Origin of the sequence: Microcoleus sp. PH2017_34_RAT_O_A (assembly GCF_020737885.1) — a bacterium.
Classification (GTDB): Bacteria; Cyanobacteriota; Cyanobacteriia; order Cyanobacteriales; family Microcoleaceae; genus Microcoleus.
Window position 1 is genome coordinate 114,671 of sequence record NZ_JAEQDD010000003.1, and the last position, 88,007, is coordinate 202,677.

The following is an 88,007-nucleotide window of genomic DNA, read 5'->3' on the forward strand; positions in this document are numbered from 1 at the left end:
TTCCGCACCTCCCAGTGCTGTTTCAATATCGCATTCATTGTCTAAAGATTCTGATATTTCTCGGATGAGGCTATCCAGAACAATTTGCTCGTCATCAATACAAATCACAATAGGTTTACTCATTTTTTTTTTAACGCTCTATTGGTAGGATAACTGTAAATGTGGTTTGACCTGGACGAGATTCAAAAGTAATCTGTCCCCGATGTTTTGCAACGATTTTGCGAACGATATCCAGTCCTAATCCGCTTCCTTCGCCTGGAGGTTTAGTGGTAAAGAAAGGTTGGAATATTTTCGAGTGGATTTCTGGGGGAATCCCCGTGCCACTGTCGGCAATGCTAATTTGGATATTTTCGTGATTGTGAATTGCGTTAACGGTGAGAGATCCTTTGTTATTCATCGCTTGTAGGGCGTTATGAATCAAATTCGTCCACACTTGGTTGAGTTCGTCAAAATAACACTGAATGGGTGGGATATGTTCGTAGTTTTTAGTTAATTCTATACCCTGTCTGATCTGACTTTGATAGAGGGTCAAAACTGCATCTATGCCGTCGAGGATGTTGGCTTCGATTGTTTCACCGCTAGAGTCGTGTCGGGCGTAGGTTTTTAGGGCAAACACGGCTTTGGCGGCACGATCGCTGGCGATGTTAATATCTCGGGTGCTGGCCTGCAAGCGCACAAAGGCCCGTACAGTTTTGAGAAATTGGTCGCTGTCGCTTTGTCGTAGAAGTGAGAATAAAGGTTCGAGGCGATCGTGAACTCCTAAGTCGAGGAGGATATTGGCTAATCCTTCAGATTTCTCAATGTTTTGGGCTGCGAGTTGGCTAGTAATTGTTTTTCTGAGTTGTCGGCGTTCGCGACCGGATACGATCGTGGTGTTGGCAATGGATCGTTGCAACAATTCCAAAAATTGTGTTTCTCGTTCTGGGGTAAGTTCGCGAAATAATGTGGGAAATTGGCTGAGGTTTTCGTTGAGAAAGTCGGTAATATAACTAACAGAAGAGCGAATTGCTCCTAACGGGGTGTTAATTTCGTGAGCAACTCCTGCTACGAGTTGACCTAATGCTGCCATTTTTTCCGATTGCACTAATTCATCTTGAGTTAGTTGGAGTTCGGTTAAGGTTTGGGATAGTTCGGCTGTGCGTTCGGCAACTTGTTCCTCTAATGTTCGATTGTAATCTTCGCGCAATTTTTCAGCTTGTTTGCGTTCGGTGATATCCTGGAAAGCTGCGATCGCATAACTTAGGTTTCCATCCGCATCGTAAATCGGCGTTCCTGCGCTTTCAATGGGAATAATTTTGTCTGGATGATGAATTTCCATATCCTCGCGACGCACGCTTTTTCCTTGCAACGCATTTAACAGGGGATCTGATTCTTGAGGATAAATGCGATCGCTACCAGCTTGGTAAATTTTGTATTGAATCTGAATTTGTTCGGCAACGGATGCTACCACACCTTGACCGAGAAGATGCTGTCCAGTTTGATTGGTGTAGTAGGGATTTCCGTGACTGTCGGTGACAAAAACACCAATGGGCATGGCATCGAGGAATTGCGATAGGCGACCTTCGCTTTCAGATAACGCTGAATTCAAGGCTTTCATCTCGGCATTCTTCTGTTTGAGTGTTTCTTCATTTTGGCGCAATGCGGCGGTGGCGCGATCGATCGCCAATTGCAACCGTGCCGGTTCGCTAGCTAAAATGAAGACACCGATGCTTCCCACAAGTGCGATCGTCATACCTCCTCCCCTCAACCAAATAGTAACTGGTGAATGGTCATACCATCCAGTTTTAGGAACGGCGGCCAACTGCCAAGAACCGTTCGGTAACGTGACGGAAAGAAAAACGGGTTTTTCCTGAAAAATTGCCCCATTGCCGAAAAAAACCTCACCTTTTTCCCCCAATCCATCTTTGCCACGCAGTACATATTTTAAGTTAGATGATTCTTGTAACAATCCGGCTTCTTCATAGATAGTTTCGGGATTGACCAAAATACTCGCGAGTCCCCAATATTCAGATTTTCCCTCTATTGATTTGACAAAAATAGGCGATCGGTTAATAAATGCAGTACCGCCTTGTACGAGTTTAACCGGGCCGGCAACAACCGATTTTTTTGAGGCAATAGTTCGATCGACAGCTTCTTTTTGGGTCGGCGTTGCTGCTAAGTTTAACCCAACAGCTTTTTCGTTGCCTACAACCGGATAAATATGACTAATCGCCGATTTTTTGGCTAGGTTCGTACTCCGAATCCCTCGATACCTCTCCAACAGAGGAGAAGCAATAGCTGTAAATTCATCTTGGGTGAGTTCGGGACGGGTTGAAGCATGAGTGACTAAAGCTTCTACGAGAAGAAGTCTGGTGTTAATTGCCCCTTCCAAACGGGCTCGCACGGTACTCAGTTGATTGAGAGTATCTGCCTGTTGTTGTTCCTGAAATCGCTGAGTTTCGGAGCGATCGAGAATCATGGTAGCCGCCAGAATTGATAAGGCTGCGCTCGCAGCAGTTACAAAGGCTTTACCAGTATGTTTTTGAATTTTTCTCATACTATAGCAACCGCCACATCGGTGAGGGCATAAATAACTTCATGAATAGAGCCGATACCCGTACTGCATCAATGATTTGATTCGGGTTCTGCAACTGTCAACTGTCAACTGTCCACTTTCCACTGCTATAGATTGTCCGATATGACTCAATATAAGTTAAAAAAATGGTACGATAGTCCCAATGAATTCGGTAGGTTACAATCGGGAATTGCTAATTTTTAAGATACCCGAACTTAAGTAACACAAAAACTCCTTACAAGTAGCAAAGTTTCCAAAATTCAGATCGCTACTGCACCCTTTCGGGATCGCGATATTTAAAATAAGCTACAATTATGAGCAATAGTCCGGACAGTTTTTAGTTGTAGTCTGAAACCCTTGATTTTCCGTTGGCAACTCGATTACCGACTCCCCTTGAAACTTTGATGCTCTTCTTGGCGATCGAATACTGTCCGAAGGAGTGCATCTCACTTTTCAAGAGGGCGAAGCATGACCGCATATAAGTTATTAGTTATCATCTCATATTGATTTCGGTCATGCTTCGCCCCTACAAACATATTTGCCTTGCACAAGCCGCTGCACCAGTCCGAAGTATTGGTTAGAAAAATTATCTGTATTGCTGTATTCTACAGCGACTTGATTGAGAATTGGCAGTAATTAGGATTTTTACCAACTGCTCTGGGAGTTTTGGTTTGAAGTTGTTTAAAGTGCTATTACACAATACTTTTCAGACATTTTATACTTTTGCGACATCTGAAAACATTTCAAGCTTATCTCTATTAGCCGATCGCCCTTGATGGTCTTTTGCTTCTAATTTATTGGGTTGAGGGTTGGGGATATTTGAGCTAAAGCACCGAAATTCCCCAATTTGGTCAACCCTCCACCTTAATTCTGACAGCTTAATGACCGCTGATTACCATTTCAGCAGATTAAACTCTTCCATGTCTACGGTATTGCGGTTGCGGTAAATCGCCAAGACGATCGCCAAACCAACAGCAGCCTCAGCAGCCGCAACGGTTACTACAAAAACAGTAAATACTTGACCTTTAATCTGTACGGGGTCAAGATAGTTAGAAAAACCCATCAGATTGAGATTGACTGCATTCAGCATCAACTCGATCGACATTAATACCCGCACGGCGTTTCGGCTGGTAATTAAACCGTAAATGCCAATGCAGAAAAGTGCAGCAGCTAATAACAGGAAATACTGGAGTTGCAGTTGCATAATTTTTGGGAGTTGCTCTCAGTCTAAATTACTACAAAACAGGCAGATACAGAGGCTGCGAACAGAAACCAGGTTTCTCGCCTGACGAACAGATAGGTACGCAGTGCACACCCTACAATTACTTTGTTTCCGGTGAAGAAACATCACCGGCTGAAACTAATTCGCGGGGGCGTTCAGGCAAACTAAAAGCTGGTGTATCTGATTGCTTCACGGACAGTTCATCCGCAAAGAAATCGCGGCGCGCCAACACAATTGCTCCTACCATTGCCATCAACAAAAATACCGATGCTAACTCGAAAGGTAGCAAATAGTCGGTGAAGAAGTGTTTGGCGATCGTCACGATCGAACTTTCGGCGGGTGCTCCCGTCGTTGTCACAATTGCCCAAGGAGTAGACACTACCATCGTGCCCAAAAGTGCAAACAAACCAGCACAAACGACTGCGGTTGCGACTTGACGCACCCAAGCGTTAGGAATTGTGCGGAACTCTTCTCGTTTGTTTACCAACATGATGGCAAACAAAATTAAGACGTTAACAGCGCCAACATAAATTAAGATTTGGGCTGCTGCTACAAAGTCAGCATTCAACAATAGGTACAAGCCGGCAATGCTGGTAAATACGCCACACAGCAGAAATGCTGAGTAAACGATGTTGGAGAACAGGACTACTCCTAATGCTCCTCCAATCATCATTACGGCGAGTATGCCAAATGAAACAATTTGAACCCCTTCGGCTAGATTCACAATTTTTAATCCTTTGTTAATTGGGCATTGGGCATCGGTAATTGGGCATTGGTAATTGAGAATTGGTAATTGGCAATTGGTAATTGGCAATTGGTAATTGGTAGTTGGTAGTTGGTAATTTGTTGTTTGTTAGTTCCAATAACTTATTACCGATTCCCCATTCCCCATTCCCCATTCCCAATTACCGATTCCCCATTCCCCATTCCCATTACTTACTTTCCTGAATTTCCTCTGGGCGGAGGCCTGCACGGCGATCGGTGTAGGAAACTTCATGAGGGTCCATCACACCTTTCGGCAAATAAGCGAATTCGCGCAACGGTGTCACCATCGGATCGTCTGAAACCTTGTATGGCAAGCGTCCTAGTGCCACATTGTCATAATTCAATTCATGACGTTCGTAGGCGGCCAACTCGTATTCTTCTGTCATCGACAAGCAATTAGTCGGACAATATTCTACACAGTTACCGCAGAAGATACACACCCCGAAATCGATACTGTAGTGCTTGAGTTGCTTCTTCTTAGTTTCTTTGTTAAATTCCCAATCCACCACAGGTAAGTTGATTGGACATACTCGAACACAGACTTCGCAGGAGATGCACTTGTCAAATTCAAAGTGAATTCTGCCCCGAAAACGTTCGGAAGGAATTAGTTTTTCGTAAGGATACTGCACTGTAACCGGGCGGCGTCTCATGTGATCGAAGGTCACAGCTAGCCCTTGGCCGATATACTTAGCAGCTTGAACAGTCTCTTTGGCGTATGCGCCTACTTGATTGAGGAATTTTAGCATCGTGTTCTCTCTCTGTACTTGAGTTTTTGGTAATTACTAATTGATAATAGGTAATTGGTTAACAGGTATTTTTTCTGTTGCCCTTTACCTATTATGAATTAACCGCCAAAAGCAAAGGGAAAGGCAAGTTTCAAAGCTGCGGTCAATAGCAAGTTAACTAGAGCAACCGGAAGCAAAAACTTCCATCCCAAATCTAGCAATTGGTCAATCCGAACTCGTGGCAGAGTCCAACGGAGCAGAACTGCCAAGAACAGGAAAAAGTAGGCTTTCAACAAGGTCATTGTAATGCCCAGCGTGCCGGTAATTACCTGTAACCAAGGAGTTGTTTCGCTCAATCCCAGGGCATTTGTGATAACTCCGACGGGAATCGGGCATTCCCAACCACCGAGGTACAAAACGGCTACTAGCAGGCAAGAAAGGACGAGGTTAACGTAGGAAGCGATGTAGTATAAGGCAAATTTCATGCCTGTATACTCAGTCTGATATCCTGCTACCAATTCTTCTTCTGCTTCGGGTAAGTCAAAGGGTAAACGTTCGCATTCGGCTAGTGCTGCAATCCAGAAAATCAGGAAACCTGCGGGTTGTCGCCAGACGTTCCAGCCGATGATGCCGTAGCCGGCTTGTTGGTGTACGATGTCGATCGTACTTAAGCTGTTGGACATCATCACAACTGCCAATACTGCCAAAGCTAGGGGAATTTCGTAGCTGAGGGATTGAGCAGCGGCTCTGAGTCCGCCGAGGAGGGCGTATTTGTTGTTAGAAGCATAGCCCGACATCAGCAAGCCGATCGGCTGAATGCTAGAAAGAGCAATCCAGAGAAATATCGCTGTCCCCATATCGGCGATGAGCATATGCTCTCCGAAGGGTACGATCAAGTAGGACAGAAACACTGGAATCACGACAATTACCGGGCCGAGCGTGAACAGCAGCGCGTCAGCTTTTGCCGGTACAATGTCTTCTTTGAATACCAACTTCATGCCATCGGCAACGGGTGCTAGGACTCCCAGGGGGCCGAGAAATTCCGGGCCAATCCGCTGTTGAGCGGCGGCGGAAATTTTCCGCTCTAGCCAGACGCTAGTCAGTACCCCGAATACAGCACCGACAACCATCAGCACCATTGGCAGTGGTAGCCAAAGCACGTGGGCGATGTCCGCCGGTAAGCCCAAATTCGTCAGGGCTTCTACAAAACTTCCTTGTAAGTCAATTCCTGGGTTCATGTTTCCAGCTTTTGAGCGATCGCCATATAATTTTTCACCCATCCTTAGTAGGAGTAGGCTTGGAGATTTGGGTGTTTGTAAAGATTTTTAATGCTTTACCGCATATCAGTATATCGCCGGACAGGCCCCAAGAACCGATAGATGAGGGGAAGTTATAGTTATCTGATCCCCAAGCTTGACTAATGGGTTGCTAACTTATGGTTGAGGAATGAAGAGGAGACGGCAGTGCCCTGTCCCTACCATGATTAATTGTAGGGACACGGCACTGCCGTTTCGTCCGTTTATATCATTGCGATACTAATGAAATTGATATGATATCAATTCCGGTTACACCAGAATGATATAGAGTCCAGGGCAGTGCCGTCTCCCTACAATATTTGTCGGTAGGGACACGGCACTGCCGTCTCCTGATTTTGGCTACTAATAATTCCGATGCTACCGGATTTGATATCACTCCTTTGAGATATAGCCCAAACAAAAAGGGCAGAGAATTAATTCTCTGCCCTTTTTATGCTTTAAGGTAACTTTCAAATGGCTTAAACCATTGATTTTACGCTACCTTTTTTATGGAACTGGGCAGAATCGAACTGCCGTCCAAAATGGGTATTTACCTTCCGATCGTTCACAGGTTTATCCCCTCTGATCCTTGGGGCGGGAACCATCTTTATCCTAAATGGGAGGATTTTCTAGTGATTGCTTTCCCGGCTAGACGACTAGAAACGTTTAGCTAGGGCATCCGTTGGGGGTTGTTATGCTGCCTTTAACGGAGTTAAGCGGCATACACTCTGAACCAAGCTAGAGAAGTTTTTAGGCTACAGCTACGGCTTTGCGAGCGAAAGGAACGATGTTGTTCGCATTTACTATTTTTTTTGAGCCGATATTAACGAGAGTAGACTCCCTCTCGACCTGCATCACGGAGCAGCTTTCGCCACCCTGTCGAAACCATTACAGCCCCTCGTGTTCTCTAATCATAGCTAATATTTTGTATAACGTCAATCGATTTTGGATTTTAGATTTTAGATTTTGGATTGAAGATTTTGGATTTTGAATTGAGGATTGGGGATTTTGGATTGGGGATTGGGGATTGTTTGGCAAATAGTAGAGGCCGCACTACCAAGAAACCGGGTTTTTTAACCGAGACAGATTCAAAAAGGTACGTAGTTGCGCTTGAGCGCTGAAGCGCAACTACGTACCTAAAAAACCTTTAAGTATTGTGACACTTGCGATCGCCAACTGTGAGAATGAGCATTTTGGGCAAATATTTTCGTTAAAAAACCCGGTTTCTCTACACCGGTGGAAGATTTCTAATGCAAAGTTTTGTCCCAGACGCCGATGTAAATTCGATCGCGATTGTTGCGTTCGATCGTCCCTTTCAACGAACCTTTCTGAAAATTAAACCGATTGGTGCGACGTTGCTGCACGTCCCGGAACCCTTGCAAAATCTCCTTATCTGCGCCGCCCACCATGCCGTTTAACGCGGTTCGGACTACCAAATCGTCCACCGACTGGGCAAAAGAACCCTCTGTTTGCACGAGTTGTTCGGAATTGCGATCGTAAATATAGCCGAGAGTCACCCGGTTCGGCAGCAATTCATAAAGTGCGGTGCGAGTATTCGGCCAATAGCCGCGGGATTGAGAGTCTGTGGGATCTCCCAGTGCACTTACAATCTGACTTTCCGGCGTACCAACGGCAAACCCTGGGATAGTGGGAGTCTTCTGATAACCGGTTCCGGGTTTTTCGCTGGGTGGGGGCGATCGATCGGGCGGCAATTGCTTGTCAACCAGTTTTTCCGCTGGTGTGGGTTTCCCAGCCTCAGGTGTTGGAGTTGTTGTTGGTGCTGGAGTTGGGGCCGGAGTTGGAGTTGGCGCGGGAGTTGGAGTTGGAGTTCGAGTTGGAGTTGGCGCGGGAGTTTCAGCAGCAGGCGACGGAGTTTCTCGGCGAGGGGGAATTGGTGCGGGTGTGGGAGTGGGAATTGGTATGGGGCTGGTGCGTGCGTCTGGATCTGCGGGGGGGGAAGTGCGATCGTCCTTCGCCATCGGTGCCGGTTCCGAAGATTGTCCGTTGAAGAAAATCCTCGCAATCCCGACTAAACCACCGAATATAAGTGCGATCGTCACCAACCCCAAAATCAACCAAACCTTGCGGTTGCCGGAGCCATTCGTCACTACAGCAGGCGCTGTTCTCAGATTTGCCGGCGACTGAGGCCCGTGTCCCGGCATCACCGCCAGCGTCGGCCCGGTGTCCGACCCTGCACCCTGCCCGTGCAGCAGCGACAGCCACTCATCCACGCTAGCAGGGCGATTTTGAGCCTCTACCGTCATCCCCCGCATCACCGCTTGACTCACAGTCACACTTAAGTCAGGCCGCAAGTCGCGGGGTGAAGGCATCGGCTGGCTGGTTCGCAAAATGGCAGCCACGGGCACCCTGGCTGTGAGCAAAGTGTAAAGCGTCGCCGCTAGCCCGTAAACATCGGTAGCGGGCGTATATTTTCCTTGGGCGAAATACTGTTCTGGCGGTGCGTAACCGTCGGACACCATATTAGTGTGACTTTGAGTTGCGCCTGCTGTAAACTCGCGGGCAATGCCAAAATCGATCAGCACAACTTCCTGAGTACCTTGGCGCAATAAAATGTTTTGGGGTTTGATATCTCGATGCAGCAAACCCTTTTGATGAACTGCTTTCAAAGCAGCCCCAATTTGAGTGATGTAGAGAATTGCCAGATTTTCGGGGAGGGGATTGTTTGTACCGACTACATCGCCCAAATTCTGACCGGCTATGTAGTCCATTACCATGTAAGGCTGTCCGTCTTCGACAAAGAAGTCGCTGACGCGCACTATATTCGGATGGACGCAGGAAGCCAACCGCCTTGCTTCGTCTTGAAACTTGCGATCGAACTCGGCAAAATTTGGTTGTCGCCGCAGGGATTCGTTGAGGGTTTTAATAACGACAGGCTGTCCTAAATAGCGGTGAGTTGCCTTGAAGGTAATTCCAAAGCCACCGCGTCCCAATTCTTGTTCGAGGGTGTACTTTCCACCCTGTAAAGTTTTGCCGATGAGCGCATCCATAGGTTCGGGCGATCGCACTTCAAATAATATGGCTGATTATGGCACATATGGTTTGCTCAGTTACCAGTCTAAATGGCGATCGAGAAGTGCGATCGGCTCTAAGTAGCAGGTTTGCTATCTGACGTTGATACTTTTCTCCTGCCTCACACCAGATGTGAGTGTATCCGATACTCTTCTCCGATCGCTGAAATATCTGGATTTTTTCTGAAATCAGCATTCAAATTCAGCCTTGTTTCAATTTTCAATTAATACTTGTGCTACTTTTTGTAACAATGACGATTGACTGTTATCACCGATTTTTAAAACATTTTGAGTTAGCGTACTAAAATGTAAAGCTGCGATGGGATGCTCGATAAGCTCAGATCTAGGAATTGACTCTCCTGAATCTCTCTTCCCAATCAAATGATAGACTTTAAACCCTTTCTTAATCGAGTCTCCGATATTTTGTGCGGGAGGAACATAATACTGAATAAATGTTTCGTTCTTCAAATCCAAACTTATCATATTTTGGATTCTGTTAATAGGTTTAATCTCGCTGTTGTAATGGGATACCAAAGGTAACAATCTACTACTATTTTCACCTTTGTTTTTGCGGTCTATTGTTAATTCTCCGCTTTCCAAGTCTTCAATAATACCAATCCGTCCAATTAAGGTTGGCGTATACCTATCATCTGTATAACAACTAATATACAGCTTCTCTGATTCATCTACAAAATATTTTTGATCGTTAATTAATTTTTCTGACTGATTTTTTTTCCTTATTAATCGAAATTTCGTTTCTATTTGTTTCATATCTCGCATTACATTTTTTATATATATGCAACCATCTTTGTAGATAAATTCTACCGCAACCGCTTTAGGTTCCTTGTTTTTGGGGCTGCGTACATAAATACTAAAAAATTGTTTTTCAGGAAATGATTGATGAGTAATAGGCAAGCCCAAGTTCGGATTTGCAAGACTCTGCGCGATCCAGTTCTTAATTCCCAACTCAATCAATACTTTCTGAAATTTAGGTGAAATCTTTATCTTGTATTTATCGCAGAAACTTTCCCATTGTTTGCTATCTGCTTGTTCTTTTAGATAACAAAAAATAGAACCCTCTACATCCAAGATTTTCCCTTCTGTAAAAGATTGCGTCTCCTTGTGGAGACTATCTCTATCAATTTTCCAATTTGTATAATTAAAAACCGCAAAATCAGTTTTATCATCTCCCACAGCACGAAATTTTGGTATATCTATCCCCTGCGTGCTAAAAAATAGTCCCGTCTCCAAATAGTTAAATCTTTTCTTTAACTGTGAATAGAAATCTACTGACGATTTATTATCTATTGTTGTTGATGGATACCACAGATCGTTTTTTGCTTGATAAGCCATCGAACCCGCTTCTTCCTCCAAAAGTTTATTGAAAACCAAATAGTTTTTTTTCGGTTCGAGTTGAATATCTGACCATTTAATAGATTCCGTAATTTTCCAGCAAACCCCGTCCTCACCGTCAGGTACTTGTTCGTAGGTACTAACAGTTTTTCCATCATTGTAAAATGCGATCGTAGATATCCCTTGATGTTTCAGAAAGCATTGCAAAAATTGTCGGTCATCTTCTGTTAAATCGACTCCAGTATTGTTAATAATCTCTAAGGATTCTACAGATTCTATGTTTTTGATAAAAGGGTTTTCTAAGTAGTGGTCAGCGTGAAAATCAAGAGATTTAAATTTAATCTGGCACTCACTTAAAAAGTCCTCAAGTTTTGTCATGAGGTTTTGGTAATGATAAAGCTGAGTCTTTTTGAACTGGTCATAATTTTTGGGATCGCTACCAAATTGCATAAAATTTATTTTATTTTTTTTCCTAGCATCTAGGTCACGATCGAAGTAGTAGTTCTTATCGTTGTAGACCAACAAATCTCCTAAATCATCACCATCTATGGTACTGTAGCTATCTTTTGGTAAGAAGAGTCGGTGTTTTCGAGACAAGGTTAATGTGAGTACGCCATGTTGATTGTATTTGATTAACAAGTTTTGTCCCCACACAAAAAGAGCCTCTTTCGATTTGCTGAGATCCCTGGAATGGAGTAACAGTAATTCTTCAAAACCATTCAGTGTCTCAAAGTATAAGCCTTGAGACAGAATATAAAACTTGAAAATGAGGTTGAAAATTCTTTCTCGAGCGCTAGAATTGTCTGTAAATAACTTTTGCCATCCAGAATGATTTTTATTAGGGGATAAAAAGAACACATATTTTTTGCCCCCAGTATATGAGAGGAAGTATTGAATTTCTGATTTTTCTCGTTTCTCCCCATGTGCAGCAAGTCTTTCTTGGACTTGAGCTTTAATGTATTTATGCCGCTCTTTATAAAAGGTAGGCCGTGAATCCTCATTTTCAGAATCTTTATCTTCAGCAATCGGATATTTAAGCTCAAAATGTTCTATCCCTTGTCCCTCTTTAAATAGATACTTACGCAGTTTTTCGGCAACTTCTTGTGGATTTTCTAAAATTTTTAGTTGATTGGTTCGCGATATATCTGATAATGCTGCTGTTTTATTTTTCATTTTATTTCTCCTTTGTAAACAAAAACTCTTTGAGGATATTGGATTCTACTGGACAATTGCGATCGTCAAAGAAAATTAAATTTCCCGAAAATAGCGTGGGTGAGTATTGTTGATTTTTTTCTTGGGCGGCGTGCAAGTTAAGAAGTAACCCCCTTGCGGTGCTAAATTCTGGATAGTCTGAAACAATTTCCTTCAGCTTGTTTTCGGTTTTATCCAGCGTCTTTTTTGACAGGCGATTTCCCGAAGGTACGCTCCAAGCTTTAACATCAATACAAAATAACGTATTCTCCTTGACATAGTACAAATCAAACCGCTCGTATAGTTTACAATATTTTTTTAAATCTCGCAATGGCTCAAAACGATAGATGGATTTTATGGCTTTCCAGTCTTTACCTTCTTTGAAAACTACATCTTGAATCCAGCGTTCCACAAAATTTTCAGCCAGTGAAGGATACAACACATCGTAAAAGAAATTCGGACGCGGAATATAAGTATTAAAAACTTCAGGTTGTGGCATCAAATTGTTGTAGAGTCTGTAGATTAAATCAGTCGAAGGATCTAGGGAGCCAATTTCATTACCTTCTAAGTCATAGCCTCGCTCGCTAATTTTTAGATATTCAGGATATAACCGCTTCTGGTAAGGATAGATTTTTTCCCCATTGATGCTATCGCTGATAATCTGGAATTTTTTACCGCTTTCTTCCTCGGAAGCTAAATAGGGCGTAAATTCAACTTGTTCTGGGTTGTGATAGAATAATGACTCAATAAAATCAGCAGGAAATAGCCCTGAATCTCGCAACTTTTCCAGATACTTAGCTGGGTCTTTGAAAACAATTGGATCGCGCAACGCATCCCACGATTTTGTGATGTCAAAACTATGTTGATTAAGATGAAAGCGATCGATTTCCTCCAACATTTGTGTTTTAAACGCTTGGAAAGCCATAGTGGCATCAATCTCATCAAGAATATGATCTTCATAATCCTTAATCGAGCGTTTTTTTTCTTCTTCTCGAACGCTTAAGTAAACTTTGTGGTTGTTAACGGAAAATTTACGAATTTCCTCCTTTTCTTTCCCTTCCAGGTATCTGTAAAAATTCACTAAATTTTTTCTGGTTTCTTCATTAACAAATATTTTTACCACTTGGTTAGGAAAATCGCGTCTCTCAGATCTGCCGATCGCTTGCAAAACTTGTTTCCCTAATAAAATCTGGTGTTGCTGCTGTCGAAATTCTCCAGCTTCTGGTCGGCTGAGGTATTGGTTGAAATCTTTGATTTCAATATTAGAGTCTCCCAAGTTTACAATACTTTTCATCAACGCAAAATGGTAAAGCGTCATAGATAATCCAGAATCTTTTGATTTGTTCAGCGATGGGCCCATTACTGTATAGTAACTGTCCATTAACAAAGCTAAAGAGTCGAAATCTTTTTCATCGCCGTTAGGATTTTTAATAATCGGATTCAATCCTTTGGAAGCTGACTGATAAGCCGATATAAAGAAGATTTTCTCCCCTGCTTTTTCAACCAGCTCATTCAAATACGTGTTTTGAGCTTTTTTGTCGCAATAAAGACTGTTGAATGATGCCTCATACAAAATTATTTTAATCTGAATATTACTCTGATATTCCTTATGCTTTACTTGCAGATAATATATATTTGGATGTTCGGTTGATGCTTTAAATTTAAAGTTAGCCTGCTTGAGTAGCTCGCAATGTTGAATTAACTTTTTAATCCAGCGTAGAGTTTGAGTAAAAGCAATTGTTTCTTGAATTGAGTCATCCTCAAACAGGTAAAACAAGAAACGAATAAACTTTTGAATTTCTTGGATTTTGTAAGTTCCCAGCCAATTCCCATCCTGCTTGAGATCGTCGATAAAACTTTTTAAAATAGTTTCTTCAAATTGTTCCACAACTTTTTGAGTTTCGTTATTTGGGAAAGACAATAAATCTTCACCGAAAAACTTTACTGCAATCTGTCGCTGCGCCTCACGACTTTCTCTGATGTTTTCGCAAACCGATACTTCTTCCTCGCTCATTTCCTTAAAGGAAGTTTCACCGGATTCACTAGCATTCCGCAATTTATCTTTGAAATACTGCATATCATAGCTCGTGCTTAAATCTCCTAAAATTCCTCCTGTTGCTGAAATCAGAAAAATCACATTACTATTATTGCATAACATGGAATTGAGCTTGAATTCAGGCGAAGTCAATATAGCCGTACTACCAATAGAAACTTCTCTAAGGGCGCGATCGATCAGATTATTTTTAGGATTTTGATAACGAGAAATTTCTTTGATATTTACGATCGACTTATAACTTTCATAGACATAAGTAGTATTTAAGTATTTTAGCAGTTGATTTTGCGAGGGGCTTTCTTCACTTGCCTTTTGGACTTTAGCTATTTGTTTCGACCAAATTTCTAAAGAACGGGATTGAGAATCTTCAGCATCTAAGACGTTAGCTAGAAAATCTTTGATGGTTTTGATTTGCGATCGCACAGCTAGAATGGCATAAATTAAGTCTGCTACAGAAGTATTATCTGCCACTTTTTCCTCTGTGATTTGGACGTGCCCGCCAGAAGGTTTGGTTAAAAACAATTTTTGCAGAGGTTCGAGGTTGTAGATGTATAGGTTGTTGTATGCAAAAATGTTCATTAAATCATCACATATTTTATTGTAAAGCTTTTGAGGAATCAACAAACTTCTATTATTCTCAAATTTTGAAATAACTCTGGATAACATTTCAAAATCCACTATAATGAGATTTTCTTCATCATTGTCGAAAATCCCAACTATTTCTTCCATTGAATCGTCAAGCCCATTTTGAATTTTTACTATTTTTTCTAAAAAATTGATAGAGTTTCCCTCCTCAAAGGTCAACCGTTGATATATGCGGGCGAATTTTTGCAGTTTTGGTTCTAGGGCTTTGTCTTTTTCAAAATGTTCTTGAAATTCGTAAAAAGCTCCCTTATTCTTATCTATGAAATTTAAAAAATCTCTGTTTTCATTATTTTTAGTTGAAAACAGCATAGAAAATTCTCTATTGATAGATGATAGCGCATTATTGATTGCCAGTTTTTCAGGAGAGATGATATCAATCTTCTCCTCTAGCATAATTTGATAGCCATCTTCCTGCTCGTCCAAGGCAAGTATAAACTTTCGGGAGTTGTCTGTATGCTCAATAACGTATTTATCGAGATGACTGCTTTTCTTTACCCATTTTGTACCGTTGTGGATAAAGTACGAAATAGCCGTTTCAAATTTTTTATAGGTGAGGATCAAAATTCCCGATTTGTTTTGCAGAAGGTGGAGGGGAAAAAATATTTCAATTAACTTTAAACATTCAGCAGGACAATTACTTTTATCTAATTCAGATTTGATAAAAAATTCTAAAAAGCTTTCAATTAAATAATTAAGTTCCCATATTGCTTTATCAGTCTCAGATTTATTAAAATTCTCATCTCCAAAACCTGTATTTTTTACATATTCAAGGCGTTTAATCACATCTTTTACTTTCTCAAGGTTGCGTCGATTTTCCTGAACCTTTTCATCAGGACATACTTTTTTATCGATTTTCCAAATCTTTTTGTTTTTGAGAATTGAAGATATCAACTTTTTGTATAAGTTGATATACTCATCCGTCGTTTTCATTTCTAACGAATTTATTTTATAGACGGGAATATCTGGGTATTGGCTCTCAACTGAAGCTGGCACACATAAGTGTTCTCTCAATGGGGAAACATATATACCGATTATTTGAATATTTGAATGTTCTTCTATGGTTTGATATATTGCTTGAAACAATTGGTGAGTTTTTCCTGACCCTGTACCATAATTGATGAGTTTTAGTTGAGGACGGTTTTCTCGAAAGCTATCTTCAATAGTTGCAAGGTAGGAATCAAGAATTTTGGAACGAGCTGAGTCTAACTGCTGATTAAGATCGTCTGTTTGCTTTTGCATTATGTCTTATCACCTTATCTATAGTAAATACATATCGTGGGATAGTCTTTTCTTTGACTGATACCCATAGTAGCGCCTTAACTCTTGTACTTTGTCTTGTAAATTGCTAGAAGCCAGCTTTTTGGCATCTTTCTGTGCCTGTTTGGTATATACCAAATTCCAATTCACCACTCCAACTCCCTAGCGCAATTCTCGATCGGCGTTGCCAGTCCTTCGCGAATCGATTCCCGCATTCCTGGCACTGATAGAAGATAGAGTGTCTCCTGCACAGATGCCCAGTCAGATTCCGATAATAACACTGCATTGCTAGTCTGTCCTGCGATCGCGATCGGTTGATGTGACTGACTCACCGAATCGATTAACTGCTGCAACTGCTGTTGAGCTTCATTAATTGGGATCATAGTCTTTCATTCCTCTAAAATAGCTCGCTCTTTCTCGAACCGCCTGTCTTGTATAATCACCGATCGACATCTTGAGCCACCATCATTGCATTGATATGGGTAAAGATGCGATCTAATTCCCCAATGGCTTCAAGTTCCGCTATCTCTTCTGCCATTAGTCGATCGTCCTTCTTCTTTTCTAACAATTGTTCCATTCGCTGTTGGAGCGATTCACTAAATTTGAATAACTTCCAGCGATCGACTTTTTCAATGCAAATCTCATGGATTAACGAGGAGGGTTTGTTCAGGATTGAAACCATGATTGGCTCCCAGCTTGATGTTTCAGGTGTTTAGTAGATTGTACCGCAATTTCAACATCATAGCTGGTCTGACGCTCGATCGCCAAAACCGCAGTACAATACACTAATTCAAAAACGCCTTTCTCGGAACCCTTGCCAGTTGGTACGCGCCGCGACTATCCAACAACTGATATTGATTTGGCTGCAATCCGAATTCCACAAACTTGTGTGGATATCCCAGCACTAGAATCGTCGGAGAAGTGTGGTTGTTGGATTCCTCAATGTAGTCTTTTGCGCCTCTGGGAAGTCGGTAGAAAGTCACCGGATCTTGCGTATAAAAAACTAAACTCGGTTTCCAGAAACCAATCATCATCAACTCTTCTCCCGGCAGTTTTTGTTGGACAACAACCTTCGCTAACTCTCTCAGAGGTAACTGGCGGTTGAGATCGACCAAATTGTAGGCGGGAGTCAAACCAAAGATGATAAATGCGACTAATCCGATGAAGTTAGCTACCAAAATCCAGCGTTGTTGCCGCTTCCAGAGTAAAAGTGCGATCGCCCCAGCCGCCGTTATCCAAATCGTACCGCCAACCATCAGCAATCCCGACTGCTGAATTGCTTGCGGAAAATTGGGCATTGCCGGGTCATCTCCCAGCCAGTGGTAGCAGTAAAAAGTTGCTCCGGCTATAATCAGTAAAAATACGATATTGAAAATGTATGTAACTAACAGCCCTCGCGGTAAAGAATTTGGTTTTTTCTCTAACTTTCCCGGTCTGTTTTGTGGTTGCTTGCCTGCAATAATATCGCTCCACAGCAGCGTTACCAAAATGGCTGCGGCGGGCAGTAAAGGCAATACATAACTAGGCAATTTTGTCACGGCGAGCGTGAAAAATCCAAAGATGCAGCCGAACCAAAATAGGGCAAATAAACTTAATTGTGCCGATCGCGCTTGACGGCGCCAGTAACTGCGCTGCCAAAAACGGGTACGCGCGATCGCCACCGGCAAATAAATTGACCAAGGCGCAAAACCGACGAGCACTACAAAAAAGTAAAAATACCAAGGCGCCGAGTGCTTGTTGACTACTCCAGTAAAACGCTGGAAATTGTGATAGCCGAAAAAACTGTCAATATAAGTTTCACCGTTGGCTAAAGTAACGAGAATAAACCAAGGTAGGGCGATCGCCAAAATAATCAAGATTCCCGACAGCGGACGCATTTCGCGCCAAAGTTGCCGAAAATTTCCCAAATACAGCCCGAAGCTACCAATAATCATCGCTGGGATGACAATTCCCACAGGCCCCTTAGCCAGAATTGCTAAGGCAATTAGTACGTAACAAGTCAAATACCATTTATTGGGAAATCGCCCAGCAGAAATGGTGGAAAGTTCTGCTTTTTCTCTCTGTTCTTCTAGCGTGTAACCGAGAAAAAATGCCAAAAGTGACGAACAAATACAGGCAACTAATAGCATATCAGAAACGCCAGTCCGCCCCCAGGCAATAGTTTGGGGATTTAAAGCTATTAATGCCGCACCAATCCAAGGAGTAGAAAGAAAGAGGGGGAGATTGGGAGATTGGGAGAATTTTGCTTCTTCCTCATTCACTCTTCCTTCTTCCTCATTCCCTCTTCCTTCTTCCTTCTTCCTTCTTCCTTCTGTTTTCGATAGAGTGTAGAATCCGAGGCAAGTCAGGGCGATCGCACAAAAAGCCGACGGAAGGCGCACAGCCCACTCGTTAACGCCCAGAGTGTGGTAAGCCACCGCCATCAGCCAGTAAATCAACGGCGGCTTGTCAAACCTGGTTTCGCTGTTGAAATAAGGAGTGATCCAATCCCCTGTCACCGTCATTTGACGGGCGGCTTCAGCAAACAGCGGTTCGGTTTCGTCAACTAAGCCGATGTTGCCTAAATTCCACAAGAAAGCTACCCAGGCGATCGCGCACAGCCACAACACCGATAGCAACAAAGGTACCATCGGCCGATGCCTGTAATATTCTGACAAATTTTTAATAACTTCCTTCACCCAAACTTCCTGCGATTTTAGATTTAAAATTTTAACTCGCATAGAAGTCTACCGAAAAATTGCCTTCTCGAAACTGGGAATTCGATCTAATCCGGTTCAATTCAAATCTTGCAGCGTTCTCAAGAACAGGCAAGATGCCTGTTCCACAAGACATCAAGCTTCTTGTGGGGTGTCGGGCCCGCTCTTGAAAAACGCAATATCTCAGGTTCAATTCAAATCTTGCACCGTTCTCAACAAAACCGCAGAAACCGGGTTTCTCAATCAAAATCTCAGCCCGCAGCTAAGCTTTCACTGCTGCAAAGTTAATTGCCATTCTTCGGCTTTGGGATTCCAAGCGGGCGAGGCTGTCTCCCCGGCGACGTAAGGCCCCCAGTAGCGGCGGGAACCATCCTGAGCAAAAACCACCAGAATGTCTCCCTGTTTGACTTTTAACTTGCCCTCCGGCAGCGATAGCATCAGTCCCTTACCACCACCTTCCCCCGGCGCAAAATCCCAGTGGGCCGGTTTTCCGTAGGATTTCTCGGTTTGCCGTTTCGACAGCAAGGCCACTCGCACTGGGTGTTCGCTGCGGTTGCTGACTCGCAAACTGCCGGCAGCTTTGCCATTGACAGGGATTGAGGAATTGCTTTCTTCCTCTGCTTCTGGGGGTAACTCGGGTTTGGGCTTGCTAGCGGTGTCTGCGGCACCTGTCGCGACTCTCGAAACCGGGGGTGTTGGGGGGAGTGCGGTGGCTGCTGAGGGCAAATCGCTCGATCGAGTTGCACCGTTGGAGATGGTGATTTCAAAACGTCCGAGAAACATTCCTGTAAATAGAACGATCGCCATTCCAATTAATATCTGGTAATTTTGAAGTTTCATAAATTTTATGCTTAAAGGATAGACTGCACCCCTGCAATTAGTCCTACCAATCTTGAATGTAGAATCCGGGGCTACTGTGCCACAAGATACAGCTACACTTAATTACTTGACGGTTCGGGGCTATAAAGCTCCAGATCGCTCAATACCATTTTAGATGTTAAATTTGAGACTTGACATTGCCGGATACTGATCCGGTAAGGATTTGGGGTTGTTCGCGATCGGCATTTTTTAACCCCGCTCAAAAACAGCTACAAGCCCCGATACTCTTGAGGATCTAGCCAAAAACTTGAGACTCCTGTTCAATCTCCCAGCAGATTCAATCCTGCAAGTAAATCTAAAATCTAAAATCTAAAATCTAAAATCGACTCACTCATCCGCATAACTTTTAACTTTTATGCAGAATACCCGAATTAACAGATTGATTGATGTTCTGGGCGAGCAATTTGCACGCTGGGCTAGCAATCCTTGGCGGCGGATTTCGCTGCTGGTAATTAGCCTGCTGTTCGGCAATTTTTTGGGAACTGCTCTTTCGACGATCGCCGGACAAGCCGCTAATTGGGATATTATCGTAGCCGGGATGTTGGTGTTGTTCGCCGAGTTGGCGAACCGACTGGTTTACAGCAGCAGGCGGCTGGTGGCTGGTGCTTTGTGGGTGGAAATGCTCAATGCTCTAAAAATTGGCGTGACTTACAATTTATTTGTAGAAGCTTTCAAACTTGGCTCTTAAAAAATGGTAAAATATTTGTCGCTTGCAGATATTATTTGCCTAAAACTAGCCTCCCCTTAGAAAGTTTTGATACAAGTTTAAAAAAATAATTCCAGTCCGCGCGGCCTCCCAACTCATACAGAATTTTTGAATTAGACCTCTTGCACAATAGCTAGGAACGGGCAAGATGCCCGTTCCACAATTTTTTTTTCTGTGGAATGGGCATCTTGCCCGTTCCAAAATGTGATTAAAACGACTTTTGTAAGATATCTATTATTAAATCATATCGTGTCTGATCGATTAATCGCAGTAAAATTAGTTCGTAGTGCGGACTTTAGTCCGCAGCGTGAAAGCGGACTGAAGTCCGCACTACAAACAGTAAAATTAGTTCGTAGTGCGGACTGAAGTCCGCAGCGTTAGAGCGGACTTCAGTCCGCACTACAAACCATTTTTGTTATGGTAATCGACTCGATATAATATCATCCCATTATCCAATCCTAAAATCTACAATGGTTGGCTCGACTTTAACGCCTGTTGAAATTTTACACCGCTGGCGATCGGGCGATCGCCCGATCGCTCCCGATTTCGATCGCCTCGCCTGTTGGGAACTTGCCGACGATCTGCGATCGCGCGCTTTTAACATTACTCCTGACAACGCAGCCGATGTTGTCCGCCACAAAACCGATTTATTCCTGTCTGTACTCGATCGACTGCATACTTTCCCCGTCAAGTCAAGTGTTTTTCTAGAAAGTTTGTGGAATCTGTGGCTGCCACTGGCGATGCAATTATCGACTGAAAAACAAAGTTTAAACCGGACTTTAATTCAAGGAATTTTAGGAGTCCAAGGAACGGGAAAAACTACTTTATGCCAAGTTTTGAGGCTGATGCTGGGAAAATTGGGATATTCCACAGTCAGCCTTTCTTTAGACGATCTTTACAAGACTTATGCCGATCGCCAAAATCTCCAACAAGCTGACCCGCGTTTAATTTGGCGCGGCCCCCCCGGCACTCACGATATTGACTTGGGAATCTCCGTTTTAGACCAGTTGCGCGCTTCTCACACGGGGGAATTAGCAGCATTTGACAGTCAAAAAATAGAAATTCCCCGGTTTGAAAAATCAGCCTGGGGAGGTGCGGGCGATCGAAGTCAATCAGAACTTATTTCCGGTGCGGATATTGTACTGTTTGAAGGTTGGTTTGTCGGCGTAAATCCAGTCGCCGATCGCAAATTGAACGAGTTTTTGGCGGCGGCGCCGTTTCCGATTTCCACAGAGGGCGACTGTCAGTTTGCGCGCGATATGAATGCGAAGCTGCACGACTATTTGCCACTGTGGAACCGATTAGATCGGTTGATGGTTTTGTATCCCCGAGATTATCGCCTTTCTCAAGTGTGGCGCAATCAGGCGGAACGGGAAATGATGGCTGCGGGGAAGTCGGGAATGTCAGAGTCGGAAATTAATCGGTTTGTGGAATATTTCTGGAAAGCACTGCATCCTGAGTTATATATTCAGTCGATGCTTGAGGGCGATGGCGTGGATTTGGTGGTGGAAATTTTGCCCGATCGCGCGATCGGCAAGATTTGTCGTGCGATCGACTTGATACATTAGCAATACCAATTTTAAACAAATTAGGTACGTAGTTGCGCTTCAGCGCTCTTAGCAAATATCAGCAAAGAGCGCTGAAGCGCAACTACGTACCTTAGAGGGCTAAATTTAAGTCTCGATTCTAAATTAACTGCCGGGAGTACCCATTTCGATCGCCTTTTGCACCAAATCGTCCGTAACATTGCCCGGTGCACCTGTGCGGTTAACTTCCTTAGCCATCGCTAAAAAATCATCGGGATTTCCCTGTGCATCCGCCGGCATTGGGATTTCTTTAGCAGCGGGAATCTCAAACTTAGGCGCAGTTGCAGCAGCGGCAGCTTCGGCGCCGGCACTCGTGCGATCGATATCGCTAACGCTGAATTCTTTTGAAGCTTCGTAGTCGGCTGATACATTAACCTCAGGCAACTTTTGTTCTCCAGCTTCTACGCTTTCAGTTATCTGTTGAGCATCAAATGTTTGAGTGTTATCTAATTCTGTATTCACTTGAGGATTAACTTCAGACATAGCCGACTCCTTGTTACTTTTATTTAACAATTCAATATAATTATTGTCGCTAAAATTCCTATTATTTTCATCTTCCCGCAGATGTATTGTTGGCTTCTATCTCAAGGATGATTTATTTTAAGACGTTGGCTCAGCATTACACCAGTTTCCGAAAACAAGACAACTCTCTGCAAGCTCAAAACCCTTATGAAATAAGTCATTTCAAAATCTAAAATCTAAAATCTAAAATCTAAAATCGCATTACCTCTCGGGGATGGTGACTTGTACCTACAAATGTTGATATTTATATATTCTGGAAGCATTTTTAAGGAATTTTAACTTATGAACTCACCCGCCGCGACCAATACTCACGCTCTCTCAGACGATACTCAAAACATGGTTGATAAAATAAACGGTTTGGGTACAGATGAAAAACTGGCACTGCTCTACTTTATTTATGAAAAAATGGGAGACTCAATTACACCAGCCGCTCCCACTGCTGCGGAACCAGAGTTAGCTCCCATGTTGCTAAATGATTTTTACAACCTTTCCCACGACCAACAACTGAATATAATGCGAGGTATTGTCAACGGTGACGACACGCCTTATTCTCGCGCTTACGGAGCTTTAACTGCTAACAATCAGTTGCTGGTTTGGTATGCTTGGGCTATTGATATGGGGGATAAAATTGTCGATATCCCCGAAGGATATGAGGCAACTGAGGCTGTGAATGGCGTGTTAGATCAAATTGAAGGTCTGGAGTTTGAACAGCAAATTTCGGTGCTGCGCGATGTAGCTAATAATATGGGCTACACCGATGTTAAACCAATTGCTACTCAGGCTCAAGTTGGGAAAACTTCTAGTCTTTAGATCGGACTTTGCTAAAGCCCTCACTATAAAATTGATTGCAGGTTCGTAGTGAGGACTTCAGTCCTTTCCATTCCTAAGCGGTAAGGTGCACACCCTACTGATATCAATTCCGGTTACACCGGAATTGCAGAGGAGACGGCAGTGCCGTTTCCCCACAATTAATAGCGGTAGGGAAACGGCACTGCCGTCTCCTCATTTCGGCTACTAATAATTCCGATGCTACCGGATTCGATAATTCGATATTCGATATTCGATATGACCTTCGTTAAATCTGTTACATCCGTTCCAAAATCGGTTGCCGAACTTGCTTCTGCTATCAATATCAAAAATGTTTGCAGTCAGGAATTGACTTTTTGGGGTTAATTTTTCGCGGGATTTCGATCGCAAATCTCGAACCTTTTTCTAGTTGACTTTCGACCGTAATTGTGCCGTTCATCATTTTGACTAACGAGGCACTAATCGCTAGTCCTAAACCAGTGCCTGGATATGGGCGGGTTGTGCTTTGGTCGGCTTGATGGAATTTGTCGAAAATGTGGGGCAGATCTGTTTCGGAAATGCCGATTCCTGTATCCCGAACGGTGATAATTAGCCGATCGCCCTCTAATTCCCCTACCTCAATGCAAATGCAGCCCTGATGAGTGAATTTAACCGCGTTGGAAATCAGATTCACCAAAACTTGCCGCAGCCGCAACTTGTCATTAACGATACACCGATCCTGCAAGCCCACGCAGACGGACATTGCCACATTCTTTTCGGTAGCTTGATTTCCGAATTCCAGAGCCACATCCATTACTAAATGCGCTAAATCAAATTCTTCAATTTCTAATTCGGTGCGACCGCTCTCGATTTTGGAGAGGTCGAGGATATCGTCGAGCAGGACTAGCAGGTTTTTGCCGTTATTTAAAATTCGCCCCACCATATCTATTTGCTGCGCGCTCAGCAGTTGTTTGTGCTGGCGCAGCAGCAATTGGGAAAAGCCGATAATCGCATTCATGGGAGTTAGCAATTCGTGGGACATGGTGGCCAAAAATTGCGATTTTAACTTTGCTGCTTCTAGCAGTTGCAATTTTTGCTGTTGAATGCGCCGCCCCTGATTTTCCAGTTCTTCCTGTTGGCGAATTAGCAGCTCGTTTTGCAAGTCTAAAAGTTGTTCCTGCTTTTTTAATTTTTCGATCGCCCGCGTGCTGTTAATCGCGATCGCAGCTTGTCTTCCCATCACCGCCAGCAGTTGCACAGATCCGCTGTCAATAGCCGTCCTGTCTTGGACATTACCGATCGCCAAAACGCCCAAACGCCCGGTTTCCCGCGACTCGATCGCCGCAGCACAGGCCGCCGCCGGCACTCCTGGGCCCGACTCTGAGCGCCACAGTTGAGACTCTCCCGTCGCAAACGCTTTCAGCAGAAGCTTGTCTTGTATCTGCGGGGTTCTGCCCGCAGAAAAGTTGGCCGCGCCCCCGACAGCGCTGAGTTTGAGGCCGCTGGAATCGCACTCCGGGAGCGCAACCAGGCAAAATTCAGCTCCGGCGATCGCCTCCACAGTCGCGTCTGCGATCGCTTGCAACAACTCGCACAAGTTACCGTTGCGCTGGCTCAACAAATTTGTAAACCGCTCGATCGCCTGCAAATCACTCCCTGCGTCTATTTTGCCCAAATTTTTGCCTGTGAAGTTAACTTCCGGACACGCTTGGCGGCCCCAAATTTCTGCTTCTGCTGCGAGCGAGCCTTGAGTTTGTGCGATCGCCTCCATATCTGTGTAAGTTCCCACCCACTCCAAAACATCATGACTGTCAGGGTTGGCGGGCGATCCTCTGGCCAAGTTCCAGCGGTAAGTGCCCTCTTGCGCCCGGAGACGAAATTGTATTTCGTAACTTTGGGGCGGCCCAGCATCCGGGCGCGATCGCGCCAACAGACGAGCGCAGTCTTCTGGGTGAACCTGCGCCAGATAGCCGAAACCCAATGCTGCTGCTACTGGTACCCCCGTGTACTCCTCCCAGCGCTCGCCTAAATAAGTCGCCCAGCCGCTGGCATTTGCTTTCCAAACTATATGAGGAATTGCCGACCACAGGCGATCGTTCAGAGTTTCGCCGTCGCAAACTAGGTGTTGGGGGGCTGTTATTTCTGATACCTTGTATAGTATTTCCGCGTCGGAAAAGTCCGAGCGAAAAGAGTTATTGGCGTGATAGTGAGTCATAACTGGTTTTATAAATAAGCATTCAACTTGAGCCCTAACACCGGCTCAAGACTCGTGCTGCTAGCTTTATTAATTTTGACGGCCAATGTGCATCAAAAGTTTTTATACTTTAAATCTATCTCGGTAGTGATATCTTTACCTCTATCAAGGGGCGGACAATGGGATAATTCAGTTACACTGTTTAAACATTGAGAGCTTACCTGTCCCGATCGCGCTTTCCCCGCGCCGCAAAATAATTTAAAAATTTACTTGCAATCTTGGCGGCTGCATGAGTATGCTGGAAAAAGATGTGCGGGCTGTCAAACCCTAAATCAGGACACATTCTCAAATTTACTCAGTTTGGCTGAGTCACTTGACGATATTTTAAAAGTTTAGCGGACTATTGGAAGAAAGATGAGTAAAATTCGCGTTGCTTTAATAGAAGACCACGACCTGACAAGAGTCGGCATCCGCACAGCTTTACAACAGCGTGACACCATAGAAGTTGTCGGGGATGCAGCTAACGCTACAGACGGATTGAAACTGCTTCAGTCTACCAAACCTGACGTGGCAATTGTAGACATTGGCTTGCCAGATTTTGACGGCATTGAACTGACACAAAAATTCAAAAAATCGATAGCAGCCGACTCCGATCCCGATACCAAAGTTTTGATTCTGACTTTTCAAGACAACGAAGAAGAAGTTCTGGCAGCTTTTGCCGCCGGAGCTGACTCTTACTGCATGAAAGATATCAGCTTCGACCAGTTGTTGGACGTAGTAAAAGTAACCCATGAAGGTAACTCTTGGATCGATCCGGCGATCGCTCGCATCGTGCTGAAACAAGCTCGCACTAAGGAGTCGGCTCCAGAAGAGCCGAAGCCTGAGGGCAAAAGAGTCACAATTAAGGCTGCCGAACCCGAGTTCAGTCACATCATTGAAACTTACCCTTTAACCGAGCGGGAGTTAGAAGTTTTGGAACTGATCGTGCAGGGTTACAGCAATGCTGCTATCGCCGAAAAGCTGTACATTACTGTCGGTACAGTCAAGACTCATGTCCGCAATATTCTGAACAAGCTGTGCGCTGACGATCGCACTCAGGCGGCCGTTCTCGCCCTGCGTTCTGGCTTGGTTGGATAAAGCCTCACCAGCAGGCAAAAGCAAGTTAAAAGTAGGGTGCGCCCGCGCACCTTACGCATTAATTTTAGGATGCGTACTGCGCGCCGACCGACTAATTGTTGGCGCTTGTATAGGGTATTATTCGGCGCACTTTACTGCCGAAGATATAGGCTTAAATCTCAGAATCGCCAGCCGAATAATCTGATGTTTTAAAAGCTATATTTAAGTCCGCATCTATCCTTGTGCAGATATTGAAGATCATCTTTTTCTGTGTAAATCTACCTTAAGATAGATGCCAAATACTTCTCAGATTATTAATACTTATACTTGAGCAAGGTAAAGTTATATATAACAACCGCACCGGACGTTTAGAACGTTCTTAATTGCTCAAACCATTGGTTTTCTTCCTTATTTCTTCTTCTTCCTTCTTCCTTCTTCCTTCTGATAAAATTCCGATCGCACTGTCGGTATGGCGCGATGTCACTTCATAAAATGCGTAGGCTCGGCCAGATACTCATACTTTTAGGAATAGTTAAGCACTTACATAAATTATATCCGCAGAGTGATGCCAGAGTTCGCTTCAATTTGCGAGATTAAAACTATCTACTGCTCCTGAAAAATCTTAAAAAGAGGCATTATGAGCGCTCCAATTGAATTCCAGTTATTTGCTCCCTACAACAAAGGAGCTGCCTTGATGGGGTCTTTTTCTAATTGGGAAGAAATTCCGATGGCAAAGGACGAAGAAGGTTATTTCCGCACGCGAGTTGAGTTGGAGGATGGCGTTTATCAATACAAATTTCGCGTGCAGTCCAAAAGCTGGTTTCTGGAGGCAGATCAGTGGGTAGATGTGGTAGATCCCTGCGCGACTGATATCGACGATCCCACTCAAAACGGCGCGATCAGAATCAAAGATGGCGATCGCATCGTGGATACCTACGTGTGGCAGCACGATGACAAACCGCTACCAGCCGATCGAGAATTAGTAATCTACGAAATGCACGTTGCCGACTTTTCCGGTGGCGAAGCCGATCCCCTCGCCCGCGGCAAGTACGAGCACGTCGTCGAAAAACTCGATTATCTAGTCGAACTCGGCGTTAACGCGATCGAACTCATGCCCCTCAAAGAATACCCAGGCGACTACAGTTGGGGCTACAACCCGCGCTACTTCTTCGCTGCGGAGTCCAGCTACGGCACCACCGAACAACTCAAAAACCTGATAGACGAGTGTCACGGGCGCGGAATTCGCGTCATCATCGACGGGATTTACAACCACTCCGAATCATCCAGCCCCCTCACCCAAATCGATCACGATTATTGGTACCACCACGCCCCCCGCGATCCAGACAACAATTGGGGCCCAGAATTCAACTACGAATTTTACGACGAAAACTTAGGAACTTACCCGGCGCGCAAATTCATCGGCGATACAGTCCGCTATTGGATTCAAGAATACCATCTCGACGGCATTCGTTTCGACGCAGCCCGACAAATTGCCAACTACGATTTCATGCACTGGATAGTTCAAGAAGCCAAAAATGCTGCTGGCCCAAAACCCTTTTACACCGTTGCCGAATACATTCCCGAAACTCCCAGCATCACCAATATAGACGGCCCGATGGACGGCTGCTGGCACGACAGTTTCTATCACTGCATAGTCGAACATATCTGCGGCGATACCTTTGATTTAGAACGGCTCAAAGATGCGATCGACTGCAAGCGGCAAGGCTTCTTGGGTGCTACCAATGTAGTGAATTATCTGAGCAATCACGATCACGATCGCGTATTCTCAGAATTGGGCGATCGCGGGATTTTGGATGAACCAGCATTCAAGCGGGCGAAGTTGGGTTCTGTATTGTTAATGACAGCAGTTGGCGTACCGCTGATTTGGATGGGCGAAGAATTTGGCGAATACAAAGCCAAAACGATCGAGCAAGCAAAAATTGACTGGACGCTGCTGGGAAATGACATGAATAAAGGTTTGTGGGAATACTACAAAGGCTTGATTCACCTCCGCAAAAACAACCAAGCACTTTACACCGAAAACATCGACTTTTTCCACGAAGATCCAGACTCGAAAGTGTTTGCTTACACTCGCTGGAACGATGAAGGTTCGAGAGTTGTAGTAGTGGCAAATCTGTCAGAAAATTATCTGGCGGGTTACAGCGTTCCTCACTTCCCGGCAAACGGAACTTGGCACGAATGGACGGGCAATTATGATGTGGAATCTGGCGATGACAATATTACGATTGACTTGCCGGAATACGAAGCCAAAGTGTTTGTTTGGCAGTAATCTGTTAGGTACGTTGTTGGGCTTGGGCCCTCTGATTATATATATGAAAGAGCGTTTAGGTACGTTGTTGGGCTTCAGCCCTCTGATTATATATATGAAAGAGCGCCCAAGCGCAACAACGTACCTTTATTTAGGGTTACTTGCGAGGAATTTTATTTTTTACACGCACCATAGCAGTATTTCTCATTGTGAATCTAAACTACATATTTTACTCAGTTGATTTTCTAGATACAATTGGGTTGCGGCCGCCGCCGGTATGGGTTTGCTAAAGAAGTAACCCTGACCCATATCGCATTGAAGCGATTGCAAAAATGCCAACTGTTCTGCTGTTTCCACTCCCTCAGCAATCACCTGTAAATTCAGGCCCTGTCCCAGGGCGATCGCCACTTTCACAATCGTAGCACCGCTGTTGCCGTTGAGCAAATCTGCCACGAAGGATTTATCTATTTTTAAATTATTCAGTGGGAAGTTTTTCAGAGACCACAGCGAAGAATAACCTGTGCCAAAATCGTCCAGAGAAATTTGAATTCCCATTTGCTGCAACTGCTGCAATACCGACACCGTAAAATTTACATCTGTCATGGCAACTGTCTCGGTAATTTCTATTTCTAAATACTCGGGATTTAACTCGGTTTCTGACAAGATTTTAGCAATGGTTTCTACCGTGTTAGCTTGTAGAAACTGACGACCTGATAAATTCACAGCTACCCGTACTGGCGGCAATCCCAATAACTGCCACTCTCGATTTTGCAAGCAAGCTGTCCGCAGTACCCATTCGTCAATTTGGCAGATTAATCCTGTTTCCTCAGCTAAGGGAATAAATCGATCGGGAGGAATCAAACCGCGTTCGGGATGCTGCCAGCGAATCAAAGCTTCCATGCCGACTATTTGGCAAGTATTTAAGTTGATTTGCGGTTGATAGTGCAGCACAAACTCGGAGTTTTTTAGGGCTTTGTAAAGAAGATTTTCTAAGTTAAGTTCTTCAGAGACTTGATTGCCGATCGCCCGCGTGTAAAAATGATAATTATTCCGACCTTTCTGTTTAGCTTTGTACATCGCAGCATCAGCATTTTTCAGTAAGGTTTCTGCATCTTCTCCGTCATAAGGAGCCAAAGCAATTCCCAAACTAGCCTTAGTATAAAGTTCCCGACCGTCAAAATCAAAAGGAGTGCTTAAACTCTGGATTATTCGCTGGCAAACCTTAGTTGCGTCCTCTGGGCTGTTGATATTGTACAGCAGCAAAGTAAATTCATCCCCGCCCCAACGGGCGATCGAATCCCCGAGGCGCAAACAGTTAGTCAAACGCCGAGATACACCTTTCAGCAACTGGTCGCCCACTGGGTGGCCGAGAGTATCGTTAACATTTTTAAATCTGTCTAAGTCTAGAAATATCACCGCCAACATTTCTGCATTCTGGTGAGCGTTAGCTAAAGCTAAAGACAGCCTTTCATTAAACAGCAATCTATTAGCTAAACCTGTTAATGGGTCGTGAGAAGCTTGATGTCGCATCATCGCCTCGACGCGCCTCTGCATGGCAGCCATGTACAGGTGAGTTCCTAATGATTTTGCTAGTTTCTGTTCCTCGCTGCTCCACTTTTGAGCTTCGCCGATTTTGATTTCTTTCCAAGCTGCAAAGGACTGTCGGGGTCGATCGCTCCGGGCGTCGGAACTGCAACGGCCAGCCCACAAAATTTCGGTTTCTACGGCTGCGCGAAAAATGGTGAGACAGCCGATGCACTGTTGGCGGTATTGCAGCGGTACTGCCAAAAATGACCGAATGTCAGCTTCGAGAAAATTTGCAGATAAAGATTTGACTTGAGGTTCTTGAGCAATATCGGAAATCGCGTACAAGTGCGGGACGATTAAATTAGAAATATTTGTATCAATTGAACTGTAATGCTCGGAATATAGATTTTGATAAATGCCTAATTGGCTGGTACTGTCGGCAGTTTTTGGTTGCTCGTCTTGGTTGGCCCACCCCATGATCTGCTGCCAAAACTCGGTGAGTTCGAGATTGGTGTCTGGAGGCTGCTGCCCGCAGGTATAAAGTTTAGCCGGCCGATCGCCAAATTCGGCGGCAATGTACAAGCGTCCTCCCGAACCGTCCAAATGCTTGACACTTTGTTCGAGAACTGCTTGCCGAATTTCGTTTAGTTCCAGAGGAGAGTGCAGCAAACTGCTAATTTGGTTGACAACGGCTTCGTCGCGCGCTTGCTGTCGGGCTTGAGTGAGGAGAAAAGATTGGGCGATCGCAATTGAAAGCTGATCCACAAGCAACTGTACCATGTTCAATTCTCGATCGCTAAACCGTTTGGGTTGACTGTGGTGACAGGCCAGCAGCCCCCAAAGTTGATTTTGATGTACGATCGGCACCGTCAGAGAAGAACGCACCCCCATAGCCTCCAGATATTCTGCGTGACAGGGGTCTACAGGACAATAGCGAATATCTTCAACCGCTAAAGTTTGGCCGGTTTCGGGACAATCTAAGCGATTAATTATTTTATGCTGCAATCCCACATCTACAATCACTCGCTGCCGCGCTTTGACAAACATTTCGCGCGCACTAGGCGGAATGTCCCCCGCAGGAAAGCGCAAACCCAGCAGAGATGGCACATTTTCGCCGTTGATGGCCTCGGCAATCACCTCGCCGCTACCGTCTGCATCAAAGCGATAAACTTTTACCCGATCGCTTCCTAAAAAGCTGCGGATTTCTCGCGCCGTTGTCGTCAAAATCTCTTGCAGTTCTAAAGAGTTGCGGATGCGATTGGTAATTCGATTGAGTAAAATCTCTTGTTTTAAATTCGCTCTTGACGTTTGTCTAACTCTTCTGCGGGCCATCCCTTTTAATCTCCAGGGCAATTGACAGCATTTTTGCGAGCCACCTTGTTAACTCGCCCTGAACTATAGACTACAACACTTTCGCTCAGTCTGTGGGATTTACGCAACCAGAGAGCCAGAAACCCAGTTTTTATGAATATTTCTGGTTTTCACACAAATTTTCGGTAGGAACTGGGTTTCTCAAAAAGACCTCTTCCAAAAATAACTAGGACGGGCTCTCCGGCCCGTTCCACAAAAAACATTTTTTATTAGACCTCTTGCATAAGTCTTCGATCGATCCTTCAACCGCAGATTTCAGAAAGATAAACACAGATAAACGCAGATAATTTCAGGGTGTTTTCCGATTTTTGCAAGAGGTCTATTGTGGAACAGGCCGGAAAGCCTGTTCCACAATTTGATTAAAATGACTTTGGCAACAAATCTAAAGACTTTGATGCGGACTCGCATTCCTCACTACAAACCAATCTAGAAACCGGGTCATCGGACAAGCTTCTGACTGAGAGTGCAGAATGCTGGAACAATCAACCCGGTTGCTCAGTATTTATACTGGGAAATATCCCCTTAAGCCGACTCCCAAATTTCCCTAATTCTGTCCGGTAAAAAGCTCGCTATTTCCTGAATTCGCTCCTGGGACAACTCATCCTTCGTTGCCGAAAATACACCCGCGATCGCAGTTTCCGATTTTACTCCCGAAGGAAGTGAGCCTTCTAGTTCGACCCTCCGTACAAACAAATTGGAATCGATGCCCAAAGGTGCAGGCCCGCGCAAAGGCTCACGCACCCGGCTTAGCAATCGTACCAGCGGATTCGTATCTTTCCAGAGGTCAGCTATTTCTGTTTGGAGGGTTTTGTCGTCCGTAGGTAAAACTTCTTTGTGCAGTTCGGCTTCCACGCGATCGCTGGCTTCTGTTGTCATCAAATCGCGCGGGCGGGCTTTCAACCAATTCTTTCTGGTAAGTTAAGTCGTCTCTGATTGCAATTGTCATCAACATCTCCTAGGTTAATATCTGGTAAACAGTCAGTAAAAAATGATATTTTTACGGGTTTAATTAGCGATAATTACTACTTAAAAACATTGAAATCTAAACCGGAGAAATAAGTATCTCTCAGCAGGTGGAAGTTGTTAAATTTATGTGCCTCATCTAATCTTTCTTTAGGTAGATACACGGAGGATATCAGTAGTGTAATGTTGAGGGAATTCTCAAAAACTGCGGCCACTCTTCAAAGCAAAAATTAAGCTAGGATAGTTTATTAGCAAGCTTTTTCCTAGTAATCGCCTCTTGTTGTCAAAGCTGACGCAACCTTAGGACGTAAGTTGGCAATTTGCCCGGGGATCAGTAAAATTATGGAGATACTGTGGAGCGATCAACTGGTGCAGTCTTTGCCAGAACTCGCAGCCATATTGTACAATCTGGTTAGACCGAAGACTGGCCATCTGAGAGCTACAAATACGAGCCAATCTGTTTCAAGTGCCCGAGCGCCACTTGAAGAATGCCTCGGGTACAACTTTTACGATCGTTTTTCGATCTGGATTTATGAACTACCCTACGTGGAATCAGCATTTGGAATCTTCTTTAAATATGGGTCACCTGGCGGTTGACAAGCGTCCTCTCGTATTGGCTGTAGACGACAATCACGATAACTTAGAGCTGCTGACGCAAATACTCGATTTATTCGGCTGCGAGTGCGTAGGAGCCATGGACGGGTACAGTGCTCTTTCGACAGCAGTCTCGCGCTCTCCCGACCTAATCGTACTCGATATTTGTCTGCCCGATATAGACGGTATAGAATTAGTAAAGCGGATCAGAGAAAACCCGGATCTCAGACATATTCCGATCGTGGCCGTCACAGCACTAGCAAAAACAGAAGACCGGGATCGGATTCTCGAAGCAGGCTGCGTTGCATATCTTTCTAAACCTTTCAACATCAAGGATTTAGAACTAATTATCCGCCACCACCTCAACCATCAGCCACTTCTGGTTGAGTTTTAGACTTAGAAGTAGCATCGCGAACTTGAGGTGCAGACTCCAAAATTGCGATCGTTCCGGCGCGACCGGTCTCCAAAGTGGCATCGCTGAGGAGATCGATCACTCCCACACCCAAAACTTCTTTGATTAAGTCTTTCAGTGGCAATTCCAGAACTGACTCTAATTGCGATCGCACCTGGGAAGCCAAATCTTGCTGACCGTTCTGAGCCAGCAGTTTTTCTGGTTGAGTAATCGCATTTTCGATTACAATGATTAATTTGTTATCCAAAAGATTGCAGAGCGCCTGACTCGTTTGGTGTCCGAGTACAGATCGGTACAAAGCTTGAATCCCTTGCCCAAGACTCCGTTCTAATGTGCCGCGAGTAGGTACTAAATTTTCCCCGGTCATATTTTTTATGTACAGCAAGATCGCTCAAAAAAATACTTAATAGTTAACAGTTAACTTGTTAACCGTTAACTGTTCCCAACAACCGTCGCCCTAGCCAACGGGAGCATCTCAGTTTTGCAAAAAGCATTTTTTTTATTATAGTGCTGTCCCCGCTCGCGTATTCTACAACTCGCGAGCGGGGACAGCACTATAAATGCCAAACTGAGATGCTCCCCTAGCCAACAGTAACTTGATTGGTTTCCACCCCAGTTGCACCATTAATGCTTTTAGCAATTGTCACCAACTTGGTTACAATTTCCTGACTGGGAACTGTACCTTTGAGAACCACCGTAGTACCGTGTTGAGCAACATAAACAGTCTCAATGTCCGCCACATCAGGATTTGCATCGAAAGCCTGAGCCACCCGTTTAGCTAAACCGCTTTGATCGTATTCTCCATTCAATCCCATGCGTTCCGGCGGGATTGTTTTAGTCGCAGCCGCAGCAGGTTGAGTTTGAACTTGAGCTTGAGATGGAGCTACAGGTGCTTGGTAAGCAGGAGCTTCCACATTTTCTTGATTTTCCAGTTTTTCTAAACCAAACAGTCTTTTTAGCCAGCCCATAGAAGTTACCCTCTCACAATATTTTTGTTAATTGACATTTGGCACGGCGCCGTACAATTCTTATGCTCAATACTAGGAATTGCGATCGCCATTCAGGACGCATACACCGAGTTGTTATGGCCATCAGGCTCGGTATAAAAACCCGGTTGATCGAGTTGTATGTGCCAGTCATAAATACAATTTAATCTTCTACAACTTCACCAAACCTCTGCCTGGGGACATAAATTTTTCTCATCTCAAAGAAATACATGAGCCGACCATTCCGGCAAATCAAACTTAAAGTCTTCTTCCCCAACTCCTACAATTTTGTTGTACATCCACTCGTGCCAAGTTCCGGTATCGGGAAAGTTAGGAATACAGTAATCAGATAGATAAGTGTCCGAAAATTTAGCCACCACTACTATTCGCGAACCATCATCGTTCCAGCGATAGTAAGCGAGCACTTTAGCTTCGGCATTTTGGTGATAAATTCAATGTTTTCGGTGTAAAGTGCCGGAACATTTGTCCGCAATCGAATCAGGTGTTTGTAGTATTCCAACAAATCATGATTCTGCTGATTGTTCAACAAAGACCATTGCAATTTATTCGGCTGGTTGGGGGTTTGGCGAGTGGATTGTCCGAACTCTTCGCCCATCCACAGCATCGGTATTCCTACTGCTGTGACTAGCAAAACTGCTGCCAATTTAGCGCGTTTAAAATATGAGCAGTGCTGTCAATCTCAGTAGCGTAGGGGTCATTAACTTTTACCCATTCGTCGGTTTCAAAACAAGGACTCTGCGACTGCACTCGGAACTTATATTGATAAATACCGCCTGCGAGCTGAATTTTAGTGTGGAAATAACCTCTATCATCTTTTTCTAAGGGAATTTCTTCCCATTTAGAAAAAGAGCCGAGCACTGTAGCTGCTTTGTTGTTGGGAGCGAAGAGTTTGAATTCAATTGCAGCGGCCATGAATACCTTTTACGCAGAACTTATAACTGTGATTAGTATTCATTTTTACAATTTTGCCAATCTGTCGCCATCGTTCTTAAGAGTTAAATCGTAACTCGAATGTTGTCACGAGTTCCGCGCGCACCCTACAGGGTGGTTTTATTGTCATCATAAAAATTAGGTACGTAGTTGGGCTTGGGCCCTCTTTATCTATACGTCTCAAGAGGGCCCAAGCCCAACTACGTACCTTTATCTCTCCGAACCCCTGAATGAAATCAAAATTGTAGCTAAAGTAACTAAAACTTATCGATCGCTGTTTATGAAAATTAATTTAACTTTTGATAACTAGATAAATCGCCTTCAGATATTAATATTTGTAACTAAAGGAACATTTTTTAGCTGACAGAGCTAATACCGTAGAAAGATGTCATTTTAGGCGGAAACAGCGAGGATGAGCTTGTAGTTATCAAGTAAGGGAAACCAGAAAGATAAATACTTTATTCAACTGGATTCTCGGGCGATCGCCTTTAAGTCAAGTTTGAGCGGATCAGAGCAATGATTATTTTTGCTTATACCTTGGTAGCACTTGTTTTTTAGTCAAAGACTGGGAAACTGTGCAGAACCAAAATCAGCTTAAACGACTGCTGCTACCTCAGTAATTGGTAATCGGTGAAAATTTCATCCGTCCCTGTTACCTGTTAGATCTTCCGAGCAGCGGCTAAGATGGCTCTAAAAGTTTAATTTGGGATGTTGACGAATTACCGTTACTGTAAAAACTCTGGAGTGTTAAAAATGCTAAAACAAATGTGTTGGTTGCCCAGATTGGGAGGCAATGGAGAAAAGATATTGCACCTGCGTACCGAAGCTCGTCAAGCGTGGCGGCCTTATACAGCTTTTCCGCAGTTCGCGGTTTCGGACTACATGGAGCCAGGGGGTTCTAAGGGATGGGCAACTTTTCAGAGGCTGATAACTCAAGGGTGGAATTTAGTATCGACTGAAGATGGGCAGCAGTCGTTTTTTGACGAACAAAAAAGTGCTTAAAAAAGCAGAAACGGCAGCAATAAAAGAAGAGGTAAAATCCTCTTCTTTTTATTAGTGTCTTGGACGAAGTATCAGGTTTTTTTAACCCTGAGATCGTGTCCGGTGGATTACCATCACAAAAATGTTCGTAGTGCGGACTTCAGTCCGTAAAAAGCTGCGGACTGAAGTCCGCACTACGAACAAAAAGGTTTGTAGTGCGGACTTCAGTCCGCTCTCATGCAGCTTCTATAACCACTAAACTAAGAGGGCCCAAGCCCAACAACGTACCTCATAGGAGAGCTCGATCCGCTATACTTCGTTCAAGCACTAAGGTGCGATCGATCGCACCCTAGATAATTTTGAGATTTTTGGACAGTTGCAGGTAAGTTGCCCGATCGCCCTTTCTGACTATGCTACCGTTGCTACCCTATCGAGCATCGGCTGGCGAGTTTTCAAATTAAACCGGTATCCGTGGGGGAGGATGTGCAACTTGGCCCCGCAAATCGCCAAAGCCTCATCCTTCAACAGTCCATCCATATTGTCGTGGAGTTTTTCCGACTCGTCGATGACAGTTACAGCCCCTTCGCCAATGACTTCAACCACGTCACCGCTGACTAAAATAGCTGTATTTTCGTCAATCCCAAATCCCAAGACTGCTGGTTGCAACAAGAGTGCAGCAACTAAGCGTCCCAGACGGCCTCGCTGGGCGAAATGCTGGTCGATGACAATTCCCGGCAGGAAACCCATTCCCGGGCCCATTGCTACCACGTCAACGCGAGGATTTGTCTCGGAGTCTCCTTCAATAATCATCATGTCTGGCATCATCGCCGCGCCTGCACTGGTGCCGCCAATAATCGCCCCTTCGGAGTAGCGTTTGTGCATAGCTGCGTCGAGTTTGGTATCTTTCAAGCAGCTAATAATCCGCGCTTGCTCCCCGCCGGTAAAGAATATGCCAGTCGCTTGTTCGATCGCTTCTAAATAATCTGGATTGTCAGCATCTTCGGCTTTCTGGGTGTCAACCACTCGCACATCTTCAGCGCCCAGCCTCTCAAACACTCTGATGTAATTATCTCCGACTTCTCCTGGGAGGCTGGTAGCAGCCGTCATCACTACAATGCGGGCTTTAGTGCCTCCAGCACACCGCAAGAATTCCCGCAGAATTTTGCAATCCCCGTCTTTGTCTTCGGCGCCGCCAATAATTAGCAACTTTCCCTGATTTTCGCTGCCAGCCATACGATCTGCACTCTTAATGGATTATATTTCACTAAAACATAACATTTTTGTTTCCTAACACTGCCAAAAGGTAGAGATTGATACAGAATAAACATCTGATTTTGATAGGTGTTGGAAGCACGCAACTCAAGCATTCCGGTTATTTCGCTCGAATGCGGGGCTGTAACGCGATTTTTTATAAAAAACTAACCCCTCCTCAGGCCATGGAGGAGGGGTCAAAAAATGAGTTTACATTACAGTCTTGGACGCGCGACGGGGTATCAACCCGATTTCTGACTGGAGACTTCACCCATAAACCTCTTATTTTTCGTATCAACCGGGTCGATCGGCGCTTCTAGATTAGTTCGATCGCGAATTAGTGCGATCGCTCGATCAAATTGCTCAATACTGTACGCGCTCGTTCCAAAGGCAGGTGTCGGGGTTTGCCGTTCCAGACAATCTGATATTCGTTGCTATGTTGACCGTCACCGTACCCAGAAATCAGCTTCAAGTGAAATGCTTCCTCAGCTAATTGATGAACTTGATCCCTGAGAGCAGTTTGTGCGATTTTCATAATTCTCTGCCTCTTAAATCCTTTTTCACAGTCATAGCCAATTTTAATTGGCCGTGTACCTCTCAAAAGTTATAGCTTTTTTTCATTAGTGATTAATAATTTAGTCATTAGTAATTTAGTCATTAGTGATTAGTATTCGTAATGGCGAATTGGTAATTGGGAATTGGTAATTGGGCAATTCTCCCCCTCTCCCTCTCTCCCCCTCTCCCCCTCTCCCATTCTCTCCCTCTCTCTGCAATATAGTGGCGATCGCACCCCATGAGGTATGCCAGATTCTGCGAATGTCAGGATTTGTAAACGGTGGCGTCTGTACCTCCAAAAACCCGATCGAGTCTATAGTGCGTATGCTGAGAACCCCGGTCTTTCCCGCAGGGTATGAAAGCTAGAGGCAGGCTTAAGCCAGCAGCGTCAAAATGTTTTGAGTTCAGCCCGGAATAATCCTACAAAATGGTGTAGTATTTTGTAGGAGGTAATTGAACAATGCTGACATTAACTTACGAGTACAAGGCAATACCCACGGATGAGCAAATCCAACTGATTGAGCGCACTTTAGATGTGTGTAGAAAGGTGTGGAACTTTGCTTTGCGTGAGCGCAAAGACTGGTACAACTCGCGTAAGTGCCCAATTAATGCTTGTTCAATTACCTCTGAGTACATGATTCCAGCGGATGCGCCATACCCAAACTACTACGTACAAGCCAATGCGCTAACTCAAGCAAAGACCGTTTTTCCTGAGTTAGCAACAGTCAACGCTCAGGTCTTGCAGCAGGTTTTAAGGAAACTTGAAACCGCGTTTGTAGATATGAAGCGCAAGGGAATGGGGTTCCCCAGGTTCAAGAAGCGTGATGCAATGCGATCATTTGTATATCCACAAATGGGCAAAAGTCAATTCTTGAAGGGTAATCAAATCAAGCTGCCTCAATTGGGGTGGATGGGGTATATCAAGTCTCGCGAAATTCCTGACGGGTTTGTAGTTAAGCAAGCTCGAATTGTTCGTAAGGCTTCTGGATACTTTCTTATGCTGACACTCGAAAGCGCTGTTAGCGTCCCTGACACTGTGCCCACAGGATACCCTGTTGGAATTGATTTAGGGCTGGACAAATTTGCTGCAACTTCTGAAGGCGCGCTGATAGAGCGCCCAAAGTTTCTAAATTCACTGCAACGCGAGTTGACATTACTGCAACGCAGACTGAAGCATAAAAAACTGGGATCTGGCAATCGACGCCAGCTCAATCAGAAAATTGCACGACTTCATCAACACATTGCCGATACCCGCAAAGATTGGCACTTTAAGCTAGCTCACAAACTTTGTGACGGCGCGGGGATGTTGTTTGTAGAGGATATTGACTTTCGGGCATGGGCTAAAGGGATGCTCGGTAAGCATACTTTAGACGCTGGGTTTGGTCAATTTGTATCCATCTTGGAATGGGTATGCTGGAAGCGCGGCGTTTACTTTGGCAAGGTAAATAAAGACTTTACCTCCCAAGTGTGCCCACAGTGCGACACCCATACTGGCAAAAAAGAATTGAAGGACAGGATTCATTCTTGTCCCGAATGCGGCTACATAACTCATAGAGATGTTGCAGCCGCGCAAGTGATCCGCAATCGTGGGATCTCTGGGGTGGGACGCATCCTGGACGAAATTGCCTGTGGAGATGGTCTGACGGGGACTGGCAACAGTCTAGTTAAGAATCAGAGAAGCAGGAAGAAGAGTGGAGAAGCGCAGCTTAAGCCCGCTTCGTAACATCCTTTAAGAATCCCCGTGCATTCATGCCGGGGAGTACGTCAAATGCGCGATCGATTACCGATTACCGGAAATACCTCATCTGTCTGAGACTCTACAATAGAGCTCTTGCTCCCGTCAAATTCACCCCCCGCAAGTCCCCCCTTAACAAGGGGGGAAACAAGAATAATCTTGCTCCCGGACCTGATTCAAGGTTCGGGTTGGGATGGGGTGCTTTGTATTTTTGCAAGAGTTCTAATATCTATGCCCGCAGGTAGTATCCAATGCGCCGACAAGAGAGCTAGTGTGACAAGTTAGCTCAAAGGAGGTCAAAAAATGCTTCAAGAAAAAAATACCGAGACAACCCGCGTCAATGCTAGAAAAACCGATGTTTTTGATATTTTCAACTTCAAACATTACATCGGGCCAAACCCTTATTTAGAAACAGCGGCTTTAGTTTTCGATTTTGCGGTGACGGAGGCGATCGCACCACAGCCGATCGCACATTATCATGAAATTATTGGCGATCGCTACCCGCAACTACTAGGCGAAACCTTCACGAACCACGCCCAACTGTTCGGCCGCACCGCCTCAGAAGTAGCAAAACTCGACATGGGTTTGCACTTCCAACACTGGAACGTCAAACCATTTTCTCACTTTAGCAGAATCAGCATAGAAGCACTTCATGCCCGCAGCGCCAGAGCCGTAGTTTACGCTGTTTGGGATTGGTTTGAAGCCATCAATCAAAATCAAGATTTCCCCCTAGAAGCACAAATTGGCGCGCTGCAAAATATGTTCCGCCAGTCTGTTTACGGAGGCCCGACAGTTTATTCATTAATGCGATCGGCATCCCAAAAAGGCATTCCCACATTTTATTTGTGGGATGAAGGATTGATGCAATACGGTTACGGTAAAAAACTGGTGCGTGGCTCTGCCACAACTTTTGATTCCGACAGTCATTTAGACTCGGATTTTACCACACGCAAAGATGATTGTAAAGCTTTTCTTGCTACCTTAGGATTTCCAGTTCCCAAAGGCGATATCGTCTCCACAGAAAACGGAGCTCTGGGAGTTGCAAGAGAAATTGGCTACCCAGTTGCTATCAAACCAGTAGTCGGTCATAAAGGAATTGGCGTCACCGCAGATATCCGAGATGCAGAAGAATTGCAGGCGGCTTTTAAAAGAGCAGTTAACGCAATTCCCGAAACATGGCCCGTGCGAGTTATTGTGGAAAATAGCATCAAAGGAGCGGATTTTAGGCTGCTGTGCGTTGACGGCAAGTTTGTTTCTGCAACTGAACGTCGGCCCGCTTGGGTAACAGGGGACGGCGAGTCAACTATTCGGGAATTGATCCGCCGCGAAAACCGCAAACCAGAACGCTTGGACACGCCAACTTCGGCGATGAGCAAAATTCAGTCCGACGAAGCGATGGAAATGTACCTGGAACAACAAGGGCTGTCATTGGATAGTGTCGTAGAGCGCGATCGCACTGTATCTCTTCGCAAAGTAGCCAATCTTTCCGCAGGCGGCGTCAGCATCGATGCTACCCGCACCATTCACCCGGATAACATTGTTTTAGCTCAAGATATCGCCCTGCATTTTCGGTTAACTTGTTTGGGGATTGATGTTGTCACAGAAACTCTCGCCAAATCTTGGAAAACCGGGAATTTTGGGATTATCGAAATCAATGCCGCGCCGGGAATTTTTATGCACCTCAACCCGGCTGTCGGAGAAGGGGTTGATGTGCCTTCACATATTATTGATACTTTCTTTGATTCTGGAAAGTCAGCCAGAATTCCGATTATTACGTTCAACCGAATTTCGGTACACGAACTGCAAGAAACAATTGACCACATTCTGTTGCAACATCCTGATTGGACAATCGGTGCTGTTTGTCGCACTGGACTTTTTGTCAACCGTTCTGAAAAGGTTTTGCATAAAAATTACAATCTTAATGTGCAAACTTTGCTGCGAAATCCTAAACTCGATTTGTTGATTGCTGAATATCCCGAAAATGTTTTGGAAGCTGAGGGAATGTTTTATCAGGGCAGTAATATGGTGGTGCTGGATAATCCGGGGGAAACAGAGATGATTTTGCTCAGGGAAAGCACTGATGATGATACTGTGGTGGTGCGGGAAGGCAATAGTATTTCTATCCGCCGCCAAGGTTTGATCGAACAGTACAGTCTGGAGGATGGGGAACCGTTTACTCGGGTGTATTTGAAGGAAATTGGGACTATTTTGTAAGGTGCAAATTGCCACTTGAGTAAGGTGTGGGTTGCATACAATTAAATCAACACAAAGGTGCGAATTATTACTCGCACAAAGTAATAAGCGCACCTTCGTGTTGACGGTTAAGTGCAAATTGCTATTTAGGCAAGGTGTGTAGCGCCCACTCAAATTTAACAATCAAGTGCGAATTGCTACTTGTGTAAGGTGCATTCGGCGCACTATACTGAGGTAAAGTAATTGTTATATTGTCGTTACCAAACTAATATTTTCGTAGAAACCGAACTTTATGAAGATAAATTCATATTTGTGCGATCTTAAGTTTTGACACAATCTTGTTTCTGCGCTGTCGATCGTGTTATCAAGGAAATTCAGAACTATTTAAACGAATCGCACTCCGGTGCCAAAAACTCTGGAAATATGAATGTTGCGAGCAATTGGTTTAATTCACTGACGAAAAATTTACAGTCGTATCGCCGCTACATTCCAGCAGCGTTGACTCTTTGCACGGGTGCCGGCTTGTCATTGATAGCGGCTGCCGTTGTCTGGAATTGGGAAAATCAGCGGATGGCAGCAGAATTTCATCAGCAAGCCGATCGCCTGAATGCGACTTTACAGCAAAGCATCAACAAAAACTTAGATTTTCTGTACTCAATTCAAGCATTCTACAGCGCATCTGCTGAAGTTAGCAGACAAGATTTGAGGGAATTCGTTCAACCGGCACTGTCCCGAAATGCTGCCGTCTTTTCTGTAAACTGGGTTTTGCGCGTCCCGGCTGCGGACAAAGCAGCTTACGAACAGACAATTCGAGCCGAAGGTTTTCGGGCATTTCAAATCTACGAGCGAGATGCTGACAAAAAGCCTGTACCAGTAAAAGCGCGATCGGAATATTTTCCTGTCACGTACAGAGAAGCCCTGGAAGCAGATACAAAATCACTGGGTTTCGATCTGGCTTCCAATCCCGAACGCAAAGCAGCTTTAGAGAAGTCGGTGAATACCGGGAAAATAGCTGCTTCGGGGAAGATTAAATTAATTAAGAACGATAGACCTGGAGTGCAACTATTTCTGCCAGTACCTGGCCGCGCAAGTTCTCCAGATAACTCGGCAAACAGCCGCGAAAACCTCAGGGGAGTGATTTCAGGTGTGTTTCAGATTACCAATATGGTCAATTTTTATTTAGAATCACTGAATTTAGACCACATAAATTTTTATCTCTATGACAACTCCGCCACAGAAAAAGAACGGTTTTTGATGCGCTACGACTCGCAAACCAAGCAGTTTATAGATAATCCACAACTAGAACATCCAGAGTTAACTAATCTCCGGCAACCTATCTGTGAAAATAAGAGTACTTGCACTCGCACATTCAACGTAGCAGACCGCCAGTGGATGCTGCTAGTTTTGCCGGGAAAGGGGTACGATAGTCTGAGCGCCCATGAGGGTTCGCTGGCAATTGGCGCGATCGGGCTTTTGATGAGTGGCAGCTTGACGGCTTACCTGTTGATGTCTCTAGGACGTACAGCCAAAGTAGAACACCAAGTGCGCGATCGTACAATTCAACTAAAAGAGCGCACCGCTGAACTAGAAACGGCACTGACAAATTTACAGTCAGCGCAATTAAAACTAATCCAAACTGAAAAAATGTCCAGCTTGGGGCAGTTGGTGGCTGGAGTCGCTCACGAAATTAACAATCCTGTCTGCTTTATTTCTGGCAACCTGAGCCATACAGGCGAATATACTCAAAACTTGCTGGAACTTGTGAAAATATACCAGCAGCAATATCCCAACCCAACGCCAGAAGTACAAGGAAAACTACAAGAGATCGATTTGGAATTCATTAGTGAAGACTTGCCTAAACTCCTAAAATCGATGAATGTAGGAGCCGAACGCATCCGCCAGATTGTGCTTTCTCTGCGAAATTTTTCGCGTTTGGATGAAGCTGAAATGAAGTCGGTCGATCTTCACGAAGGCCTTGACAGTACCTTGATGATTTTGGACGGTAGGCTAAAAGCTAGCGGTGATTTTCCCGGCATTAAAATTATCAAAGAATACGGCAAATTGCCCTTGGTGGAGTGCTGGGCAGGACAATTAAATCAGGTATTCATGAATATTTTAAGCAATGCGATTGATGTTTTGTATGACGGCGAAAAAAATAAACATTTAATCGCAAAATCTTCCTCAGAGTCGCCTTTTTTACCTACCATTGTGATTCGCACTGAACTTTTAAGTTATAATTGTGCGTGCGTGCGGATCGCGGACAATGGAGCGGGCATGACGGAGAAGGTAAAACAACGTTTGTTTGAGCCATTTTTTACTACCAAACCTGTAGGCAAAGGTACCGGATTGGGATTGTCGATTAGCTATCAAATAGTGGAAAAACATCAAGGTTCGCTCAGGTGCGTATCGGCTCCGGGAGAGGGAACTGAATTCTGGATTGAGGTACCCGTGCGGCAACAGCCCGAGCAATCAGTTGCTAATATTTCATCAGCGGTACGCGTCAGTTGACAGTTGACAGTTGACAGTTGACAGTTGACAGTTATATGGCGGTGCCAAGAGTGCGGGCCCTCTTAGGAATGAGAATTAAATAACTTACAATTTTTATTGTTATTGTGGGATGGGCGGGAGAACCCGTTCTTTCTAGACGGGCGGGACGCCCATCCCACAAATATGTATAAATTATTTAATTTGCGATCCTTAATTGACAGTTGACAGTTTAAACAATACCGATGCAACCGGAAACGATATTAGCAAGCACATCCTAATTTACATTTAAATATTACCGAAAACAAATATCTGGGATTTTACGCGCCGCGACAATTTATCATTGTAGTAAGGTCTGATTACCAATTACTAATTACGATGTCTTTACAATTTATTAGCATTCCGCCAACCACCGATCGCAAACCAGTCGCTTTAATTGTCGCTTTGCACGGATGGGGTGCTAATGCTCGGGATTTGACTGCGTTAGCACCGGCTTTCAATTTGCCGGATTATCAGTTTGTGTTTCCCGATGCTCCGTTTCCCCATCCCCAGGTAATGGGTGGCAAAATGTGGTATGACTTGGCAAACAAAGATGCTGAGGGATTGGTAGAAAGCAGGGAATTGCTGAAGGAATTATTGCTGTCTTTGGAAAGCAGCACGGGCGTGCCTTTGTCTCGCACGATTTTAGGAGGCTTTTCTCAAGGCGGGGCGATGACTCTGGATGTGGGTTTGACTTTGCCCGTAGCTGGTTTAATTTGTCTGAGCGGTTATTTGCACTCGTCGATTTCGCCCGTTGCTGGGAGTGCTTTGCCGCCTGTTTCGATCGTGCACGGTACTCAAGATAATATTGTGCCCGTTAGTGCTGCGGTGCGATCGCGCGAGAGTTTGACTGCTTGGGGAGCACCCGTGCAGTATCGAGAATTTAACATGGGACACGAGATTCTGCCGGAAGTTGTAGATGTAATGCGAAGTTTTGTTGTAGAAACTGTGTCTAAATCTGATTAAAGGCTTAGGATATAGTATGGCGGAAGTCTCGGGCAGGGTCAAAAAATGAAAACTTTAACCAAAGCATCGCGCGATATTGCTGTACTTACTTCTCAGGACGTGGCAGAATTGGCTGTCCGTTTGGAGGTTGACGATTATACAGATCCTTTTGAGGGATTGAATGATTGGCATTTGTTGCGATCGCTTGCCTTTCAGCGGCCGGAGATGGTTGAACCCTATCTCCACCTTCTGGATATGGAAGCCTACGACGAAGCATAGGCTTAAAAATCTAGCTCAAAATTTCGACGGGATTGAGGAAGAAGTTAGCAGCATATTTTGTTGCGGATTGAACAGATGAGTTATGGATTTTTGTCTGTTTTCATCTCAACTTCTTTCTTGATTCTTTTTTATTGAAATATGAAACAAGGTTGGTAGTGAGGACTTTAGTCCTTCATGGATGCGGACTAAAGTCCTCACTACCAACCAATCTTATATCCAAATAATATTATAAGTAAGTCGTTTTTTATCTAAAGGGATCATCTCATTTTTGAAAAAAGCATTTTTCATTATAGTGCGAGCGTCCCCGCTCGCGAGCAGTATAATACTCGCGAGCGGGGACGCTCGCACTATATGCAAAACTGAGATGCTCCCTATCTAAAATATAAAATCCTATGGTGAAAGGTAGACGAATTTTAATCGGCGTTAGTGGCGGGATTGCCGCTTACAAAGTTTGTGAAGTAGTTTCAACTTTAGCAAAAGCAGGAGCTGAAGTTAAAGCAATTCTTACGGATGCGGCCGGGGAGTTTGTCACGCCTTTGACTTTTGCTACTCTTTCCCGCCATCCTGCTTTTACAGACAAGGATTTTTGGCAAGCAAATCACGGCCGCCCGCTGCACATTCAACTGGGAGAATGGGCGGAAGTTTTTGCGATCGCTCCCCTGACTGCTAATACTTTGGCTAAGCTGGCGGGGGGTTTTGCTGATAATTTGTTGACTAATACTGTCTTAGCTTCTACTTGCCCAATTTTGCTGGCGCCGGCGATGAATACTGATATGTGGGAACAGCCTGCGGTGCAGCGGAATTGGCGGGAAGTGTTGACTTATCGGCGCTATCATGCGGCGAATCCGGGGGCGGGAATGCTGGCGTGCGATCGCGCGGGTGTCGGTAGAATGGCTGAACCTCATGAGATTTTGCCTCATATTGAGTCGCTGTTGTATACCAAGGGCGATCGAGATTTAGCCGGTAAACGGGTGTTAATCAGCGCGGGAGGAACCCGAGAACACCTCGATCCGGTGCGGTTTATCGGCAATCCTTCTACCGGCAAAATGGGCATAGCTTTGGCGCAAGCTGCACTGCATCGCGGCGCGGCTGTGACGCTGGTACACAGCATAACTGGGGAATTGTCGCTGTCTGGTGTACGGGCGATCGCAGTTACCAGCGCCCAAGAAATGCGACAGGCGATGCTAGAATGCTTTCACGATGCCGATTTGACGGTGATGGCGGCGGCGGTGGCGGATGTCAAACCAGTCGATCGCAGTAATCAGAAATTGCCAAAGCGATCGCTCCCCAATTCTTTACCGTTAGCGCCTGTAGCCGATATTGTGGCAGAGTTGGGGAACTTGAAGCAGCCGCACCAAAAGCTCATCGGCTTTGCAGCACAAACTGGGGATATTGTCAAGCCAGCGTTGGAGAAATTGCGGGCTAAGAAGCTGGATGTAATTGCCGCAAACCCGATCGATAAAATAGGTGCAGGTTTCGGCAGCAATACCAATCAAGCAATATTAATTAATACCGCCGGGAAGCAAGTAGAAATTGCACCTTGCAGCAAGCTAGAAATGGCTCACCGACTGTTAGATTTTGCGATAGAGCGGTGATATGATTCTCGGTGAATTAACGACCATATTTGTAGGGGCGGGTTCACAAAAAATCTTTGATTCACATTCACAATATCTATAAACCCGCCCTGACCGATGCACAGAATGCGATCGACTTCCAACTCGTTATAGATTAGCAGGTTCCGGGCATAATTCTGATTCCACAAAAGTTGTTGATTCCGACTCGGCCGGCAACTCAATATTTGCGATCTTAATTTCTAGTTTAAATCCTAAAGCTTCAAGCAATTCTACCAAACTGTAAATTTCCGAACCGCCGCTTTCAGTCAGCATCTTGTCGAGTTTTTCGTGATGTTCTTTTGCCGACTCCGAAAGAGCATTCATCCTGATTCTAGCCTCAATCACCTTTCTGATAGCATTTCTCAAAAGTGCGGGTTCAGGGTCTTTTTCTTCCAAAATAGCCCAGATATAGGCAGCAGCTTCTTCCGGCTCTTTGAGAGATTCAATTAGGTACTCGCGGTAGCTATCACTTGTCGGTGCTTTCACGTCTTTCATAATCTTCCCAGTATACTATAGCTTGTCGAATGTCTTGTTCTTGAGTGCTTTTATCTCCGGCTACTAGGATGACGACAATTGTCAACCCAACTTGTCCGAAGTAGACGCGGTAGCCCGGCCCATAATTAATTCTGAGTTCAAAAACTCCTTCTTTTACTGACTTGACATCTCCGAGATTACCTTGCTCAACTCGGTCAAGCCTAGATTTGATTCTAACTCTAACATTCCGATCGCGGAGGGCATCAAGCCACTCGGTAAATGGTGCCCTACCCTCTGCTGTAGTGTAACGTCGAATTTCCCTGGGTTGTACTTCCACAATTTTATCTTAATTCTTGGCTAATTTCTATAATAAGCGCGATCGCCCTCAAATTTAAAAAGCAAATCATACTTAAGACAGAGGCATTCGATCGCCTTTCAGGTAAACCTTGTGCAGGAAACTTTGATTAAAACAGGGAATTGTGAATGAACTTTAAATCGATCGCAAAAACCAATCTACTACTCAGCAGCCTAATCGTGAGTCTCGGATTCCAAACACTTCCAGCCGCAGCCGCAGTCACCGACGCGCAAGTTTCCGCCCTCGTAGAAGCGCTGCGACAAGCCGCCCCGCCGCAAACCGCAAATGACGGAATGTACAGTCAGTGGCAAGTTTTACCGAATAATATTTCCCGCTGGGCAAAATTCTGTACCAAACAAGATTTAACACCGCAACAATTTGAAGCCGACGCCACAAAAGCCAAAACAATTGTTACCTGTATCGTGGGCGATTTGCTGCGCGACGAATACAAAGCTAGCAGCAACAATGAATTAACCGCTATCCGCCGCGCCGCTTGCTGGTGGATGACAGGAGAATCCGCAGCTTGCAAAAGTGGCGCCACTGCTACTTATGCGGACAAAGTTGTCAGCGTTTACCAGCAGCAGCGGCCGAAAAAGTAAGGTTTGTGCTGCGGGATTTAGATTTTTTTGACCGCAGATAGGGGCAGATAAACGCAGATGAATTGCGATTTTTAGCAGAGGTGTAACCAATCCTATCGAGCCATCGGATGTAGGTTTTGGGCTGTGTAGCCTTCGGGCAAGTTAGAAATATGGGTTGCCTTCTGCTAAGAAGCAAGCTATAATCAGTAATGTACGACCGAACTGTTCGATAGAGCAGTGTAGGCCGCGCCAATTTTTTTCATGTTTCGTTCGCAAGAACAAGAAGAGAACCCAACAACAGGGTTCTATTTTAATTTATGGATGAGTAACTTTTCCTTTGATTTTAGCTTTCAATCTTGAAGCAATGGGTGCATCTCAATGCAAGCGAATATATGCGTAGGGGCGAAGCATGACCGCAGAAAATAGGAGATGATAACTAATAACTTATATGCGGTCATGCTTCGCCCTCTTCCTTGCGCCAGATGCACCCGAAGCAATTTCTGGTTTGATTGTTAATTTTAGCTCTGGCTTTTGTGCTGATGGACAGATAATAGCAATTTGATATCCAATTCAATTATCCTATAAGCGCCAAAGATTCTTGAGAACATTAATCTGCTCTTTCTGTCGTCGAGCGATTACTTCTGGCGTCCATTCCTGTTCCCGCAGCACTTGGGTAGTAAGTGCAAAGGGTGAAACACCTGTTTTAGTGGTGAAATACTTCTGTTTTTTTACATCAAAATCATAATTTTGTGCCAGAGTGTTTTTCGCACAAGATAGTAAAACTAAGTTGCCAAGACGATGTACATATTGAGCGTGCTCTTGCTGATTAGCAAACCACTTCATCCACTCACTATTAGCACCTAGATTTTGGGGAAGTACGTGCTCGACAGTAATGTTGGAGAAGTTGTAAGATGCTTCACCTTCTGACAGAGCAGCATCTAAGCGCACCAAAACATAACGACGAATTTTTTGCATTAGGTAAAGGTCACTATCGAGGACTCTAAGGATATTGTTTGACTCTTCAGGAGTAAACTGGAGCGGTGAATAGGAATTGAATAAATCTTCCTCTTGCTCAATAGCAGTAAGCAATCTGCTGTAACGTTCTATGCGCTCATTGATATTGGCGCGGACAATCATTAAACCTGCGGCAAGGCGGTCTAAATCTCTAAAGAAACGCAGCAAATTATCGGGGTTATTACGGTTACGGTTGCGAGATAGGTAGAGAATGGCAGGTGGTACCCAGTCAAAATTATCAATTTTGTTTAACCATTTAAATAGTTGATTAATTTCCTGTGCACGCGCCTCGCTTTCATAGGTTAAGTTGTAAATGTCCGAAAAAGCCTTAGCATAAGGAGCTAAAATTTCATCAATGAATTGCTGAGGCCCAGCCGCAGGATTGATGTTTTCTTGAAACTCTTTAAGGATACTCTTGCTAAGTTTTTTCTTTTCCTTAATCATGCGAATATGAGAAAACAAATCTTTGAATAACTCGCGTCCCAGATTCTCCTCGGTATCTTCCCACTTTTTAGTATATTTTTCTTGTTGACTTTCGGGTATTTTTCCGATAATGTCAGCTTTCAAGATATCAGTTACAGAAAGATCTAATCCCCTATTGTTCAACACAGAGAATATCCGATATGCAGAGTCAAAGTCAGGCGTAGAAACCACTACTAAGAAGCACTGAGTAATGATGAACTGGGCAAGGCGTATACAGCAATGTTCGCCTATTGCATGGAAACGTTGCAAGAATAAATGTGCATTTTCTTTAATCAGCTTCTGACTATCCATCAGCTCAACACTGTTCAACTCTTTGAGCTTGTTAATACCACCTTCATTTTGAATATATTCCTTGAAAAAGTCTGCATCTCGCTCGCGCAAAGTCAAACGGTAACGATTAGGAGTACCCGCAATCAAGCTGCCTCTTTGGTATAGAAAAGTGGTCAAGTCATTGGCGTGTTCTGTTGGCAATGATGCCCTGAGAGCAGCTAGTAGTATGGTGAGAGTCGTTAGACGTTGCTGACCATCTACAATTTCAGCGGCTGGCTGCTCCGATTTAATCAAAACTATGCTGCCTAGAAAGTAGGGGTTGAGTTCATCAATCGTCTCGTTACCATCTCCCAAGAATGTTAGCAGGTCTTCCAGCAGTTCCCCAGCTTCCTCCTTTGTCCAAGCATAGGGACGCTGGTAGAGGGGAATGGTGAACATAAAGTCATCGCTAAAGATTTTTTTAATCGGATGTTGTTCACCCTTGATGCTGACACGGTTCATGCTTGGTTCCTGTGTTAGGTGTGGTTGGTAATTGCTTCCCGAAAGTCAATTTTCCCTGTTGCTAGAATACCATGCTCAAGCTTGGAAAGGCGAACTCTCAACTTAGCCTGTGCAGGCTGGTTCCATTCGTCGCGCCGCAGATGTCAATCTGCGGCTGAATCACCCATTTTCTGCCTGACTTCTCATCAACTTTTGCACGCTACCCAACGCCCGATTTAATTCGTAACTCTTTCTTTCCGAATTCTGCAAAAAAGCCTGCTGTTCTTCCTCAATCATTAACACATCCTGCCGCACCAAACCATCTAATAACTTTTGAGCGGCACCGAAACAGCTATCTTTGATAAACTTGCGAAACCACACAGGCAATTTGTGCAGCCGCCAAAACGCATTTAATGAGGTAAAATGAACTAAATAAGCGCGAGTTGCTGTCTCGCTTACCGGGCAAACTAAGCAGTAAATCTTAAAGTCGCTTCCCAATGTTGAAACCCAGTTCGGGTAAACATAACTCACGTCAAGCGGTTCCGGGTGCAGTCGGCGCAGAGACTTAAAAAATAACTGGGAAATTGACCAAATTTTATCTATTTTGTAATAACTTTGTGCTTGATAGCGAGCTGTTACTTGATGCTCGTCTTCTGCTAAACTATCTAATACCGGATTTGCCCAAGCTTGCCAATCATCGTGCAAGTGTCCGTGGTACATATCCATCAAATTTTCAATTAAAAATGAATAGTGTGCCTGACAGTCGATGACTGAGACTGTGGCAATATAATTGAGATGTTCCCACTCGGGCAAATCCAATAAATCTATTTTTTCGGCTTGGGTTTTGTCGCCGGGAAACAGCCAGATAAAACCGTTTTGCTCCTTGACTGGATAGGAGCGAATTTTGCAGTTAGGTAGCTTTTGGTTTTCTGCTAAATAATCGACTTCGGCGCATTCTCCGCTTGCATTTAATCGCCATCCGTGGTAAGCGCATTCGATTAAATCGCCTTTAACTTTGCCGTGGCTGAGTTTAACTTGTCGGTGCGGGCACCTATCTTCTAAAGCGTTGATTTTGCCTGTACTGTCGCGGAAAAGTGCGATCGCCCGATGCCACAATATCACAGCTAGGGGCTGACTCTGTACCTCTGTGCTGCGGGCGACTGCATACCATTGCTCCAAATTAATGCCCAACTCGCGGATGTGAGTTTTTTCTCCCCTTGCAGATATCGATTCGATCGCATTATTTTGCATTACAAATTTTCCCAAATTACGCCCATAGAACAACCCAATCTTACAAAATAACAGCCGGGAAAGCAACGGCCGTAAATTCTTTTAAATCTCCCTTCTGACAAATACCTGTCGCTCGCTAAATGCTTCAACCAGCTTGGCGACAATCTAAATTTCAACAATCTTGAAGCATCGCGAAATCCGTATTTAGAACAATCGGGAATAAAATCTCTAATTGCACCTATAATGTAGCCGAGGGTGGCTGGTGTTTCGACTTCCGAGACATTATCTAAAAAGACAATTTTACCCTGCCGATTTAACAAGTTCTTAATGCCTGAGAGGGCGACGGGTAGGTTGGGTAGGTGGTGAAAAGTGGTGGCACTAACTATTAAATCAAATTGGCGATCGAGCGCTAATTGACTGGCATCCATTTGGATGTATTCGATATTGGGGGCTGAGCGTTTTTGACTAGCAATAGCCAGCATTTTTGCTGATAAATCTACCGCCACTACACGCTCGTAATACTTAGCTAATTCCCAAGCCAGAATGCCAGAACCGCAGCCAATATCTAATGCTGTACCTTTGTTGGAAGACAGATTTTTAGTAAAAAAATCGTTCTGGCTTTCCAAGGTGGCAGCGAAATCGTATTCTGTTGCAAAATCATCAAACGTTACAGATTTATTGGGAATTTTCCAGTTACTCTTCAGCATCTATTCTTGCTTTATACTCATTCAACATTTTACCCGCAGATGCACCCAAAGCCACGCGGATGTTTTTTTGTTCCCAAGCTCTGACTTTTCTCCTCAGCGAAACCACACCCACAAACCGTAACTCATCTGAATTGCTAGTAATATTACCAACAAACTCAGGAGAGCGATCGCTCCTAATCCTCCGAAAAGACCTACAATTAGTGTCACAACCGCCGCAGCTAACTTTAAGGCAGGACTCCATATCGGGTGAGCGGGTTCGTCCTCATCTCGGCGCAAAGTGGTTTCTAGTAGAGCAATCACAGCTAAAGAAATCGCTAAAGAACCACAAATTAAGCACCGCACGTTCAAAGGCAGCACTGTTGCTTTCGAGGCAATTACATTGTTGATTCCTGCCGCCGTTGCCGTCACCGACATTACCAGCGGCATATGCAAATATCCCCAAGCAAATACCCAACCAGTTGCAGGTTTTGGAGGCCTGCGAGCGACAAAATCAAAGTATATCCACCATATACCGAAAATCAGCGTCATTCCCAGAATTCCAGTGATGGCATGGGCGAATTCAAAGTGTTCTTTGGCGGCTAATCCTTGAACTACGCTGACTACGGCTTCCCCCAAAACTATAATCATAAATAGTCCGTATCTTTCGGGAAGTCTGGAACTGCTAAATTGGGGGAGTTTTGATTGGTGTCTGAGGGTAAATATCGGGGTATTGATATCTACAAATAAGCCAATTACCCACAAGATAAAACGTGTTGGGGGAGGTGCGAAAACGGATAAGATAAAAAAGGCGATCGAAATACTAGAACCAATGACAAACCGTTTCGCAGTTGGGCGGAAACTCGGTTCGTGGTAACCAGCACGCCACCAGAGAACAGTTACGATCGATCGCGCAAATACGTAAGATAAGGCAAAACCCACAGAGGTTTCTCCTAAACCGTGGTGGGAAAATACCGCCAATCCCGCTACAGCCAAAATTAGGAGAAACGTAAACAATCGATTTTCAATTCCTTCTGTCTCAAACCGCTCATTATAGTAAGTTGCACCGATCCAAACCCACCACGCGGGCAAGAATAGCAAGATGTATTTACCCGCGCCTACCCAAGAAACATCGATCGCCAAATTGTGCGATAATTCGGCAATAATAACTACGAATACCAGGTCAAAAAAGAGTTCCAGCCAGCTAACTTTTCGGTGCAATTGCTGTTCTTCGTCGGTGCGGATTTGCGGTTTTTGCCACCAGATTCTTTTAGCCATAAACCAATGTTTTGTGTGCTAATTTAACTCGAAATAAAATAAAAAGGTTCGTAGTTAGGACTTTAGTCCTTCTATGGATGCGGACTAAAGTCCTCACTACGAACCAGTTTTTTTTAAGGTTCGTAGTTAGGACTTTAGTCCTTCTTCTCCTGAGGACTAAAGTCCTCACTACGAACCAGTTTTTATTCGTGCGGACACGATTGAAAATCCGCCCCGCTGCAAACCTTAGATTTTCAGCACGCCTTCGGGATTCACCGTCAAGAGCGATCGCCTCTGCAAACCCTCCTGGTATAAAATAGCATTAGCTGCCAACAAACCGCTGCTCACCGCCCTTTCCATTAAACCGCAAGGAAAAGGCATTTTTACCCAATCTCCCGCAAACAACAGATTGGGAACAGCGCAGCAAGTCTCCGGCCTTTCCGCATAACTACCGGGCGGATAGCCCGAGAAATTCTTTTGATTTACCAACTCCCGGTGCAGCAGAGTTGCTGCTTTTAATTCCGGTACAATTTCATACAATTCTTGCTCAAAAGTAGCCAGCAAAACTTCCTGGTTGGGGAATTCCTTCTCCTTGTAACAATAAGCGTGCAGTTCCACTACGCTACCGCCAGTTTTCTGATGCCACTCGATGAACTGATCCTGGATTTTGTGGTAAAGTGTGATGCTGTCAGTCAGTTTGTAGCCGGAAAGCGAACTAAAATTGCTGTGTTCCCAGGCAAAATCGCGATCGAACCAAAAACGCCCAACCGCAAACGGATCGGCTATTTTCAATTCCTCAATTCGGCTCTGCACCTGCGGATTCACCTCACCGCTGGCCAAACTAAACAAATGCTGCATCCCCGGAACATCCGCCGCAAATACATAATAATCAGCCTTCAATGTTTCCCCTGCATTCTGCGGTTGCGACTTATTAGGAGCGGTGGCTAACTGTATCTCATCGGATTTTTTATCAACTACTTTAAATCGAGGCAAATCCCGTTGAGCAGGCCCGCTCACAACTCGCCCATCAGCATCAAAAACTGCCCCATGACAAGGACAGTGAAATTGACCGTCATTTTGTTTCTGAACCGTGCAGCCTTGGTGAGTACAGCTCAGAGAAATTGCCTCTTTTCCTCCGGGTGCGGCGGCAAACACGCTGTCGCCAGCGCCGAAATATTCCGTAGAGTTGCTGTCAGTTAACAGCGCGTTTCGCTTTACCCAAAAAGGTACTTTACTCTGCACGTCTCCAGACTGATAAGTCAAAGAATCAATCTGACCGTTTTCCCAGTGAATTCCGCTAACTGCGACATCTGTCAATACTTTGCCACCTTTACTTTCAATGGATCTGGCAATCGGCTGCACCAAACTCGTGCCCATATCTTGCCGCGTGCCGTTGAAGGCCAAACCTTCTGGATTTCCGAAAAAGTAAAAGTGGAAGAATTGCATTAATTCTCCTACGCTCAATTCGTCGGGAGCGTTGAGACTGGACTTGGCAAAAGGCAGAAAATACAAGTCGTAAAGTCCGCGCGGGAATTCACCTTTTACCCAGTCGGCAACTGATATGTTGTCGAGGCGAGCGAAACTTTTTTGAGTTTGAAAACCGCCGATTTCCCGAAAAACTTGCCAGTGAGCGGGTTTTGTCAGGTTGATTCCCCACTTGAGCCTATTCGGAGAAGATATCCCCAAATCAACGATATTCCAGGGGAAAGCTGAATGGTTGGGACGGAAAACTTCTGGTTGGTATTTGCCGTCTCGAAACACAACGGCGTAGGATTCTAAAGATACAAAGTTATCGGTAATTTCTAGTTCTTTGACCACACTTTTGAGGTTGTAGTATTGCGGAAAAAAACCGTGAAAACCGTGTTCCATCATAAAGGTTTCGTTGCCGACTTGTATCGGCCAACTAGCAATTTTACCGCCGAGTTGGGGCGATTTGTCCAACAGCGTCACGGCGAAACCCCGCTGACTCAGTTCGTAAGCACAGGCGAGCCCTGCTAATCCTGCGCCGACAACTGCAACGGTTTTGGGTTTATTCAGCATTCGCGGCAAGTCAAGAGTATCTTGCACAAAAACGGCGGGTTCGGGCTTGGACAATCGAGAGTAGCCCAGCAGCCCGCCTGCGGCACCGACTCCGAGGAATTTGAGGGCGGTTCGTCGAGAAACTGGTGGAGATAGCGGTGGATTGGTTGATTCACTCATAAAGCTGGTTCACACAAATAAATCATCCGATTTTAGATTTCAGATTTTAGATTTTAGAGGCGATTCGCGGATGCTTCCGGGGACTTGTACCTAAAAACATCTCAAATCGGCTTTTCTATCTAAAACTGTTCGGTGATGGGACATACGCCATAAGGCATACATCATAAGACCTAATACATTATATGTGAAGAAAAATTCAGACAAATCACTCAGTCGGAGTAGGACGATCGCGCGTTGGCGAAGCCCTCGAAGAGGATCGCAAATTAATCTATCTCAGGTATGATGTTTCCAGGGCTATTGTAAAGTATTGTTACGCCCGATACACCCAAACCCAACCGTACAATCTATCACCTAAAATTCATAGACTTAAACCAGTGACAGTTAAACTATTGTCGAAATTGCGCCGCCGAGAGTTTCTGAAAGCTTTCTCACTTGGCTTAGCCGCCCCTTTTTTGTCTAACAGCGCAGCACATTCTCAAGACTATTCAAATATCGCAAAAAGTGCTATCGGCACCAATCTCACAGCCCGAGAAAACCAAAAACCCGGAACCCCAGACTGGGAGTTAGAAAATCCTGCTACGAAGCGAGAAATCGAAGGTTATGCCTCTCTGACCAGCGTCAATCTCGGCGGCGAAATTAAGTTATTTGTCAACACTAAAGAACCGAATTATAGCATAGAAATATTCCGCACCGGATGGTATAATGGACTCGGTGGCCGCCGGATGAATGACCCAATTGTGCGGAAGGGAATCAGACAGCCTCCGCCGAGAGAAGATGAAGCATCGGGACTGATAGAATGCGATTGGAAAGACCCGTATATTTTGCGAATTCCCGATCGCCCTTCCGACTGGACAAGCGGCATTTATTTAGCAAAACTCACAGCCAGTATCAGCGGGAAACAAAGTTATATCATCTTTGCAGTGCGGGATGACGATCGCAAATCCGACATTTTATTTCAATCCAGCGTTACCACTTTCCAAGCGTACAACAATTGGGGTCACAAATCCCTTTACCGCTGGAACAGCATGGCAAAACAAGCTTACAAGGTTTCGTTTAATCGGCCCTACGCCATGAGTCCCAACCGCAAAGCAGCTTACGGCGTAGGTGCGGGGGAATTTCTGACAAATTTTCAGCCAAAAAGGAGAACTTCGAGCGCTGGTTGGGAATACAATATGGTCAGGTGGCTGGAAAAAGAAGGCTACGATGTTACCTATGCCACCAACATTGACACGCATTTTAACTCCCGGTTGCTGTTGTCTCACAAAGCATTTTTGTCCGTCGGTCACGACGAATACTGGTCGCGAGATATGCGAGAAAATATAGAAGCTGCTAGAGATGAAGGCGTCAGCATCGGATTTTTTGGTTCCAATATTTGCTATTGGCAGATCCGCCTAGAACCCAGCCGAATTACTAGGGAAGTAAACCGAACTGTGGTTGCTTATAAAGAAATGGCAGATTTAGACCCTATGGGCGCATTACAAAAAGAATTAGGCGCCGTTAATTCGATAGTAAAAATAGCTAATACTGGGGAATTAAGCTATGGAACAGAGCAACTAGAAAGCACTCAAATAGCAACAAGTTACAATAAATCGCCAGCACTTAATTCTTTAGTAACAACTCGCTGGCGAGACCACTCTATCGGAAGTCCAGAAGATGCTTTGATAGGTGTTATGTACGAGACATTTCAAGTTAATTCTGATATTGTGATTGATAAAAATGCCCCGGATTGGCTGCTGGAAAAAACTCAGTTAAAACAGGGCGACAAGTTACCGGGACTGTTGGGTTATGAAGTCGATCGAATGTTTGGCAATGCTCCGAAAAATATAGTTCGGGTCGGGCATTCTCCATACCCTCACGGCGGCGGGACTCGCTATGCTGACATGACGGTTTATACAGCAGATTCGGGGGCGAAAGTATTCGCGACTGGTTCGATGCAGTGGGCGTGGGGATTAGACGATTACAATGCGCCGCAGTTGCGATCGCCTGTTTTAAATGCCGGAGCTCAGCAGATAACGCGAAACGTTTTAGCAAAGCTGTTAAATTCAGCCAAAAAGTAAATTATGTAATAACTATCCTCTATCTCCATAAGCGGCAAGGTAAAGGGAAGCAGAGCCTCCGAATCTGCATTACTAGGCTCTTCCTGGTAACGAGCAACGAGCAAACATTGCTTAAGTTATTAAATTGTTATTCCTAATCAAGGTACGTAGTTGGGCTTAAGCCCTCTTTAGGCCTATGGATAAAGAGGGCCCAAGCCCAACTACGTACCTAATTTTTGTGATGACTATAAAACCACGCTGCTTCTTAACGAGGATGCGAGGGGGATATCCAAGTATAAGGAGTGTTAAATGAACCGTATTGGGCTATAGGTCAAAAAAAGCTGTAGGGTGCGGACTACGTACCCTACAACCTATATGTCACAGATTAAACAGTAAATAGATGTATATGAGGTTTTACCGATCGTTAGATTTGCCGTCAAACACCTCTCTGAGTAACGTCAATCCTGCTAAAACGCTCTCCATCTGCTCCTCAGACAAATCCTCGAACATTGGCGAAATATTGCTACAGGTGAGCGCTTGAATTTCTTCGAGCCTCGCACGACCAGTTTCTGTCAGTTTCAGCACCACCGCTCGCCGTTCCTGAGGATGTTCTTTGCGGTCTACAAATTTTTCCTGAACCAAGCGCTCGCAAATTGCAGAAGCAGTCGGTCGAGTTACCCCCAAATAATCTGCTAACTTGGATAAAGAAGAACCTGGATAGCGGTAAAGAAACATGAGACTGCGAAACTGAGATATCGATAAAAAGGGTTCTCCTTGATTTCGCATTTGGGCTCGAATCGACCCCACAATCAGCGGAATGATTTCCACTACTGCCGCAGCGCAGCTATCGGGGGTTATTCCTGTAGAGGATTGTTCCAAATTCATCTTTCTTCCCCCTGAAAAATCTCCACCATTGCTGTACTCAGCAAGGTGGCGTGAGCAAAAGGGATGCTCGGTTGGTGCAGCATACAAATCAAATTTCATGTTTGAGTAAAAAAACCTTGGCGTCAACAGAGGCTTTCTGTGAAGCTCCTGCACTTGCTCGGAGGGTGCTTCAGTGACTTATTTAGGTTTTTAGTTTACTTTTCCCAGGGGGGTGTAAGTAAGTATAGGCGACTCGGGCATTTAATTATGGACGGATCGCTAATTTGCTTTATAGACAGTACAGGTATTCGCTCTGCACCGCAATTGCAGTAATACTAACTGTTAGCTATTCTAACAGTTTAGAATTAATTTGTTTGGCTAAATTTGTCAATTTATATGAAAATCGTGTGTAAATTTGGAAATTCAATCTGTTTATCAATCCCTGACTTGAATTTACTGCAATTAACTGCCACACGCGGCTATTTTCATTGAGGGAGCTGGAAATGTTGTTTTTAATTTGGCATCGATTCTGTTTGGGTTGTCGATAGCTAACATTGGCGATCGACCGCATAGTGTAAAATTATTTATCTAATTAAGTATTATTACATATAAATTAGGAAAAGTGAGTTATATATATCACAGTTAGTTGCTCGATCGGAAAAAGTACCATAAATTTTGGAGTTTTTAACTGCCGATGGCTCGCGGGCGACACGCCCGTGCCACAATTAACAAAGATGAGTATAAAAAGTGAGAAAGTTGGTTTGATTAGTAGCCTTAACACTATTTTCGTAATCCGTACAAGTACCTATCAGATCGAAAATTGTTGGTGCGATCGCAAATCAAGTCAACAGCAAAGGAATGAGAATTAAATAACTTATTGATGGTTCTTGTGGGATGGGCGTCCCGCCCGTCCCACTTTCAAGAGTGTAAATTATTTACTTTGCGATCCAAAACTGAAATATACCGCCGCCAACTTGTCGCCACCCAAAATATCGACTTAGCCGAACTCTACCACGAGGCTTGCCATACTTTGCTCCCAGTGATAGCGCTAGTTAAATTTGATTGTTGCAACTTAATTTACAACCTAAAGACATAGGACATAAAAAGCAATTATTGAAAAATTTACGGTGAGAGTTCGATCTCAATCCCGAATTTCCGCTGCTTCAGGTTCAACTGTATTGATTGTTAGATTTATTTTTGGGTTGGAGTCTTTAAAAATATGCCACAGGATTTGATCGAGGGTGTTGAAATCAAGGCGGGATTTGCGATCGCAGGGGAATCAATTGCCGCTATTTCTCAAAATAAGCTGCCGTTGTAATTGCTCAACTAGAGCGTCGGTACAAATGTTGGGCTTGAATCCTTTGGAAGGTGGAGTGCTGGAATTTTGAAGAGTTTTTTTGGGAGATGGCTCTGGCTCGGGTTTTGGTTCGTAGGTGTCTAATATTGCGCTGAGTTTTTGGATTTTCTCCCATAGCTCTACTATCAAGGCTTCTTTTGCCTCGCTCGATAGTTGTTTTAAGTCGGGGAGTTTTTCCATTCCTTTATCTAATGTCTATATTGTCTTCTTGTTAAAGGGGTTGAGCAATTACCTTATTGGTTCTTTTGCATGATTTAGAAGGGTCGAGTCCACCAGGTTTGGTATTAGAATCGGGAGGTGTGTTAGGTGTTTTTGATACTTTCGATCCGGCCCCGGGTTTCGTGTTTTTGTCTGGTGGTGTGATTGGTGTTTTTATATCCGGCTTTCTCTGGGGTTTGGCGTTTTGTGCGATCGCAATTCGATGATTTTTGACCAAATTATTTTCTACTACAGTAGCTGGATGTGCCGGATTTGCCAGCGCTGACGCAGAATCGATCGCCAAAATTAAACCCAAAACTAACTGCAATTGCATTTTACACATAAAAGCTCTCTTCTCTCCCAGTCCCTCTGAGTTCGGAATTTGCTTGTATAGATGCGGTTTCAACCGCCGACATTTCTCCGAAATTTCAGCCGCCGAGGCTAATTAAGATCGATCGTACACAAACAAGATACCACCCGTCGCAACTAAAGCCACAACCGCCGGAACCAAAGGCATCCAGCCACCGAAAGTCAAAATTACCAAAGAACCTTGGTACAGCACACAGATCATAGCACCGCTAGCGATCGCCAACACCAAGAGCGATCGACCCCGCCAAACCAACAGCCCGCCCGTCACAGCCACCAACCACACAAAAACAGCATCTCCCCACTGTATCCCTTGCGATTGTGGTAAAAGCCACATTAGCGGCCTTTTATCAATTACAGCGCTGAGGATTTGACTCACCATGTGAGCGTGAATCCAAACTCCCGACATTTTACCGTAAGGAGTATCAGAATCCTCCCTCGAAACCTCCGAAGTGTGACCAATTAGGACAATTTTACCCTTGACTAAATCAGAGTTTATTTTCCCTTCCAATACTTCTTGAAGCGTCACTTTAAAAGCTGGCTTGGGGTTGGCGCGGTAGTTGAGCAAGACTTGACTTACTAGCGCCTTTAAATCTTGATAACCTCCTGTACGAGTAGCCAATCTTTTGAATGTAACATCAGCGATTCGCCACTCTTGATTGTTACTTATCTGTGATTTTATTCCTTGATTTTCCAAAAAACGCAAAGCTAACAGAAAGCTGAAGCTAGTGGGAATTTTACACTTGTTAGTAAAACTAGAAACATTTGGTTTATAGGAAAGAGATTGACGGCGAATACTGCTACCTTTTTCATGGCGCAATTCATCCGGAGTCAAATCGCTAAAACCAAGTTGATTGGTTAATTTAGCCTTAGACAATTCTGGCGGCGGATCGTAATTTATATCATTGGAACCATAACTGCATACAGTAATAATATTAGGATTGCTATCAAATAGGGAAATTAAATTTTTTCTTCCTGGCTCCCTTGCCACATTTCGGTGCATATTCAAACCAATTGCTATAGGTTTAAACTGCTGCAATTTGTCCATCGCCTTTGCTAAAGTAGCATCCGTTTGGGGATAGCCGTACTTCTCGGCATCCTTGTTTGTCACTTCCACAACCAGCAACCGATTGTCGATTAATTCCGGTTCGCGCTGGCTCATTAGTCGATCGAGCATTGACAGTTCCAGCGCCTCCATAACCCCCAGAGAGCGCGTTCCCATCACAGCCAGGGTACAGCCCGCACTCGCCAAAATCACCGACTTCAAACGCGAAAAAACATTAACCGGCGGTCTTTTCCCAGACGTGGGAAGCAAAGTCAAATCCTGGGCCACAGCAGGCGAATCCGGCGCCAGCAAAAAATCGTTCCAAACCGCAGGCTTCGCTGCCGGATGCTGCCAAATTACAGGCAACCAACTAGCACAAGGAAAATCCTTTTCCCAAGTCTCCAACCGCCGCCGTGCTTCCCCCGCTGCTGCATACAAAGACTTGCCATCCACAAACTCTTTAAGAAAACACTTTAAAAATTCTTGAGCCACAAAATCCGGCACAAACTCCCGCATTAAAATCATTTGCGGAATCATCTGAAAATCATCTAAATTTCTAGCCAAACCCAACCCATCGCAACAGTTAAAAATTGCCAGTTGCAAACCATTTTTTACCGCTTTCCTCAAGCCGCACCACAACTCATTAATTGTCAAAAAATCAGTTTGATTGATATATATTTTGCCAATATCGTCCTCAGTTTCCCCATGGCCTGCAAAAAATATAATATCCCAAGATTGCTCCCAAAGTTCGTCGTTAATTTCGTCCTGTTTCGGTTCCACTAGAAACCTCACCTCAGCATTGGGAGACAAATTCTCCAAAATTTTCCTATCTTGCGTGATATCAATCCCAGCGCTGTTTCCCAGAATTGCTAAAATCCTTACCTTAGACTTGCGGATAGGTTGTCCAGGATTTTCCAGTGTTACATAGTTTAATTTACTCAGCGAAGGTTCGGCTTTCGGAAATCTTTCAAACAAATCCCACTGATTCCAAGGCAGTTTGTGCAAGTGTTTGTCATTTGTGCAAATCAGCACCCTTGCCTCTTCATCTGGATTTAAATTGTCCCCAATTATTCTATCTACCCTAGCAAATTCAGGAGACTTGAGCCAATCATTCAGCATCAACACAAGTTTTTTCCCAGACTCTTTGCAATCATTCACAGGACTTCTTGCATTAATCTTTTTCGGTTTTATCCGACGAAAAGACAATCCTTTAGCCACCGTCGATTTCACAGCAGTATTTTTTTTGGCATCTTTGTGCAAAAAAGGGTAAATTAAATGCACTAAATTTTCCTGGTGATGCCGGGAATTTGTTCCCATAGCTCGATATTTTTCCCGCCAATGTTCTTCTTCAAAAGCTGCTATTTGCGGGTTGGCTGGCAATGTTTTACTTTCCGTAAAGTCCGTAGAGGGAAATTGATTATTTTTCCCAATTTTTATGGTGCAGCGAAAACCTTCTTCGCAATCTCCGTCTAATTTCAAAACAATTAACTTATCCACAATTCACACCCCCTCTTGATAAGTGACAATTAGATCAAAAAATTTTCAGTCACGCTGAAATCGCCCAAAGCCAACTTGACACTAAAATGCTCTCCCGGTTCTCCGCTTAACTCAAAGAGCAAATTTTCTGTTTTATTTGCCCTAGCTTGCATCAGAGGTTCACCTTCATCATCCAGCACCATCAACTGCAAATCGTTGGGCAAGTTAGTTTGACCGTTTGTGGGATAAACCTCTACCGAAATATCGATATCTGGTTCATCGGTTGTCATCAATTCCACAAATAAAGCTACTTGCTCTTTTCCCCACTCTAAGTTGAGTAATTTGCCTCGCTTGACTGGTACGCGTACATCTGCTGAAGCACTTTTTTCGACTACTTGGGGACTTCGGAAAGCAAACTGCAATTCTGGTTTTGACTCGAACAGTGTTTGGGCTGTGTGCCAACCGCTATCGACAATATTGTGCAACCACTGACTGAGATTTACAGGCTTGAGCTCGTCTAAGTATTCTAGCAGGTTGTCGATCGACTCCAACTCGCTAAGTGGAACTTTTTCTCGATCGCCATTTTTGACAAATCCCAGCAACTTCACCTCTTCGAGAGATTGGCCGATCTCTACAGCAACATAACCGATTCTGTCCGATCGCACTTCTGCCGGAATCGAGACACCTTCTTCACCAGGGCTTACCCAACGGCATTCCAGCTTGCCAATACCTTTGACATCCAAATCCGCAATATCCATGAATTTCTGGATCGCAGGATTCCAAATATTGCTGGCATCCAAATCAGTGTCTATTTCCATACACTGAAAGTAGAAATCGACTGCGTGCACAGCCAAAGCATTGAGATAAACCTGTTTGGCTTTCCCCCGGTCACTTTGTTGCTGTGCAAGGGTTTGAGCGCTGCGGTAGGCTGCTGGGGCGATCGGTATTGTCAAAACTAAATCAACTTCTGTGTTATTCATGATCCATCTCTGCTTTTGGGTTTTGAATGTCCTACAAGTATTCTCGGAATCTGGGCGTGAATTTCTCCAAAGACCTCTGGTAAAAACTGCTCAAACTTGAAATACTTACTCCTAACTCTTCGGAGATTTGCTGCAAGCTTGCATCTTCTATCACTCTCTTGACCAGCAACAATTTAAAGTTGACGTGGGCGTGCTTTCTCATCACTTCGTTTTGAAAAATATCGCCCGGATCTTCTTCAATCATCTCAATTAGACCTGCTGCGATTGGACAAGATTCATGTTCGACCTGCTGCTTTTCCATTTGATTGAAAACGGGTTCCATATCTCCGTAGTATACAGTTGGTAAATCTTTCCTACCTATAACTTTAGGGGTGGTTTCTTGAAAACATTTAACTATCAAGAAGTTTACCCACTGGCTGACCTCTTTTTCAGGTCGGTAGTTGTGAATTTCCCGGGAAATGCGAAACATCAGTTCCTGTTTGGCTTCCAGCAAAATTTCCTGATAAATTGCGTAGGAAAAATTCTTATTCTGCGGACAGTTAATGATTTTATATTTTTCAATTTCCATCACTAATCTGGTCACAGCTTTCTGTCGCCCTAAAGTTTTAGGCTGGTGATTTTTGGCAGCTATGGCTAGCTGTTTGAGCCGATCGTCAATTTCGTCCTTAGTAGGCATCTCTTGTTCCAAGGTTACTCAGAAAAATAGTCTCCAACCAGCTATGCAGGCCGCCGGGTTGAGCGAATGCTCCCAGAGCGACTGGTGCGCCGGCTGTCGGAGCCGCCATATCCCCTGCAATGCCTTCTATTTGCCTATCTGTCGGGATCTGCGATTTTTATGCAAAACTTCTGCATAATTTACAAAACTTTACATAATTCGCGAATTTCTGGGCCCAGGGGCGGTCGTTGGTGCGCCAGGAATCAGGCGTTGCGGGCTGTTCACCCGATAGGAGATGTTTGGGGTTTGTGTGGAATGCTATAATCGCGATCGCCAGCAGAGTTAATTATTTACAGGAAGCGCGATCGGCAACCGAGCAGGACGATCGCACTCCGAACCAACGGTTTTTACGATCCAGAGTGGTGCAGCAGTCAAATAAGCCGTTATTATTGTTTCAAAAAATTCGATTTTAACCATCATTCCCAATTCTTTAATCGCAAATCGAAAATGGTCTAACCGCCCCAAAACCATGCACTACCAATCCCAGCAGCACCGTCAAAAACACGCAACTCAGAAAAAAATCAAAAGAGCTATTTTTTACTGTTTGACAGCCATACTTTTCTGCTGGAGCACCGCGAACCTCGCTACCATTGCCCAAAAGCCAGAACCAGGCGGACTTAACGGGCAAGAAATGAGACAAGTTCTCGATCGCGGAAACCTCACCGAAGCCGTCACCAGAATCGAAAAAGACTGGGAAGAAGACTATCAAACATACTTTGAACAAGACTTTGCCGCCCGCGAAAAAACCGCCCAATCAATATCAAAAACTCTTTCCCGCCTAGCAGTTCAAACTAAGAAAAAACCAGCTTTAATTTACGCCATCCCGCGCACAGACCAACTAGAACTAATCTTAATATTGCCCGATCGCCCGCCAATTAACCGCAGCGTCCCCTCAGCCCAAAAAGACAAACTGGTGCCAGTCGTCCAAGCATTTACCAGCGAAATCACCAAAGTAGCACAAATTAATACTACCAGCTATCTAGAATCAGCTCAACAACTTTATCAATGGATAATTGCACCGCTAGAAGCAGACTTGAAAATAGCAAAAATTGACACCTTGCTGTTCTGCGTCGGCGAAGGTTTGCGAACGGTACCCCTAGCAGCAATGCACGACGGAAAGCAATTTTTGATCGAAAAATACAGTATGTCGCGGATTCCGGCATTCAAGCTGATAGACATCAATTACGCCGATCTCAGAAACTCCCACGTCTTAGCAATGGGAGCAGAAAATTTCTCAGAAACCGCGAACAAACAACCGCTACCGGCTGTTCCGTTAGAATTAAGTGCGATCGCCCGACAGTGGCCAGGTCAATCCTTTATCAACGAAGATTTTACCATCGTTAACTTGCAATCGCAGCGACTGCAACAAAGATACGGCATCATCCACCTGGCGACTCACGCGGAATTCCGCCCCGGAAGCCCAGATAACTCCTACATTCAATTTTGGGATAACCAACTCAGATTATCTCAAATGAGAGATTTGAAATGGAACAATCCGCCACTGGAACTGTTAGTATTGAGCGCCTGTAGAACTGCCTCGGGAGACAAAGAAGCAGAACTCGGATTTGGCGGCTTAGCGTTGCAATCGGGAGCAAAATCTGCCCTCGCCAGTTTGTGGTATGTGTCAGATGCGGGGACTCTGGCGCTGATGACAGAGTTTTACCAGCAGTTAAAAATTAGCAGCAAACCTCAAGATCCTCCAATCATTAAAGCTGAAGCTCTCAGACAAGCACAAATTGCTGCGATTAAAGGTAAAGTCACCATCGAAAATGGGCAACTGCGAAGTTCTAGGGGAGAAACTCCGTTGCCGCCGTCTATCCCCAAACTTGAGAGCAAAAATTTATCGCATCCTTATTATTGGGCCGCTTTTAGTACGATCGGCAGTCCTTGGTAATTGTCGGGGAGAAACAGGTAAGATGCCTGTTCCACTATGGGGGAGAAACAGTTATAGCGGATCTAGCTCTCATATGAGGTACGTTGTTGGGCTTGAGCCCTCTTAGTTGAAGGGTTATGTAAGCTGTCAGTCATACCTCATCTTTTTGAGAAAGGCTATAAATCAATACGGTTTACTTAAGATAGTCATTGCGTAATTGTGGGGAGAAACAGGCAAGATGCCTGTTCCACTATTGGGAAGAAACAGGCAAGATGCCTGTTCCACAATTGAGGGAGAAACAGGCAAGATGTCTGTTACACAATTGGGTTTATTTAAAATATTGTGGGGTGGGCTTCTAGCCCGCACAAAAAGTTAAATCTTTTGGGCCGCAATTGAGGGAGAAACAGGCAAGATGCCTGTGCCACAATTGGGGGATAAACAGGCAAGATGCCTGTTTCACAATTGGGTTTATTTAAAATATTGTGGGGTGGGCTTCTAGCCCGCACAAAAAGATGAAGACCGCCCAATTTCTAGACTTTGCCCGATCGCTTAATCAGTACACTAATCACTTGTCCTGGTTTTGACCCTCGCTGCGGAGGACTCCAATCGCCGACGGCTGCAAATCCCAGCCGGTACAACGTGTGGATGGTTTCTAAAACGGCTTTGTGGGAACCGAAAACGGTTATCTGCAAGACTTCCTGTTCCGATTCAAAGTCGTCATTTGGACGATCCTCTTCGAGGGCTTCGCTAACGGACGAGTTATCGTCAGGCAAAAATTCCTGTGACATAATATGGTCTCCTAGTTTTTGGTTTTTCTGGTGAGGAAAACCCAAAAACCCAGCCGCCCCGCATACTAACAAAAGGCAGGGCGGCGACAGAGAATGTTATCCTCGATTAGCCTCCATACTGCTCATCCCAGTTTGGCGGTTAGCTGTCCTTAGCTGTTACAGCAGCTTTGGACAGTGCAACTAGATTTTCGGGCGACGCTGGCTGCTTCCTCTTCGAGCAAAGCAACCTTAATTTCACAGCGTAGCGGCTTGTGGGGCCGCCGTCAATGAATTTTAGATTTTAGATTTTAGATTTTAGATTTTAGATTGAAGAATGGCTCTGTTTGGTAAGTCGATCGCTCTTGGATGGCGATAATTGTACGGAACGATATAGCAACCGCCACTACCGATATTGAGATAAATATATAGAATAGAATCGATATATGCTAGGACTCTTTAGCATAAACAGTTTGATGCTCGTACTATGTAACTGTCAGCGGTCAACTGTCAGCGGTCAACTGTCAACTGTCAACTGTCAACTGTCAACTGTCCATCGAGCCTCTTGACCGAAACAGATGATAGGCTATAAAACATAAAGTAATTCAATATCTGTAGCTGTCGCTCAACCAACCACCACCAACCTGTGACAAATCAAGCGGGAGCCTTCAAGGGGAAACAAAAATGAAAAAATTAGAATTTTTACTACAGAAAGAGGGCGATCGCGCCTGGTTGCCCCTAGAAACCCCCGACGTGGAAATTCTAGAAGGCAAATATCGCGTCGTGGCGCGCATTCAGCACCCCAACACCGACATCGAAATTCGCATCATCCATACATCCTTCGACGAAACAGCCCCCCAGCGGAAAGTCCAAAGCAGATCGGCCCGCACCAACCCCGAAGGATTAGTCGTGATTATTCCCTACACTCGTCTCAAACCGGGAATGTGGGAACTCTCCTGCTTACCAGATCCCAAATCAGAACCAGCAAAATCTTGGCAGTATGGCGTGCAATTAGAAGTATTGCCCGCAGAATCGGAAACTTCCGAACCCCTACCGGCGATCGACTCCTCCGAAGCCGCAGCCTCAGAAAACGCAGCAGCAGTCGATCGGACACCAACCGAAATCCCAGCCCCACCTCCACCTCCACCGCAGCCGACCAAAATCTACCAATTCCCCCTTCCCCAAACGCCTCAGCCGCCGAAACCCCCAGTCAAACTCGAACTTGAACTCGTACTCGATCGAGAAACCTTCATCACCCAACTCGGCCGCCCCTTAATCATTTCCGGCAAAATCGACATTCCCCAACCACCTCAAAAAACCAGAAGAACACCACCTCCCATCCCCGAATCGCAACTTCAAGAACTCCAAAAACTCATCGGTTCAGCACAACTGCAAATTTACCTGCGAGACCCCCAAACCTCACAAATACTCGCCCAAATCGAGCAGCCGATGCCAGAACAAGCTCCTCCCTGCATCTTTGCCTGCGTTACCTACATCCCACCCGACTGCAAAAGTCGCCTAATTTTAGGAGAAGCAATTCTCAGCAGCGGCGATGTAACTTTAGCCACCAAACTATTCACAATTACAGCCGGTTTAGAACACCTGCTAGAAGCAATTAAAGACGATTTCATCGAAGAAAAACATCAAGCCGAACCCTCCGCAACAGCAGTCAGACCACCTCGGAAAGAAGTACATCCCTCCTTCCTCCGGGTAGCACAAAAAAGCTTAGATCTGCCATCTCCCGCAGAAGTCGCCATCAATGAATCTTTAAGCAATGAATCCCTACCCCCTCAACTAAATTCCCGCCAGACTCCAAGTGCGGGCGGCCTAGAATTGCCGGCATTCGGTAACAAACTGCCCGACAGCAGCCGATCGCAATTGCTCTCAGAAATCACCAATTCGTCTAGAACATCCGCCGGGGCGATCGACCAACCAACCAAACCCTCAGACATCGCAACTACCCCAGAAAAGGCCGAAGTTCGGGCGATCGACCAAAAACCCCAAAACACTCCCGAACCAGAAACACCAGCCCCAGAACCTACGCCACCCCCCTCACAAAAGGCATTTCAAACCTTAAACGTCCAAAATAGATTTTGGTCGCGACTGAGTTCCCTAGCCAGCACCGGCGAATCCCCCGAATGGCTGAAAGCAACCAGCCTGTCGCCAACTCCAAAAGCCACCCCCAATACCAGCGAAGCCATAACAGTCGTCGAAGAAAGCAGCCCAACTAAAGTGCAACCAGCAATCAGGGAAACCATTTCCCAACCGCAACCTACTGGCCCGGAAGCGAGAGAATTTGTGGTGTTTGACGAGCCCCCGCAGCCGAAACAAGTTGCTCAAAAAACCACCAAAGTAGAAGCAGAAGCAACTCCACCAACTCCCTACGTTTTGTCAGAAGACGAGTCAGTACCGATGCCCATCCTGGAATTGCCGCGCGCCCAAATCCTTGCAGGCCAGGCTGTAATAGTGAAAGTGCAACTACCGGAATTAATGCCGCGGATTTATGTAAAAGTTTGGGTATTCGATCGGCAAACCTACCTAATTCTCGACGGGCCGCGCTGGATTACCGAATTTACAGCTACCGGGTTGGGAAATATGCGAGCTAGTATCGAGTTAGAGATTCCCTACGGCTGCATGGAAATTGAATTTGAGGCGATCGCCGTCGAAATGCAAACTCAGCGGGAAAGTCACAAAGTCAGCGTTCACCGCCAAGTTTTACCGCCAGCCGCGCCCACTTTGCCTCTGGAAGGTTAAATTGTCGATCGCTCGCTCGATGAATAATATTCACATCAACAAGCATAATAAAATTGGTTCGTAGTGAGGACTTTAGTCCTTCTTTCCAATAAAATTGGTTCGTAGTGAGGACTTTAGTCCTTCTTTTCTTATGACTGAAATCCTCACTACGAACTAATTGGACTATCGGTAATCTACCGACGATAATTATAAGGACTAAAGTCCTTACTACAAACTTAATTGCCGACGATAATTATAAGGACTAAAGTCCTTACTACAAACTTAATTGTGGTATTTTTTCAAGTCGATCGCACTAACTGCCGAAACTTCTTCTTAAACTTATTCTTATACACATAGATCGATCGCTGAAAATCCTCAACTTGCAGCGACATCTCCGCAGCCAAACCCGTGCGATTCCAAGCATCCTCCTGACACTTGCGGCGGCAAAAATTCATCGGTTCCGAGTAAACCTTAGATGTCGATAAAGTCGGCTTCGGCCCGCACCAGTGAATCACAGTCGCCGACTCGCGATCGCCCGCAGGCCCGTTTTCTGCCACCGGAAACCGCTTTCTCAGCAAATCCTGGTCAAAATCCGGCACCAACAACTGCATATCCACATTCTGCACCCGCAGTCGATTTTCCCCGGCCGCCCGGAAAATCATAAAGTTCAAAAACCCCATTTCTCCGTACTTAAATATCCCCGGATTAGCCTCCGTAAAATCTAAAATTTCTATGTATTCTTCCAAGCTAAAAATACCGCGTTTAGCAAAAAAAGTACCCGTGCAGAAATAGTTCGATCGCGATTCCGACCACCTAAACTTCGGGAAATGCTTTTCAACGCCCGGAATATCAAAGAAAAACTCCGAAACATCTGCATCCGAGTAATCGTAACAAGGCTTGTCTACAGTAAAATCAAATTCTTTAAAATTAGCCAACTTCAGAACATCGCCCCAGACGATCGTATCGGCATCCAAAACCATAAAATTCGACCAAGGGCTTTCCCAGAAGGCAATCATTTTAGTTTTACCCCAACCAAAACTTCTTTTCCTGAGAACCTCTTGGGAAACGTTTGTGCGATCGATAACTCGCACCCCGTAAGACTTTTCCAAAGCACTCACAGAAAACGTACCATCAATCAACAAACAAATCGGTACATCTCCCAGGAAATATCGAATGCTAGCACAGCAACCCTTAGCAAACAGATAATCCTGGTCGCAGCAGGCAATAATAATACCAAAATCTTCCATAACTCTCACTCTTTTTCTAACTTGCCAACCCACAACATTTGGATTGTTTGTTTTTTCGGCACATCTATTTTCGAGTTGTGCATTTTTGCCAGCTTAGCACTAAAATTCTGCGTTCGCCCGTAAACAAAAACATCGCTAAAACCGCTGGGAATTTTGGGTATCGCGGGTGGGTCTAGCAACTGAGCTTGACGGCGCCCTTCCTGGTCAAGCAACACCAATTGCCACATCACTTTCGGCTCTAACAAATGACTCATTGACAGTATATTTCCCAGAGTGACTTCCGAGATATCACTGACAACCAGCGGCTTAGGAGCGCGATCGATCCTCCGAGCAATTACGGGATTTTCCCGGCCCAATTCCTTAGTCCACCAAGTCTCGGCTTGAGAACTAACAATATTCGACAGCACAGAGCCCGTTAGCAGTACAACTGTCAGAACTTTCCACATCTGCCGTTTCCAGCTTGGCACGCCCAGCGCGCTAATTTTAGTCGCTAACAGGTAAGCAACAGATATTTGCATCGCCAAATAAGTCGGAAATAGATAGCGAGGTTTAGTCGATCGGATTCCTCCCAATATAACATCTGGTAGCATCACTGCCACTGCTGTCACCGCCATCAACACCAGCAAAAACAGCCAAACCTGTTTCTTTGTCTCACAACACAGAAAATAAACCGCATAACTTACGATTGCCAATAAAATCAAAGTCGCTGCCATCAACCCAATCAAATTTATTGATGTAGCCTGAGAATTTAGCCCAAAATCCCAAAAAACACGACCGATATTCCCGCTCCAATTATTAATCAAAGATAGCAAATTACTGTCTCCATTCGCCCAAAGAGTCGCCTCTTTTGCTGCCTTTTTGTTTATTACTAGAATCACCATCCAAGGCAGAAAAGCTACCAAAGACAAGCCAATTGCCATCACGTAATTAACTACCTTGCGATTCAACCTATAACCTTGCATTCCCCATACATAAATTCCGTGTCCCAAAGCGACTAACAGGCTAAACAAGTGTGTGTAAAATCCCAGAATAGTTGCTACTGCATAAATACTCCAACTTAGCTTAGTTTGAAGCCGCATTGCTCTCAGCAGAGACGCACAAGAAACTAAAATCAGCACCGGCCACAAGCTGTAGGGACGAGCTTCTTGAGCGTAAAGCACGTGCAAGGGAGAAACTGCTAGCAATCCCACGGCTATCCACGCCACTTCTGGTGCTGGAAACAATTCTCGGCACAGCCAGTACAGAGCGGGAAAGGCTAACAAACTCATCCAAACTGAGAAACTTCTCGTCGATAAAGGAGAATCACCGAATAGTTTTCCCCAACACTTGACTGCCAGAAAATATAGAGGTGGCAGTTGAGGTTCTTCAATGGCAATACCTTTAACTGTATCGCCAAAATTTTTTGTGGGATTGGAGCGCTGATATTTCATCAAATCTTGTGCGCCGACTAACTGAACGCTGCTTATTTCATGCAGCACTTCTGTTTGCGTGTATCCCGAAATCCGCAGGGAAGTAAATACTTCATCATACCAATAAAACTTTGTGTCGATGTTGGTGAATCGAAAAAACAATCCTAATATCAATAAGATAACTACTAAGAAGCCCAGTTTGCTTTTAATCAAAGTCATAGATGGAAGGTGGCAAAAAAGATAGATGCTGCGCCTCAATGTAACATACCAGAGCGAGGTTAAGTGCATTGCCACATCTACAGGTTCTTCGATCGCCCTCTAATAATTTGTGGCATTTATTTATTGTGTTAGTAGCGAATGAGGAATGTCCTGGAGGCACTCCTTGCTCTCATACACCGTTTTTTTAACTGCGAGCGATCGCATCAAAGCAAGTATTTTCGTCCATTTGACCGGGTTGATCCGTCCAGGAATGGTGAAGGCTCAATAGCTCCTTGTTCGGTAGCATAAATCACATACAAAAGGTGATTTGAAAGACATCGGCTGTGCCAAAAAAATAACTGGCTGTAAAACTCCTTCGCAGCGAGGGAACAAAACTTTAATTTTAGGTCACAGACATTCAGTCTGCTGCCACTGTCAAACTACAAAAAAATTGTGTTAAAATAGTGGCAAATTCAAGTCGCCGAACGGGGCATCTCAAAAATGCCGATCGCGCTGGCAAGTCTCGACTGGTGGGCGCATCAGAACACCCAAATTGGTCAAGACTGGAATTTTGCCCCCACAGGTGCATCTAGCAGCGTTTAACCTTCCGTTCCCCACTGCTGGCGGAAAAATAACCCCGTCCGGGCCGCGAGGTTTAAAGTTAGGTTAAAAAGCTTGACATAATAGGATCGAAAGCTGTATAAGGAATGCGACAAGCAGCCCTAATCCTACCTATAAGTGTGTGTTAACTCAGACATAAGCAAGGACTATCAGTATTTGTCAGTTTGAGGCGATTGTGGTCTAACCCATACCACTGGTTGTCGATCGCCCTGTCGGAGAAAGCAACTCCAGCAAGTCTGGCGATCGACAGATGAAATTAGCAACTGATGGTATAATCAAGCGTAGTGTAATGTGGGCTTGACCTAAATTGGGGTCTGGGCTGTAAAAAGGGCCAGCCTTCTACGTTCAAGCAGGAACTAGACACGCCTACTGTGCATCAACAGTTATGGATAGGTTCTATTTTTTTGGCAGTTATTGTCAACAGGCAAGGAACCACAAAAAGTATCAGTTGGGAATTGCCGATCGAGTTGAATAGAGTGTGAAGGTGTGAGGAAAATGAACAGAACTTTTTGGAATTTACTTCTAGTATCCCCGGCAATTCTGGGGCTATCATCAGTCGTCAGTACCGCTGCGATCGCTACTGAAGCGACCGCAACCGCTGAAGCCAACCAGGTAGCAACAGCACAGCCATCTGAGTCAAAAATTGTAGAACCAGTTGCAGCAACCCCTGCTGCCCCAGAAAAGCTGGCTTTAAACAGCATCGCTCCGGCGGCAGAAACCCCGATCGCCAACTCCGCAGACGCCGAAAAACTGGCAGCAATCGCACCAGAAACCAGCGCCACAGAACTGCAAACAGCAGCGATCGACATCAATGCAGCAGCGCCCATCGCCCCCGCCACCACAGCGGCAGCGATCGCTCCCCTACCTGCTGTCACCACAGCCCAACCATTGCCCCAAGCCTCAGACTTGGCAGTGGAAAGCACCCCGACAGCAACCGCCAAAACTGAAGTGCCAGCAATTGCTAGCACCCCAGCCGCCAAGGTAGAAATTGCTCAGACAGCACCCGCAGGCATGGGTGGCCCGATCGTCCCAGCAGCACCCCAAGCCCTCCCCGCCGAACCATCTGGAGCCATGTCCCAAGTGACATCGGTCTCTCAGCTCTCCGACGTGCGGCCGACAGATTGGGCATTCCAAGCCCTGCAATCGCTAGTCGAACGCTACGGTTGTATCGTAGGCTATCCCGACGGCACCTACCGCGGCAACCGCGCCCTGACTCGCTACGAATTTGCAGCCGGCGTCAACGCTTGCTTAGACCAAGTAACCAAGCAAATTAGCTCGGCAACATCGACCTTCGTCACCAAAGACGACTTAGCCATCCTGCAACGCCTGCAAGAAGAATTTGCAGCCGAACTCGCTACCCTGCGCGGACGAGTAGACGGTCTGGAAGCTCGCACCGCAGAACTCGAAGCCAACCAGTTCTCCACCACAACCAAACTGGCAGGAGAAGCCATTTTTCTCGCCAGCGACAGCTTCGGAGATGGTATCGGCCTGCGCGACGACAAAACTTCCACCACCCTCGGCTACCGGGTGCGGTTGAACTTCAACACCAGCTTCACCGGCAAAGACTTGCTCAGAACCCGCTTGCAAGCTAGAAACGTCGCCAACTACGGTGCAGCCACTGCCACTGGTACAAACATGGCTCGCGTCGCCCTCACCGGCGAAGACGGCAGCCAATTCTCCCTCGATCAATTGTGGTATCGCTTCCCAGCAGGCAACGCTACAGTCTGGTTCGGGCCGAAAGGACTGAGGCTCGATGACGTTGCCGAACTGACTACTCCCTTAGAAAGTCCTAGTAGCGGCGCTATCTCCGCGTTTGGACGTTACAACCCAGCAGTGTTCCGCGGCCCCGAAGGAGCAGGTGCTGCTATCAAATACAACTTTGGCGCCGTGAGAGCCACAGTCGCCTATCTTGCCTCCGACGGCGATGCTCCCAACCCAGCTAATGGCCGGGGCGTTTTCGACGGTTCTTTCAGCGCTTTGGGTCAGCTCAACTTCTCCCTAAGCAAATTTATTGACATTGGTGCAACTTACAACCGGAAATACAATCGGGGTGGCGATGTTGCGATCATGGGCGGCACAGGCAGTGCCTTGGCTAACCGTCCCTTCGGTCAAATATCGACTGCATCAGATAACTTTGGGGTACAACTTAACCTCAAACCCAGCCCGCGCTTCCAGTTGGGTGGTTGGTACGGTTACACCAAGGCTCACCAAGAACGTGGCGCAGATCGAGACGCTACTATTCAGAATGGTGCTCTTTTCTTGGCCCTGCCAGATTTTGGCAAGCCTGGAAACCTCCTCGGTTTTATTGCCGGTGTACCGCCAAAAGTTACTGAGAGCGATGTCAGAAGAGATCGCGACACCTCTTATCACTTAGAGGGTTTCTATCGCTTCCAAGTTAATGACTTTATTTCGGTGACACCCGGCGTTTACGTGATTCTGAATCCGGAACACAACAAAAACAACGAAGATATCTGGGTAGGAGTCCTGCGGACAACCTTTAGTTTCTAAGGTTTCCGGATATCTAGTTAAAGCTAAAAGCGGCAGGTGACTGCCGCTTTTATTTTTTGGTCAAAAGCAACGGAGGAGACGGCAGTGCCGTTTCCCTACCGAAAATAATATTGTAGGGAAACGGCACTGCCGTCTCCTAATTTTGGCTACTAATAATTCCGATGCCACCGGATTTGATATCAATTTCGATGCCATCGGAATGACAAGCGAGGAGACGGCAGTGCCGTTTCCCTACCGAAAATAATATTGTAGGGAAACGGCACTGCCGTCTCCTAATTTTGGCTAATAATTCCGATGCCACCGGATTTGAGATGATATCAACCATCAACAGTCAACAAAATTAGGAATTTTGGCGGCAAATCCCGAATACCGAGGTGTAACCGTGCAGAAATGTGCTGCCCCCGACAGGGCCGATTTCGCCGTTGCAGAAAAAGCCGCTCAAGGGGATGTTTTTGAGGTATCTGCCGAACAGTCGCGAGTCAAAGTTCGATTGACCGTAAAGCCCTTCCCCGCGCCCCAGACAGGAGAACATCAAGGCGCCGGCACTGGATGTACCCCTGTCCTCGGCCGATCGCTGATGCCGATCGAGCAGCATTTCTAGATCTTCTGCGGAGGTGCGGGCGTCCCGCAGGTGAAATTGGATGCGCTGTCCGGGACGGACTCGATCGCCGATCGCAATTGCCCCCACTTTCGGATCTACACCCAACAAATTGCGGATTAAAAAATCCCCAGGCTCTAATGTCATCTTGAATTCATCGCTGACTAAGCCGACAAATAACGAGTGCTGCGCTAATTCTCTGTCTGCTTCGCTCAAAGTTTGAACTAACTCTCGCAGGGCGTCTAAGGGCGATCGCTCGATGCCCCTGCTGCCCATATCGTCGGTTTGTTCTTCGAGTTTCAGCAAAATATTGCGCTCTCCTTCCGTCACCCGATAAGGATGCCCGATCGGTCTACAGCCTTGCGCGACGATCGTTTCCAGAACTATATTCCCGCTCAAAGCCACTCCCACCGTCCCTTCTCGGTACAACTGATAGTCGCAAAACAGCGCCGCACCTCTGCCCGCACCGTCCCCGCCGGCCAGTCCTCCTACCTTCGGCGCGCCCGGATAGGCATAATCGAGTCCTTGGAGCAAATCGTTAATTTGTGAGGAAAATGGGTCTGCCAAGATGATAAACTGCGGTTCTTCCTGGGCAGGCACACCCAAGACATTCACCCAAGTATCCGGGGGGCTGTCCAAGTCCGGCAGTTCTTCTGCACCGACGTGAAAAGTTCTGACGTTTACTCCAGGTAAGCGGGCTAAACTCAGGCTGACTGCGGGAGAACCCTCTACTTCTTCGGTGAGCCCGCCCCGGTTCGTGCCGATGACTCCTCCCCCGCCGCAGCCCAAAATCGCGGGCACGGGCAGCAATTCTCGCAGTAAAGGCATCAGCCGAGAATACTCGCTAGCAAAGGCAGATGAGATAAAGATCAGGGCTAAATCTGCCGGGCCTTCTAATTCGCGATCGGCTTGTTCTACAACTTCTTTCAGGGCTGATTCTAAAGACGGACGGGTTGATAAAGCACTGACCCATTGCATTTGGTTTTCGTACATAAGGCAAACTTCTCTATAAAAACTATTTCTATAGCTTGTAAAAGTATAGTCATTTATTACATGACACAGGAGGCATGAAGTCCCTCCCCCTTCTTTCTTACTTCGAGCGGATTGACCCGCCTCGGCTGAGCTACGCAGATCCCTATCCCATTGCTAAAAGCATTTGGGATTGCTTTTCTCATGATATTGTAAGACCCATTAACATCGGCATTAATTAATTGACCGCTCGATGTTTTGTACAATCCTCTCTTAATTCGTTTGCCACTAAACTTGACATCCTGGGCGCTATTCTGACCGTAAACAGAAATCGGGTCTAAAGAAATAAAACTGGAGACAGAAGTATATGATTCTTCCTGTAACATCACTCTTATCCCAACTAATGCAGCCTTATATTCCAACATCTCAATCAATCGATCATGAGGAATTGTGACGAAGTTCTGATTAGTTTTTTTCCCCAAATTTATCTCGTTTTTCCATTGTACATTTTTGCCAATTACCAGAGTCCCAATCTTGAGTTCTCTTAAAAGATTGATAATGTCACGACTGGCATGGTGCAAGTAATTATCGATTTTCTGGTTTCGACAACGAGTCAAGCGCTGAATTCTACGCGATGTTTGGCGCAGACCTTTCAATCGAGACTGTATATGTGCCTTACGTTTGTTGTAGAATTGATTAATTGATTTCAGTGGTCGCCCGTTAATCAGTAAAGGGACAAACCCCGGCTGATTTGAAGTTAGCGCTCCTAAATTATTCAATCCTAAATCTATACTAGCTACTGATTCTTTCTGATTTGCATCACTGGTGGACTCCGGCTCATCGTGAATTACCTCAATCGCATAAGAATCACACTTGGAAACTAACCTAACTTGACATATTTTCTCTGGTTTTACCTGAGTTTTAATTGAGATATCAGTCCCTGAAATTTTTATAATTCCTTTCGGTAATTGCTTACTACTAATCGCCTGAATTGTGTATACAACAAGGTTTCGCCCTTTGACTTTATCTTTATACTTAGGTAGTTTTGGGCATCCCGTGAATTTTGTGGGCTGCATTTTATAAGCTTTAACGGTTGCAAAAAAACCTTGCCAATTCTTGTCCAATATCATCAAGATTTGTTGGCTTACTTTCGCTGGCAATGCTTTGTATGCTGGATGAGATTTCATCAACTGAGCCATTTTGTTGTAGTTGAGATACCCCCATCCGTATACAAAGTTTTGGCGGATAACGTAGTTGGCAGCATTGTAGAGATTTTTTGATTTAAAGGCTAACCGATCGATAGTGGCGAAACGATGTTCTGTGGATTTAATGATATGTCTCTCTGCTAATTGCATTCAGACTCTCCATTTTTTAACTCGGCAATGATTCTCTCCGTTTTTCGTGCTCCCAGGCGTTGTCCGTAAAGTCGAGCAGCAAAACTTGTGACAACAGCCACTAAGTCTTGCATTAATTCATCTCGCCCATTGTCGGCTAAATTGACAATTTCTAGCTTAACTCCTGATCTTAGTAGAAGTATGTCTAGATAATGTGTGCCAAATCTAGCTAGACGGTCTTTATGTTCAATTAAAAGAATATTGTAGTCATCTTGTTGGAGTAAAGCTTCTAGTTGTTTTCTGTTGTCATTTAATCCGCTGCCAATTTCTTTGACATTTCTGACGATTTGATAACCGTTGGCTATCGCATATTCGGTTAATCGAAGTGATTGGCGGTTGAGATTTTCCTTGTTTTCAGAAGACGAGACTCGGCTGTAAATTGCAACTCGATTTTGTTTCAACTCCGAACGTGGTTTTTGTGGCGAATAGTCAACTATAATTAAACCGCTTTCTGTTTGCCGTGCCGGATGTGGTAGCTTGCCAGTCTTCCACCACCGCCAAGCTGTTGTATAACTGATGCCTATTGCTTTTGCGTAATCGGGTAGTTTCATTTTGCCCTCCTGACTATATGGTACTACTATTGCTTACTGTTGCTTATAGTTTTAATAAAGTTTTACAATACTTAGGCTAACCGGAACAGGCCACTGACGGGACGGTTTTATGGGGCGATCGATTCCCCTCGCAGTCCGCGATCGTGTTAACATAAGTTAACATGAGTCTCGACTCAATCTGTTTAGTGTTAAAAGCCGTGTTCAGCAAAATCTTAAAAGATAAAGCTCAATACAGTTTGACACACCAACTTCGTGTAGTGTTTTCATAAAAAGTCAGGTCAGCTCAACCTGCATTCATGCCTGTGGACTAGAACCCGCCGACGGGATCTGGGCAAAGCAGGAAGTAAAGACGGCGGCCGCGATCGCAGTTAGGGATGGTTTCTATCTGGGCTGCCACAGCAGCACATCTCAAGCTAGTATTAGTTGAGATCGCCAGACAGAAACGGCAAGTCAAACACAAGCTAACATCCAAAAAGAAAACCTTTCATACCAACAAGTTTATGACAACAACACCCGCAGGCAACATCGAAGAAAAAATTGAAGAAGAACTAGAAAGCGCTCGTACCGTCTGTGACTTGAAGGGCGCCACTTCCGGGGAATGTGCAGCAGCGTGGGACGCAGTTGAAGAACTGCAAGCTGAAGCTTCCCACCAAAAGCAAGTCAAACCTAAGAATTCTTTTGAAAAGTATTGCGATGACAATCCTGACGCTGCTGAGTGCCGCATCTACGACGAATAAACGAGCAACTTAGTTTTCTCCCTTCGATCCCGCGCCGAAATTAACTTTTGGCGCGGGATTTTTTGATCGGTTTATGAAGCAACTAAGGAATGAGAATTAAATAACTTACAATTTTTTTTATTGTTCTTGTGGGATGGGCGTCCCGCCCGTCCTTTCTGGACGGGCGGGACGCCCATCCCACAAATATGTGTAAATTATTTAATTCACGATCCTAAGAAGACCTAAAAAGACCGCCGTCTTATCTCATCCCTGATTTTTGAGCGTTTTTGTAGTAAAATCTGTCAGAAATAAGTAAGTATATTTTCCCAAAGATGTTTAGTCTTTTATTGGCAGCCACCGGGCCTTGGTTTCAACCACTTGTGTGGATGGATTACCGGTTGTCGGTGTTATTAACCGTTTCGATCCCGCTGGTAGTGCTGATTTGGGCTGTTTTTGCTTCATCTGACGCGATCGCCCGTTTGTTGATGATTTATTGGCGGGTGGCGAGTTTGTTGGCAATTACACTTTACCTGATGATGGCTGCACTGCCTGTAAGCTTTGTGTCGTCGGTGATGGGGAGGGCATTGATTCCTGCTTGTCTGTGGTTTTGGGAAGATTTAAACGACGAAATTGCCGATCGACCGCAGTCGTCTTTAAAGCTGGCTTTTACAGCTTGGCGGTGGGCGATTACTGTTTACAGCGGTTTGGGCGCTCTAGCTCAAATTCCCTTCTTAACCTGTGCCTTTAAATCTCAAATACAAGTAATTGACGAACCTTTTTGCAGCGTTTGGTTTGACCCGCCTTGGCTGTACAAACAGATGTTTCATGCTAAAGCAAGCCCTCAATTTTTGGGATTTTTGGGTTTGACAGGTTTAGCAATTTATGTGGTTTACTTATCATACTTTGTCCTAATTAGATTGGGAAAACAAGGCAGATCTGCTACAGGGAATTAAGTTGATTTCAAGGAAGTATTTGCTTCCTAAATTCCTGTTAATCTCTTCAAAAAAACTCAGAAATAAAAAACGGGGCAAATTTACGGAAAAATAAAAACAATAAGAGGATGGTAGAAGTGGGTGTAATGTTAGTGGAAAAGACTGTGATTGATAGCAAAGAAGCATACTTACAATGCTTAGAAAAGCTGATTTGGGCGATCGCTCGCCTCAACGCAGAAGTCGAACCAACCGAACTAGCTCGGATTGCCGAACTTATAGTTCAGCCGATGACCGGGCCCTGGCGGTTTTTCCATACTCCCGAACATATTTTTGAGGTCGGGGGAAATCAAGATGCGATCGAGGTTTTGGCAGCTTTATTTCACGATATCGTCTACGTACAAGTCGATCACAGCATTAACTTTAACGTCAGCTACTACATCACTCCTGTTACCAAAGAGGTTAACAAACAGCTACGGATTCGGGAGCAATCTGAACTCCCTGCTGATGCTACCTTAGAAATGGTAATGCTCATATTCGGTTTTGTACCCGGAGAAGTGCTCAATCCCTTCGTCGGACAAAACGAATTTCTCAGCGCTTTAGTTGCAGCAAAATCTCTCGAACCATTTCTCAAGCCCGAGCAATTGCTTCAAATTGTCGCCTGCATAGAAGAAACAATTCCGTTTCGCTCCGCCGAGTGGGGAGTCACCGCAACTGGGCGCCTTTATGACCGCTTGCAAGCAATAACTAGCCTGTTTCACCTCAGTTTAACTGATGAGCAAATACGGGAAACAGTGAAAAAAGCTGTGCGAATTGCCAACCGGGATGTAATTAGTTTTGCTCACGAAAGTTCAGCCCATTTTTTGGCAAATACCTGGAATTTATTACCGGAAACTAATCACAATATCACCAGCTACGGTTTTTATACAGTTCGCGACTACCGAGTTGCTTTGCTGAAGATGGAGGGTTTTCTGACTTATCTCAAGCCCGAGGTGATTTTTCGGCAGTTTGAGGGATTCCCAGACGATCGCACATATCAACGCTGGGAAACTACTGCTAGGTACAATCTCGAAATTTCCCAGCTTTATCTGGGGTGCAAACTGGCTGCTATCGCCCTACTGGAAGCTCTTTCTTCCGGTTTGGGACTCGATGTTTCTCTGGCCATGATGATGGGAGAACTGCCAGATAGAGCCGATAAAGGCATCCGTCTGGAAAGCTTTTTTCCTGAAATAGAGAAACCTCACCAACCTCAAACTCCTTTAGAAACAGAAGTATTCAATTTATTAGAAAATGGGCGGGCGAAAAGCAGTTCTAATACCGATTTGGAAAACTCCCCCCTAGCAACGTTTATGGTCAAAATTGTGGGATTTGACGAAATGCGCTATCAGTGCGATCGGGCTAAGCAATTTTTTAGGGCCAATCTGGAAGCCGATGACTTTATTACCGACTTTAACCCCATCGTTACAGAAATTGTCGTTGACTCAATTCTTAAGTTGTTTGAAACCCGCAAATCTACTATCTACCGATACTACGATATCACTTCTGAGTTAAAGTCCAAACCCCAGACCAATTTTCCGGTACGCCTCTCTCAATCAAATGATTGACTCGCTCCAAATACAGTGCAGCCGTTTTATCGTCAGGATTAACGGCTAAAACTTGATAAAAACAGATTTTAGCAGCCTTAAATTCGTGAGAGCGATAATGTTCTAAACCCCGTTCAAAATCAGTCTGAGTTTGTAACTTCATTTCCCTGAGCAACTCTGTTTCTGCATCGAGGACTTCATAGATAGAAATTGGCTGCTGTTTTCCCTTGACAATTACTCTATCTAAAAAACGGATTTGATACTGTTCGCGATCCGTCAAATTATCCAAAACTTTCTCGGAAATTATCAAAGATACTCCATATAACTTAGTGAGACTTTCCAGACGAGAGGCTAAATTGACATTATCCGAAAAAGCATCTCCCTGCATTCTCTCCGCTTCCCCAACTATACCCACCATCATGTGACCAAAATGCACTCCTACGCCGACTTGAATCGGTGGATATCCGCTGTGTATGCGATCGGCATTATATTCGTACACTTGTTGCAGTTTAGCGATTCCACCTTTGACAGCATCGTCAGCACCGTTGGGAAAAACAGCCATCATCCCATCTCCTAAATACTTGACAATAAAGCCGTGATGTTCTCTAATTTTTGGACTTACTTCTCGCAGGTAATCATTAACAAAGTCAAAGTTTTGCTGCGGAGTCATCGTTTCGGAAAGGGCAGTAAACGAGCGAATATCGCTAAACATGACTGCCATTTGTTTGCTGACATGATTCCCTAATTGGATATCCACAATGCTTTCTTTTTTCAAAAAGTCTAAGAAAGCATCGGGGAAAAATCGCCCGTAGGCGCTATTAGTTTGCGATAAATTGATGTGAGACTTAATTCTGGTTAACAGTTCGTCTTTCGAGAAGGGTTTAGTTAGATAGTCATTTGCTCCGAATTGAAATCCTGCTATTAAGTCTGATACTTGATTTTTGGCAGTTAGCATCACTACGGGCAACTCGTGAGATGGGTATTTCTCTCTGAGTTTAGCGCAGACTTCATAACCAGACATTCTGGGCATCATGATGTCGAGAATGATTAAGTCAAAATGCACCCCGCTTTCCAAGAGTGATAAGGCTTGTTCGCCGTTTAGTGCCTGAATGACACTGTAATTTTGTAGAGAAAGGTGATTGTTTAAAACTTGCAGGTTAATCGGATCGTCATCAACTATCAAAAGTTTAAATTTTTCGACTTCTAATAGCGCAGTGGCTTGCTTTACTGGATTCGGAGCGGGTTTAGGCACATTCCAATTGGAGGATAGATAAGTTTTATTTCTGTTGTTTTCTGATTCTGAATCCTGAATTGGCGATGCTAGCTGCCGATTTATTCCTGCTTCGCTAGGATGAATGGTTTCGGGAGAAAGAGGTAGGGTAAATGTGAAACGCGAACCGATGCCGATTTGGGATTCTGCGTATATTTTGCCGCCGTGGAGTTCGACAAATTGTTTGGAGAGTGTCAAACCTAAGCCTGTGCCTCCGTATTGCCTGACTGTGGAACCGTCGCCTTGTTCAAATGGTTCAAAAATGCGATCGAGATTAGCGACAGAAATTCCGATTCCTGTGTCGGAAACCGTGACAGCTATTTGAAAATCTGGGTTTGATGCTGGGAGATTTGACGGGGACACTCCCAGAGATGTTTTGCCGTCGGTATCTACAATTGCTGCTGATATTTTTACCGTGCCGGATTCCGTAAATTTAATCGCATTTCCAATTAAATTGTAGAAGATTTGTTGCAGGCGGTTTTCGTCGGCTAAAACTAATGGCAAATCTGAATCGATGGCATTAATTAATTCTAAATCTTTGCCAGCCGTTAAATGTTGACAAACGGTGAGAATCACTTCGACAATTGACCTCAATCCTACACTCTGAAGCTGCAATTCTAGTTTCTGATTTTTGAGTTGGGCAAAGTCAAGAATGTTGTCAACAAGTTCGTTGAGTCGCCTGCCACTGCTGGCAATCATTGAGAGGTTTTGTTGTTGAATTTCTGATAACGTTCCGGTGGCGCCGTCAATCATTGATTCGGCAATGCCGATCATTCCGTTAAGGGGAGTTCGGAATTCGTGGGAAGTGTTGGCTAAGAATTCGTCTTTGAGTTTGTCGAGTTGCTGCAATTCTTGATTCTGAGTTTCTAGGGTATTGAAGGATATTTGCAGTTGAGATGCCATGCTGGTAAAGGATTTGGCTAGCTGCCCTACTTCGTCGGTGCGATCGAGATCCAGCTCAACTTTGTGCTCCCATTCTCCTCCCGCAAGGTTTTTGGCTGCTGCGTTTAATCGGAGAATTGGCTTTGTGAGCGATCGCGCTGTCAAAGTTCCAATAATTATTGATAGAAATAGGGCAGCGATACAAAGTAAAATAGTGCTGCGGGTGTTGCTATTGATTTCATCCATGAAATCGTTTGCTGGAATTACTACCACCACCAACCAATCCAGTCCTACCTGGTCTTTATAGGACAGAATATGTACAAAATTAGATTGATTGTTAAGTTTAAATTGTAGCTTTTGTGGTGGTTCAACTAAGCTCAAGTTGAAACTACTAATTATGTGTTTTGCTGCCGATGCAGTTAAGGGATTTGTGCTATCAATTGCTGGCAAGCGTTGCAATTTGCCACTGGCGTCAGTAATGTACGGTTTTTCCTCCGTCGAACTGCCAACTATTGCGCCCGATCGCTCCATAATAAATACCTGACCCGATCGACTAATTTTGATTTTTCTAAGAAAATCGCTAATTTGACCCAAAAGAATATCGACTGCCATGATGCCACGAAAGTCGCCCTTCTTATCATAAAATGGCTGAGCCACCGTGATTCCCAAATCGCCTTGAAAAAATGTATAAATCGCAGTCCATATCGGTGATTCGGCTGCGGTTGCACCAATGTACCAAGGGCGAGTTCGCAAGTCATAAGTTGGTTCAAAACGCAACAGCTTCGTTCGATCGCCGAAAGCATCTAGCTCATAAAAAGAACGTCGGGGAAAGTTTTCTGTAATTCTGGTAACTAATTGACCAGATTCCTCTCGACTAACTCCAATAAACTGACCTTCTTTCGTCCCTAAATAGATTTGACGCACCGATGAAAATATTTTTACCTGCTGCCAAAAGGAGCGTTCAGTTTCTAGAAAATCTTCAGGTCTCAGTTTCCCAAGTTGAGCTGCACCTGCGTTGAGTTGGACAATATTATAAGGTTTTTCTAAGTAATGCGCGAGGTGTTCTTGAATGCGCCCACTGATTTCGCCCTGCAAGTTGTCTGCAAGTTTTTGAATTGCTTGTTGTCCATTTTTGAACGACAAATATCCAACTATACTGACTACGGCGAAAGTTTGCACGACGAATGGCAATGTCAACGCTAAACCGAGGGGCATAGTACCAGATATTTTTGCGATCGATCTACTAATTATTTTCACTAACATAATAAATAGTCTAACTTCTCAGAGATCCAGCCCAAATCCGCAGATTGTTGCATTTGAGCATAATTAGTAATTAGTTTCAGCTAATTGGCGATCGCGAATTCCGCGCAAATTAGCAATACTGGCTGCGTGATGTAATAAAAAGCACCGAGTCAAACATACGCAAATTCCCCAATTTAACGCATTGTACCTCATGATATAAATCTCCGCTACACAATTATTCCCTGCTACTTTACATAATTAAGTGCGGCCTCATAGAATGTCTAATTAAGTCAACCCTCAACCCTCAACTCTCAACATCCATCTGTTACATCCATTAAAATATATTAGCCAACTTCCTTTCTTGTGTCACTCATCTAAGCTACCTCAAACAAGCGTCACTAGAAAAAGCGACTGTTAAACCGCTTTTCCCCACAGCTACAACTGGGGAATAGCAAGTCTAGCAACTCGCAAACAACCAAGGTCAAATCAAAAAACCATCCAAAGCACAAACGCAATTCACATTAAATGACGTTGGGGCTGTTATTGTTACTTACTACCTGAAACTATGCCGTTATCCAAAATGAAAATATCCGCTAACTTCAGCGATGGTTGAATGCCAGCGGAGCTTGTTGGGCAATTACCATTACTCACAAGTTAAGCTAAAAGCACTGTTGTCAATGAGTAATCTTACTCATTTTTTTACCGAGATACCAATTAAAATATGACTCCATTTGTTAC

68 protein-coding genes and 1 other RNA gene (1 of these 69 cut by a window edge) are annotated in these 88,007 nt (G+C 44.8%); 22 read left to right on the forward strand and 47 right to left on the reverse strand.

The genetic code is table 11. From position 1 onward, the window contains the following. From JGK11_RS02760 to JGK11_RS02825, 14 genes are all read right to left on the reverse strand, one after another. A protein-coding gene (locus JGK11_RS02760) for an ATP-binding protein (RefSeq protein ID WP_293176243.1) crosses the window boundary here: on the reverse strand, positions 1-123 show its 5' end (the start). Its footprint begins 1,776 nt before the window's first position; only the first 123 of its 1,899 coding nucleotides appear in the window; its start codon is at positions 121-123; the stop codon falls past the left edge of the window. Positions 124-130: 7 nt separating this feature from the next. Further along, positions 131-2,536, reverse strand: coding sequence for an ATP-binding protein (locus JGK11_RS02765; protein WP_293210473.1), 2,406 nt, complete (start codon positions 2,534-2,536; stop codon positions 131-133). 910 nt (positions 2,537-3,446) lie between these two features. Continuing rightward, positions 3,447-3,752, reverse strand: coding sequence for an NADH-quinone oxidoreductase subunit NuoK (gene nuoK, locus JGK11_RS02770; protein WP_228042566.1), 306 nt, complete (start codon positions 3,750-3,752; stop codon positions 3,447-3,449). Positions 3,753-3,876: 124 nt separating this feature from the next. After that, positions 3,877-4,500 (reverse strand): NADH-quinone oxidoreductase subunit J, encoded by a 624-nt coding sequence (locus tag JGK11_RS02775; protein WP_293176247.1) that lies wholly within the window; start codon positions 4,498-4,500, stop codon positions 3,877-3,879. A 208-nt stretch (positions 4,501-4,708) separates the two neighbouring features. Beyond that, complete coding sequence (ndhI, locus tag JGK11_RS02780) at positions 4,709-5,287, reverse strand: NAD(P)H-quinone oxidoreductase subunit I (RefSeq protein WP_293176251.1); 579 nt, start codon at positions 5,285-5,287, stop codon at positions 4,709-4,711. Positions 5,288-5,385: 98 nt separating this feature from the next. Next, positions 5,386-6,504, reverse strand: coding sequence for an NADH-quinone oxidoreductase subunit NuoH (gene nuoH, locus JGK11_RS02785; protein WP_293176334.1), 1,119 nt, complete (start codon positions 6,502-6,504; stop codon positions 5,386-5,388). A gap of 564 nt (positions 6,505-7,068) precedes the next feature. Beyond that, positions 7,069-7,459: a transfer-messenger RNA gene (ssrA, locus tag JGK11_RS02790) on the reverse strand. A gap of 349 nt (positions 7,460-7,808) precedes the next feature. Further along, positions 7,809-9,569, reverse strand: coding sequence for a serine/threonine-protein kinase (locus JGK11_RS02795; RefSeq protein ID WP_293210476.1), 1,761 nt, complete (start codon positions 9,567-9,569; stop codon positions 7,809-7,811). 234 nt (positions 9,570-9,803) lie between these two features. Further along, complete coding sequence (locus tag JGK11_RS02800) at positions 9,804-12,116, reverse strand: hypothetical protein (protein ID WP_293176255.1); 2,313 nt, start codon at positions 12,114-12,116, stop codon at positions 9,804-9,806. Position 12,117: 1 nt separating this feature from the next. Then, positions 12,118-16,071 carry a hypothetical protein gene (locus tag JGK11_RS02805; protein WP_293176257.1) on the reverse strand — a complete coding sequence of 1,318 codons (3,954 nt, stop codon included), beginning with the start codon at positions 16,069-16,071 and terminating at the stop codon, positions 12,118-12,120. A 164-nt stretch (positions 16,072-16,235) separates the two neighbouring features. After that, positions 16,236-16,472 (reverse strand): type II toxin-antitoxin system Phd/YefM family antitoxin, encoded by a 237-nt coding sequence (locus JGK11_RS02810; protein ID WP_293176259.1) that lies wholly within the window; start codon positions 16,470-16,472, stop codon positions 16,236-16,238. Between the two features lie 56 nt (positions 16,473-16,528). Beyond that, positions 16,529-16,771: a hypothetical protein gene (locus JGK11_RS02815; protein ID WP_293176261.1), complete on the reverse strand. Its 243-nt coding sequence runs from the start codon at positions 16,769-16,771 to the stop codon at positions 16,529-16,531. Between the two features lie 103 nt (positions 16,772-16,874). Beyond that, positions 16,875-18,809, reverse strand: coding sequence for a glycosyltransferase family 39 protein (locus JGK11_RS02820; RefSeq protein ID WP_293176263.1), 1,935 nt, complete (start codon positions 18,807-18,809; stop codon positions 16,875-16,877). A 246-nt stretch (positions 18,810-19,055) separates the two neighbouring features. Beyond that, a complete protein-coding gene (locus tag JGK11_RS02825) occupies positions 19,056-19,625 on the reverse strand; it encodes a hypothetical protein (RefSeq protein WP_293210479.1) in 570 nt (189 codons plus the stop codon). A gap of 394 nt (positions 19,626-20,019) precedes the next feature. Between JGK11_RS02825 and JGK11_RS02830 the strand changes: the two genes are divergently transcribed. Next, on the forward strand, positions 20,020-20,352 hold the full coding sequence (locus tag JGK11_RS02830; RefSeq protein WP_293176267.1) for a DUF565 domain-containing protein: 333 nt from the start codon (positions 20,020-20,022) through the stop codon (positions 20,350-20,352). 488 nt (positions 20,353-20,840) lie between these two features. Continuing rightward, positions 20,841-21,938, forward strand: a complete 1,098-nt coding sequence (locus JGK11_RS02835; RefSeq protein ID WP_293176269.1) for a glycerate kinase — start codon at positions 20,841-20,843, stop codon at positions 21,936-21,938. A gap of 123 nt (positions 21,939-22,061) precedes the next feature. Here the strand turns inward: JGK11_RS02835 and JGK11_RS02840 are convergent, their stop codons facing one another. After that, positions 22,062-22,439: a hypothetical protein gene (locus JGK11_RS02840; protein WP_293210481.1), complete on the reverse strand. Its 378-nt coding sequence runs from the start codon at positions 22,437-22,439 to the stop codon at positions 22,062-22,064. A 321-nt stretch (positions 22,440-22,760) separates the two neighbouring features. Between JGK11_RS02840 and JGK11_RS02845 the strand changes: the two genes are divergently transcribed. Further along, positions 22,761-23,288, forward strand: coding sequence for an orange carotenoid protein N-terminal domain-containing protein (locus tag JGK11_RS02845; RefSeq protein WP_293191757.1), 528 nt, complete (start codon positions 22,761-22,763; stop codon positions 23,286-23,288). 158 nt (positions 23,289-23,446) lie between these two features. Here JGK11_RS02845 and JGK11_RS02850 read toward each other — a convergent pair whose 3' ends face one another. Beyond that, positions 23,447-23,614, reverse strand: a complete 168-nt coding sequence (locus JGK11_RS02850) for a hypothetical protein (RefSeq protein ID WP_293176276.1) — start codon at positions 23,612-23,614, stop codon at positions 23,447-23,449. Next, entirely contained in the window at positions 23,611-25,479 is a 1,869-nt protein-coding gene (locus JGK11_RS02855) for a PAS domain-containing hybrid sensor histidine kinase/response regulator (RefSeq protein ID WP_293210483.1), read from the reverse strand. The genes JGK11_RS02850 and JGK11_RS02855 overlap by 4 nt, the downstream gene beginning before the upstream one ends. A gap of 393 nt (positions 25,480-25,872) precedes the next feature. Here JGK11_RS02855 and JGK11_RS02860 point away from each other — a divergent pair, with 393 nt between their 5' ends. Then, positions 25,873-26,595 carry a response regulator transcription factor gene (locus tag JGK11_RS02860; RefSeq protein WP_293149645.1) on the forward strand — a complete coding sequence of 241 codons (723 nt, stop codon included), beginning with the start codon at positions 25,873-25,875 and terminating at the stop codon, positions 26,593-26,595. Between the two features lie 616 nt (positions 26,596-27,211). Continuing rightward, positions 27,212-28,864 carry an alpha-amylase family glycosyl hydrolase gene (locus tag JGK11_RS02865; protein ID WP_293176280.1) on the forward strand — a complete coding sequence of 551 codons (1,653 nt, stop codon included), beginning with the start codon at positions 27,212-27,214 and terminating at the stop codon, positions 28,862-28,864. A gap of 183 nt (positions 28,865-29,047) precedes the next feature. Here the strand turns inward: JGK11_RS02865 and JGK11_RS02870 are convergent, their stop codons facing one another. Both JGK11_RS02870 and JGK11_RS02875 read right to left on the reverse strand, forming a co-directional pair. Then, positions 29,048-31,723 (reverse strand): EAL domain-containing protein, encoded by a 2,676-nt coding sequence (locus tag JGK11_RS02870; RefSeq protein ID WP_366053323.1) that lies wholly within the window; start codon positions 31,721-31,723, stop codon positions 29,048-29,050. Positions 31,724-32,263: 540 nt separating this feature from the next. Continuing rightward, entirely contained in the window at positions 32,264-32,641 is a 378-nt protein-coding gene (locus JGK11_RS02875) for a DUF2267 domain-containing protein (RefSeq protein ID WP_293210485.1), read from the reverse strand. 595 nt (positions 32,642-33,236) lie between these two features. On the opposite strand from JGK11_RS02875, the gene JGK11_RS02880 reads away from it, so the two are divergent. Then, a complete protein-coding gene (locus tag JGK11_RS02880) occupies positions 33,237-33,692 on the forward strand; it encodes a response regulator (protein WP_293176288.1) in 456 nt (151 codons plus the stop codon). On the opposite strand, the gene JGK11_RS02885 is transcribed toward JGK11_RS02880, so the two are convergent. The 5 genes from JGK11_RS02885 to JGK11_RS02905 all read right to left on the reverse strand — a co-directional run bounded on the left by JGK11_RS02885 (position 33,661) and on the right by JGK11_RS02905 (position 35,629). Next, the gene (locus JGK11_RS02885; protein WP_293176290.1) at positions 33,661-34,077 is read right to left on the reverse strand and encodes a DUF2294 domain-containing protein; all 417 of its coding nucleotides are present in this window, start codon (positions 34,075-34,077) and stop codon (positions 33,661-33,663) included. The genes JGK11_RS02880 and JGK11_RS02885 overlap by 32 nt on opposite strands. A 214-nt stretch (positions 34,078-34,291) precedes the next feature. Then, positions 34,292-34,678: a BON domain-containing protein gene (locus JGK11_RS02890; RefSeq protein WP_293176292.1), complete on the reverse strand. Its 387-nt coding sequence runs from the start codon at positions 34,676-34,678 to the stop codon at positions 34,292-34,294. 236 nt (positions 34,679-34,914) lie between these two features. Beyond that, a complete protein-coding gene (locus tag JGK11_RS02895) occupies positions 34,915-35,121 on the reverse strand; it encodes a hypothetical protein (protein ID WP_293210488.1) in 207 nt (68 codons plus the stop codon). Next, entirely contained in the window at positions 35,079-35,348 is a 270-nt protein-coding gene (locus JGK11_RS02900) for a hypothetical protein (RefSeq protein WP_293210490.1), read from the reverse strand. The genes JGK11_RS02895 and JGK11_RS02900 overlap by 43 nt, the downstream gene beginning before the upstream one ends. Further along, entirely contained in the window at positions 35,342-35,629 is a 288-nt protein-coding gene (locus JGK11_RS02905) for a glycogen-binding domain-containing protein (protein ID WP_293176296.1), read from the reverse strand. Before JGK11_RS02905 ends, JGK11_RS02900 begins: the two co-directional genes overlap by 7 nt. Before the next feature lie 771 nt (positions 35,630-36,400). Here JGK11_RS02905 and JGK11_RS02910 point away from each other — a divergent pair. Then, entirely contained in the window at positions 36,401-36,649 is a 249-nt protein-coding gene (locus JGK11_RS02910) for a hypothetical protein (RefSeq protein WP_293176298.1), read from the forward strand. A gap of 387 nt (positions 36,650-37,036) precedes the next feature. On the opposite strand, the gene JGK11_RS02915 is transcribed toward JGK11_RS02910, so the two are convergent. Further along, positions 37,037-37,861, reverse strand: coding sequence for a cyanophycinase (locus tag JGK11_RS02915; RefSeq protein ID WP_293176300.1), 825 nt, complete (start codon positions 37,859-37,861; stop codon positions 37,037-37,039). A gap of 355 nt (positions 37,862-38,216) precedes the next feature. Next, a complete protein-coding gene (locus tag JGK11_RS02920) occupies positions 38,217-38,414 on the reverse strand; it encodes a hypothetical protein (protein WP_293149664.1) in 198 nt (65 codons plus the stop codon). Between the two features lie 480 nt (positions 38,415-38,894). Here JGK11_RS02920 and JGK11_RS02925 point away from each other — a divergent pair, with 480 nt between their 5' ends. The 6 genes from JGK11_RS02925 to coaBC all read left to right on the forward strand — a co-directional run bounded on the left by JGK11_RS02925 (position 38,895) and on the right by coaBC (position 47,704). Continuing rightward, entirely contained in the window at positions 38,895-40,157 is a 1,263-nt protein-coding gene (locus JGK11_RS02925) for a transposase (RefSeq protein ID WP_293210493.1), read from the forward strand. A gap of 315 nt (positions 40,158-40,472) precedes the next feature. Further along, complete coding sequence (locus JGK11_RS02930) at positions 40,473-42,383, forward strand: acetate--CoA ligase family protein (RefSeq protein WP_293210496.1); 1,911 nt, start codon at positions 40,473-40,475, stop codon at positions 42,381-42,383. A 402-nt stretch (positions 42,384-42,785) separates the two neighbouring features. After that, positions 42,786-44,870, forward strand: coding sequence for a CHASE domain-containing protein (locus tag JGK11_RS02935; RefSeq protein WP_293210499.1), 2,085 nt, complete (start codon positions 42,786-42,788; stop codon positions 44,868-44,870). Between the two features lie 354 nt (positions 44,871-45,224). Continuing rightward, complete coding sequence (locus JGK11_RS02940; protein ID WP_293176306.1) at positions 45,225-45,851, forward strand: alpha/beta hydrolase; 627 nt, start codon at positions 45,225-45,227, stop codon at positions 45,849-45,851. A gap of 45 nt (positions 45,852-45,896) precedes the next feature. After that, positions 45,897-46,109 carry a DUF2555 domain-containing protein gene (locus JGK11_RS02945; RefSeq protein ID WP_106150386.1) on the forward strand — a complete coding sequence of 71 codons (213 nt, stop codon included), beginning with the start codon at positions 45,897-45,899 and terminating at the stop codon, positions 46,107-46,109. Between the two features lie 392 nt (positions 46,110-46,501). Then, positions 46,502-47,704 (forward strand): bifunctional phosphopantothenoylcysteine decarboxylase/phosphopantothenate--cysteine ligase CoaBC, encoded by a 1,203-nt coding sequence (gene coaBC / locus JGK11_RS02950; RefSeq protein WP_363319089.1) that lies wholly within the window; start codon positions 46,502-46,504, stop codon positions 47,702-47,704. 126 nt (positions 47,705-47,830) lie between these two features. On the opposite strand, the gene JGK11_RS02955 is transcribed toward coaBC, so the two are convergent. Together JGK11_RS02955 and JGK11_RS02960 are read right to left on the reverse strand one after the other, a co-directional pair. Then, complete coding sequence (locus tag JGK11_RS02955; protein WP_293196319.1) at positions 47,831-48,217, reverse strand: transcriptional regulator; 387 nt, start codon at positions 48,215-48,217, stop codon at positions 47,831-47,833. Beyond that, entirely contained in the window at positions 48,189-48,533 is a 345-nt protein-coding gene (locus tag JGK11_RS02960) for a type II toxin-antitoxin system RelE/ParE family toxin (RefSeq protein WP_293176310.1), read from the reverse strand. Before JGK11_RS02960 ends, JGK11_RS02955 begins: the two co-directional genes overlap by 29 nt. Before the next feature lie 146 nt (positions 48,534-48,679). On the opposite strand from JGK11_RS02960, the gene JGK11_RS02965 reads away from it, so the two are divergent. Beyond that, on the forward strand, positions 48,680-49,150 hold the full coding sequence (locus tag JGK11_RS02965) for a hypothetical protein (protein WP_293210501.1): 471 nt from the start codon (positions 48,680-48,682) through the stop codon (positions 49,148-49,150). Between the two features lie 558 nt (positions 49,151-49,708). Here the strand turns inward: JGK11_RS02965 and JGK11_RS02970 are convergent. From JGK11_RS02970 to JGK11_RS02990, 5 genes are all read right to left on the reverse strand, one after another. After that, the gene (locus tag JGK11_RS02970; protein WP_293196323.1) at positions 49,709-51,397 is read right to left on the reverse strand and encodes a DUF262 domain-containing HNH endonuclease family protein; all 1,689 of its coding nucleotides are present in this window, start codon (positions 51,395-51,397) and stop codon (positions 49,709-49,711) included. A 159-nt stretch (positions 51,398-51,556) separates the two neighbouring features. After that, positions 51,557-52,627: an aromatic ring-hydroxylating dioxygenase subunit alpha gene (locus JGK11_RS02975; protein ID WP_293196325.1), complete on the reverse strand. Its 1,071-nt coding sequence runs from the start codon at positions 52,625-52,627 to the stop codon at positions 51,557-51,559. Then, complete coding sequence (locus JGK11_RS02980; RefSeq protein ID WP_293176318.1) at positions 52,627-53,313, reverse strand: class I SAM-dependent methyltransferase; 687 nt, start codon at positions 53,311-53,313, stop codon at positions 52,627-52,629. The genes JGK11_RS02975 and JGK11_RS02980 overlap by 1 nt, the downstream gene beginning before the upstream one ends. Before the next feature lie 93 nt (positions 53,314-53,406). Beyond that, the gene (locus JGK11_RS02985) at positions 53,407-54,567 is read right to left on the reverse strand and encodes a low temperature requirement protein A (RefSeq protein WP_293176320.1); all 1,161 of its coding nucleotides are present in this window, start codon (positions 54,565-54,567) and stop codon (positions 53,407-53,409) included. Between the two features lie 225 nt (positions 54,568-54,792). Then, positions 54,793-56,745: an FAD-dependent oxidoreductase gene (locus JGK11_RS02990; protein ID WP_293176322.1), complete on the reverse strand. Its 1,953-nt coding sequence runs from the start codon at positions 56,743-56,745 to the stop codon at positions 54,793-54,795. Positions 56,746-57,119: 374 nt separating this feature from the next. Between JGK11_RS02990 and JGK11_RS02995 the strand changes: the two genes are divergently transcribed. Beyond that, positions 57,120-58,802 carry a N,N-dimethylformamidase beta subunit family domain-containing protein gene (locus tag JGK11_RS02995; protein ID WP_293191622.1) on the forward strand — a complete coding sequence of 561 codons (1,683 nt, stop codon included), beginning with the start codon at positions 57,120-57,122 and terminating at the stop codon, positions 58,800-58,802. A gap of 393 nt (positions 58,803-59,195) precedes the next feature. Here JGK11_RS02995 and JGK11_RS03000 read toward each other — a convergent pair whose 3' ends face one another. The 6 genes from JGK11_RS03000 to JGK11_RS03025 all read right to left on the reverse strand — a co-directional run bounded on the left by JGK11_RS03000 (position 59,196) and on the right by JGK11_RS03025 (position 65,743). After that, the gene (locus tag JGK11_RS03000; RefSeq protein WP_293196327.1) at positions 59,196-59,666 is read right to left on the reverse strand and encodes a MarR family transcriptional regulator; all 471 of its coding nucleotides are present in this window, start codon (positions 59,664-59,666) and stop codon (positions 59,196-59,198) included. A gap of 1,258 nt (positions 59,667-60,924) precedes the next feature. Further along, a complete protein-coding gene (locus tag JGK11_RS03005) occupies positions 60,925-61,182 on the reverse strand; it encodes a hypothetical protein (protein WP_293185797.1) in 258 nt (85 codons plus the stop codon). A gap of 31 nt (positions 61,183-61,213) precedes the next feature. Beyond that, entirely contained in the window at positions 61,214-61,543 is a 330-nt protein-coding gene (locus tag JGK11_RS03010; RefSeq protein ID WP_293185799.1) for a hypothetical protein, read from the reverse strand. Between the two features lie 102 nt (positions 61,544-61,645). Further along, positions 61,646-64,108 carry a CHASE2 domain-containing protein gene (locus JGK11_RS03015; protein WP_293210503.1) on the reverse strand — a complete coding sequence of 821 codons (2,463 nt, stop codon included), beginning with the start codon at positions 64,106-64,108 and terminating at the stop codon, positions 61,646-61,648. 29 nt (positions 64,109-64,137) lie between these two features. After that, complete coding sequence (locus tag JGK11_RS03020; protein ID WP_293210505.1) at positions 64,138-65,067, reverse strand: DUF1822 family protein; 930 nt, start codon at positions 65,065-65,067, stop codon at positions 64,138-64,140. 31 nt (positions 65,068-65,098) lie between these two features. Then, positions 65,099-65,743, reverse strand: a complete 645-nt coding sequence (locus tag JGK11_RS03025; RefSeq protein ID WP_293210507.1) for a hypothetical protein — start codon at positions 65,741-65,743, stop codon at positions 65,099-65,101. A gap of 287 nt (positions 65,744-66,030) precedes the next feature. Here JGK11_RS03025 and JGK11_RS03030 point away from each other — a divergent pair, with 287 nt between their 5' ends. After that, positions 66,031-66,195 (forward strand): hypothetical protein, encoded by a 165-nt coding sequence (locus tag JGK11_RS03030; RefSeq protein WP_293210509.1) that lies wholly within the window; start codon positions 66,031-66,033, stop codon positions 66,193-66,195. Positions 66,196-66,251: 56 nt separating this feature from the next. Then, the gene (locus JGK11_RS03035) at positions 66,252-67,676 is read left to right on the forward strand and encodes a CHAT domain-containing protein (protein WP_293210511.1); all 1,425 of its coding nucleotides are present in this window, start codon (positions 66,252-66,254) and stop codon (positions 67,674-67,676) included. 509 nt (positions 67,677-68,185) lie between these two features. Here the strand turns inward: JGK11_RS03035 and JGK11_RS03040 are convergent. After that, on the reverse strand, positions 68,186-68,443 hold the full coding sequence (locus JGK11_RS03040) for a hypothetical protein (protein WP_293185809.1): 258 nt from the start codon (positions 68,441-68,443) through the stop codon (positions 68,186-68,188). A 660-nt stretch (positions 68,444-69,103) separates the two neighbouring features. Between JGK11_RS03040 and JGK11_RS03045 the strand changes: the two genes are divergently transcribed. Beyond that, positions 69,104-71,173, forward strand: a complete 2,070-nt coding sequence (locus JGK11_RS03045) for a hypothetical protein (RefSeq protein ID WP_293210513.1) — start codon at positions 69,104-69,106, stop codon at positions 71,171-71,173. A 278-nt stretch (positions 71,174-71,451) separates the two neighbouring features. Here JGK11_RS03045 and JGK11_RS03050 read toward each other — a convergent pair whose 3' ends face one another. Beyond that, positions 71,452-72,399 (reverse strand): hypothetical protein, encoded by a 948-nt coding sequence (locus tag JGK11_RS03050; protein ID WP_293210515.1) that lies wholly within the window; start codon positions 72,397-72,399, stop codon positions 71,452-71,454. Between the two features lie 5 nt (positions 72,400-72,404). Next, complete coding sequence (locus tag JGK11_RS03055; RefSeq protein WP_293210518.1) at positions 72,405-74,027, reverse strand: glycosyltransferase family 39 protein; 1,623 nt, start codon at positions 74,025-74,027, stop codon at positions 72,405-72,407. Positions 74,028-75,122: 1,095 nt separating this feature from the next. On the opposite strand from JGK11_RS03055, the gene JGK11_RS03060 reads away from it, so the two are divergent. Then, positions 75,123-77,135, forward strand: a complete 2,013-nt coding sequence (locus JGK11_RS03060; protein ID WP_293210520.1) for an iron uptake porin — start codon at positions 75,123-75,125, stop codon at positions 77,133-77,135. A gap of 136 nt (positions 77,136-77,271) precedes the next feature. On the opposite strand, the gene JGK11_RS03065 is transcribed toward JGK11_RS03060, so the two are convergent. From JGK11_RS03065 to JGK11_RS03080, 4 genes are read right to left on the reverse strand one after another with little or no spacing between them, the layout of a single operon-like run. After that, positions 77,272-77,460 (reverse strand): hypothetical protein, encoded by a 189-nt coding sequence (locus JGK11_RS03065; protein WP_293190611.1) that lies wholly within the window; start codon positions 77,458-77,460, stop codon positions 77,272-77,274. 15 nt (positions 77,461-77,475) lie between these two features. After that, complete coding sequence (locus tag JGK11_RS03070) at positions 77,476-78,726, reverse strand: FIST N-terminal domain-containing protein (RefSeq protein WP_293183005.1); 1,251 nt, start codon at positions 78,724-78,726, stop codon at positions 77,476-77,478. Between the two features lie 56 nt (positions 78,727-78,782). Continuing rightward, a complete protein-coding gene (locus JGK11_RS03075; protein ID WP_293183007.1) occupies positions 78,783-80,057 on the reverse strand; it encodes a transposase in 1,275 nt (424 codons plus the stop codon). Beyond that, positions 80,048-80,647, reverse strand: coding sequence for an IS607 family transposase (locus JGK11_RS03080; protein WP_293183009.1), 600 nt, complete (start codon positions 80,645-80,647; stop codon positions 80,048-80,050). Before JGK11_RS03080 ends, JGK11_RS03075 begins: the two co-directional genes overlap by 10 nt. A gap of 500 nt (positions 80,648-81,147) precedes the next feature. On the opposite strand from JGK11_RS03080, the gene JGK11_RS03085 reads away from it, so the two are divergent. The 3 genes from JGK11_RS03085 (at position 81,148) to JGK11_RS03095 (ending at position 83,896) form a co-directional block, all read left to right on the forward strand. After that, on the forward strand, positions 81,148-81,384 hold the full coding sequence (locus tag JGK11_RS03085; protein WP_293151347.1) for a Calvin cycle protein CP12: 237 nt from the start codon (positions 81,148-81,150) through the stop codon (positions 81,382-81,384). Between the two features lie 311 nt (positions 81,385-81,695). Beyond that, positions 81,696-82,316 carry a DUF3177 family protein gene (locus JGK11_RS03090; RefSeq protein ID WP_293210523.1) on the forward strand — a complete coding sequence of 207 codons (621 nt, stop codon included), beginning with the start codon at positions 81,696-81,698 and terminating at the stop codon, positions 82,314-82,316. A 125-nt stretch (positions 82,317-82,441) separates the two neighbouring features. Next, positions 82,442-83,896 (forward strand): hypothetical protein, encoded by a 1,455-nt coding sequence (locus JGK11_RS03095; protein ID WP_293210526.1) that lies wholly within the window; start codon positions 82,442-82,444, stop codon positions 83,894-83,896. Here the strand turns inward: JGK11_RS03095 and JGK11_RS03100 are convergent. Then, complete coding sequence (locus JGK11_RS03100; protein WP_293190613.1) at positions 83,829-87,290, reverse strand: response regulator; 3,462 nt, start codon at positions 87,288-87,290, stop codon at positions 83,829-83,831. The two genes, JGK11_RS03095 and JGK11_RS03100, sit on opposite strands and share 68 nt — an antisense overlap. Positions 87,291-88,007 lie beyond the last annotated feature (717 nt).

Excerpts from the sequence above, each read along its gene's own strand:
- JGK11_RS03045 (WP_293210513.1), top strand. The coding sequence starts at position 69,104 with ATGAAAAAATTAGAATTTTTACTACAGAAAGAGGGCGATCGCGCCTGG.
- JGK11_RS02980 (WP_293176318.1), bottom strand. The coding sequence starts at position 53,313 with ATGCTGAAGAGTAACTGGAAAATTCCCAATAAATCTGTAACGTTTGAT.
- JGK11_RS02920 (WP_293149664.1), bottom strand. The coding sequence starts at position 38,414 with ATGAAAATCGCACAAACTGCTCTCAGGGATCAAGTTCATCAATTAGCT.
- JGK11_RS02800 (WP_293176255.1), bottom strand. The coding sequence starts at position 12,116 with ATGAAAAATAAAACAGCAGCATTATCAGATATATCGCGAACCAATCAA.
- JGK11_RS02965 (WP_293210501.1), top strand. The coding sequence starts at position 48,680 with ATGAACTTTAAATCGATCGCAAAAACCAATCTACTACTCAGCAGCCTA.
- ndhI (WP_293176251.1), bottom strand. The coding sequence starts at position 5,287 with ATGCTAAAATTCCTCAATCAAGTAGGCGCATACGCCAAAGAGACTGTT.
- JGK11_RS03000 (WP_293196327.1), bottom strand. The coding sequence starts at position 59,666 with ATGAATTTGGAACAATCCTCTACAGGAATAACCCCCGATAGCTGCGCT.
- nuoH (WP_293176334.1), bottom strand. The coding sequence starts at position 6,504 with ATGAACCCAGGAATTGACTTACAAGGAAGTTTTGTAGAAGCCCTGACG.
- JGK11_RS02815 (WP_293176261.1), bottom strand. The coding sequence starts at position 16,771 with ATGGTTTCAATCCTGAACAAACCCTCCTCGTTAATCCATGAGATTTGC.
- JGK11_RS02825 (WP_293210479.1), bottom strand. The coding sequence starts at position 19,625 with ATGAAACTTCAAAATTACCAGATATTAATTGGAATGGCGATCGTTCTA.
- JGK11_RS02925 (WP_293210493.1), top strand. The coding sequence starts at position 38,895 with ATGCTGACATTAACTTACGAGTACAAGGCAATACCCACGGATGAGCAA.
- JGK11_RS03090 (WP_293210523.1), top strand. The coding sequence starts at position 81,696 with ATGTTTAGTCTTTTATTGGCAGCCACCGGGCCTTGGTTTCAACCACTT.
- JGK11_RS02905 (WP_293176296.1), bottom strand. The coding sequence starts at position 35,629 with ATGGCCGCTGCAATTGAATTCAAACTCTTCGCTCCCAACAACAAAGCA.
- JGK11_RS02945 (WP_106150386.1), top strand. The coding sequence starts at position 45,897 with ATGAAAACTTTAACCAAAGCATCGCGCGATATTGCTGTACTTACTTCT.
- JGK11_RS03070 (WP_293183005.1), bottom strand. The coding sequence starts at position 78,726 with ATGTACGAAAACCAAATGCAATGGGTCAGTGCTTTATCAACCCGTCCG.
- JGK11_RS03020 (WP_293210505.1), bottom strand. The coding sequence starts at position 65,067 with ATGAATAACACAGAAGTTGATTTAGTTTTGACAATACCGATCGCCCCA.
- JGK11_RS03075 (WP_293183007.1), bottom strand. The coding sequence starts at position 80,057 with ATGCAATTAGCAGAGAGACATATCATTAAATCCACAGAACATCGTTTC.
- JGK11_RS03100 (WP_293190613.1), bottom strand. The coding sequence starts at position 87,290 with ATGTTAGTGAAAATAATTAGTAGATCGATCGCAAAAATATCTGGTACT.
- JGK11_RS02935 (WP_293210499.1), top strand. The coding sequence starts at position 42,786 with ATGAATGTTGCGAGCAATTGGTTTAATTCACTGACGAAAAATTTACAG.
- JGK11_RS03065 (WP_293190611.1), bottom strand. The coding sequence starts at position 77,460 with ATGGTTGATATCATCTCAAATCCGGTGGCATCGGAATTATTAGCCAAA.
- JGK11_RS02880 (WP_293176288.1), top strand. The coding sequence starts at position 33,237 with ATGAACTACCCTACGTGGAATCAGCATTTGGAATCTTCTTTAAATATG.
- JGK11_RS02975 (WP_293196325.1), bottom strand. The coding sequence starts at position 52,627 with ATGCAAAATAATGCGATCGAATCGATATCTGCAAGGGGAGAAAAAACT.
- JGK11_RS02795 (WP_293210476.1), bottom strand. The coding sequence starts at position 9,569 with ATGGATGCGCTCATCGGCAAAACTTTACAGGGTGGAAAGTACACCCTC.
- JGK11_RS03095 (WP_293210526.1), top strand. The coding sequence starts at position 82,442 with ATGTTAGTGGAAAAGACTGTGATTGATAGCAAAGAAGCATACTTACAA.
- JGK11_RS02855 (WP_293210483.1), bottom strand. The coding sequence starts at position 25,479 with ATGACTCACTATCACGCCAATAACTCTTTTCGCTCGGACTTTTCCGAC.
- JGK11_RS02840 (WP_293210481.1), bottom strand. The coding sequence starts at position 22,439 with ATGTCTGAAGTTAATCCTCAAGTGAATACAGAATTAGATAACACTCAA.
- JGK11_RS02860 (WP_293149645.1), top strand. The coding sequence starts at position 25,873 with ATGAGTAAAATTCGCGTTGCTTTAATAGAAGACCACGACCTGACAAGA.
- JGK11_RS02955 (WP_293196319.1), bottom strand. The coding sequence starts at position 48,217 with ATGAAAGACGTGAAAGCACCGACAAGTGATAGCTACCGCGAGTACCTA.
- JGK11_RS02885 (WP_293176290.1), bottom strand. The coding sequence starts at position 34,077 with ATGACCGGGGAAAATTTAGTACCTACTCGCGGCACATTAGAACGGAGT.
- JGK11_RS03050 (WP_293210515.1), bottom strand. The coding sequence starts at position 72,399 with ATGGAAGATTTTGGTATTATTATTGCCTGCTGCGACCAGGATTATCTG.
- JGK11_RS03025 (WP_293210507.1), bottom strand. The coding sequence starts at position 65,743 with ATGCCTACTAAGGACGAAATTGACGATCGGCTCAAACAGCTAGCCATA.
- JGK11_RS03055 (WP_293210518.1), bottom strand. The coding sequence starts at position 74,027 with ATGACTTTGATTAAAAGCAAACTGGGCTTCTTAGTAGTTATCTTATTG.
- JGK11_RS02930 (WP_293210496.1), top strand. The coding sequence starts at position 40,473 with ATGCTTCAAGAAAAAAATACCGAGACAACCCGCGTCAATGCTAGAAAA.
- JGK11_RS03040 (WP_293185809.1), bottom strand. The coding sequence starts at position 68,443 with ATGTCACAGGAATTTTTGCCTGACGATAACTCGTCCGTTAGCGAAGCC.
- JGK11_RS02910 (WP_293176298.1), top strand. The coding sequence starts at position 36,401 with ATGCTAAAACAAATGTGTTGGTTGCCCAGATTGGGAGGCAATGGAGAA.
- JGK11_RS02810 (WP_293176259.1), bottom strand. The coding sequence starts at position 16,472 with ATGATCCCAATTAATGAAGCTCAACAGCAGTTGCAGCAGTTAATCGAT.
- JGK11_RS02970 (WP_293196323.1), bottom strand. The coding sequence starts at position 51,397 with ATGAACCGTGTCAGCATCAAGGGTGAACAACATCCGATTAAAAAAATC.
- JGK11_RS03085 (WP_293151347.1), top strand. The coding sequence starts at position 81,148 with ATGACAACAACACCCGCAGGCAACATCGAAGAAAAAATTGAAGAAGAA.
- JGK11_RS03035 (WP_293210511.1), top strand. The coding sequence starts at position 66,252 with ATGCACTACCAATCCCAGCAGCACCGTCAAAAACACGCAACTCAGAAA.
- JGK11_RS02765 (WP_293210473.1), bottom strand. The coding sequence starts at position 2,536 with ATGAGAAAAATTCAAAAACATACTGGTAAAGCCTTTGTAACTGCTGCG.
- JGK11_RS02915 (WP_293176300.1), bottom strand. The coding sequence starts at position 37,861 with ATGGCTGGCAGCGAAAATCAGGGAAAGTTGCTAATTATTGGCGGCGCC.
- JGK11_RS03080 (WP_293183009.1), bottom strand. The coding sequence starts at position 80,647 with ATGAAACTACCCGATTACGCAAAAGCAATAGGCATCAGTTATACAACA.
- JGK11_RS02820 (WP_293176263.1), bottom strand. The coding sequence starts at position 18,809 with ATGCGAGTTAAAATTTTAAATCTAAAATCGCAGGAAGTTTGGGTGAAG.
- JGK11_RS02865 (WP_293176280.1), top strand. The coding sequence starts at position 27,212 with ATGAGCGCTCCAATTGAATTCCAGTTATTTGCTCCCTACAACAAAGGA.
- JGK11_RS03060 (WP_293210520.1), top strand. The coding sequence starts at position 75,123 with ATGAACAGAACTTTTTGGAATTTACTTCTAGTATCCCCGGCAATTCTG.
- JGK11_RS02845 (WP_293191757.1), top strand. The coding sequence starts at position 22,761 with ATGAACTCACCCGCCGCGACCAATACTCACGCTCTCTCAGACGATACT.
- JGK11_RS03005 (WP_293185797.1), bottom strand. The coding sequence starts at position 61,182 with ATGGAAAAACTCCCCGACTTAAAACAACTATCGAGCGAGGCAAAAGAA.
- JGK11_RS02985 (WP_293176320.1), bottom strand. The coding sequence starts at position 54,567 with ATGGCTAAAAGAATCTGGTGGCAAAAACCGCAAATCCGCACCGACGAA.
- JGK11_RS02830 (WP_293176267.1), top strand. The coding sequence starts at position 20,020 with ATGCAGAATACCCGAATTAACAGATTGATTGATGTTCTGGGCGAGCAA.
- JGK11_RS02890 (WP_293176292.1), bottom strand. The coding sequence starts at position 34,678 with ATGGGCTGGCTAAAAAGACTGTTTGGTTTAGAAAAACTGGAAAATCAA.
- JGK11_RS02940 (WP_293176306.1), top strand. The coding sequence starts at position 45,225 with ATGTCTTTACAATTTATTAGCATTCCGCCAACCACCGATCGCAAACCA.
- JGK11_RS02990 (WP_293176322.1), bottom strand. The coding sequence starts at position 56,745 with ATGAGTGAATCAACCAATCCACCGCTATCTCCACCAGTTTCTCGACGA.
- JGK11_RS02805 (WP_293176257.1), bottom strand. The coding sequence starts at position 16,071 with ATGCAAAAGCAAACAGACGATCTTAATCAGCAGTTAGACTCAGCTCGT.
- JGK11_RS02835 (WP_293176269.1), top strand. The coding sequence starts at position 20,841 with ATGGTTGGCTCGACTTTAACGCCTGTTGAAATTTTACACCGCTGGCGA.
- coaBC (WP_363319089.1), top strand. The coding sequence starts at position 46,502 with ATGGTGAAAGGTAGACGAATTTTAATCGGCGTTAGTGGCGGGATTGCC.
- JGK11_RS03010 (WP_293185799.1), bottom strand. The coding sequence starts at position 61,543 with ATGTGTAAAATGCAATTGCAGTTAGTTTTGGGTTTAATTTTGGCGATC.